The following is a 99198-nucleotide window of genomic DNA, read 5'->3' as shown; positions in this document are numbered from 1 at the left end:
CGAACCCGCGAACCCGCGAAAAAGTATCCCTCCAAATACGCCAAATCCAAGCCGTGAGACGCTCGGGCGAACCGCTCGCAAAAGACGCGCCGAGGAAGTGGAGCGAGACCGCTCGCGGGCTCGCGACCGACCGAGGGCACCCCGGAGGGGCGCGATCTTAAGAGCGGTTCTCCCGAGCATCTCACGGCGCCCCGAAGCACACCGGGCTCCAGCGAGCGATCACCGTTGGGGTAGTACCCGCAAGAGGCGGGTGCGGGCAAGGTAAGCCCCCGAAGCGAATAGACTTCATCTGAGCTGCGGGGGCTTACCTTGCCCGCGCCTGCCGGCCAGCAAATACCCTCACCAGCGCACGAAACGGAGCGCAAAAAAAAACCCCGCATCGCTGCGGGGTCATGGCCGACAAATGTCGGCAGCGAGAGTCTCTCACTCAGGCACTCAGAACTTGTAGGCGATACCGAAGTTGTAAACCCAGGGGTCGATATCGACGTCGAACTTGACCGGCACCTTGCTGCCATCGGCAAACTTGGCAGTCAGCTCGGCTTCAGTCTGGATGTCGATGTACCAGACGCCAGCGTTGATTGACCAGTGCTCGCCCAGGGGGATGTCGACACCGGCAGAGGCGGACAGGCCGAAGGAATCGTCGAGCTTGAGGTCCGCATCGGTTGCGCCCAGGACCGCGCCCAGCGCGCCCTTGAGCTCACCGTCGACGCTCTCGTCGAAGAAGTAGGTGTAGTTCAGGCCGATGCCCAAGTAGGGCTGCCAGCCGGACTGGCCACCGCGCGGGTACCACTGGACCGTCAGGGTCGGCGGCAGGTGCTTGGTGGAACCGGCATCCAGGTCGAGGCCACCGCCGCCGACGCTGATGTCGTGTTCGAAGGGGGTCGCGGCCAACAGTTCGAGGCCGAACATGTCGGTCACCATCCACACCGGGATGATGGACAGTTGGGTGTCGGAGTCGACATCTGCTTCGAGGACAGGAACGCCCTCCACACCCAGGTCGATTTTGTCTGAGCTGGCGTTCGGGTCCACAGTCACGATGCCTGCGCGCAGGATCAGGTCGCCGGCTTCATAGGCTTGGGTTGCCACGGCGCCACTTGCGAGAGCCACCGCCAATGCCAGGTTGATTACTTTTTTCATGATGCACTCCTATCTCTGGAAACGGGTGGGAAGTCCATGGCTTCCCCAACCACTTGGCATGCATCTTAGGCAGCGGCGGGGGCGCCGACATTGACCTCCATCAAGGTAACGCCCCGCCCCGGTCCGGCGCGGTGATTTTCGGTATTATTCCCAGGGGTGCTCAAGCTGCATGCCGCAGCCGCGGTAGTGGTTCTCATTGAGGCGCAGTTCCACGCTCATCGGGTAGCGCGCGCCGCTCATCGTATCCTGGCACTCCACCCATTCGGCAGTGATCTCGATCAGGTCGCCGTCGAGGGAGGCCGACCAGGTGGAGCGCTGCGCGTCATGCGCAGAGACCGGCTGGTCGAACATCTTGCGGGTGGCGCCGTAGTCGCCGATAAACAGCAGGCGGTCGCCCTCTCGCACCTCGACGTGCCAGCCCGGTTCATTGCCCGCCGCGCGAAAATCGATGCCACGACGGCGGGCGTCTTCCCAGGGCACCCGCGCCGGGTTCAGCCGGCATTCGCGGTAGCTGCGGGTGCCGACATCCAGTATCGCCTCGTCGCCCTTGCTCCAGAACAGGATGTCACCCTCTTGGTACTTGGCGCCCGAGCCACTGCGCACCTGGGAGAGCACTGCGTAGCGGTCCTCCACCCACACCGCCATTTCCCCAGGCCCGGTGCGGGCGATGAATTCCCCGTCGCGACATTCGTAGACCAGCGTGCGCGCCGCATAGCGCGTGGGGTCCGCGCGCAGGGGCTGGTCGCCGGGCGGCGGCGGTGTCTGGGCGGGAGCGGCACAGGCGGACAGCGACAGCAACAGGGGCAGGGCGAGCAGGCAGCGCATGGGAAACCTCATCGGTGGTGAGTTCGGCTCGGGCAGTATAGTACGCCGGCCGACAGGCCCGCAGCTGCTCAGTCCCCGAGCAGCGGCAGCGCAATCATGCGCAGCGCGAGCAGGCTGACCAGCAGGCGGAACCAGCGGCGGAAATCCATTTGCGGGACGCTGTGGCGCAGTCGCGTACCCACCCATGAGCCGACGCTCACCGCGGTAATCAGCGCCAGCAACAGCGGCCACCAGCCGGCGAAGCTGAAACCGATGGCGGTAAACGCGAACAGCCTGAACACGTGGCTGATGACCATGTACACGCCGGTGTTCACCACCACCCAGTCGCGCCGCGGATTGCGCCGCGCCAGCACCGCCGCACCCAGTGGGCCGGTCGCACCGGCAAGCATACCGAGACCGGTCTGGTACAGGCCGAGCAGCACGAGGCTCCAGCGCCCGGCGCCCGGCAGGCTGGGCAGCGGCACCCAGGTAATCAGCAGAATCAGCACGCCGACGATAGCCGGCAGCCAGTGCAGGTTGAGCGAACCGTAGACACTGCCGCCGAGCACGGCGCCCAGCGCGGCGCCGAGGGCGACCGGCGCCACTATCGACCACTGGATCTCGCGCCAGCCGAACAGCGCGCGGGTGGCGTTGCTGGCCAGTTGGGTCGCTGCGTGCAGGGGGAAGATGGCCGCGACGGGCAGCAACCCGGGCATGCAGGCCAGCAACAGCACACCGCCGCCCATGCCGATGACCCCGGTGAGCGTGGACGTGAGAAAGGCGATAGGTACCAGCAGGTACTCGACCGGCATGCGCATCCTCGACAGTGCAACGCCGCGCGCGTGGCCGGCGCGGCAGGTGGAATAAAAACTCTACAGCAAGCAGCGCCTGTGGCAAGCTGGCGCAGCATCGTTCCCGCCTCCGGAAACCATTCGTGCCGCGCACCACCATTGGACAAAGCCTCCTCGCCACACTGCTGTGCAGCCTGCCCCTCGCTGCCCTCGCCGGGGGCGAAGACGCGCGCCGGGTTTTCAGCGCGGATTCGCCGGACTGGCTGCGCGCGGTCGGCAAACTGCAGGTGCCCGCGGTGCGCTATGAAAAGGGCTACAGCCGCCACCGCCGCGAAAACTGCAGCGCCACCCTGGTCACCGCAGGCGCGGACAAGGACGCCAACACCCTGGTCACCGCCTGGCACTGCCTGGAGGACTACAGCGACCTCAGCAAGCCGATTACGGTAAGCCTGCTGACCGCCAGCGGCGAGCGCCTGGAGCGCGAGGCCTATAGCGTGGCAGATGGCGGCGGCATGCAGGCCGACTGGGCGCTGCTCAAGTTGTACCAGCGGGTGCCGCGGCAGCAGGTCCCCGCGCTGCTGTGGTCATCCGAGCCGGCGGACGGGGCGCTGCCGGTGACCATGGCCGGCTATTCAGGCGATGCCGGCCTGGGCGCGGGTGGCACGGCGCTGACCTACGATGCCGGGTGTCGCATCACGCGCCAAAACAGGGCAGAAACCGAGAGCGACTGCCGGGCGTTCAAGGGCGCCTCGGGCGGAGCTGTTGTGCAGTTGGACCCGGCAGGTGTCGCCCGGCTGTACGGCGTGGTTTCCCGCGGCGACGGCGTGAGCGTCAGTATTTTCGTGCCGGTGAGTGGCTTTCACCGCGCCCTGCGGCGCCATCTCGATTAGTCTGCGGAGGAATCCCGCTGGCGCTCCGGCGGCGCTGCACCCACGTGGGTTTCGCCGCGCTGCCCGGCCAGTTCCACCTGGCGCTGGCGCTCGCTGAAGCGCGCGACCTGGTCGGCACTCAGGCTGTCGTGGCAGTGTGGGCAGCAGACACCGCGCATATACAGCGGGGAGACCTTGTCCGCCTCGGTGATCGGCCGCCGACAGCCATAGCACTGGTCGTAGCTGCCTTTTTCCAGGCGGTGATTCACCGCGACACGGTTGTCGAAGACGAAGCACTCGCCCTGCCAGCTGCTGCGCGCCTCGGGGACTTCCTCGAGATACTTGAGTATCCCGCCCTCCAGGTGATACACCTCCTCGAAGCCCTGCTCCAGCATCCAGGCGCTGGCTTTTTCGCAGCGGATGCCGCCAGTGCAGAACATCGCCACCTTGCGGTGGCGGGCCGGGTCGAGTTCGCGGCGCACGTAGTCGGGGAATTCGCGGAAGCTGTTCAACTGCGGGTCGCGGGCGCCGCGGAATGTGCCGATGGCGCACTCGTAGTCGTTGCGGGTATCCAGCAGCAACACCTCGGGGTCGTCGATCAGCGCGTTCCACTGTGCGGGTTTCACATAGGTGCCGACCAGGCGATTGGGATCGATCCCGTCCACCCCCATGGTCACGATCTCGCGCTTGAGTTTGACCTTCATGCGCAGGAAAGGCATCGAGTCGTCGCTCGACTCCTTGTGCTCGAGCTGCGCCAGCCGCGGGTCCGAGCGCAGGTAGGCGAGCACCGCGTCTATGGCCTCACGGCTGCCGGCGATGGTGCCGTTGATTCCCTCGCGCGCGAGCAGCAAGGTGCCGCGCGTCCCCGCCTCGAGACACCGGTTTAGCAGCGGCTCACGCAGGTCACGGTAGTCGTCCAACGTCACGAAACGGTACAGCGCCGCGACCACCACGGGCTGGGACATTCAGTGCGCCTCTTGCTTGGAACCACCCAGGCAGGCCGGCGAATCGGGCGCGGCGGCACCGCGCTGGGCCCATTCCTGCGGCGAGTAAGTGTGCAGGGCCAGCGCGTGCACCGGTCCGCCCATTTCCTCGCCGAGCAGGCCGTAGACCAGCTGGTGGCGGGCGACATGCCGCTTGCCGTCGAAGGCGGCGCTGACCAGGGTCACCTTGAAGTGGGTCTCCGAATTCGGCGGCACGCTGTGCATGTGGCTCTCGTTGATGACTTCGAGCAATTCCGGTTGCAGGCCGGAGTTGAGCTTGGTTTCGATGGATTGCTGGATCGTCACGGGAATACCTCCATATAACTCCGGGTGATTATACCGCGCCAGAGACGGATGCGCCGGACTCGCCGCGCAAGGGGTAAAAAAGCCGCCTGCGCCAAGTTGTGACCTGGGTCGCAAACCCCCGCGCAGGAACGAGACCACCCCCGGGGTAGAGCGTATACTTCGTTAAACCAGTCGCGGGGAAAGGGCATGCAACCTCTCTACAATATTTTTTTCGCGGGTGAAGTGCTGGAAGGCCACGAGAAGGCCGAGGTCCGCGCCCGCCTGGCGAAGCTGTTCAACGCCGGTGAAGCCACGCTCGAAAAGCTGTTCAGCGGCAAGCCGCAACTGGTCAAGCGCGAATGCGACAAACCCACCGCCCTCAAATACAAGCAGGCGATGGAAAGAGCCGGCGCCAGGCCGGTGATCAAGGCCGTCCCGGCCAGCCAGGCAGCAGACGCCGCGCAGCCTGCACCCCGCCCGGCCGCCGCGGTGGGCGCACAGCAGCAACCCGCAGCACAGAAGAAACTCAGCATGGCCGAGCGCATCGCCGCCCTGGCCGAAGCACCTGACATCACCATCAGCAAGCCCGAACCGGAGACTCCCCCGGCACCCGAGGTGGACCCGGAGACCGGCCTGTCGCTGGCCCCTGCGGGTACCCACCTGCTGAGCGCCGAAGAACGCCAGCAGGCCGTGGTTGCCGAGGTGGAGGTCGATATTTCCGACCTGGCCACCGAGGGCGACTACGGCCGGCTGTCCAGTGAGCCGCCGCCCGCACCGCCTGCGCCGGATACCAGTCACATGGACATGGGCGCTGTCGGCGAGACCATCCCGACCCTGCCCAGCAACGTCACCCCGATTACCCCTGACACCAGCGCCATCGACCTGTCGCCGGCGGGCACGGATTTCAGCGACTGTTCATCGGTTGACGAGGAATTCCCCGAGCTCGACCTGACGCATATGGCCGTCGCCCCCGAGGGCAGTGATGTTCTCGAGGCTCAGTACCGGCGTCGCCACGACGAGGCGGCCCCCAACACCGACCACCTCTCGGTCCAGCGCTGAGGCTTCAGGGCAGCCGGATCACCACCCGCAGGCCCGGCTGGTTGTCCGCCAGGTCCACCACCCCGCCGTGATACTGGGCGATGGCCTGCGCCATGCTCAAGCCCAGCCCGTGCCCCGGCTGCGCCGAGCGGCTCGGGTCGACGCGGTAAAAACGCCGGAACACGTCGCCCCAGTGCTCCGCGGAAATCCCCGGGCCGGTATCCTCGATACACACGCGATGGTCGAATTCCCCGCCGTGCTGGGTGGATAGCTGCACGCGGATACTGCCCTGCTCCGGCGTGTACTTGATGGCGTTGTCCAGCACGTTGGCAAACAGCTGGAACAACAGGTCCGCGTCGCCGCGGGTCTTGGCCGCGAAGGGCGGCACGCTGAAGACAACCTCGATCGACTTCTCGTGGGCCAGCGGCTCGTACAGCTCGACCACGTCGCGCAGCACGCGGCCCAGGTCGACCTCGCGCTTGCCGGTGTAGCGGTTGCCCGATTCCAGCGTGGAGATGCGCAGCACCGCACTGAAGGACTGCAACAGGCTGTCGCAATCGGCCACCAGGGTCTCGACCTCGGGTTGGCGCTCGGCGGGCAGGGTGTCGCGCAGGCGAATAAGTTGATTGCGCAGCCGGCCCAGCGGTGTGCGCAGGTCGTGGGCGATGTTGTCGGAGATGCTGCGCATGCCCTGCATCAGCGATTCGGTCTGGTCCAGCATGCGGTTCATGACGGCGGCCAGTTCGCTGGCGTTGCCGCTGTCTTCCACCTGCAGGCGCTGCGCGGGGTCCCCGCGCACGATGCGCGACATCTCCTGGCCCAGCCACTCCACGTGCTGCATGCTGCGGCTGGCGACGAAGTAACCGCCCACCAGGCCGAGCACGATGGTGGCGAGCATGGCGCGCGCCAGCGTGGTAAACACCAGCCGGCCGCTGAACACCACGGAGCCGTAATCGCGCGCCACCACCGCGCGATACCCATCCCCCAGTTCGGTGATGCGGGCGAGGAAGTCGGCATCCACCGACTCGCCCCACTTGAGCAGTCCCATTTCCAGGTCCAGCCAGCCGTCATCGAAGACCCGGTAGCTCGTGGTGCGCGGCAAGTCGCCGGCCAGCAGTTCACCGTCCGGGTCCAGCACCATGTAGTGAAAGCGATCGAGCAGGTTGGCGTCGCGCTGGTCCATCACATACTGGCGCAGGCCCGCCAGGCCCTGGCCGCGATACACCAGCACCAGGGTCTCCTGCTCCTCGAGGATGCTGGTGGAGAGCTCGCGGAAATAGCGATAGCTGTACTGCGCGTACAGCAACAGGGTGATGACCAGCACGGTGCCGGTCAGGGCGAGCAGGTATTTGACCACGAAACGGAAGGTGAGGCTGCGCAGGACGCGCCGCACCCGGCTCATTTCCCGGCTCATGCGTCGGCGCTGCCCAGGCGATATCCGGCACCGCGAACGGTGTGCAACAGTGGCCCGCCGAACTCGCGGTCGATTTTCTGGCGCAGGCGCGAGACATGCACGTCGATGACATTGGTCTGCGGGTCGAAGTTGTACCCCCAGACGTGCTCCAGCAGCATGCCCCGGGTCACCACCTGGCCAGCGTGGCGCATCAGGTATTCGAGCAATTTGTACTCGCGCGGTTGCAGCACCACCTCCTGGCCACCGCGGGTCACCTGTTGCTGCAGCAGGTCCATGCACAAATCCTCGACCTGGAGACGGGTAGTGGTGTCGGTGCTCGCGGAGCGCCGCCGCTGCAACACCTCCAGTCGCGCGAGCAATTCCTCCATGGAAAACGGCTTGACCAGGTAGTCGTCCGCGCCCAGTTGCAGGCCGCGCACCCGCTCGTCGACATCGCCCAGGGCGCTCAGCACCAGTGCCGGCGTGTCCAGGCCGCCCTCGCGCAACTCGCGCAACAGGGTCAGGCCGGGCCTGCCCGGCAGCATCCGGTCGATAACCCAGATATCGTAGTCGCCCTCCAGCGCCGCGGCGTAGCCGCTGTCGCCGTCGGCGCGGTGCGTGCACTGGTAGCCCGCTTTATCCAGTTCGCCGACGATGAAATCGGCGACCGAGGTGTCGTCTTCGATCAATAGAACATGCATGGCCCGCTCCACCTGTGGCGGCAATTTAGCACGCCACCGGCCACCGACAAAGGCCCGCCGAGTTGCTAGAATGCCGGCCATGCAAGAAGCCACGCCCCTGCCCTCGCCCTCCCTGCTGCGTCACCTCATGGCCATGGTCTATGACGCACTGCTGGTCATCGCCCTGATTTTCGTCGCCAGCGCCATCGTGCTGGGCCTCACGTTCTGGCTCAGCGGCGGTGAACGCGAAGTTCTACCACCGGTACTCGAACAAGGGGTGATCGTGGTGTGCCTGTTCGGCTTCTACAGCGCGTTCTGGATCAAGAGCGGCCAGACCCTGGGCATGCAGGCCTGGCGCATCCAGCTGGTCAGCGATGGCGGCGGCAAACTCACCCTGCGCCAGGCATTGATGCGCTGCGCCGGAGCCACACTGTCGCTGGCCTGTGCCGGACTCGGTTACCTGTGGAAACTGGTCGACCGCAACGAGCGCTACTGGCACGACTACATCTCCGCCACTCACCTGGTATTGCTGCCCCGGCGCAGCCGCGACAAGAAGCCGCCCGCCGGCGACTAGCGCGCGCGGGCCAGCAGGGCGAAGCCGGCGAGCGCGCAGGCCACAATCGGCAGCAACGCGGCGTACACCGGATCGAACCCGAATACCATGCTTGCCGGGCCGAGCAGGTCCTGGCTGGTGCGGAAGGCGATGCCGATAATGACCCCGGCGAAAATACGAAAACCCACCGTACCCTCGCGCAGCGGGCCGAAGATGAACGAGATCGCCACCAGTACCAGCGCCCCGACCGCCAGCGGCTGCAGGATCTTGCGCCACAGGGCAAGGCGGTAGTCTTCAGACTCCATACCCTGGCTGTGCAGGTAGCGGCTGTAGCGGTACAGGTCGGCCAGCGACAACTGCGCCGGTTCCACCACCACCAGGGTGAGCAGGTCCGGCGTGATACCGGTTTCCCAGTACAACTGCGGTAAGGTCTCGCGCGTGGTCTGCCAACTGCTGAAGTGTGTCTGCACCACGTCGCGCATCAGCCAGCGCCCGCCGGCGTAGGTGGCGCGGCTCGCGCGCAGCGCGGTGAGCAGGCGGCGCTGCTCGTCGAACTGCAACAGGATGATGCCGTGCACCACGCCGGCGGGCTCCAGCGCATTGAAGTGCAGGAAGGTACTGCCCTCGCGACTCCAGATACCGTGCCGACCGCTGAACGCCTCGCTCGGGTCCTGGGCCAACGCGCGGCGGGTTTCCGCCATGCGGTCGGTATGCGGTGCCACCTGGTCGCCGAGCACGAAGCCGAGTATTGCGACCAGCAGCGCCGGCTGCAGCGCGGTCCACACCAGGCGGCCGGTGGACACCCCCGCTGCGCGCATCACCACCAGCTCACTGGAACTTGCCAGTTGCCCCAGCCCCAGCAGGCAGCCGATCAGCGCGGCAAAGGGAATGTACTCGTAGCAGCGGCCCGGCAGCGTGAGCAGGATGTACAGGCTGACCTCGGCAAAACTGTAAGTGTCCGAGATATCCTCCGCCTCATCGATAAATGCGGCGACCGCGTCCAGGCCGACGATCACGGCCAGCACCAGGCCGATGGCGGCCAGCACTACCGTGCCGATGTAGCGGTCAAGCCTGCGCATGGCGTCTCGCCCGCAGCCAGCCAAGCAGTTGGCTGGAATACAGCATGCCCAGGGCCAGCATCGCGAACAGCAGGTGTACGCTCCACAGGCGCAGCGGCCCACCGTCGCCGTCGGCGATGCTGCCGCGGATACGCGCCAGCAGTACCAGGTAGACGAGGTAGAGAATGAACGCCGGGGCCATCTTGATGTAACGCCCGCGCCGGTGATCCGTGCGGCTCATGCACAGGGCGATGATCGCGACGATGGGCACCATCACCGGCAGCGACAGCCGCCAGTGCAGGGCGGCAACGTTCTCCGGCTCGCTGGAATGCAACAGGACGCGCGTGGCGCGCCCGTCCACCGGGTCCGCGGTGCGAATGCCGCCCTCGGGTTCCGGCAGCATCTCGCCGTAGCGGCGGAACTGCACCACGCGGTAATCCAGTTCGCCGGGATAGCCGGAGTAGCGGTAGCCGTTGCGCAGTTCCAGGTAGCGCACGCCGCTGTCCGGGTCGAAGCGCACCTCGCCCTCCTCGGCCACGGTGACCTGGAGTCGCGGGCGGCCGCGCTCGTCGGCACCGCCATCGGACAGGAACACGTCGTGCATCACGCCTTCCGGGGAGAGCGTCTGCGCGTAGGTCACGGTCTCGCTGCCGCGCTGCACCTGGAAGCGCCCGGCGGCAACCGCATTGGGACCGGCCGAGGATTCCGGCGCATGCAGCAGCGCTTCCGAGTGCGAGGCACCCAGCGGCGTGACCCACAGGCTGAGCAGGGCCACCACTGCCATGACCACGCCCGCCGGCAGCAGCGTGTACAGCGCGAGGCGGCCCGGACTCAGCCCGCAGGCGGTGAGCACCACCATCTCGCTTTCCACGTAGAGTCGCCCATAGGCCATGAGGATGCCGATAAACAGCCCCAGCGGGAGAATGAGTTCAAGGAAACCGGGCATGCGATAGAACATGACCGGCAGCAGGATGTCCGCGGCAAGGTCGCCGCTGGCGGCCTCGGCCAGATACTTGACGAACCGGCCGCTGAAGATGATCACCAGCAGCACGAAACTCACCGCCACCATGTGGGTGAGCACGTCGCGGGCAAGATAGCGCAGGATTTTCATGCCTGGGACACGGGGCTACGGTTCAGTTTGGGCGCGCAACATCATACACTAGCGCGGGCATCAAGTTTGAGGTTATCCCCATGAGCGGCATCGCATTTTCAGTTCGTGCAGTCTCCGACGCCAGCAAGGCGCGGACCCAGTGCGCAGTTCTTCCCCTGTACAGCGACGGTGAACTCGGCAGCGCCGGCAAGGCCCTGGACAAAGCCGGCAACGGCGCGCTGGGCGCAACCCTGGCGCTGAAGGACTTCAGCGCGAAGCGCGGCCAGAGCGTGATGCTACCCGGCGCCGGCGGCGCCGCCCGCATCCTGCTGCTGGGCTGCGGGGCGCGCAAGGATTTCGACCGCGGCGCGGCGCGCGAACTGGCCAGGGCGCTGTATACCGCGCTGAACGCCTGCAAGGCCAAGGATGCCCTGCTGCTGCTCGACGAGTTGGAGGTCACCGACGCCGACGCCGCCTGGCTGCTGGAGACCATCGCCCACGGCCTGGTCACCGGCGCCTACCGCTACACCGAGACCGTCGCCGAGCCCAAGCCGGCGCTGACGCTGGCGCGCGTCGCGGTGAGCACCGGCGCGGGCAAGAGCACCGCGCAACGCGCACTGGACCACGGCGCCGCCACTGGCCTGGGCGTCAACGCGGCGCGCAACCTCGCCAACCTGCCGGCCAATATCTGCACCCCCAGCTACCTCGCGCAGCAGGCGCGCAAGCTGGCGCGCGGCAACAGCAAGCTCAAGGTGCAGGTGCTGGACGAAAAGCGCATGCGTGAACTGGGCATGCACTCGCTGCTCTCGGTGACCGCCGGCACCACCGAACCGGCGCGGCTGATCGTCATGGAGTACAGCGGCGGCAAGAAATCCCAGCAACCGCAGGTGCTGGTGGGCAAGGGCATCACCTTCGACAGCGGCGGCATCTCGCTCAAGCCCGGCCTGAAGATGGACGAGATGAAATTCGACATGGGCGGCGCCGCCAGCGTGCTCGGCACCATGACCGCGGTGACCGCGATGGAACTGCCGCTCAACGTGGTGGGCGTGATCGCCGCCGCGGAGAACATGCCCGCCGGCAACGCCACCAAGCCCGGTGACGTGGTCAAGAGCATGGCCGGCAAGACCATCGAGATCCTCAACACCGACGCCGAGGGCCGCCTCGTGTTGTGCGACGCACTGACCTACGTCGAGCGCTTCAAGCCCGAGGCGGTGATCGATATCGCCACCCTCACCGGTGCCTGCGTGGTCGCGCTGGGCTCACATGCCAGCGGCCTGTACAGCAACCGCGATGAACTGGCCGATGCCCTGCTCGCCGCCGGGGTCGAGAGCCACGACCGCGCCTGGCGCATGCCGCTGTGGGACGAGTACACCAAGCAGTTGCAGAGCAACTTCGCCGACCTCGCCAATATCGGCGGACCGACCGCCGGCAGCGTTACCGCGGCGTGCTTCCTCGCCGAGTTCACCAAGGCGTACGCCTGGGCGCACCTGGATATCGCCGGCACCGCCTGGGACAGCGCGCCGAAGTGGGCGACCGGACGCCCGGTCGGCCTGCTCACCCGCTACCTGCGCGACTGCACCGGCTGACGCCGCCACGTGACCCGGGTCGGCTTCTACGTGGTGCAGGCCGCTGGCGCGGGCCAGCGCCTGCAGGTCGCCGCGCGCCTTGCAGATAAAGCCTTCGCCCAGGGCCACCGCATCTTCATCAACGCGGTGGACCGGGAGCAGGCGAAGACGCTGGACGAACTGCTGTGGGGCTTTCGCGCCGAGAGCTTCCTGCCCCACGCCCTGGCCGGCGAACAGGACGGCGAACCGGTCGTCATCGGCTGGGGCCAGGACCCGGGCGACCACGCGGACCTGCTCATCAACCTGCAACTGCAGCCCCCCGCGTTCTTTTCCCGCTTCGCGCGGGTGGCCGAAGTGGTCACCCAGGACCCGGAATCCCTGCAGGCCCTGCGCGACGCCTGGCGCCTGTACCGCGAGCGCGGCTACCAGCTGGAAAAGCACGACCTGTAGGCCTTGCGCACCCCGGCGCGCGCCTGTAAAGGCCCCGGGACATCGCGTATAATCGCGCCCCTTCCAGAATCTTCCCCGGATATCCCGACCGATGGATAAGACCTTCCAACCCGCCGAGATCGAGTCCCGCTGGTACCAGGAATGGGAGAGCAAAGGCTACTTCGCCCCGCGCGACGGCGACGGCGCCTACTGCATCATGATCCCGCCGCCCAACGTCACCGGCAGCCTGCACATGGGCCACGGCTTCCAGGAAACCATCATGGACGCCCTGATCCGCTACCACCGCATGCGCGGCGAGAGCACCCTGTGGCAGGTGGGCACGGATCACGCCGGTATCGCCACGCAGATGGTCGTCGAGCGCCAGCTCGAGGCGCAGGGCGTCAGCCGCCACGACCTGGGCCGGGAACAGTTCATCGAGAAAGTCTGGGAGTGGAAGGAGGAGTCCGGCGGCACCATCACCCGCCAGCTGCGCCGCCTGGGCGCTTCGCTGGACTGGTCGCGCGAGCGCTTCACCATGGACGAGGGCCTGTCCAACGCCGTGCAGGAAGTCTTCATCCGCCTGTACCGCGAGGGCCTGATCTACCGCGGCAAGCGCCTGGTCAACTGGGACCCGGTACTGCATACGGCGATCTCCGACCTCGAGGTGGTCTCCGAGGAGGAGAAGGGCCACCTGTGGCACTTCCGTTACCCGCTGGCTGGCGGTGAGGGCCACCTGGTGGTCGCCACCACCCGACCGGAAACCATGCTCGGCGACGCCGCCGTCGCGGTGCACCCGGAGGACGAGCGCTACGCCCACCTGGTCGGGCGCATGGTCGAGCTGCCACTGACCGGGCGCCAGATCCCGGTAATCGCCGACGACTACGTCGACCGCGAGTTCGGCACCGGCTGCGTGAAGATCACGCCGGCCCACGATTTCAACGACTACGAGATGGGCAAGCGCCACGGCCTGCCGCTGATCAATATCCTCGACGACGACGCGGCCATCGGCGGTGAGGCCCCGGAAGCCTACCTGGGCATGGACCGCTTCGCCGCGCGCAAGCAGATCGTCGCCGACCTCGACGCGCTGGGCCTGCTGGAGAAGATCGACGACCACACCCTGAAGGTGCCGCGCGGCGACCGCTCCGGCGTGGTCATCGAGCCCTACCTCACCAACCAGTGGTACGTGGACGCCCGCGCCCTGGCCGGCCCGGCCATCGAGGCGGTGGAAAACGGCGACATCCAGTTCGTACCCAAGCAGTGGGAAAACACCTATTTCGCCTGGATGCGCGACATCCAGGACTGGTGCATCAGCCGCCAGCTGTGGTGGGGCCACCGCATCCCGGCCTGGTACGACGACCACGGCCACGTCTATGTCGGCGAATCCGAGCGGGCGGTGCGCGAGCAACACCAGCTCGCCGACGAGATGAGCCTGCGCCAGGACGACGACGTACTGGACACCTGGTTCTCCTCTGCCCTGTGGACCTTCTCCACCCTGGGCTGGCCCGAGGAAACGCCGGAACTGGCAAAGTTCCACCCCACCTCGGTGCTGGTCACCGGCTTCGACATCATCTTTTTCTGGGTCGCGCGCATGATCATGATGACCCTGCATTTCCGCAACGAGGTACCGTTCCATACGGTCTACGTGCACGGCCTGGTGCGCGATGCGGAGGGCCAGAAGATGTCCAAGTCCAAGGGCAACGTGCTCGACCCCATCGATCTGATCGACGGCATCGACCTGGAAACCCTGGTCACCAAGCGCATCTCGGGCATGATGCAGCCGCAACTCGCGGCGAAAATCGAGAAGGCCACGCGCAAGCAGTTTCCCGAGGGCATTGCGCCCTACGGCACCGACGCACTGCGCTTCACCTACTACTCGCTGGCCTCCACCGGACGCGACATCAAGTTCGATATCGGGCGTATCGAGGGCTTCCGCAACTTCTGCAACAAGATCTGGAACGCCGCGCGCTACGTGATGATGAACTGCGAGGGCCAGGACTGCGGCCAGGACGAGAGCCTGCCGGTGGAACTCGGCCTCGCCGACCGCTGGATTATCGGCAAGCTGCAGGAGACCGAGGCGGCGGTCGAACGCGCGTTCGAGAACTACCGCTTCGACCACGCCTCGCAGGCACTGCACGAATTCATCTGGAACGAGTACTGCGACTGGTACCTGGAACTGTCCAAGCCGGCACTGGGTGACCCCGAGGCCAGTGAGGCCGCCGTGCGCGGCACGCGGCGTACCTTGATCCGCGTACTCGAAGCCTGGCTGCGCCTGCTGCACCCGCTGATGCCGTTTATCACCGAGGAAATCTGGCAGAGCGTGGCGCCCCTGGCGGGCAAATCCGGCCCCACCATCATGCTCCAGCCCTTCCCGAACAGTGCGCCCGAAGCTATGGACAGCGCCGCGAACGCGGATATAGAATGGCTCAAAGGTGTCATTGTGGGCATCCGCAACATCCGCGGCGAGATGAAAATCTCGTTGGGTAAAGAGCTCACAGTACAACTTCGGAACGGCGGCGAAGACGATAAACGCAGATTGCAAGAAAATGCCACGTTCCTGAAAAAGCTGGCCAAACTGTCTGACATAGTCTGGCTGGAAGAAGGCGACGAAGCCCCCGCGGCGGCGACGGCCCTGGTAGGACAGCTCGAAATCTTGATCCCCATGGCCGGCCTGATCGACAAGGACGCAGAATTGGCGCGCCTGTCGAAAGAGGTCACCCGGCTCGAAACCGAGCTGAAGCGCATCGCGGGCAAGTTGAATAACAGCAATTTCGTCGACAAGGCTCCCGCCGAGGTAGTCGCCAAGGAGCGGGAGAAGATGCAGGCGCAGGAACTGGCGTTGCAGAAGCTCAAGGAACAGGAGCAACGCATCAGCCAGCTCTAGGTCGCCACGGCAACACCGGTTTCAAGTCTCCGCTGCTCCCATGGGCAGCGGAGCATAATAAAAGCAATAGGTAAAACCGAGGAAAGTGGTATGGAAAATCGTGTAAGTGGCACGGTGAAGTGGTTCAACAACGCCAAGGGATTTGGGTTCATCACCAGGGAGGAAGGTGACGCCGATGTCTTCGTGCATTTCCGTTCCATCCAGGGCGATGGCTATCGCACCCTGAACGAAGGCCAGACGGTCGAGTTCAACCTGGTTGAGGGCCCCAAGGGCCTGCAGGCGGAAAACGTCCTCAAAACCTGATTTTCGCCCTGGGCGCGCCACCTGGCGGTGTCGCGCCCGATAGCAGTTTGCGTTTCCACCTCCGGGCCGGAGGTGACCGGTACGCCTGTTGTCCGCCAGAAGGCGGCGCGTACCCGGTCGCTACCCCCGGACCGGCGGCCAGCGCCTGCAAAAGGACTTGCCCGGGTTACAGACGGATATACGGCCGCCAGTACTCCTGTAGCATGCGTGCGCCTTCGCGCATGACCACGTCAGGGTCGAGCTGGTTGTCCTCGATGGCCATCTCCACCACGCCACAGGCGAGATCGACGGTCATGCGCGAGTGCATGGTCAGCGTCTCGTCGCGCGGCACCCGCGCCACCTCCGACATGAAATTGGCCAGGCCGTCGGCAGCTTCACGCCGCGACACCAGGCGCAACTCGCGCAGCGGCGCCATCGCGCGCAGGGCATTGAAGATCTCGATCCCCGCCGGTTCGTTGCGAATGACGTCGTAGATCAGCCGCAGCACCACGTGGCCGTGGTACAGCACCTCAGAGGCATTCTCGCGCTCGAGAAAACCGGTCAGCCAAGTGGCGAAGGCGGCATTTTGCTTCTGCATCAGGCGCGTGCCCAGCGCGTGGATCACGGCGTACTTGTTGGGAAAATAGCGGTACAGCGCCGGCACGGTGACACCGGCACGCTCGGCGATCAGGTTGGTCGAGATACGCTCGATTCCCACCTCCACCAGCAATTCCGATGCGGACGTCAGGATGGCGTCGTAGGTTCGCTTGGCCCGCGCCTGCCGCGGACGTTGTTTCGCCAGCAGCTCAACCTGCCGGACAGCAGTTGTCATGGGTCCCTACCTCTTTGGCGTCGATAAATACCGACATTTCATGTGCTTTAATCCTATCCCACGAATACCGACCGCACCACCAAATGAAATCGCCTGTAATCAAATTCGTCCACTTTCAGGGACATGCACCGCGTGACTGCACTCGCCGCAGCAACGCGGTACAATCCGGAGGCGGCGCACCGTTCGGCGGGGCGTTCGTCGACCATCCGGAAACCCCTGCACGGCCCCGTCGCGCCTCCTGAAGCGCTTCGGGCACAACCGTGCCGGTCACCAGCAAGGAACCCGCCTTGGCCAAGAAGATCCGCACCGAACGCCGTTTCCGCGGCGTGAGAATCCCGACCGGCTCCCACCCCGCTATCCGCCGTATCAAGCGGCAGGGGCACGAGCCCTCGATTCACGGCAACAAGTTCTGGAAATCCAGCGCGCTGCTCATCGACTACCTGAAGCGGAACCCGCCGGAGCACTGCAAGCGCGTGCTCGACGTGGGCTGCGGCTGGGGTATCTCCGGCATCTGGTGCGCGCGGGAACTCGGCGCAAAAGTGACCTCGGTGGACGCAGATCCGGAGGTCTTCCCCTACCTGCAGGCCACCGCGGACCTCAACGGCGTGGAGACCGAGCACCTGGTCTCGCGCTTCGAGAAGCTCAGCACCCGCAAGCTGGAAAAGTACGACATGCTGATCGCCGCCGACATCTGCTTCTGGGACGAACTGGTCAAACCGGTCACCAACCTGGTGAACCGCGCGGTCAAGGCCGGGGTCAAGCAGATCCTCATCGCCGACCCGGAACGCTCGCCGTTCTTCGAGATTGCCGAGCGCTGCGCCGACAAGCACTGCGCCGAGGTGGTCGAGTGGCGCACCCGCGGTTCGGTGGAGGCCTCCGGCGCCATCATGGTCCTGAACAACGCCTGAACCGGACGGGGGCTGGGGCCCGGGCAAAAAAAACCCGCCTGACGGCGGGTTGGAAAGTCAACTTGTTCGGACCTGGATGGGGCGCCTTCAACCAATGCCTGGCGGCGTCGGTCAACCCGGCGTCCGGGGTTCGTCTCTCACGATGGAATCCATACTATCGCTCGCATTACTATGTATCTAATGTATTATTCTCATAAAGAACATGAACCAGATTCATAGTGTGCCATGGATACCCGCGAGCTCGCCAGGATTGATCTTAACTTACTGATTTCATTACAGGTTTTACTGGAGGAGCGGAGCGTGTCGCGGTCCGCCGAGCGCCTGCACATCACCCAGCCGGCCATGAGCAAGACCCTGTCGCGACTGCGCGAGCTGTTTGACGACCCCCTGTTCACGCGCAGCGGCCATCGTATGCAACCCACGCCACGGGCTCTGCAACTGGCCCACCAGCTGGGCGACATCCTCGGCGGCATCAGCCAGCTGGTCAGCGGCCAGCGCTTCGACCCGACCCGCGCCGACGCCGAGATCACCATCGCCATGTCCGAGTACATCGGCGTGACCCTGCTGCCCACCCTGGCCGAGCGCCTGCAGGAACGCGCGCCGCGGCTGAACCTGCGCATCGTCACCCGGGTGGAGAACCAGCTGGAGCAGCTGGCGCTGGGCAACCTCGACTTCGCCCTGCACATCAACCAGGCACACTACGGCCCCGCGTTCCGGGTGGAACGCCTGGGCGGCAGCCCGCCGGCCATCCTGGTGCGCGAGAACCACCCCCTGTGCCGCACACCGGGCGACCTCGAGGCGCTCAACAACTACCCGGTGATCCGACTGTACGTGTCCGACCGCAACCAGGCGGAGGAGCGCAGCCTGCTGGTGCAGATCGACCAGCTCTCCGCCCGCGCCCAGGGCTCGCTGGAAATCTCCCACCTGATGACCGCCATCGAAGTACTGCGCAATACCGACTACTATATGCCCGGGCCCTCGTACCTGACCCAGAACGAGACGCTGAGCCAGGGCATCACCGCCCTGCCCCTGCCGACGCTGGCGGATGTCATCGTCGACTACGTGCTGGTGGCGCACCAGCGCACGGAAAACTCGCCGCTGCACAATTGGCTCTGGGGGCAGATCAGCGATACCATCCGCGAGCTGCGCCCGGCCCACCCGCGCAAACTGCGCCAGCGGGTCAGCGCAACGAGGTAAGCGAGAACAACTCTGTCGTCATGAGCAAGCAGCCCAAGCGGGACATTCCGCGTTTCGATACGCCCATCGTCGAGACCCACTGCCACCTGGACTACCTGGACGCCGAGGCGCTGGACGCGACCCTCGCGCGCAGCGAGGAAGTGGGCGTGGAGAAGATCGTCACCATCGCCGTGTCCCCGGGCAACCTGGACACGGTGCGTGCGCTGGCTCAGCACTCGCCGCGCGTGTGGGGCACCCAGGGCATTCACCCGCACGAGGCGGAGCACTACAGCGACGAGGTCGACGCGCGCATCCGCAGCGCCCTGTCCAGCGACGCGCGCCTGGTCGCGGTGGGCGAGATCGGCCTCGATTACTACTACGACCACGCCGACCGCGCGGTGCAGCGCGAAGTTTTCGAGCGCCAGCTGCAGATCGCCGTCGACCTCGAGCTGCCGGTGGTCATCCACACCCGCGAGGCGGACGACGACACCCGCGCCATCCTCGCCAACTTCAGCGGCCGCCTGCCACGGCATGGCGTCATCCACAGTTTCACCTCATCCCTGGCGCTGGCGCAGTACTGCCTGGGCGAGGGCTTCATGCTCGGCTTCAACGGCATCGCCACCTTCAAGGCCGCGGACAACGTGCGCGAGGTGATCGCCGCCACGCCGCCGCAACAGGCAGTGCTGGAGACCGACGCGCCCTACCTGACGCCGGTGCCGTACCGCGGTCGTCCCAACGCGCCTTTCTACCTGCCGTTCATCGCCGAGCAGGTGGCGTCCTGCATGGGCATGCCGGTGGAAGCCCTGCTGGCGCAGGCCTACGCCAACAGCCACGCCCTGTTTTTCGCGGAGGATTGATGGAATACCTGATTGGACAGCGCTGGGTCAGCCACGCGGACGCGCAACTCGGCCTCGGCGTCGTGGTCGGCGTCGACGGACGCCGCGTCACCCTCGCCTTCCCCGCCGTCGGCGAGGAGCGCACCTACGCCATGGACAACGCGCCGCTCACCCGGCTGCGCTTCAAGGATGGCGACCACATCAGCACCGTGGAGGGCGTCGAGCTGGTGGTGACCGCCGTCGACGAGCACCAGGGCCTGCTGCTGTACACCGGCCTGGATCACCACGAGCAGGAGATGACCGTCTCCGAACTCGAGCTGGACGCCTTCGTCCAGCTGACCACGCCGCAGCAGCGCCTGCTCAACGGGCACTTCGATCGCCACGAGGATTTCGCCCTGCGCGTGGCCACCCTGCAGCACATGCACCGGCTACAGACCAGCCCCGCGCGCGGGCTGATGGGTTCGCGCACCAGCCTGTTACCGCACCAGGTGTACATCGCCGCGGAAGTCGGCCGCCGCCACGCACCGCGGGTGCTGCTGGCGGACGAGGTGGGCCTGGGCAAGACCATCGAGGCGGGCATGATCATGCAGCAGCAGCTGCTCACCGGCCGCGCCGGGCGGGTGCTGGTCCTGGTGCCGCCCTCGCTGCTGCACCAGTGGCTGGTGGAAATGCTGCGCCGCTTCAACCTGCACTTCGCCCTGTTCGACGCCGAGCGGCTGTCCGAAATGGACGAGAGCGGCGACGGCAACCCCTTTGAGCAGGAGCAGCAGGTGCTGTGCAGCCTGGGCCTGTTCCTCGACGATCCCGAGCGCCAGGCACAGGCGCTGGCGGCGGGCTGGGACTTGGTGGTGGTCGACGAGGCCCACCACCTGCACTGGTCACCGCAGGAAGCCGGCGACGATTACCGTTTTGTCGAGAGCCTGGCCGCCTGCTGCGTGGGCCTGTTGCTGCTCACCGCGACCCCGGAGCAGATCGGCCGCGAGAGCCACTTTGCGCGCCTGCGCCTGCTCGACCCGGCGCGCTTCCACGACCTCGAGGCGTTCATCGCCCAGGAAGAGGGCTACCGCGCCCTGGGCGACATGGCCGACGCGCTGGCGCGCGGGGAGGTTCCTGCGGACCTGCCGTCAGACATGGACCGCGCGTTGCCGCCGCCGGAGCTGCTGGAGCAATTGCTCGACCGCCACGGCACCGGCCGCGTGCTGTTCCGCAACACCCGCGCCACGGTGCAGGGCTTCCCGCAGCGCGTGCTGCACCGCCACCCGCTGCCCTTGCCGGAGGCCTATGCCCTGGCCGAGGTGGACGACGACGCGCGGCTGTTCCCGGAATCGCCCTACGTCGACGACAGCTGGCTGGATTTCGACCCGCGGGTGGACTGGCTGGTGGACACACTCAAGGCCATGCGCCCGGAAAAAGCGCTGGTCATCTGTGCCCGCGCCGACACCGCGGTGGCCCTGGAACACCACCTGCACCTGCGCGCCGGCATCCGCTCCGCGGCTTTCTACGAGGGGCTGTCGATCATCGAGCGCGATCGCGCGGCGGCCTACTTCGCCGACGAGGCCGGCGGCGCGCAGACTCTGGTGTGCTCGGAGATCGGCAGCGAGGGGCGCAATTTCCAGTTCGCCCAGCACCTGATCCTGTTCGACCTGCCGCTGAACCCGGACCTGCTGGAACAGCGCATCGGCCGCCTCGACCGCATCGGCCAGCGCGGCGACGTGCAGATCCACGTGCTCTACCTGGAAGGCAGCGCCCAGGAAACCCTGCTCGACTGGTACGACCGCGGCATCGACCTGTTCCGCGACAGCTGCAGCGCGGGCTACCTGATCTTCACCCACTTCGAAGAGCGCCTGCGCGCCCAGCTGGCGCAGCGCGATGCGGACTTCGATGCCCTGCTCAACGACACCGCGGAGTTCACCCTGCGCACCCGGGAAGAGCTACGCGAGGGCCGCGACCGGCTGCTGGAACGCAACTCCTGCCGGCGCGACGTCGCCCTCGGCCTCATCGAGGAGGTGCAGTCACTGGAAGACGACGACACCCTGGAGAACTACCTCGAGGCACTGTGCGAGGCCTTCGGCGTGGACTGCGAGTACCACTCCGAACGCACCCAGGTGCTGCGCCCCTCGGAACACATGCTCACCGGACACTTCCCGGGCGTGACCGACGAGGGCACCACGATCACCTTCAGCCGCGAGCGCGCCCTGGCCCGCGAGGACCTGGTCTTCGCCACCTGGGAGCACCCCATCACGCAGGAAGCGATGGACATGGTGCACTCCACGGAACTCGGCAACGCCGCCCTGGGCACCCTCAAGCTCAAGGGCGTACCGCCGGGGACGATGCTGCTGGAGGCGCTGTACACGGTCAACTGCGTGGCACCCCGCGCCCTGCAGGTGGACCGCTTCCTGCCGCTCACGCCGATCCGCCTGCTGGTGGATGCGCGCGGTAAGCAACTGGCGGACCTGGTACCCCACGCGCGGCTCAACACGCTGATCGAGAAGGTCAAGAAGCACACCGCGCTGGCCATCATCAAGCAGGTGCAGAAGGAGGTGGATGCCAAGATGACCCTGGCCAACGCCATCGCCGAGGAGCGTCTGCGCGACATCCTGCCGGCGGCGGAGGCGCGCATGCGCGAGGAGCTGGGAGCCGAGCTGGCGCGCCTGGAGGCGCTGCGCGAGGTCAACCCGAGCATCCGCGAGGAAGAGCTGGAGTACCTGCGCTACCGCATCGACGAATGCGCGGTGCACATCCGCCACGCCGGCCTGCAGCTGCAAGCGCTGCGGCTGATCATCACCACCTGAGGCGGCGCGCCGGGTTCAGATCGGCAGCGGGATGAACACCGAACCCGCCGCATGCAGCACCTTGGTCACGCGCCGGTAGTCGGCGTCGTCGGCGATGCGCGCCATCATCTCCTGCAGCACGATCAGCTTGCCGAACAGGCGCTCGAAACTCAGGTTGTCGGTCACGCCGTGATAGTGGCTAGTGATGATCCAGGGCTCGCCGTCCGGGCGGTGCTTGCTGCGCAGCTTCCAGGACAATACCTCGACATTGTGCGCGCTGGTGGCCAGTTTCTCCGGCTCCAGTGTGTCGAACATGAACAGCTCGTCGTTGTAGCCGTAGGCGTGGCGCAGCATGCCGCCCAACCCGACCACCAGGGCGAACACCCGGTCGCCCTTGAAATGCGGGTCGAACACCAGCTCCAGGGCCTGGGTCTCCTGCGCCCCGCGCAATTCCTCGAACACCAACGGTCCCTCGGTGGCGCGCAGCTGCGCCAGGCGCATATCGATGGTCATGCCGGGAATCTTGGCCAGCTCACCGGGGTTGCGCCGGTACAGCTTCACGGTGAGTTCGCGCACCAGGCGCCGCGATTCGTCGATGAACTGGTCCGCCACCAGGTCGACATCGGACTTGACGATATTCTTGACCGGGTAGCTGTCGCATCCGGCCAGCGCCGGGCACAGCAGCAGGCACAGCAGTAGCAACCCAGGTGCGCGCACCGCGTTTGCGCCTTAGCCCGGGGCGAGCTGTCGCGACAGCGTGTCCACGGTGCGCAACAGCCGCGCCAGGTCCTGCGGCCGCGACAGGCGGTGGTCACCATCCTTGACCAGGGTGACCTCGACATCCTCGCCGCGCAGTTTTTCCGCCAGCAGCAGCGAACGCTCCCAGGGCACGTCCGGGTCGCACTGGCCGTGCAGCAGGCGCACCGGCACGTCGATCGCGATGTGCTCGCGGGTCAGCAGGCGGTGTGTCTCGCCCTCGTCGAGCAGTTCGCGGCTGATCGTGTACGGCTCGCCATCGTCGTAGCAATTGGGAATGTCACAGGCGCCGGACAACTCCAGCTGCAGCATCTGCTCGGGGCCGAGGCGTCCCTCGCGCAAGGTCGCGGTGAAGTCCGGCGCGGCGGCGATGCCGACCAGGGCACTCACCCGCTGCGGTCGCGCCAGGGCCAGGTGCAGCATGATCCAGCCGCCCATGGAGGAGCCGACCAGCAACTGCGGCCCGGTGGTCACCGCGTCGAACACCGCGACCGCGTCATCGATCCAGCGGCCGATAGTCCCGGCCGCGAAGTCGCCGCTGGAGGCGCCGTGGCCGAAGTAGTCGAAGCGGGTGAACTGGCGCCCCTGCTCGGCGCACCACTGCGCCAGGGCGAGGGCCTTATCGCCCTGCATGTTGGAGTTGAATCCGGAGAGAAAAACGATGCCGGGGCCGGTCCCCGGCAGGTGGTCGTAGGCGATGCTCTCGCCGTCGTCGCGTTGCAGCGTGCCCTCGGCCATATTGCCGGCGTCCCCTCGAGCTGGTCAGGGCGTTAGCATAACCCGCGGCGCGGTGTTTGCCGAACGCCGCGGCGATGTACGGCTCAGCGGCCCTTCCACACCGGCTTGCGCTTCTCGAGGAAGGCGGTGGCGCCCTCCAGGGCGTCCTCGCTGGCGACGCAGATGCGCTGCAGCTCGGCCTCGTCGGAGATGGTCTGCGCAAGGCTGGCCTCCGCCGCCTGGCCCACCGCCTGCTTGGCGTAGCGCAGGGACAGCGGCGCGCGCCCGGCCAGTTCCGCCGCCCAGGCCAGGGTCTCGTCGAGCAGGCTGTCGGTGGCGACCACGCGGTTGCACAGGCCCCACTCCAGGCACTTGGCCGCGCCCAGGCGCTCGCCGGTGGCGATGATCTCGTAGGCGCGCTTGCGCCCCAGCGTGTGCACCAGGTGCCAGGTGGCACCGCCGTCGGGCACCAGGCCGATGGCGGAGAAGGCCTGGAAGATATAGGCATTCTCGGCCATCACCGAGAGATCGCAGACCATGGCGATGGCGCTAGCAACGCCCGCGGCGGGGCCCTGTACCGCACTGATCCAGGGCTTGGTGGCGCCATAGATCTCCATCACGATGGGCTTGTACTCGAGGTTGAGCTGGTCGTCCACGCGCCAGTCGGGATCGTCCAGCGGCATCTCGGTGAGGTCGGCGCCGGCGCTGAAGCCGCGGCCCGCGCCGTTGATCACCACCACGCGCACGCTGTCGTCGTTGTTCACCTCGCGCGCCGCCGCGAGCAGCTCCGCGCGCATCGCCGCGTTGAACGAGTTGAGCGAATCCGGGCGGTTGAGGGTGACCAGGGCCACCGCGTCGCGGCGCTCCACGGTAATAGTTTCGTAGTTGCTCATCGCGTGTACTCCTGCCAGTGCCGCGCGCGGGCGCGGCGGTTGTCAGCTGATCGCGCCCGCGGCGCGCAGTTCCGCCAGCTCGCGCTCGCCGAAGCCCATCTCGGCGAGCACCGCGTCGGTATCGGCACCGAGGTCCGAGCCGCCGTTGCGCACCGACGAGGGCGTGCGCGAAAAGCGCGGCGCCGGCGCCGGCTGCAGCATGCCGTCGACTTCCAGGTAGACGTCGCGGGCCTTGTTCGCCGGGTGTTCGGGGGCCTCCAGCAGGCTCAGCACCGGGGCGAAGCAGGCGTCGCTGCCCTCGAGCAGGGCACACCACTCGTCGCGGGTTTTGCCGAGGAAGATCTCGGTGAGGCGGGCCTTCATGCGCGGCCACTCGTCGCGGTTGTCCTGGTCGCCGAACTCGTCGTCAGACAAGCCCATTTTATCCTTGAGCAGTGCATAGAACTGCGGCTCGATGGCGCCGATGCAGATGAACTCGCCGTCCGCGCACTCATAGGTGTCGTAGTAGTGGGCGCCGCCGTCGAGCATGTTGCCCTCACGGGCGGTGGCGTCGTAGGCACCCATGTGCTGCCAGCCGTGGAACATCCACATGAGCTGGGCGGTGCCGTCGACCATGGCCGCATCCACCACCTGGCCGCGGCCGGAGTTGGTGGCCTCGAGCAGGGCGGCGAGGATACCGGACAGCAGCAGCATGCCGCCTCCGCCCATGTCGCCCACCAGGTTGAGCGGCGGCGCCGGCTTCTGGCCCTTTCGGCCCATGGCGTAGAGCGCGCCGGTGAGGGCGATATAGTTGATGTCGTGGCCGGCGACGTGGGCCAGCGGGCCCTGCTGGCCCCAGCCGGTCATGCGCGCGAAGACGATCTTCGGGTTGCGCGCCAGGCACACGTCAGGGCCCAGGCCGAGTTTCTCGCACACACCGGGGCGAAAGGGGTCGATGATGACGTCGGCGTTCTCGACCATGCGCAGCACGGTCTCGATGCCCTCGGCGGTCTTCAGGTTGATGGTGACCGACTTCTTGCCGCGGCTGCTGATGTCCTTCTGGTGCAGCGCGCTGGCGCCGGCGGCCCGCTCGATGCGGATCACCTCGGCGCCCATGTCGGCCATCATCATGCCGCCCATGGGGGCGGGGCCGATGCCGGCGAGTTCGAGTACCGTGTAACCGTTGAGCGGGCCCATGCGACTCGCCTCAGCGCGGCTGCATGCGGATGCCGGCGTCCACGCGGACCACTTCGCCGTTGATGTAGTCGTTCTCCACCAGGGAGACGGCGACCTTGGCGATCTCCTCCGGGCGGCCGAGGCGCTTCGGGTACAGCGGCGCTTCGCACAGGGCGGCGTAGGCTTTCTCCGGCAGGGCCTCGAACAGCGGGGTGTGGATCAGGCCCGGGGCGATGGTGTTGACGCGGATGCCGAAGGCGGCGAGGTCGCGCGCCATGGGCAGGGTCATGCCGACCACGCCGCCCTTGGAGGCGGAGTAGGCGAGCTGGCCCATCTGGCCCTCGAAGGCGGCGATGGAGGCGGTGTTGATGATCACGCCGCGGCTGCCGTCGTCGTTGACCGGCTCGTTCTTCGCCATCTGCTCGGCCGCCAGGCGGGAGACATTGAAAGTGCCAATCAGGTTGACGTTGATCACCTTGGTGAATTCGCCCATGGGGAAGGGACCGTCCTTGCCCAGGGTCTTGGCGGCGCTGGCGATACCGGCGAAGTTGTTGCAGATGTGCACCGCGCCGAACTTCTCGACGACGCCGGCCACGGCGGCCTGCGCGGAGGCCTCGTCGGCCACGTTGACATTGAAGAAAGCCGCGTTGTCGGCGCCCAGTTGCTCGACCAGGGCGTTACCGCGCTCTTCGTTCATGTCGAAAATCGCCACCTTCGCTCCCTTGGCGACGTAGGCTTCCACCGTCGCCTGGCCCAGCCCGGAGGCTCCACCAGTGACGATTGCGACTTTTCCTTGCAGATCCATGTGTGTTCTCCTCTGAGATTTCCGACTTGTCCGGTATCATTATCGGGGCCAACCCCCGATCGGGGACCGCCTGTACGGCGCGCTCCGGTCTCACGCCCGGGCGCCAACTGTGGCACAATCGGGCAGGTTGGCAAGTATGCAGCGCTCACTTGGGGTCCGTCGCCGGGAGCGGGCGCCATCGGGGAATGCCATCGCTGGGGCTATCGTACGGGAGCATCGCCCCGGACCATCCCGGTTTGGCCGAGGACAGTATGGTGAGCGCCCGCCCGGGCAACAATGACCGCCGAAAACAAAATAATTGACTGGAACTGACAGCTCCTAAGCACCTGGCCTCGCATGCAAGATTTCTTCCCCGAACACTGGTCGACCCTGTACGTGGGGCTGATTTTCACTATCACCCTGGCGCAGATGCTGGTGGTGTACGACCTCAGTGCCGCCAGTACGCCGCCCGCCGGGCTGGGCATGTTCACCGTCTACGCCATGGCCACCCTGCTCGGCTGGATCCTGTTCGCGCTGCAGCAGGGCACGGACACCCCGGTGGGCATGGCGGTGCCCGCCGCCGCGTCGATGATCGACGGCTACCTGCTGTTCCTCGCCGCCACCCAACGCGCCGGCCTGCACAGCGGCCGCTTCATCCTCGGCGGCCTGTGCCTGGTCGGCTGCCTGAGCATCTTCTTCGTCAAAGGTGACGACAAGCTGTTCGCGTTGCAGATCAGCATCACCGCGCTGTGTTTCGGCTGCAGCGGCGTGATCTTCGCCTACCGCGGGTTGCGCGAGCGCAACGTGGGCGACGCGATCATGTTCCTCGCCACCATGCTCATGCTCATCGGCACGCCCATCGCCCTGTACCTGCAATTCGTCCGCGGCGACCAGGAACTGGCCCTGCTGATGGCCTTCGGCAGCCACAGCTGGGCCTACGTGATGGTCGTTATCGGCTTCCTCGCCTCGGTACTGGTCGAATACCAGCAGCACCTGTCGCACCTGGCCACCGTCGACCCGCTCACCCAGCTGCTCAACCGACGCGGCCTCGAGGCAAGCCTGCGGGTGAGCCTGGCCCGCGCCCAGCGCCTGGACCTGTATACCGCCGCGGTGGCCATCGACATCGATCACTTCAAGCAGGTCAACGACAGTTTCGGCCACGACACCGGCGACAACGTAATCCGCCTGGTGGCAAGCATCGTCTCGAGCTGTTGCCGTGGCAGCGACGTGGTGGCGCGCACCGGCGGCGAGGAGTTCCTGCTGGTGATGCCGGACACCAACCTGGAAGTCGCGCGCAAGGTCGCCGAGCGCCTGCGCGAATCCATCGCCGAGCACCCGCTGAGCGTCGACCAGCAGCGCATTCCGATTACCGTCAGCCTGGGCGTGGCCGCGGCGCGCGGCGATGTGCAACTGGAGCAACTGCTACAGGAGTCCGATCGCGCCATGTACCTGGCCAAGCGCAACGGGCGCAACCGAGTCGCCTGGGTGGACAACAAGCCCGTGCACCTGAGCGCCGGGAGCGCCTGAGGCGTGCGCGACTACTCGGTCTCGGTGCACTTCGCCCGGGCGGTGCTGAAAAACGCCGTCGCCCAGGGGCTGGACCCGGTCGACCTGCTGCGCCGCACGCGTATCTCGCCGCGCCTGCTCAAGGAAGACAACGCGCGCATCTCCGCCGAGCGCTTCGCTGACCTGCAGGTGGGCACCATGCTCGCCATGCAGGACGAGGCCCTGGGCTTTGTCTCCCGGCGCATGCCCATCGGCTGCTGGTCGATGATGTGCCACGCGGTGATCGGTTCCGAGACGCTGGGCCAGGCCATGGCCCGCTACTGCCGCTTCTACCAGTTGTTCGAGTTCGGCGTGCACCCGCATTTCATCGTCGATGAAGAGCAGGCGCGCATCCGCGTGGTACGGGTGGACGAGGCCAGCGACCCCGACCCCTACATGATCGAGCTGCTGCTGTTCAACGCCCACCGCTTCGCCAGCTGGCTGGTGCAGGAACACCTGCCGCTGCAGGTCGCCAATCTCGACTACCCGCCGGCGACCCAGGTGGCGGAGTATCGCGCGCTGTTCCTCGGCAACCCGGTGGACTTTTCCCAGCCCCACGCCGAACTGGTGTTCTCGCCCGCGCTGCTCGAGCGCCGGGTGACCCAGACCGAGCAGACCCTGCGCCACTTCCTGCGCCACCCGGTGCTGATCATGCTCACCCAGAGCTACGATCGCAGCAGTTGGACCGCGCGGGTGCGCGAGGCGGTGCACCAGAACCTGGCGCACATGCCGGAACTGGGGGATATCGCCGCCCTGCTGGACATCCACCCGCAGACCCTGCGCCGCCGCCTGTCCGCCGAGGGCACCACCTTCAAGGAGCTGAAGAGCCAGGTGCGCCGGGACACCGCGCTGCACTTCCTCGGCAAGCAGGGCCTGTCCATCGAGGAGATCGCCCACCGCGCCGGCTTCTCCGAATCCTCCGCGTTCATTCGCGCCTTCAAGGGCTGGACCGGGGTCACGCCCTACACCTACCGCAAGGGGCTTTGACCTCCAACGCGGGCGGGAAAACGGAAAAAGGGCTCTGACCCCCAAACATGGCCCACCGCCGGCGGGGCGCCGGAAATCGGGCGCGATTCAGGCTATAGTTCGGGTTGGACATGCGGCTGGGCGACGAGGTGCTGGGCAAAATCTTCAAACTGTTGGTGGGGCTGTATCTCACCTATCTCGCACTGGTCGTCCTGGTGGTCATTCCCGCCGCCAATTTGCTGGCGCCGAAACTGGTCCGCGACTACCTGCACCGCGAACTGCGTACCAACGCCATCCTGGTCAACCCGTTCACCCTCGCCGCCGAAGTGCGCGGCGCGCGCCTGCTGGAGCCGGACGGCGACCAGTTCCTGGCCTTCGACAAGGCGGCGGTCAACCTCTCCCTGGGCAGCCTGTTGGGCAAGGGGCTGGTGCTGGACGAGGTCGAGCTGCGCGCCCTGCGCCTGGACCTGCGGCGGCTGCCCGACGGCAGCTACAACTTCAGCGACATGCTGCCGCCGGCGGCGGAGGACGCGCCCGAAGAGCCCAGCACGGGAGAGCTGCCGCGCCTGACCATCGGCCACCTGGTACTAGAAGCCCAGCGCATAGACCTCACCGACGAGGCGCGCGAGAAACCCTTCACGACCCACTACAACAGCATCGATATCAACGTGCGCGACCTGACCACGGTGGTCGCCGACGGCAAGCCCTACCGCTTCGACGCCACCGGCGAGGACGGCGGCCAGCTGCACTGGCGCGGCACTATCTCGTTACCGGACGCGCGCAGCGAGGGCACGCTGGCCCTGGAGGGCATCAAACTGGATACCGGCTGGCGCTTCGCCGAGCCCTGGCTGGAGTTCCGCGTCGACGACGGCGAGATCCACCTGCGCGGGGACTACACGGTGTCCTGGGGCGACGCCTTCGACGCCCGGATCAGCGCCGGCGAGTTCGGCCTCGAGCGCCTCGCGCTCACCCCCAAGGATGCCGCTGCCCTGCCGGACACCGCCGTGCGACTGCGCAGCCTGGGGATCACCGGGATCAGCGCGGATGTCGCCGAACAGTCGGTGCACGTCGACGACATCCTGGTCGACGGCCTGGATGTCGCCGGCTGGAGTGAGGGCACGCGGGTCAGCCTGGTCGAGATGCTCGCCGGGCCGCAGGGCGCAGACCCCAACCAGCCCGCCACTGCGGCGGCCGGTGCCGACGACCCCAACGCACCACCTGCCGCGACCCCGGCAGCGACAGACGACAGCGGCTGGCGCGCCACCATCGACAGCGCCCGCCTGGCCAACGCTGCCCTGCGCTGGCGCTCGGAGTACACCGACCCGGCGCTGCTCGAGGTCACCCCGATCAGCGCCAGCATCCGCAACATCAACTGGCCGCTGCAGGGCGAGGCGCCGCTGGAACTCGCCCTGCGCATCAACGACACCACCGACTTTAGCCTCGGCGGCGCCCTCGAGCTGGGTACCGGCGCCGGCGAGATCAACTACCAGCTGCAGGGCCTGCCGCTGCCATGGTTCAACCCCAACCTGCCGGACGCCCTGCACGCGCGCATCGGCGACGGCACGCTGGGCGTCGATGGCAGCGTGGCACTGGCGCAGTTCCAGCCGACGCGCGTCGCCCTGGATGGCGGTATCGAGCACTTCTCCGGCAGTATCGCCGGCGAGGAGGAATCCCTGACCAGCTGGGACAGCGTGCGCTGGCAGGGGCTGGACGTGAACATCGCGGAGCGCCACCTGAAGCTCAACCGTCTGCTCATCGACAACTACCAGGGCCGCCTGCACATCGCCGAAGACGGCAGCGTCAACACCAGCAATGTGTGGCGCGAGGAACTCGAGGGCAGCGAGGTACAGGCAGTGGCGGTGGAAGCGACCAAGGGGCCCGCCTGGCGCGTCGAAGTGCCGGAAATCCTGCTCAGCGACAGCGCCATCGACTTCAAGGACGAGTCGCTACCCATCCCCTTCCGCACCGTGATCGGCGAGTTGCACGGCCAGGTCACCGGCATCGACTCCGCCCCCGGCGCCAGCGCGCAGGTGGATATCCGCGGCACCGTCGACGGCTACGCCCCGGTGAGCCTGGTGGGCAGTGCCTCGCCGTTCGAGGCGCCGCCCGCCCTGGACCTGGCCCTGGCCTTCGACGGCGTCGACATGGCCCTGCTCAGCCCCTACTCGGGTACCTACGCCGGGCGCACCATCGAGCGCGGCCTGCTCAACCTGCAACTGCACTACGGCCTGCAGGACAACCGCCTGAAGGGCGACAACAAGGTACTCATCGACCAGCTCAAGCTGGGCGCAGAGGTGGAGAGCGACAAGGCCGTGGACCTGCCGCTGGACCTGGCGCTGGCCCTGCTCACCGACCTCAACGGCGTAATCGACCTGCAGGTGCCGGTGGAGGGCGACGTCAATGACCCGCAGTTCGACATCGGCTCGGTGGTGGCCAAGGCCTTCGTCAACCTGATTACCAAGGCGGTGACCGCGCCGTTCAAGCTGCTGGCCAACCTGGTGGGCAGCGAGGCGGACCTGCAGCGCCTGGCTTTCCCGGTGGGTGTCACCGAGGTGCAGCCTCGCGCCGTGGAAAAACTCGTGACCCTGGCCGACGCCCTGCGCCAGCGCCCGCAGCTCACCCTGGTGATCTACGGCCGCCTGAACCTGGCGGCGGACCGCAAGCGCCTGCAGGAACAGGCCTTCGAGGCGCAACTGGCGGAAGCGGGCATGGCGCAGGCGGACATCGAAAGCCACGGCGAAAAGTATATCGATGCTGTCGACAGGCGCTTCGCCGAACTGGATAGCGGCGACGGCGAGGCACTGAGCTACACCCAGCGCTACGATCGCGTGCTGGCCAGTTTCCCGGTGAGCGACGAGGCGTTACTGCTGCTGGCGCAGGCGCGCGCGGTGGCGGTGAAGGAGCACCTGGTCAACGTGGAAGGCCTGGCGGCGGATCGCGCGGTCATCGAGCAGGCATCGACACTGGACCCGGAAAAAGAGGCGTTCAGCGGGGTGGAACTGGACCTCGACGGCTGAGCCGCCGACGCCCGTCACCCGCAATACTCCAGCGGCCCCTTGCAGTAGCGGCACAGGTAGGAACCGGTGCCGCGCTGCACGCGGTTGTGTCGGGTCGACGACAGGCTGTGGCGGCGGCAGGGGCAGCGGTAGTCGTGGGTGCGCTGGCTGCGCCGCGGGATGCCGCTGAGGTCGAGATCGAAGGTGACCGAAGGCTCGACGCCGAAGACGCGCATCCAGCGCCGCCACTCCGGCCCGTGCGGCTGTGGCCGGCGCCGCCCGCGGGTGGCGTGGACGACAAAGTGCGCGACCTCGTGGGGAATGGTATCGCCGGTGTTCTCCGCCCAGTATTTGGCGAAGATCCACGGGTTGTAGCGGATTTCCGCGCGCCCGTCGCGCACCCGGAACATGCCGGCGGACACGCCGGTCAGGTCGAAACTGACCGCGGGGCGGGGCAGCTTGCGGCCGAGTTCGCGCTCGGCGCGCAAAATACAGGCCTCGGTCAGCTCACGTACCTCGCGCCGCGCCAGTTCGCCGATCGGTTCTATCACCCGCCACACATCTCCCGACCACCGGTCACCACCACTGCGCCCGCTGGGGGCTGGATAAGCCCGGGCGTTCGTATTACCGTCGAACCCGGACCACGAGATCAATAACCATAACACGCGGGGGACCCCTCGACATGCTGCAATTCTGGCTGGCCGGCGGATCGGAGAGCACTACCAGCGCAGACCTGGCGCGCGAGCGCGAGGCACAGGGCTGGGACGGCCAGATGTTCATGGACTCGCAGTCGCTGTCCGCCGACCCGTGGGTGCTGATGGGCGCCTGGGCGATGGTCACCGAGCGCATCCAGTTGTGCACCAGCACCACCAACCCGCTGACCCGCCACCCTGCGGTGACCGCCGCCTGCGCGGCCAGCGTGCAGTCGGTTTCCGGCGGCCGCGCGGCGCTGGGCATCGGCCGCGGCGACTCGGCCCTGGCCTACCTCGGCCACGCCCCCGCCCGGCCTGCCGTGTTCGAGCAGTCCCTGCGCGACCTGCAGGCCCTGCTCGGCGGCGGCGAAGTGAACTTCGCCGAGCACGCCACCACCGCCGCGGGCGCCAACTCGTCGGCCTCGCTGTCCCTCGGTCACCGGCCGGAGGCAGCACGCTTGAAATGGCTGCCCGACGACCTGCCCAAGGTGCCGCTGGACGTGGCCGCCACCGGACCGAAAGTCATCGCCATGTCGGCGCCGCTGGCGGAGCGCGTGACCTTCAGCGTCGGCGCCATTCCCGAGCGACTGGACTGGGCCATGGGCATCGCCCGCGAGGCGCGCGGGGCGGCGGGCCTGGGCGACGACGGCATCAGCTACGGCGCGCAGGTAATCGTGGTCTGCCACCCGGACCTCGACGCGGTGCTGCCCGCGGCGACCAGTTTCGTCGCACCGCTGGCGCGCTTCCAGGTGATCCAGGGCGCTGCCGCGGGACCGCTGGCCGCCGACGACGCGGCCAATTTCGCCGCCATCCGCCGCGGCTACGACATGAACCGCCACAGCGAGGCGATCTCCGCGGAGAAACTCGGCGGCGAGACACTGACGCCGGAGTTCGTGCGCCGCTTCGCCATCGTCGGCTCGCCGGAGCACTGTATCGAGCGCCTGCTGGCGCTGCACGACCAGGGCCTGGAGCGGCTGGTGATCGTCGGACCGGGCTTCCACCCGGAGGCGGATAGCCGCGGCCCGGGCCTGTTCGTGAGCGAGGTCATGCCAGCAGTGCGCGCGGAACTGGCGCGGCGCGGCAGGTAGCCCCCCGGCGCCCGGCGCGCTATCATCGGCGGCCATGCGGAAAACCGACAGCGTTGACCGCATCCAACCCTGAACAAAAGCGACCCGGCATGGCGACACACGACATCGACACCGCGCGCCTGGAGGAGTACCTCGGCGCCCATATCCCCGGCTTCGGCGGCTCACTGCAGGCGGAGAAATTCGCCGGCGGGCAATCCAACCCCACGTTCAAGCTCACCACCTCAGGTGGCAGCTACGTGCTGCGCCGCAAGCCGCCGGGTGAACTGTTGAAATCCGCACACGCGGTGGACCGCGAGTTCCGTGTGATCTCCGCCCTGCAGGACACCGACGTGCCGGTACCGCGCACCTATGTGCTGTGCGAGGACGAGTCGGTGATCGGCTCCATGTTCTACGTCATGGAGTACCTGGAGGGCCGCATCCTGTGGGACCCGGCGCTGCCGGAAGCGCGCGACACCACCGAGCGCGCGGCGTTCTACGACGCCATGAACGCGACCATGGCGGCGCTGCACAATGTCGACGTGGACGCCGTGGGCCTGTCCGACTACGGCAAACCAGGCAACTACTTCGAGCGCCAGGTGGGCCGCTGGAGCAAGCAGTACCGCGCTTCGGAGCTCAAGCGCATCCCGGAGATGGAAACCCTGATGGACTACCTGCCGGCGAACATGCCGGCGGACGACGGCCGGGTGAGCCTGGTGCACGGCGACTACCGCCTGGACAACATGATGTTCGCCAACGACGAGCCGCGGGTCATCGCCCTGCTCGACTGGGAGCTGTCCACCCTCGGCAACCCGCTGGCGGACCTCGCCAACCAGTGCATGGCCTGGATGCTGCCCACCGGCGGCGACATCGCCGGACTCGCCGGGCTGGACCGCAAGGCACTGGGCATCCCCACCGACGAAGAGTACGTCGCGCGCTACTGCGAGCGCACCGGGCGTGACGGCATCGACAACTGGAACTTCTACATCGTGTTCTCGCTGTTCCGCCTCGCCGCGATCCTGCAGGGCGTGGCCATGCGCGCGGAGCAGGGCAACGCCTCGAGCAGCGAGGCGCGCGCCCGCGGCGCGATGGTCGAGCCGCTGGCGAAAATGGCAGTGGAACTTATCGACTGAGGCGCCTGAGTCTGCGAGGGCGCAACGGCGAACGCCGCTTGAGGTAAAACACCAGCTGCATCACTGGCGGTATTGCAGACAAACAATCGGCGCGGGGACCCCCGCGCCGACGCTTCAGGAAGGGATCAGGCCCGCGCCGCCCGACGGCGTGCGCGCCAGGCGCCAGCACCACCGAGCAGCGCAGCCAGCGCACCCAGCGCCCAGTGCGGCAGCAGCGGGACTTCCTCGGGCTCCGGCACGCCGCTGGCCAGGCTGACCAGGGTTCCGGTACCACACTCGAAGACCAACTCACTGCGATACGCTTCTTCTTCCGACGGCTGGGGACCCGCATAGGTGATCAGGGTCGCTGTGAACAGCGTTCCGCTGGGAACAGAGAATGGGCCCGTATTGAAATTGTAGGTGCCGAGGTCCGTACGCGAGCCCTCCTGGTCGTAGCTGGAGACCTCTCCCAGGCCATCTACCACCAGCGAACCGGCTACCCGCACCAGGCTCGGCAGGTTGTACTGGGTCGGCACGTTATAATTGCCGCCAGTGCAATCGAAGAACGAGGGTACGCCGAGGAATTCCGCGGAGGGCACCTCGCTCGCGGCCTGGCCCTGGGCCGCGCCCAGAGCTGCGAATACGACACCGGCGGAGAGACCCGCAAGCCATCGTCCCGGGAAAGTTGCGTTTGGTTGTTTCATGGTCCCCCCTGTTCTTTGCCTGTTCTTTGCCTGTTGTTTTGTGGTTTGCATGTGCAACTGCTCGAGGCGCAGTATACCGAATGCTACGGCTCAGGACATATTTCCCCAAACCGGTCCGGTGGGACCTCAAGTGAACGCCGGGCCACTCACGACTCGCGGGCGGTCGAGTCCGGGGCCGCCTGCAGGTGCTCCGCGGCGTGCGCGGCAAAACCCGAACCGGCCTGGGCATACAGGTTGAACGCCGAGATGCCGTGCTTTTCCAGTTCCTCCGCCTCCTCGTCGAAGCGCACCACCGCGGCGATGCGCCCGCGATAGCCGAGGTCCTCCAGCAGCCTTCCCACCAGCTTGTTCTCCGCGTGATTGGTCAGCGCCAGCATCACCAGTTCCACGCTGGCGAGGTCGATACGCCGCCAGAAATCCGGATCCGAGGCATCGGCCGCCACCACCCGGCGGTGCTCGCGACGGTGGCGGGCGAGCTTGCGCCGGTTCTCGTCGACGCCCACCACCTGCGAACCGTAGTGCTCGGCGATGGAGTCGTAGGCGCCGGTGCCGATGTTGCCCATGCCGAGTACCAGGATTCGCGCATTGCGCGTATCCGGGTAGGTTGCGCGCACGGTGTCGGTTTCGAAACGCTGCAACCAGGGCTGCCAGCGACGGTAGATCTGGTGGGCGTTGCGGCCCAGCGGCGAGGCGAGCACAAAGCTCACGGCAATGGCCAGCGACAGGGCGGCGGAGATCTCATCGCCCACCAGCCCCTGCTGCGCCGCCAGCGCGAGCACGATAAGACCGAACTCGCTGTGGTTGGCCAGCGACAGCGAGGCCAGCAGCGCGGTGCGCGGCGGCGTATGCAAACGCGTCATCACCAGGAAATACAGGGGCGGCTTGAGCAGGGCGAAAACGCCGATTAACACCGCCAACACCACCAGTTCGCCGCGCGGCCAGCCGTCGAGACCGATACTGAGGAAGAAGCACACCAGGAACAGGTCCTTGAACTGCATCAGGTTGCGCGACAGCTCCTTGGCCTTCTGCTCCCCGGCCAGCGCCGCGCCGATGATCAGCGCACCGAGGTCACCCTTGATCCCGGTGAGTTCGAACAGCTGTGCGCCGCCCAGGGCGAGCACCAGCCCGAACAGGGTGAACAGCTCGCCGTGCCCGCACAGGGTGAGCAGGCGCAGGACCAGCCCGCGCAGCGGCCACAGGAACAGCAGCAAGAGCGCCTCGGGTCCGGGCACCTTGCCGGCGGACACGGCGAGAAAAAGCACCGCCAGCAGGTCCTGGATGATGAGAATACCGATGGCCAGCGCCGCGTGCCGCGAAGACGCCTCGCCGCGCTCCTGCAGCATCTGCACGACGAACACCGTGCTGGAGAAAGTCAGCGCGAAGGCCGCCACCAGCTTGCCTGAAAACCCGATCTGCACCCCGGGCAACAGCCACTCGGCCGCATAGAACACGCCGAGGAAAAACACCTGCAACACAGCCACCTGCAACACGGTGCTGCCCCACACCACGCGCTGCAGCAGGTCGCGCGGCTGCAGCTTCAGCCCGACGGTGAACAGCAGCAGGGTGATGCCGACGTCGGAGAGCGTGTGCAGCAGGCTACTGGCAACGATGCCCAACTCGTGCAGGATGAACCCCGCAAGCAGGTAGCCGACCAGCGCCGGCAGTCCCGCGGCGCGGCTGACCATGCCACAGGCCAGGGCGATGAGGATGATAAGCGGATCAGGCATGGGCGGGTCCGCGCTCAGGTAAGGCCGCGCCCCCCGTCTACCGCCAGGATCTGGCCGGTGACGAAGGGCGCTTCGCGCGCCAGGAACAACACTGCCCGGGCGATATCCTCGGGGTCACCCAGGCGTTGCAGTGGGGTCGCCGCCAGCGTACTGGCGCGGACCTCCTCGCCGTAGGCCTCGTCTTCCTCGGGCCACAGGATGGCGCCGGGGGCGACGCCGTTGACGCGAATCTCCGGGCCCAGTTCCACGGCGAAACTGCGGGTCAGGGAGGCGAGGCCGGCCTTGGCCGCACCGTAGGCATTGAACTGCGGCAGCGGTCGCTGCACGTGGGTGTCGACAATATTGACGACATTGCCCCCGGCCAGGCGCAGGGCAGGCAGCAACCCCTGGATCAGGAAGTACGGCGCGCGCAGGTTGGAGCCCAGCATGGCGTCGAACTCCGCCGCCGTGCACTGCTCCAGCGGGGTGGGCGCAAAACCCGAGGCGTTGTTGACCAGCAGGTCGATACCGCCGAAGCGCGCCAGCAGCTCCGCCACCAGCGCGTCCAGCTCGGCGGCGACGCACAGGTCGGCGCGCAACAGCGTGCAGCTGTTCGCGCGCGTGGCATTGAGTTCGTCGGCGAGTGCCCGGGCATCTTCAGCGGAGCTGCGATAGTGCAGCGCGATATGGTAGCCGGCGGCGTGCAGGTGCTGGCAGATAGCCCGGCCGATACGCCTGGCACCACCGGTAACGACGGCGACCTCACTCACCCCATCGGCCTCCGGCAACAGTGATTATTTCTGCGGCGTAAACCGCTTGCGGCGCGAGTGTTCCATCAGCGCCCAGAGGATATTCTTGGAGCTCACCTGGCCCACCAGTTTGCCGTCCTCGATCACCGGCCGGCGGCGCTGGCGGGTATCGAGCATCGACTGGGCGACCTCGATAATGCCGTCGCCCGGCGCGCAGGTATTGAGCTGGGTGGTCATGACCTCGGAGACCAGTGCGTTCTCCGGGTCGCCGTCGTTGTACAGCGACGTCAGGCAGGCGCGGATGCAGTCCAGTTCGGACAGCACGCCCACCGCATTGCCCTCGCCATCGGTGACCGTGAGACCGGTGAGCTTGTTCTCGACGATCATCTCGATCGCCTGCACCAGATTGGCCTTGACGTCGATGGTCAGCGGGTTGCGCCGCATGCAGTCGTTGATGGTGTTGGGTGATCCCATGGCGAGTCTCCTCAGTGTCTTCGTTATTGTAGCTGATCCGGTGGCACCGGCAGTCAGGCCGCCTGCGGATCACCGCTACCGCGCTTGCCGGCTGCGGGCCTGGTTTTACTCGCCGCCGCGGGCTTCTTGCTGGCAGGTGCTTTCTTCTTGCTGGCGGGGACCTTCTTTTTACTGACAGGCGCTTTCTTCTTGCCTGCAGGTGCCTTGTTTTTGCTGGCGGGCGCCTTGTTCTTGCCGGCGGGGGCCCTGTTTTTGCTGGCGGGCGCCTTGCTCTTGCCGGCGGGCGCCGGCGACGGTGCGGCACTGCCCGGCGCAGCGACACTGCGGCGCGCGGCTTTGGCATGGGCGGCTTCCACATCGGATTCCACGCGCTGCTCGCGCAGGGCCTCGCGGTCCACGCGGGTGGGCGGCGGGCGGCGGCGGGATGCGCGCGGGCGATGGTACTCCTCGGGCTCCGGGCGCAGGTCGCCGCTTTCGAAGCGCTGCAGGATCTCCTCCATGGTGCGGCTGATCTTGGTGCACAGGCGCATGGTCTCGACCTTGGAAAACGTGGAGCGCTCGCCCTCGAGCATCAGTTCCATCAGGTCGTTTTCCGAGATGTGCGAGAGCAGCTTCATCGGGTTGTACCAGCGGAAGCTGGGCAGGATGTTGATATCGCCGCTGTAGTCCTGGTCGATCAGCGCGTGCAGGGTGTTGATCGCCATGTTGAAACGCGGCCAGTTGTCGCCCTGCTGCTGCACCACGCCGCGGTACAGGTTGAGCAGTTCGCGGCCCATGCCCACGCCGAAGGCGCGCAGCGCCCGCGAGGCCGGGCTGCGGCTGTTCTTGCTCTCGACGAAGGGCGTGGCGATCGGGTTGACCATGCTGACGATGTAGTGGTTGGTGCTGTACAGGCGCGACAGCCGCTTGGCCGGCAGGTCGTCGGCGATCGAACCGTCCACCCACTTGCGTGTGGGCAGGTAGGGCTGGGGTTCGCCGTGTACGTTCTTCGCCGTGAGCACCACCGGCGGGAACACCCCGGGCACGGCGCAGGAGGCCATCACCGCCGAGCGGATATACACGTTGGGCGAGGTGATCGCGTTGAGCAGGCGCGAGCGCTGGTGCGGTTCCGCCGGCGCCACGGTGATGCTGATCTGGCGGCCGGTTTTCTCGTAGGCCTCCTGGAAAGTCATCTCCGGGATCATGCGGTCCACCAGGCGCTGCAGGTCGCCGACATCGATCTGCGGGCTGGCACCGAAGAACATGCGCGAGAACGCACTGGCCTCGCGCTCGGCCTCGAAGTGCACGTTGCGCGCGTCGAAGAACGTCTCCAGTTCCTTGTCCGAGTGGGTACCGAGCACGCCGGCTACCAGCGAGCCCGCCGAGGAACCGGAAATCACCCGCGGCAACAGGCCCTGCTGCAGCATCACCTTGACCACGCCGAGGTGGTAGAAACCGAGCACCCCGCCGCCGCTGAGCATCAGGCCGGAGCGGCCGAAGCAGATATTCGCGCGGTAGAAGAAGTCGAGCTTCTCCTGCACGCCGATCTTCTCCTTGGGCAGCTCGGCGAGGTAGCGCAGGGCGTCGTCGATCTCGTCGATGTACTGCTCGATCAGCACCTTGGTGCCGAACTTGGCGCGCCGGTACAGGGTGGAGCGGCCCATGCCGCCCATATTGCCGTGGATGCCCTCGTTGAGGGCGAACAGCAGGCCGATGTCGTCCTGCCGCGAGCGCAGGCTGCGCAGGCGGTCCAGGCGCAGGCGGATCTGCGCGTAGTCGTACTGGCTGGTCTGGTCGATCTGGCGCCAGCGGCGCGCGGTGGACAACTCGTCGTGGGCCAGCGCGGCTTCCTTCCACTCTTCGTAGCTGGCCGCGGTGTCCATCTGTTTTTGCAATTGCTTGAGCTTTCTGGACTTGATCACCGGCACCCCCTGGTCGCACCTCTCGCCCGGTCTATTTCTCGAATATACCACGGGAGCGAGCCCTTCGAGGCATTTTCCACACGCCCGCCGGGGCTTTGCCGGGACGTGCGTTCGACGCGAATTGCACCTAAAATACCTGCCTTGCATTCCCCGCCCATCCAACGAGACAAAGGACCTACCTTGCGCGCCTACCTCACCGTCGCCGCCCTGCTGCTGCTCATTTTCGGCGCCATCGGCGGCTACCTGTACAACAAATTCAGCGCGCTGGCAGCGCAGGACTACACCCCGCCGCCGATCACGGTGGCCGCCACCAAGGCGCGCGCGGAGACCTGGCCGACCACGCTGGAGGCGGTGGGCACCCTGCACGCGGCGCGCGGCGTCAACCTGGCCAGCGAGACCAGCGGCGAGATAATCGCCATCGGCGCCGAGTCCGGGCAGCGGGTTGAGGAGGGGCAGCTGCTGGTCACCCTCAATGACAGCGTCGAGCAGGCGGAGAAAAAGCGCCTGCAGGCCAACCTCGTGCTTGCCCAGCAGTTGTACGAGCGCGACGCCAGCCTGCTCAAGCAGAAATCCGTGCCGCAGAGCCAGTACGACCGCTCGCGGGCGGACCTCGACGCCGCCATCGCCTCGCTGGCAGAGAACCAGGCACGCCTGGACAACAAGCGCATCAGCGCGCCATTTGCCGGCACCATCGGCATCATCCAGGTGAAGACCGGTGACTACATCGAGTCCGGCACGCCGATCACCACCCTGCAGGACCTCACCGCCCTGGAGGTGGACTTCTCCGTACCCGAGCGCTACTACCCGCTGCTGCGCAACGGCCTGCCGCTGCGCCTGCAGGCCAGCGCCAGCGAGCGCGTCTACACCGGCAGCCTGGTGGCGGTGGACGCTGCGGTGGATGCCGGTACCCGCAACCTCGCCCTGCGCGCCCGCCTCGACGAGAGCGACGGCCTGCTGCCGGGCATGTTCGCGCGCATCATCGTCGACCTGCAGCAGCCGCGCGAGGTGGTCACCATCCCGGAGATCGGCGTCACCTATTCACTGCAGGGCGATACGGTGTGGGTCGTCGAGCCGGCCAAGGAAGGCAAGGGCCTGGTGGTCAACCCGCGGGTGGTAAAGACCGGCCAGGTGCGCGACGGCCGCGTGGCGATTCTCGACGGCCTCGCCGCCGGCGAGCAACTGGTGAGCGTGGGGCAGAACAAACTGCACCGCGGCGCCGCGGTGGTGCTGGAGGAAAATCCGGCGCCGTTCACCCAGTAGCGGGTCGCGCAGCATGAACTTCACCGATATCTTCATCCGCCGGCCGGTGCTGGCCATCGTGGTCAGCTGCCTGCTGCTGGTGCTGGGTACCGCGTCGATCTTCAACGTCAGCGTGCGCGAGTACCCCGAGGTGGAGACTTCCGTGGTGCAGGTGTTCACCAGCTACCCCGGCGCCAGCGCAGCCACGGTACAGGGCTTCGTCACCGACCCGCTGCAGGAGCGCATCGTCACCGCCCGCGGCGTCGACTACATGACCTCTAACAGCACCGCGGGCTCGTCCAACATCACCGTGCACGTACGCCTGGGCGAGAACAGCACCGAGGTGCTCAACGAGGTTATCGCCAAGGTCAACGAGGCCGCCTTCGACCTGCCGCGGGAGGTCGAGGACCCGGTGGTCTCCAGCTCCTTCGGCGGCGACGCGATGATGTACATCGCGTTCTACAGCAAACAGATGACCACCTACCAGATCACCGACTACCTGGAGCGCGCGGTGCGCCCGGAGCTGGCCACCCTGCCCGGCATGGGCCAGGCGCAGATATTCAAGCGCAAGCTGGCCATGCGCGTGTGGCTGGACCCGGTGCGCATGGCCGCCCGCGGGGTCACCGCCAACGACGTGCGCGAGGCGATCCAGCGCGACAACTTCATCGCTCCCGCCGGCGCCACCGAGGGCAACCTGGTGCGGGTCACGGTGGACGCTGACACCACCCTGGAAACCACCGACGATTTCGCCGAACTGGTGGTGCGCCAAGTGGACGACGAGCGCGTGCGCCTGGGCGATGTCGCCGACATCGAACTGGACGCCGAGAACTCGCAGCTGAAGTCCCTGTCCAGCGGCCGCGACACCGTGTTCCTGGCGCTCTCCCCCGCCCCCGGCGCCAACCCGCTGGAGGTCTCCAAGGCGGTGCACGAGGCAGTGCCGCGCATCGCTGCCGACCTGCCGGCGGACATGGAACTGGTACTCGACTGGGACGGCAGCATCTACATCGACGAGGCCCTGGCGGAAGTCAGCCGCACCCTGCTGGAGGCGGCGGTGATCGTGGTGCTGGTGATCTTCCTGTTCCTGGGCTCCGCGCGCGTGGTACTGATTCCGCTGGCGGCCATCCCGCTGTCGCTGATCGGCGTGGTGTTTTTGATCATGGCCCTGGGCTTCTCGCTCAACCTGCTGACCATGCTGGCCATGATCATCGCCATCGGACTGGTGGTGGACGACGCCATCGTGGTGGTGGAGAACGTGCACCGGCACATCGAGGGCGGCGCCACCCCCATGGAAGCCGCCCTGCGCGGCGCCCGCGAGGTGGCCCTGCCGGTGGTGCTGATGACGCTGACGCTGGTGGCGGTGTACGCGCCGATCAGCTTTATCGGCGGGCTTACCGGCGCCCTGTTCAGCGAGTTCGCCCTGACCCTGGCCGGCGCGGTACTGGTCTCCGGCGTGGTGGCGCTGACCCTGAGCCCGATGATGTGCTCGCGGGTGCTGCAGGATGTCGAGCACCAGGGTCGCTTCGCCACCTGGCTGGACCACCGCTTCGAGGCGCTGATCGCCGCCTACCAGCGCCTGCTGCGGCTGTGCCTGGCCAACCGCGGCGCGGTGCTGCTGCTGGCCGCCTCCCTGCTCGCCAGCCTGCCGGTGCTGTTCAGCCTGGCCCAGCGCGAGCTGGCGCCGGAGGAGGACGCCGGCGGCTTCATGATCATCGGCAGCGCGCCGCCCCAGGCCAACCTCAAGTACCTGGACCACTACCTGGCGCAGATCGTCGACATCTGGAAGACCATGCCCGACATCCAGCGCTCCTGGCAGGTCATCGCCGACGGCGACAACTTCGGCGGCGTCATGCTCAACCCCTGGAGCGAGCGCGAGCGCAGCCAGGCGGACATCCAGGCCGAGATGCAGCAGAAGCTGGGCCAGATCGCCGGCATGGAGATGTTCACCTTCAACGGCGCTGCCCTGCCCGGTGCCGAGGCCGGCCTGCCGGTGAGTTTCGTGGTCGCCTCCACCTCGGACTACCAGCGCGTCTACGAGGTCGGCGAGCAGTTGCTGCAGCGGGCACGCGAGTCGGGCCTGTTCGCGTTCATCACCCAGACGCTGGACTACAACCGCCCGGAAATCCAGGTGAAGATCGACCGCGAACGCGCTGCGCGCCTGGGCATCTCCATGCAGGATATCGGCCTCACCCTGGCCACCATGCTGGGCGAGGCCGAGGTCAACCGTTTCACCCTGTCCGGGCGCAGCTACAAGGTGATCCCGCAGGCGGGCAAGGATTTCCGCCTGACGCCGGAGGAACTGGAGAAGTACTACGTGCGCACGTCGAGTGACGAACTGGTGCCGATGTCCAGCGTGATCTCCCTGGCCACCCGGGTGGAGCCGAACGCGCTGACCCAGTACCAGCAGCTCAACAGCACCACCATCCAGGGCATGATGATGCCGCCCAACAGCCTGGGCACCGGCCTCGAGTTCCTGGAGACGCAGTTGCAGGAGATCGCCCCCACCGGTTTCCGCGCCGGCTACAGCGGCGCCTCGCGCCAGTTCACCCAGGAGTCGGCGGCCTTCCCCATTCTGTTCGGGCTGTCGCTGGTGTTGATCTTTCTCATGCTGGCGGCGCAGTTCAACAGCTTCCGCGACCCGCTGGTGGTGCTGGTCACCGTACCGCTGTCGATCTTCGGCGCCGTGGTACCGCTGGCCCTGGGCTTCGCCACGCTGAATATCTACACCCAGGTCGGTCTGCTCACGCTGATCGGCCTGATCAGCAAGCACGGCATCCTCATCGTCGAGTTCGCCAACAAGCTGGCGGAGGACGGCATGGAGCGCCGCGAGGCGGTACTGCAGGCGGCCTCCATGCGCCTGCGGCCGATTCTCATGACCACCTTCGCCACCGTGCTCGGCGTGTGGCCGCTGGTCATCGCCTCCGGCGCTGGCGCCGCGAGCCGCTTCAGCATCGGCCTCACGATCACCTGCGGCATGCTGGTGGGCACCCTGTTCACCCTGTTCGTGGTGCCGGTGTTCTACCTGCCGTTCCGCCGCCGCGCCGAACAGGCGCAGGCGGCTTCCGACCCGTCTCCCGATCCGGCAACCACCGGCTGAGGGCCGGTGGCGGGAGTTGAAAACCGCACAGGTTATGCCAGTATCTTCCCTGCCGGGGGAAGATACGCGGCTACAGGGGGAACGATGACCACACTACAACAACGCATCATCCGCACGCTGGGCACAGCCTGCACGCTCGGCGCACTCGCGCTGCTGCCAGGCCAGGCACTGGCCGCCGGCGATATCGGCGAGTCCAACCGCGGTACCTACATGGACGCCTGGCAGGCCGGGCGCAACACCTTCGTCGATGCCTGTTCGACCTGTCACGGCGCCTTCGGTTACGGCGACGGTATCAGTGCCAAGGCGCTGGAGATCGCTCCTTCGGACCTCACCCAGCTTACCCGGCGCAACGGCGGCGAGTTTCCCTGGGTGTATGTCTACGAGGTAATCGACGGGCGCAAGCCGGTCGCCTCCCACGGTCCTGCGGGTATGCCCGCCTGGGGCCGCATCTGGACCCAGTCGCTGCCCTACGACAACGCCCGCGACGCGGACATCTACGTGCGCGGCCGCATCTTCGAGCTGCTGCTCTACCTCGACTCCGCCCAGGAGCCCGAACCCGAGCAGGTCGAGGAACCCAGCCAGGACTGAGCGCAGCGCCGGCCGTGGGCCGGCGACGCTGTGCTATGCTGGCCCGCGGGCGGCACCGGGAATCACCCGCCCAGCGGACAAGCTACCAAGCCGGATACACAACCGGCAGGCACCGACGGCGTTCAACAGCAAACGCCGGCACACCATAACAACAGCAGGGGACAGGGGAATCTCATGAGCGGTCATCGCGTACTCATTGTCGGCGCCGGCGCGCTGGGACTGACCACGGGCTACTTTTTGCGGCGCAGCGGGGCCGAGCTCAGCTTCCTGGTGCGCCCGCACCGGGTGGAGGCGCTGACCCGCCCGCAGACCCTCTACAGCTACGACGAGCAGACCCTGAAAACACTCGACGGCTACGAGGTGTTCACCGATGCCGCGGAACTGCGCGGCGACCAGTTCGACTTCGTGCTGCTCACCCTGGATGGCGCCACCTGCCGCAGCGCCCAGGGCACCGAAACGCTCAGGGCACTGGGCGCGGCGTTGGCGGTGGGCAAGGCGACGCTGCTGATCTGTGCGGTGGGCACCGGCCTGTACCAGCACGTGCAGAAGACCACCGGCCTGCCGGCATCGCGGCTGCTCGAGGGCACCATGAAGATCTTCGCCTACCAGGTCGGCCAGGAAGGCGCGCCGCAGCCCGGCGCGGACCAGGCGCAGTTGCACGATAGCGCGGACATCGCCTACATCAACTTCCCGGACCGCGTGGGCTTCTTCGTCACCTCGAAACCCGCGGCGCCGGCGAAGGCCTTCATCGAATTATTCAGCGGCAGCGGCGAGGCCACCTGCAAGAGCCTGCCCACCGGCATCTACCGCATCAGCACCAATACCTTCGCGCCGTTCACGGTGAGCTGTGAACTGGCCGGCTGGCCGGACATGGACACCCTGGTCGCCGACCGTGAACTGTGGCGGCTGTGCTGCCAGGCCCAGCGCGAGATCATGCGCCTCAAGCAGCACGGCCTGCAGGGCAAGCTGATGGCGCTGTTCATGTCCGACAAGCGCATGGAAAAGCTGATGCGCGATTCCGAGCGCGACGCCGCCCCGATGGGCTTCGCCGCCTTCAACCGCTTTCACCACGGCGGCAAGGTACTCGAGCAGAACGTACAGATTCTGGAGAACTGCCTGTCGCTGGGCGTGGAGGGCGGCCAGAAGATGGACGCCACCCGGGCGCTGGTGGAGCGCTGGCGGCGCCAGCACCTCTAAAACCAGGCCTGACGTAGCGCCCCCGGCGTATTTCCCCGTGCGGCTCCTTAGCCCGGCGACACGCCCCTACCCCGCGTCGCGCTTCGCCGGTATCTGCACCAGCGGGTAGGCGAGTTCCTCCAGCCAGTGCACATCGCGCCCCGGCATACCGTAATTGGCCGGTCGGCCACTGGGGATGTGCAAGGTCCCGAACACCCAGTCGTAGAGCGCGATCACGGTACCGAAATTGCGGTAGTTCTTACCGTCCTCGCCGAAGCCGTGATGGGTGTGGTGGATGCCCGGCGACACCAGCACGTGCTCCAGCGCGCGAAAGACCGGCCCGATGTATGCAGCGCGGCGCAGTGGGTCGTCCCAGCGGAAATTGGCGTGGGTGACCAGGTTCCAGACCTGCAGCAGCACCACATAGCCGAGCACCGCCTCGCCGAGCCCCAGGTACAGGGCGAGTCCGCTCACCCAACCGGAGGGGATGATAAAAAACCAGGCCAGGTTGAGCCGGAACTCGAGCAGCACGTTCATGTGCCGGCCCGAGTGGTGGGTGCGGTGAATCCGCCACAGCGCCTGTGATAGCCGCGGCTGGTGTGCCCAGCGATGCACCCAGTAAAAGCAGAACTCGCCCAACAGCACCAGCGCCGGGGAGGCCAGCCAGAACGGTGTATCCGCGAGTGAACCGCCCCAGTCCGCAGGCAGCACGAGCTTGTAGACCCCGGCGATCAGGCCGATTGCCAGCGGTGCCATCACCCAGCGGCCGAGGAAGAAGCTGCCGATCAGCAGCTTGAAGTCGCCGGCGCGATACACACCCCGGTGTCGCCCGGTGAGGATTTCCAGCAGCAGCATGACGACGGTGGCAATCGCCACCCAGACCAGTGGATTGTGCATACGGTAAGTCCTGCCACCCGGTTATCGGTATTGGAAGGCGACAGCTTGCGGGCCGCGAACCACAATGTAAAATGCATATTAAGAACTTATTAAATGCATTTTATTTATGGAAATGGATCTCAAGCGCCTGCACCACGTGCTCACCGTCGCGCGCACCGGCAGCATCTCCGTCGCGGCGCAGGAGCTGCACCTCACCCAACCCGCACTCAGCCGCAGCATCGCCACGCTGGAGGACCGCTACGGTATTCGCCTTTTCGAGCGCGGCCGGGGCGGCGCCCGGCCCACGGAGCTGGGCAAGATGGTGATCGACGAGGCGCGCGGCCTGCTGCGCCAGGCCCGCGCCGTGGACCACAACCTGCGCCTGTACGGCAGCGGCGAAGCCGGCCGGCTGGCCTTCGGCATGGGTCCGCTGCCCGCCAGCCTGGTGCTGCCGGCACTGGCCGGGCACTTCCTGGCGGCGCGGCCGGCGCTGCAACTGGAGTCCGTGACCAAGGGCGCGCAGGTGCTCTACCAGGAGCTGCTGGAGGACGAGATCGAGATTCTCTTTTGCGGCGAGGGCCAGCTCGACAACCGCGCGGACATCCGCGGCGAGCCGGTCGGTGCAATCGACATCGCCGCCATCGTGCGCACGTCACACCCACTTGCGGGCAAGGCGACGATCAGCGCCGGGGACATGGCCGGCTTCCCATTGCTCAGCGGCGTGGAGACGCGCCTGATGCAGGACGCCGGCGGCGGCGCCTTCATCTGCGACAACTACCACATCCTGCGCGAGGTGGCGCTGTCCAGCGATGCGGTATGGGTGTCCTCGCCGCAGCTGGTGGCTGACGACGTACGCGCCGGGCGCCTGGCGGCACTGCCGATGCACGATACGGGCATCCCCGCGCGGGTGCGGGTGTGCATGTTCCACCGCGAGGCCGCGCGCCTGTCGCCGGCGGCGCTGGCGGTGCGCGATTTCGTGCGGGACTATCTCGGCGCGATACCGGGACGCGGCTGAACGGGCGCGCTATTCCTCCTGCTTCGTGTTGTCCCGCGCGCCGCCGCGCATCTCCTGCATCAGGCGGTGCTTGTAGACCACGCCGTCGTCCTCGCGCGGCAGGCGCTGGCTGAACGATACCTGCTGCGGCGAGACCAGGTGCTCGACGCGCTCGCGGAGCCACTCGACAATCTCGAAGGCGGTCTCGTCGGTGGCATCGGCCCAGTTCTCCGGCTCGACCACCGCCTGCAACTGGCCGCCCTCGGCGGCGTCGCCCAGGCCGAACACCGCGACATCGGCGATCTTGTCGTGGGTCATCAACAGGCTCTCCAGCTCCTGCGGGTAGATCGCGCCGTCCGGCAGTGCAACCACCTGGCTGGAGCGGTCGGTGACATACAGGTAGCCCTCGGCGTCGAGGTAGCCGACATCGCCGGTACCCGCCGGGTCTCCGACAAAGTGGATATCACCGAGCTGGCCGGCGGGCAGCGGCTGGCCCGCGGCATCGAGGATTTCCACCGCGCCGACAAACGGCTTGCCCACCGAACCCTTGTGCGCCAGCCAGTCCGCGGAATCGATCAGGGTGGCGCCGTCGCCGGAGCCTGCCGCGTAGTACTCGACCAGCACCGGCCCCCACCAGTCGATCATCTGCTGCTTGAGGTGGATGGCGCAGGGGGTACCGGCGTGGATGGCGTACTGCATGGAGCCGAGTTCGTATTGCTGGCGCACGGCCTGGGGCAGGCGCAGCAGGCGTGTGAACATGCTCGGCACCCACAGGCTGTGAGTGACACGCTGCTCCTCGATCAGCGCCAGCGCGGCCTCCGGTTCAAAGCTCTCCATGACCACGCTGGTGCCGCCCTGGTACAGGTTCATCATGTGGTAGAGCAGCGAGGCCGGTGTGTAGAGGGGCGCTGGTGAGAGGAACACGGTCTCCTCGCTGAAGCCGAAGGCGACGCCGACACCACCGGCCAGGGGCGGCGGCGCATCGGGGTCAGAGCCCGGCGCCTGCGGCAGGGCGCCGCAAAGCGGCAGGCCCTCGCCCAGGGCGTAGAACATGGGCACGCCGCAGGCCTCGTCCTCCAGCGCCTCCAGCGGCTGGCGGTCGATGCTCTCCTCCCAGGACTCGAAGCCCTCGGCGATACCGTCGACCATGAAGCAGTAGTCCAGGCCCTGCGCGGCGTGGCGTGCCGCCACCGCCTGCGCGGCGAGCCCGTGGCTGGCGATCAGCGCCCGCGCGCCGCTGTCGGCGAGGATCTCGGCGATCTCGGCCACGCTGGCGTGCAGCGGCAGCGGGATGAATACGACACCGGCGCGGCGCGCGGCCCAGCAGATCTCGAGAAACGCGGGGTGGTTGTCCAGCAGCAGGGCGACGTGGACACCCGGGTCCAGGCCCAGCGCACGCAACAGTCGCGCACCCTGCGCCGAGTGCTGGTCGAGTTCGCGGTAAGTGACCATTTCCCCGCTGCCGCCCATGACGATGGCGGCCTTGTGCGGGTAGGTGCTGGCGGTCTCACGGGGGTGGGGCATGATCGTTTCCTGCGGTCTGGCTTTGTTGTGCGCTCATCATAGACCAAGCCAGCACCCCGGTTACATACGCTGGATCAAGACCCGTGGAACGCGCGCCGGCTTCTGTGCCAAACTCATGCAACCTCACTGCGATTCCCGGTTATCCGCATGAACCAACCCCAGACCCCCGCCGAATTGCGCCAGGCTATCCGCCGCGGCGAGTTCACCGGCAACACCTCCGGTTACGCGCCGGGCTTCGTCCAGTGCAACCTGGCCATCCTGCCGCAGGCCTGGGCCAACGACTTCCTGCGCTTTTGCCAGCTCAACCCGCGCCCCTGCCCACTGCTGGCCATGTCCGACGCCCCGGGCGAGACCGGCTTACCACCATTGGGTGATATCGACATCCGCAGCGACGTGCCACGCTACCGCATCTTCGAGGACGGCCAGCTGCGCGAGGAAGTCACCGACATCGCCCACCTGTGGCGCGACGACCTCGTGGTGTTCGCCCTGGGCTGCTCCTTCTCCTTCGAGGAGGCGCTGATCGCCGACGGGCTGGACGTGCGCAACATCAGCGAGGGCGTCAACGTACCCATGTACCGCACCTCGGTGGACTGCGCGCCCGCCGGCCCCTTCGCCGGCAAGCTGGTGGTCAGCATGCGCCCTTTTCGCGCCGCGGACGCCATCCGCGCCATCCAGATCTGCACCCGTTTCCCCGCGGTACACGGCGCGCCGGTGCACCTGGGCGACCCGGCGCAGATCGGCATCGCGGACATCGGCAGGCCCGACTACGGCGACCCGGTAACCATCCGCGAAGAAGAAATGCCGGTGTTCTGGGCCTGTGGCGTGACCCCACAGGTGGCGCTGGAGGCGGCGCGGCCGCCGTTTGCCATCACCCACAGCCCCGGCCACATGCTGGTCACCGACCTGCGCAACAGCCAGCTGGCGGTGCTCTAGGCAGCCGCCGGCACAGGAGACAGCGACAATGCTACTCAACTGCGACCTGGGTGAGAGCCACGGCAACTGGGTCATGGGCATGGACGCCGAGGCCATGCCGCACATCGACCAGGCCAACATCGCCTGCGGCTTCCACGCCGGCGACCCGCTGACCATGCGCCGCACGCTCAGCCTGGCGGCGCAGCACGGGGTCAGCGTGGGCGCGCACCCCGCCTATCCCGACCTGGTCGGTTTCGGCCGGCGCTCGATGAGCCTCAGTGAGGAGGAGATCATCGCCGACCTGCACTTCCAGGTAGCGGCGCTGGACGGCATGGCGCGCAACGCCGGTCTCGAGGTCAGCTACGTCAAACCCCACGGTGCCCTGTACAACGACATGATGGCGCGCGCCGAGGTGCGCGACGCTGTGCTGAAGGCGATCTCCAGCTATCACCGCCCGCTGGCACTGATGCTACTGGCCACCCCCCAGGCGGATGCACACCGCGCCGAGGCCGGCGCCTACGGAGTCGAGTTGCTGTTCGAAGCCTTCGCCGACCGCTGCTACGAGGACGATGGCGCCCTGCGCTCGCGGCGCAAGCCCGGCGCGGTGCACAGCCGCGAAAAAATGCTCGAGCAGGTCGCCCTGCTGAAGAACGAAGGCGTGGTCATCACCCACGGCGGCCACACCCTGCCGCTGGCGGCGGACACCCTGTGCGTGCACGGCGACAACCCCGAGGGCGTGCAGGCCATCCGCGACATCCGTGCCCTGGTGCACGGGAGCTGACACCGCCGTGGAATTGCACAGCGCCGGCGAGAACGCCCTCATCCTCTACCTCGGCGACAGCGCCAGCCCGGCGGTGTCCACCCGGGTGCAGGCCGCTGCCGTCGCGGTGGAGGCGGCGCTGGGTGCGGACCTCATCGACCTGGTGCCCTCCTACGCCTCGCTGCTGATCATCTACGACCCCATGGCCACCGACCATCTCGCGGTGCGCGCGCGGGTGCGCGCCTGCCTGGCAACCCTCGCGGAGACCGCTGCGGAGGAAGGCCGCTGCGTGGTGCTGCCGGTGTACTACCACCCGGAAGCGGGTGAAGACCTGGAGGCGCTGGCCCAGCGCGCCGGCCTCAGCGTGGATGAGGTCATCGCCGCGCACAGCGGCTGCGAATACCGCGTGTACGCCATCGGCTTCGCCCCGGGCTTTGCCTACCTCGGCCAGGTGGACGAGCGCATCGCCGCGCCGCGCCTGGCCACCCCGCGCCAGCGCGTACCGCGCGGCGCGGTGGCCATCGCCGACCGCCAGACCGCGGTCTACCCGGCGGCCTCCCCCGGCGGCTGGAACCTGGTCGGGCGCTGCCCGGTCCGCATGTTCGACCCGGCGGCGCAACCGGCCATGCCGGTGGCGGTGGGCGACCGGGTGCGCTTCGAACCGATCGACCGCGCCCGCTACCTGGCCCTGGGGGGCGAGCTGTGAGCCTGCGCGTCACCCAGCCCGGCGTGCTCGCCCTGCTGCAGGATCGCGGGCGTTTCGGCCAGCACCGCCTGGGCCTGACCAACGGCGGCCCGCTGGACCCGACCGCCTTCGCCTGGTGCAACCGCCTGCTGCAGAACCCGGCCGACGCCACCTGCGTCGAGGTCAGCTTCGGCGGCCTGCACCTGGAAGCCGGCGTGGACACCAGCATCTGCCTGACCGGCGCGAACATGCCGCTGGCGATCAACGAGCGCGAGTGCGAACCCTGGGAGGTGCACCCGGTGCGCGCCGGCGACAGCATCGCCCTGGGCTTCGCCGAGCGCGGCTGCCGCGCCTACCTCGGTGTGGCCGGCGGCTTCGAGATCCCGCCGAGCTTCGGCAGTGCGGCGACGGTGACGCGCGAACAGATCGGCGGATTGCACGGCGGCAAGCTGCAGGCCGGCGACCTGCTGCCCTGCGCCACTCGCCGCGACTGCCAGCGGCTGTACCTGAGTGCGGAGCAGCGCCCCCACTACTCCAGCGTGGCGACGCTGCGGGTCATCCCCGGCTACCAGGACCATCACTTCAGCCGCCTGCAGCAGCGCCGGCTGTTCAGCCACGCCTACGCGGTGTCGGCGCGCAGCGACCGCATGGGCTACCGCCTCGAGGGCCCGGCCATCGCCTGCGACATCGACGGCATTCTCTCCGAGGGTATCTGTGCCGGCGCCATCCAGATCCCGCCGGACGGCCAGCCGATCGTATTGCTCAACGACCGCCAGACCATCGGCGGCTACCCGAAGATCGGCTCGGCGCTGTCGCTGGACTGCGCGCAGCTGGCACAGCTCACCCCGGGCGGCGCGGTGTACTTCGCGCCGATCACCCCCTACGCGGCACACAACGCACTGCACCTCGCGCGCAGTTACTTCAACAGCCAGACCGTGGCGGAACGCAAACCATGAACGACCTGGAAATCAGCGTGGCCATCGAGGCCGCCCTGGTGGCGCGCAACCCGCGCCACATGCAAAAGGCCCGCGCGGCCCTGGAACCCGGCTATTACCTGCGCGCGGCGAGTATGCTGCGCGATGTCACCGGCACGGTGCTGATCGGCACCGGCTTCCCGGTGGAGAATACCTTCGAAACCGACGGCCCGGTGGGCGCCATCGCCCTGTACCGCGCGCTGGAAACCCTCGGCGCGCAGCCGATAATCGCCTGCGCGGCGCCGCTCTCGCGCTGTATCGACGACCGCCACCGGGTACTCAACCTGCTCACCTGCGATATCGAGCAGGCGCGCGGCGAGGCGCAGCAGCACCTGGCCGAACTGCAGCCGGCGGCCATCGTCTCCATCGAGCGTCCGGGCCTGGCCGAGGACGGCCGCTACTACAATATGCGCGGCGAGGACATCAGCCCGCGCACCGCCTGCTTCGATCACTTCCTGGACCTCGCTGACTGCCCGACCATCGCCATCGGCGACGGCGGCAACGAAATCGGCATGGGCAATATCGCCGATACCATCGCGCAACTGGACATCCGCGCCTCGGTCACCCGCTGCGACGAACTGCTGGTGTCCGACGTTTCCAACTGGGGCGCCTACGGGCTGATAGCCCTGCTGGGCCACTGGGCGGGGCGCGACCTGCTCGCCGATATCGCGCCGCTCGATATACTGCGCTACCTTTCCAACAGGGGCAGTGTCGACGGCGTGACGCGGGAAAACACGCTCACCGAGGACGGCCTGCCCGCCAGCGAGGGCGCGGCGGTGATCGAGCAATTGCGCACCCTGAGCCGCTGAAACGGCGCACTTTTTAACCGGCGCGTACCGCAGGTGCCGCCACCAGCATTACAGTCACACGGGAACCTGAGTATGAGCATTGTCTATCTGAACGGCGCCTATCTGCCCATGGAAGAGGCCCGCATTTCGCCGATGGACCGCGGCTTCCTGTTTGGCGACGGCATCTACGAGGTGATTCCCTCCTACGCCGGGAAGCTGGTGGGCTTCGCACCGCACATGGCGCGCATGCAGGACGGCCTCGACGCCATCGAGATCGAATACCAGGTGGACCAGGACGCCTGGCGCGGTATCGCCGGCGAACTGATGGAGCGCAACGGCGGCGGCAACCTCGGCATCTACGTGCACATCAGCCGCGGCGCCGACAGCAAGCGCCACCACGCCTACCCCAAGGGCATCGCCCCCACCGTGTTCGCCTTCACCTTCGAGATTCCGCCGGAGCCGCGCGCGGACAAGTCCAGCGCCGCCCCCTACAGCGTGGTGACCGCCGAGGACCTGCGCTGGCGCCGCTGCAACATCAAGTCCACCGCCCTGCTCGGCAACGTCATGCACTTCCAGCAGGGCTACACCGGGGCGCACACCGAGACCATCCTGTACAACCACGCCGGCGAGCTCACCGAGGCCTCCGCCTGCAACGTGTTCGTGGTCAAGCACGGCATCGTCGCCACGCCGCTGCTGGATCACCAGAAGCTGCCCGGCATCACCCGGCAGATCCTGCTGGAAATCCTGCGCCGCGACGGCAGCATCCCGGTGCAGGAGCGCGTGATACAGAAATCCGAGCTGGAGGATGCGGACGAGGTCTGGCTGACCAGTTCGACCAAGGAGATCGCGCCGGTGGTGAGTATCGACGGCAAACCGGTGGCGGACGGCCAGGTAGGCGATGTCTGGCTCGCCGCTCAATCACTGTTCAGCGCACACAAGTTCGATTTCTGAGGGCGCCGCCCATGGCCAGACCCAACCAGGCAAAGATCGACCTCCACGCCCTGCTGCACAACCTCGGCGTTGCGCGCAGCTGCGCGCCGCGCTCGCGGGTGATGGCGGTGGTCAAGGCCAACGCCTACGGCCACGGCGCTGTGGCGGTGGCGCGCGCTCTGGAAAAAGCGGTCGATGCCCTGGCGGTGGCCTCCATCGAGGAGGCCTTTACCCTGCGCGAGGCCGGCGTGGCGTGCCCCGTGCTGCTACTGGAGGGAATCTTCGACGCTGGCGAACTGCTCGCCTGCGCCACCCAGGGCTTCTGGGTGGTGGTGGAGAACGAACGCCAGCTGGACTGGCTGGAGCGCTCGCAGCTGCCGCGCCCGGTGGAATCCTGCTGGCTCAAGGTGGACACCGGCATGCACCGCCTCGGCGTAGCGCCGTCCCAGGCCGCAGAGTTCCACCGCCGCCTGCTGGATTGCAAAAATGTCAGCGACCACGTGGTCACCTGCACCCACTTCGCCAGCGCCGACCTGCTCGACTCGGTGCAGACCCCGCAGCAGATCGAACTGTTCAACCAGGTCACCGCCGACCTTCCCGGCCCGCGCAGCGCGGCCAACTCCCCCGGCGTACTGGCCTGGCCCGCCGCGCACTACGACTGGATTCGCCCCGGGTACATGCTCTACGGCGACTCGCCGTTCGAGGCGCCCCAGCCCAACGCCGATCGCCTGCTGCCGGTAATGACCCTGTGCTCGGAAGTCATCTCGGTGCGCGACGTGCCCGCCGGCGAGACTGTCGGCTATGGCGCCACCTGGCGCGCTGAACGGGATTCACGGATCGCCACGGTCACCGCCGGCTACGGCGACGGCTACCCGCGCACCGCCGTCAACGGCACGCCGGTGCTGATCGCCGGCCAGCGCGCATCGCTGGCGGGCCGCGTGTCGATGGACATGATTACGGTGGACGTCACCGACCTCGAGGACGTGGATATCGGTGACGAGGCGATCCTCTGGGGCGAGGAACTGCCAGTGGGCGAGGTGGCCCGCTGTGCGGGCACCATCGGCTACGAACTGCTGACCCGCATGCCGCCGCGCACCCCGCGGGTGGTGGTGCGCGGCTGAACCAACCGCGCGATTAAACCTCGCGCAGCAACTCGCGCGCCACGATCAGGCGCTGGATCTCGCTGGTACCCTCGTAGATGGACGTGACCCGCGCGTCGCGCGCGTGGCGCTCCAGCGGGCACTCCTGGGTGTAGCCGACGCCGCCCATCAGCTGCAGGCCGGTGTAACAGGCGCGGTTGGCGGCCTCGGTGGCGTAGACCTTGGCCATCGCCGCCTGCTTGTTGAAGGGCTTGCCGGCCTGCTTCAGGCAGGCGGCGTTCATCAGCAGCAGGCGCGCCGCCTCCAGCTCGGTGTAGGCGTCGCCCATCATCCACTGCGGACCCTGCATGCGGCTGATGGTCTGGCCGAACTGCTCGCGCTCGGTCATGTACTGACGCGCGTAGTCCATGGCGGCCAGGCCAATGCCCAGCGCCAGCGAGCCAATGCCGATGCGCCCGCCGGCCAGTTCCTCCACCGCGATGCGGTAGCCGTCGTCGAGTTCACCGAGCAGGGCGTCGGCGGGAATCGCGCAGTCCTCGAAGATCACCGGGCAGGTGGCGGAGGCATGCTGGCCCATCTTGTGCTCGGCCTTGCCCACGGTCAGGCCGGGGGTGCCCGCCTCGACCAGGAAGCAGGAGATGCCGCGGCCCTTGGGTTTTTCCGGGTCGGTCACCGCCCACACCACGAACACGCCGGCGTAGGGCGCGCTGGTGATCCACATCTTGGTGCCGTTGAGGATCCACTGGTCGCCCTCGCGCACGGCGCGGGTGCGCATGCCCGCCGGGTCGGAACCCGCGCCGGCCTCGGACAGGCAGAAGGAGCCCGCGGCGTACTCGCCGGAGCACAGCTTGGGCAGGTATTTCGCCTTCTGCGCGTCGTTGCCGATGGCCTGGATCACCTCGGCCACCATGTTGGTCACCGACATGGTCACGCCGGTGGAGGCGCAGCCGCGGCCGATCTCGGTCATGGCCACGCTGAAGGCGACCACGCCGGCCTCGGTGCCGCCGTACTCGGCGCTGATGTTGAGGCCCATGAACCCCAGCTCGGCGAGCTGCTTGAGCTTCTCCTTCAGCAGGTCGTAGTCCTTGTTCGCGTCGAGCTGCGCAGCCACCGGCACCAGTTCGCCGTCGGCGAACTTGCGCGCCATGTCCTGGATCATGGCCTGTTCTTCGGTGAGTGTTAAATCCATGTCGGGGTCCTGTCGTCGTGGTTACCGGGCGTCACAAAGCCGCAAATTTTACCCCAGTGAGTACGCGATGGGCGAGCGAATGGCCCACCGGCCGGTGCGGGGCACGGGTAAATGGATTACCATTGAGGTATCCGCACGCCCAGGAACCAGCGCTACGTGGCAGATATCCAGCCCGCCCCCCTTCCCGACGGCAGCCTGCTCGCCGCCGTGGACCTCGGCAGTAACTCCTTTCACCTGATCATCGCCCGGGTCGAGCACGACGAGATGCGCCCGGTCGAGGCGCTGTCGGAGAAAGTCCAGCTCGGCGCCGGGGTGGTCGACGACAAGCTCTCGGAAGACGCCATCCAGCGCGGCCTGGACTGCCTGTCGCGCTTCGCCCAGCTGCTCGGCTCGGTAGAGCCGGAGCGGGTGCGCGTGGTCGGCACCAACGCCCTGCGCCAGGCGCACAACCGCCGCGATTTCACCGTACCGGCCCGCGAGATCCTCGGCACCCGGGTAGACGTGATCTACGGCTCCGAGGAGGCGCGGCTGGTCTACCTCGGCGTCGCCCACACCCTGGCCGACGACGCCCGCGCGCGGCTGGTGGTGGATATCGGTGGCGGCAGCACCGAGTTCATCATCGGCGAGCGCTTCGAGCCGCGGCGGCTGGAGAGCCTGCAGATGGGCTGCGTGACCTTCACCCGCGACTGTTTCCCGGACGGTAAGATCACCGAGGGCAACTACAAGCGCGCCTACAACATGGCGCGCCTGGAGGTCTCGCACATCGCCGGTCGCTTCAACCGCAAACACTGGGAGGAGTGCGTCGGCTCCTCCGGCACGCTCAATGCCATCGACGCGCTGGTCACCGCCGCCGGCTGGAGTAGCGGCGGCATCACCCGCAAGGCGCTGGCCAAGCTGGAGAAAAAGCTGCTCAAGTTCAAGCAGTTCGAGGACATCAACCTGCCCGGACTCTCCGACAACCGGCGCAACGTGATCGTCGCCGGGGTCGCCATCACCTGCGCGCTGTTCGACATTCTCGACATCCAGGAGATGCGCACCTCCAAGGGCGCGCTGCGCGAGGGCGTGATCTACGACCTGATGGGAAGGCTGTCGCACGAGGATGTGCGCGAGCGCACGGTGAACGCCCTGGCCCAGCGCTACAGCGTGGACGAGGGCACGGCGAATATCGTCGAACGCCGCTGCCGGCTGTTCTACGACGCCACCCGCGCCGCCTGGAAACTCGACAAGCAGGACTGGGAGCTGCTGCACTGGACCGCGCGCACCCACGAGATCGGCACCGCCATCTCGCACAAGCACTTCAACCGCCACAGTGCCTACCTGCTGCGCAACGCGGACCTGCCGGGCTTCTCGCAGGAGGAACAGGAACTGATGGCGGTGCTCGCCCAGGGCCAGCGCGGCAAGGCGGACTCGAGCCTGCAGGAGGCCATCGCCCAGGCGCGCCACACGCACCTGCACTACCTGCTGGCGATCCTGCGCCTGGCGGGCCGCTTCAAGTACGTGGAGGCGCTGGAAGAGCTGCCGGACTTCAACGTCGAGGCGGAAGAAGCAAGCATCGCCCTGGCCTTCCCCGAGGGCTGGATGGACTCCCACCCGCTCACCGTGAGCGAACTGGAACAGGAACAGGCCCAGCTGGGCAAGCTGGGCCTGGAACTGCGCTTCGCCTGAACCGGGGCCGCGGCGACGGCCCCATGCACCGGTCTAGAGGTCGTAGCCGCGCTCGTCGTGCAGCACCAGGTCCAGGCCCTGGGTCTCCTCGTCGGCGTCCACCCGCAGGCCGATCATCGCGTCCACCACCTTGAGAATCACCCAGCTCACCACCGCCGAATAGGCGAAGGTCGCGATCACGCCGATGAACTGCACCCACAGCTGGCCGCCGATGCTGTCGATGCCATCGGAGAAACCGTTGCCGCTGAAGGCACCCAAACTGGTGGAGCAGAAGATACCGGCGAGCAGGGTACCGAGAATGCCGCCGACGCCGTGCACCGGAAACACGTCCAGGCTGTCGTCGATGCGCAGGCGATTCTTCAGCCAGTTGGTGGCGAAGTAGCAGACCACGCCGGCGCACAGGCCGATGACCACCGCCGCGGCAGGACCCACGGAACCGGAGGCCGGGGTGATGGTGCCCAGGCCCGCCACCATGCCGGTGACGATACCCAGCACCGAGGGCTTGCCGTGGCGAATCCACTCCATCGCCATCCAGGCCAGGGAGCCGCCAGCGGCGGAGAGGTGGGTAACCAGCATGGCCATGGCCGCGCTGTTGTTGGCGGCGACTGCGGAACCCGCGTTGAAACCGAACCAGCCGACCCAAAGCATGCCGGCACCGGCCACGGTGAGCGTCAGGTTGTGCGGCGGCATGGCCACGCTGCCGAAGCCGCGGCGCGGACCCATGACCAGCGCGGCAACCAGCGCCGCCACCGCGGCGGTGATGTGCACCACGGTACCGCCCGCGAAATCCTGCAGACCCATGGCGCCGAGCCAGCCGCCGCCCCACACCCAGTGACACACCGGGGCGTAGACCACCAGCATCCACACCGCGCAGAACAACAGCATGGCGGAGAAGCGCATGCGCTCGGCGAAGCCGCCGACGATCAGCGCCGGGGTGATGATGGCGAAGGTCATCTGGAAGATGGCGAACAGGGTGGCGGGGATGGTGCCGTTGACGCTGTCCATGCCGATACCGGCGAAGAACAGGTTGCCGAGGTCGCCGATGAACGGGCCCTGCTCGACGCCGTCCGAGCCGAAGGCCAGGGTGTAGCCGGCGGCGAACCACAGCAGCGACATCAGGCAGGTGAGCGCGAAGCACTGCATGAGCACCGAGAGCACGTTTTTCACACGCACCAGGCCGGCGTAGAACAGCGACAGGCCGGGGATCGTCATGAACAGCACCAGCGCGGTGGCCGTCAACATCCAGGCGGTGTCGGCGGCGTCGATGGTCTGGGCAGAAGCGGGCAGGCAGGTCAGGGTTAAAGCGGGCGCGAGGGCGCGCTGGATCGTTTTATTCATTATTGTCTCCTTGCAGCGCGAGCATCCTGCCACAAGACGACGTAAAAATTAAGGTTGATCGTTCGGGCCAGGGACCGGGGTCAGAGCCGTGGCTCTGACCCCTTGCGCGCAAGAGCCTGGATGCCGGATGGGGACCGGGGTCAGAGCCGTGGCTCTGACCCCTTACGCGCGGGAGCCTGGTTGCCGGGTGGGACCGGGGTCAGAGCCGTGGCTCTGACCCCTTGCTGCCGGCTAGAGATTGACCCAGCTGTTCAGGGCACGCAGGCGGAACTGCTTGCCCTGGAAACTGAGCACCACGGAATCGGGGAGAATCTCGTCGACCTTGATACCGGTTGCCGGGCTGCCGCCGACACGCAGCTGCCGGCCGTTGATCACCACCGAGGACTGCCCCTGTTTGCCCGAGTAGTCGTGGGCGGAATACAGCAGCGTGGGGATCGCGTCCTTGGTCTGCTGTGAAAGGCTGCCGACAAACGGCGCCGGGTGCGCGGCGAGTTCCGCGTTGGCGATCTCCGCCTGTGCGCGGCGCACCAGTGCGTCGATATCGACGCCCTCCTCGCTGGCGGTCGGCGCCGGCTGTGGGCGCGAAGCCGGCTCGGTTCGGGCCGTGGCTGCTGGTTGCGGTTTCGCCGTGGGCTGGACGGGCTTTTTGGCCGTCGCCGTCTGCGCCGCGTCGCCATCCGGTTCGTACAGGGCCGCGATTGCGGGGTCGGCCGCTGCGCTGTTGCCCGCAGATGAAGTACCGGGGTTGCCGGCGGCGTTCGCAGTCTCGGCGCCGGCTCCCATCGCAGTCGCCTCGCCCAGGGCCAGGCCCGCCACAGCGCCACTGCTCGCGGCAGATGCCGCGGCCGGCCCGGGTTCGACAGAATTGGCTGCCACAGAATCGGCTGCAACCGAATTCACTGCAGTCGGTCTCTCGAGAGCTGCCGACTCAGCTGCGACCGGTTTGGACGCCGCTTGCTGCACCTCCGCTGCCTGCTGCGCGCCCGGCTGGGCCGGTACGCGGGGCGAAGCAGAAGCAGACGCCGGGGCAGGCGCTGCGTCGGGGGCAGTTGCTACAACCGTCGCCGGTGCGCCGGCCGGCGCGGGCGCCGACGCCGGGCGCAGCAACAACCAGGCGATCACAACCAGCGCGAACAGCAGCGCAGCCCCGAGCAACCACATGGCCAGAGGCCGACGCGGTTCCACCGGCAGCGTATGCGCGGTGTCCAGACCGGGCACACCGCCGACGTCATCGCGCGATCGATTCAGGGCATCCAGTATCAGTGACATGCTCGCCTCAACCTCCGGCGCCGGTGGCGAGTGACTGCTCGCCGGACAGTGCGAGGCGCGCCGCCTCGGCGCCCGGGTCCAGGCCCAGCGCGCGGTTCAGTTCCAGCAGGGTGCGCACGCCGACCACGCCATCCGCCTCAAGGTTGTTGGCGGCCTGGAACAGCTTGACCCGCTGCTGCAGGGCGGCGTTGAACTGCTCCCCGGCCAGGGCGCGCTCGCGGCCATCGAGGCGGGCGAACAGGGCGGCCACCGCTGCCACGGCAGGGCCGCTGTCGCCAAGTGCCAGCGGCCGCTCGTAACCGGCGGGCGGGTGCCAGAGGAAGCGATAGTCGCCGCTCCAGTAAGGGGCGATCTCCGCCAGCGGTACGCGCAGCAGCGTGCGCTCTTCCAAATCCTGACCCTGGCCCAGCACCCAGGCGGTGCGGCCATCGATTCCCAGCAGCAGGACGCCGGCGGCGAAGCGCTCGGGGGTCACCGCGTCCAGCAACAGCGGGCGATCCAGGACGGCGACCTCGTTCCAGGTGCGCGCGCGTCCCTCGATGCAGGCCAGTTCGCCCACCGGGTCGTCACACAGGTCCACCGGGACCGGCCGCGCGCTGAACAGGCGCCACAGGTTTGTCGCGCCATCTTCCGGCGGCAACAACCAGGCGGAGGATTCCGCCACCGGTGCGACAGCCTGGACTGCCGGGAGCGCTGCGGCCGGGCGTGGCGGCCGCGCGGCGGGTTGCTCCACGATGCTTTGCTCGACGGCGGCCGGTTCCGGCTGTGTCACCATCGGTGGCGCGGCAACCAACGCGGGCGCCGCGGCGAACGGCGGCAGGCCACTGCGCCAGGCCCACAGCGACGCACCGCCGGCCAGGATCGCCAGCAGCGACAACCCGGCCAATACCCAGGGCCAGCGCGCCGGGGTTTCGGCCCGCTCCTCCCCCAGCACCTCGCGCACGGCCAGGCGCAGGGTCTGCGTGTCCGCGCGCCGCTTGTTGCGGCCGTAGGTACCGAGCAGGATGCGGTCGCACAGCACGTTGATCAGCCGCGGGATACCGCGGGTCTCACGGTAGATGCCGCGCACCACCGCCGCGGGAAACAGCTCGCGGTCCGCGGTCATCCCCGCCACCTGAAGGCGGTGCTGGATGTAGGCACGGGTCTCGTTGAGGTTCAGCGGCCCCAGGTTGTAGCGCGCGGTGATGCGCTGGTTGAGCTGGCGCAGTTCGGGGCGCGCCAGCAACTGGGCCAGCTCCGGCTGGCCGATAAGGATGATCTGCAGCAGCTTCTCGCTGTGGGTCTCGAGGTTGGTGAGCAGGCGAATCTGCTCCAGCACGTCGAAATCCAGGTGCTGGGCCTCGTCGATCATCAGCACTGTCTTGCGCCCGCGGGCGTGGTTGTCGAGCAGGAAGCGGTGCAGGCTGTCGGTGAGGGTCTTCAGCGTGTGCCCGTCGCGCTGGTACTCGATGCCGAGCTCGTCGCACACCGAGGCCAGCAATTCGATGGCGTTGAGTGCCGGATTGAGGATGATCGCGATATCCGTGTTCTCCGGCAGCTGTTCCAGCAGGCAGCGGTTGATGGTGGTCTTGCCGGTGCCCACCTCCCCGGTGAGCAGGATGAATCCGCCGCCCGCGCCCACCCCGTACAGCAGGTGCGCAAGCGCATCCCGGTGCCGTGCGCTCATGAACAGGTAGCGCGGGTTGACGGCAATCGAGAAGGGAGCTTCGCTGAGGCCAAAGTACTGATAATACATGCGGCGCATTATGCACGCGGCCCCGCAGGCGGTCTATCGACCGCAGTACGCCAGGACTGCGCGTCGCCGCCTGCCAGCACCCAGGCCAGGCGGTGCGTGAGAGCCTGGCGAGCGCCGCTCCAACGGCCCCGCACCCCGCCCTTTGCCGTCAACAACACGCTGGACCGGATGCCCGACAAACCACAGTAATCGCAGACGTTTACCCCAGTTTGACGACAGTTAGCGACCACTACGGCAGTACCGTGGGGCGTCTACCCAGGCGGGTGGCGAATTGCAAAAAAGTAGAGATTTTTCAGACACGCGGAGTAGAAAGGAGTAATTTCGGCTAGAGAAAAAACAGCGGCACCACTCGAACTGAGGTTGGCCATGCTCCAAACTGTGAAGGTCCCGACGACGGACCTCACCCGGGGAATGTTCGTCAGCAGCCTGGACAGGCCATGGCTGGGCACCCCTTTCCTCACCCAGGGCTTCCTCATCGTCAGCGATGAGGATATTGAGCGCGTGCGCGATTACTGCGACTACGTCTGGGTCGACGTGCGCAAGTGCGTGTACATCAGCGAGAACCTGGCACGCCGGGCCTCGGATGGCCGCCCGCGCAAGAGCATGAAGGAAATCTTCCGCGGCCGGGAACTGGCCAACTACGCCGACCAGGTGCCCTGGAAGGACGAGCACCCGCGCGCCAGCCAGGCCCTGGACGACCTGCTCGAAGACATCACCATCATCTTCGACACCGCCGCCGAGAAGGGCAAACTGGACACCCTGCGCCTGCGCAAGGCCAGCGACCCCATCGTCGCCAGTATCAGCCGCAACCCCGATGCCTGCCTGTGGCTCGGGCGCCTCAAGCAGCACGACGAATACAGCTACCAGCACTCCCTGTCGACCTCAATCTGGGCAGTGGCCCTGGGCCGGCAGATCGGCCTGCACAAGCGCGACCTGCGTTCGCTGGCCATGGGCGCCATGCTCATGGACGTGGGCAAACTGCTGGTCGACCCCGACCTGCTGCAGGCGGACCGCCCGCTGACCGACGAGGAAACCCGCGAGATGCACCACCACGTGGCGCACGGCGTCCACCTGGTGAAGAAAAGCGGCATCATCAACCAGGATGTCATCGACATGGTCGGTTTCCACCACGAGCGACACGACGGCAGCGGCTACCCGCGCGGCCTGTCCGGCGAGAGCATTCCGCCCTTCGCCCGCATCGCCGGCCTGGTGGACACCTACGACGCGATGACCTCGCGGCGCAGCTACGCCGACGCCCAGGCACCGGCGGATGCCGTACGCGTGCTCTACTCCGAGCGCGACAAGCGTTTCCAGGCGGAGATGGTCGAGGCATTGATCCAGGCCATCGGTATCTACCCGCCGGGCACCATTGTCGAGCTCTCCACCGGCGAAGTCGGGGTCGTGGTGGCCGAAAGCCGCACCCGGCGCCTGCTGCCCAAGGTTGTGCTGGTGCTGGACCGCGAGAAACGGGAATACCCCAAACCGCGCATCGTCGACCTGCAGGAGAGCCAGAAACAGAACCCCGAACGGCCGGTTTCTATCTCTCGCAGCCTGCCCCCCGAATCACACGGTATCAATATCGCTCGCTATCGCTTCTAGCCCGCCTTCCCTGCGACCCCGCCAGCAGTGGCAAACCCCTATTTCCATAGCTTCACGCGCAGCGACTGTAAAAAATCCTGACAGCAGTTTTTCCTTTCCACCCAAAGCCAACTTGATAGACTAGTTCGGCCTGTCTGACAGGCCTATTGCCGTGCTGTGGAGGAATGCGGTCACCGTTTCCGGCACACGCGGCGCAGGGAATGAAGCAAATAACACCTGGATGAGCCAAACCAGGCGTGAGCCTGGGACGGAAAGTCACGGGTCTTCCACTGCCCACACAGCGCGGAAGACGGCCGGACTACCCGATCTTGCGAGAGAGCAGATATGAAAAAATTAGCGAGCATGGCACTTGCCATCAGCCTGGGGGCAGGCGGTTCCACGGCCATGGCCCAGGCGGTCACGGCCTCCTACGGCGGCGGCACGGTAGGCGCAGGCACCTCCACCACCGTCGGTTCCGGTACCGGTAACCTCAGCGGCGACATGCTGACCATCAGCTACACCGAGACCCGCTCGGTCACCGCACCGATCGTCGCGGTGGTCGAAATCAGCGGGTCTGCGAGCTTCGATTTCTCCGGCCCCGCGAGCGGAACCTTCACCGACGCCACCTGTACGCCTGTCAGCGGCTTCGACGTATGCCCGTTCCTGACCCTGGGTACGCCGAAGGCCTACGATTCCGTGACCGGCACCTGGGACTCCTTCACCACCGTGTCCATCGACACGACGGCAGGCACCGCGACCACCACCCTGGACTGGTCCGTAGCAGCCGCACCGGTGCCGCCGACCCCCGGCCCGGTCGACGCGGTAGCAGTACCGGCGCTGCCCCTGGCCGGCCTCGGCCTGCTGATTGCCGGCATGCTCGGCCTCGGCGGACGCCGCCTGCGCAAGTAAGCCTGCGGCAACCAATAAAAAAGGCGGATGTCACCATCCGCCTTTTTTTATGCCCGTGATCCGTCCTGAAACAGCTCTACACAAGGAGACCAGTTGCAGGACAGGATACCTGGAGTCTTACTCCAGGCTGTCGTAGACCTTCTGCGCCTCCTCGCGCCCGGGGAACTGGGCAGCCTCGTCGGCCAGCGCGTTGCCCAGTTCCTGCTTCGCCAGTTCCATCTGCCCGTTGCTGTGATAGGCCATGCCCAGGTGGTAGGCGTATTCAGGGCCTTCGCCACCCGCCTGCCGCGCCGCCTGCATCAGGCTGATCGCCTGCGGGATATTACCCAGGCGGTACTGTAGCCAGCCGCGGGTGTCGAGCTCCGCCGGAGAGGAGGAATTCTCGAATCCCGCGGTGAGTTCGCGCGCCCGCCGCAGGTTCTCCTCGGTGGGGAAATAGTCGAGCAGGATCGCCACCAGGTTGTTGGTGACGACGCGTACCTCCGGCGCCTGGGCGTGGATGTCCTCGAGCAGTTTGAGCGCGTCATCCGCCCGACCGGACACCGTGTAGCGGTTGGCCAGCGCCACGTGCAGGACGGTGCTGGAGGGGTTCGCCTCCAGGCCGCGCCTGAATACCGCGTCCGCCGCATCGGCATCGCCACGGGCGACGTACAGGCGGGCGAGGTTGATGTACGGGTCGATCTTCTCCGGCGAGGTCTCGATGATCGCCAGGTAACCCGCTTCCGCCTTGTCGGCATCGCCCGTGAGCATGTAAAGGTTGGTGAGGATCGTCGCCGCCTGGCTGTCGTCCGGGTGCGCCTGCTGGTAGTCCTGGAACCAGGCCAGCGCCTCGTCGGTCTGCCCAAGGCGGTAGTAGCTGCCGCTGATAATGGGTAGCGCGCCGGTCAGTTGCGGGTTGGCCTCCAGCGCGGCCTTGGCCAGGGTGAGGGCCTCCTCCGGCTGGTCCTGGCGCAGTGCCAGGCCCGCGGATAACAGGTCTGCCACCGGCTGGGTCTTGTCGTCGCCGGCCAGGCGCTGGATCAGTGCCTCGGCGTCGTCCCAGCGCTGCAGGCGCGAATAGATGCCGGAGAGCTCGTTGATCGCCTGGATGCTTTCTGGCTCGATCTCCAGCAGCTTCTCGAAATTGGCCGCAGCCTTGGCGTATTCCTGGCGCGAGGACATCAGGCTGGCGCTCTGGTACAGGGCGATGGTGTTGTCCGGCCGCAGTTCCAGCACCTTGCGGTAGTTGTCCAGGGCCAGGTCCACGGCACCGGTGTGGCGCTGGGCCTCGGCGATCATCAGCAGTGCGCGGGCGTCATCCGGCGCGGAGCGCAGCACCATACGCAGGTCAGGGATCGCGTCCTCGTACTGCTGGCGCGCGAACTTGATGCGCGCCTGCGCCAGCAGGGCCTCCGGATCCCCGGCTTCCCTCTCCAACGCCTGGTCGACCCACTGTTGCGCCGTTTCCAGTTCGCCGCGCCCCAGGCTGATGTCCGCCAGGCTGACTCGGGCAGCCTGGTAGGCCTCGCCCTCCTCGCCGTGATCGAAGGTTCCCTTGTACACCGCCTCGGCATCCTCGAGCTGACGCAGTTGCTCAAGCAGTTTGCCCAACGAAAAGCGGACCTCGACGCTGGCCGGGTCGGCGGCGAGCATTTTCTGCAGTTCGTCCCGGGCCGCCTCATCGCCCTCGACCTGGCGCAGGTACTCGACCATCACCAGTTTGTAGTCCGGGTCGTCGGGGTGCGCCGCCAGCTGCTCTCGCAGCATGGTTTCCGCCGCATCGGCCTGGAATTTGCTCACGTAATAGGCGGCCAACTGACGTACGTAGGTGACGTCACCGGGGTGGCTCGCCACCAGTTTTTCAAGTTCGCCGATCACATCCTCGCTGCGCCCGAGCTGCTCCAGCGCAGCAATACGCAGCTTCATGAGGTCGACGTCATCGGGCTCTTTCGCCAGCCCGCGGTCCACAAATTCCAGCACACGGCCCGGGTCGGAGGTACCGATCAGCGAGCCCATCACCGAGAGCGCCAGAATCTTGGCCGGATCCTGTTGCAGCGCCTTCTCGGCCCTGGCCAGGGCGTCGTCGCGCTCGCCGCGCTTCATGGCGATCAAGGCGCTCACCGCCAGTCCGTCGGCGTTATCCGGCTCCTGTTGCTGGACGCGGTCGATATTCTCCTGTGCGTCGTCCAGTTCCCCGGCCCCCGCGAGGAGTTGCGCCATTTTGATGTTGGCGTCGACGTGATTCGGATTCACCTCCAACACCGCGTTCAGGGCACCGGCCATCTCGCGCCACTTTTGCTGCTTCTCTGCCACCAGGGCGAGCATGTAGCGGGCCTCGGCGTTGTTCTGGTTAATTTTCAGTACATTGCGGGCGTCGATTTTCGCCTTGTCGTAGTTCTCGGCGGCGTAGTGTTCCTTCGACCGCTCCAGGTATTTCGCCTGGCGCTCCTCGCTGCCGCCACATGCCGATAACAGCAATGTCGCGCTGAGGGCCAGAATGATTCCGCGTTGTCCGATACGCACCATAATTAACTCCGAGTAAGCTCCAGGTTCTTTTTATTGTCGATTCAAAACAGTGCCAGCAAGGCCGCTATCGCACAACCGCTGGTAAAGGCCACCATGCGGGTGGCGCGATGCAAAATGAACTCGCTGGTATACATCAAAAGCGCCACCAGGAGTATGACCCGACCGAGCGCGTACTGTTGCAACAAATCGATCGGCAGCAGGGGAACCAGCACGATGACCAGGGTGATCAGCAGGTCCTGGGTGGTCAGGCGGAAGTCCGACTTGCGCGTCATGCGAATGGCCAGCATCAGGCTGACCAGCAGCAGGGCGGAACTGCCCACCACGACGTAAACCTCGGTCTCCCCGAGTTCACCGGACAGCAGCAGGTAGGCCATCATCACACAGGCCAGGTACAGCACACAGCGGAAGATCGTCTGTGCCTGCGCGAAGCGCGTGAGCAGCGCGCTGGCAATTACCCCGCCCAGCAGGCTCAGACCCATGCGCAGGTGGGAGGTGCCGGGCACCGCGTAATGCGCCGCCGCCAGCAGGAATACGCCAAGCAACACCGCCAGGTAGCGGCCGGAGTTGTGGTAATACCAGTCGAAGCGGCGCAGGAAGTTATTGCGCCGCTCGCGGCCGGGTATGTCTTCCGGCGGGTGGAAGGAGAAGTCCCGGTAATTGCCCAGTAACAGGGCGCCCAGCACCATAAAGACGAATACGGCATAGAAGGCGGCGACAACAAAATCCACATGGAAGCGAAAGACGAAGGCGCCGGCCATGAGGATCGTCTGCAGGATGTAGATGATTCCCACCACCTCGGTGTGGGTGAAGCCGAGCTTGCCTATCTGGTGATGGAAGTGTTCCTTGTCCGGCCCCGGCAGCGGCAGCTTCTTGTGTACTCGCACCGGCACTACCTGGATGATATCCATGATCGGGATGCCGAGGATCAGCACCGGCAGGAAGGCGCTGTAGGGCGCGATCTCGTCCTGCGTAACCATGAGGGCGAGGCAGGCGATGATAAACCCGAGGAACTGGCTGCCGGCGTCGCCCATGAAGATGTTGGCGGGAAAGGTGTTGTAGCGCAGGAAACCCAGCACCCCACCGACCACGGTGAGCGAGATCATCGCCACCTGGTAGTTGTCGACATGGAAGGCGAGCAGGAAGATGAGCAGCAACGCCATGATCGAGGTGCCGGCCGCGAGACCGTCCAGGCCGTCAGAAAAATTGACACCATTGACCACGCCGACCAGGAAGAAGAATGTGATCGGGTAACTCAACCAGAGCGGTGCGCTGTCCAGGCCGAGAAATGGCAGCTTGTGCGCGGCGATTCCGCCGGCCATCACCACCAGCGCCGCCAGCGCCTGGCCGAACAGCTTCCACTTGTAGCTGAGCTCGAGGCGGTCGTCGAGCAGGCCGAACACGACAATAATCGCGCAACCGATGAACAGGTAACCTACCTCGCCCTCGAAGGGCAGCAGGAACAACAGCGGCAGCGCGGCGCCGATGATGATCCCCAGCCCGCCGGTGCGCGGCATGACCACCGCGTGCACCTTGCGCTCCGCCGACGGGTCATCGATCAGCCCGAGACGAGTCGACAGCCTGATCAGCAGGGGGATCAGGGCGATCGTCAGGAACAGGGCGATGGTTAGGCTGTAAAGGTATTCCATGACTAGCTGGTCTTGTTCTGACGACTCCTGCTGATCTCCTTGACCTGGATATCCTGGCCCGGGAGAAATTCCGGCAATATCGGGTAGAACTCCCGGAGAAACGCCTGCAATCTCTCGTCAGCTAATGCGACATCCGTGCCAGGTAGTACAGGTGTCACCAGGCGAACCAGCGCGCCGTCAGAACGCTGCATGGTCAGGCCATCCATGAAGAGATACCACTTTGCAAGGTATTCATTGGTGATGACGCGCCCGCGCTGGGCGAACCAGTAGTACACGAGGTTGGACTCGTCGCCCTGGGAAATGAGAAGTCGATTGACGCGCAATCCAGAGTAACCCAGGGCGTCCCCCATGTCCTGCTGAGTCAGGTTGGAAATCTTCCAACCGCCGCCCGGGATGCACGAGCGCGGCGAGTGGATCGAGGAGCCGGTACGCTGTGACTCATAGTAGGCAACATAGAAATTAACCGGGATCGGATCCCCGGGGCGCCGGTAGTTGGCCTGAATGTAGTCAGGGTAATCCAGGGCTTTGAGGACACCCGGACTGAGGGCAGTCTCCTCACCAACCCAGTCGCCATGCAGCAGAGGAAAACGGATAAAACTCTCCCGCACCGGCACATACTCTTCGCGGTCTGAAATCGCGATACTCGCAGGGAGAGCCATGGCCAGCACCAGCATGGTTAACACCAGACCGGGCATGGTACGCCGAAACCCAGGCCTGGCCGCCTTGATATCGGCGAGAGAGGGGTACGAAAGGTCGATAAGGTCCAGCGGGGATACCCGTCTGCCCCCCGCATAGTTCAAGGCCAGGATCAAGAGGAACAGAACCCCGAGACAGGCCATGAACACGAACCAGCCCTCGAAATCATGCAGGAAACCCTCCGCCATCTCGATGCCCCAGTACTCGACCGTGATACCGATCACGCCGATGCGGAAGCTGTTCATGAGCACAGTAATGACCACCGTGCTCAGGAAGATGGTCCATTTATGCCAGTTCGGACCGTTGTAGACATAGGCTATTAGGAAGCCGAAGCTCATCAGGGGGAAGAGGTAGCGCAGGCCACTGCAGGCTTCCACAACCTGCAGTTGATAGACCCCCAGGTCTATGACGTTACCGGTGACATAGACACTGATATCGAACAACTGGATGACAGCAACGCCAATCTGGGTAGAGATCAATTGCAGTTGCTCCGACAAACCCCGGTAGAGGAAGGTGGGTAGCGGGATCATGAAGATCAGGTATGCAAATGAAGCCCAGGTCAGGCGAAAACCACGCACGCCAAACACGCTAATTCCCAGCGCGACCAACGCGAGCAGAAATGCGTAATGGACAATGATGTAGATAGAACTGAGATCGCCGAGGAACCACCCCAGCATCGCGCCGGCCATCAGTAGCGGCCCCAACCAACGGCCTCGCCAGTTCAGGCGAATCAGTGCGGGCAGTTTCTGGTAGAACAGGAAGAATGCCACGAACGGAATCATGTACCCGTGGCTGTATTCCTCGATATTTGCCCAGCGCCACTCCATCTCGACCAGGCCGTCCCAGAAGATATAGCAGACCGCCGCGGCACAGATCAGCAACAACATGAGCCAAACCAGGGGCGACGTGTTGGCCTGGGTACCTCGTCCTGAGGCTGCGCTAGCAGAATTCGACATTATTCTCCCTTACATTCTTCGCGTGGCTATGAGCAGTTACGCATGCATTATTGTAGTGTCAGGGCTGGGAAAGCGAGTACCCAATGTAGCCCCACGCAAGGGCATTCCAGGAGTTTCTCAGGAAAGCGTGACAGACACCGCCCCCACCTGTTTCACAGTTGCACCCCGGTGCCCGACCCTCGCCCTGATACTCAGAGACCTCCGTCGGACTGTGCAGTGTGCCCCCCAAACTAGCCGCCCTGTATTACATCGCTTTCGGGAGCCCCCAGGTGGTGCCAACACCAGCAGCCGGCATATTGAGATAGTGCCACAACCCGCGCCGATATTCGCAAGGGGAGCCAAGGGGCCTATTAGTCTGGGGGCTTCCGGGACGGGAGCCAGCATCGAATACCTGCCGCACGCCGCCACAACATCAGTGTGTATAATTTTTCGACAGGCAAAAAAGGCCCCGGGATGGTGGCGGAGTGGTCGCGTACGTTCGCCTATCGAGGGTCCCGGCAAGCGAGGCCGCCAAACATTTGTCCACATAGAAAAGATGGGCTATCGATGCAATGAAGGTCACATACAATGGGGAGCACTTTTCCTGGCCACCGGGGAGATTGTACTGGCCTGAAATGCCCTCTTCTGGCACCAGGCTCCGGTCCCATGTCCAGCCAAGCTACCTCCAAGAATAGTCGAATTCTGGAACCAACGATCGTCCGTGCCAGGCAAAAAAGTCTATCCAAGTATCAGGCCAAACAAAAGTCCGTCACCCTCCAGCCCAACAACGGTCCATATGCGAACTCTCCACCCTAAGCTTGGTACGGCAAATGCATACATTTTCCAGACCAAAAGGCAGGCGACCACCAGCTTCAGCACGCATGAGCATACAACCCTCTGCCGGGAACTCGGCAAAAGCCAGGCAAGCCCACATGAGCACGCTGTATCCGCACGCCAACCGATCAACTCAATTATGGGAGTAGGCAGTCCGACCAAGATATGGAAGCAAAATCCGGGCACAACATAGCCAGATTGTTCCGGGAGTAGGCCCTATGCATGTCGTAGACGCGAAATTCAGACCAGCAACCGTCGCGTCCTCTCCTGCCCGGATTGCCGTTGCCTACTTGCCGATTTGCCGTTGCATACTTGGATGTACAAGTGTGCTACGTTATTTGAAACCGTGGACCGATTTCCCCAGCAACCATTTCCCAGTTGAACCTGCATCGAACATCGTGGACAGACTACTGCAGAGTACCGGGAACCCGGAGTGCGTTACTTCCGGGGCTAACCGCGGCGACCCCTCGGATACCAAATCTCTGAGGTTTTGGTTCCTCGGCCAAGCGGCGAAATTGACCGACTACCCCTCATTAGCGTTTAGCCTCTTCGCCAGGGTTCTGATAGTTCCTCGGAGCAGTATTTCCCAACCGACTCGACACAAGGCTAAGGTGTGGTGATATCCCAGGCTTCTCAATCCACCCCAGGTAACTGCTACCTGTCACCACATTTAAAACCTGGCAATGGCTATATCGACCAGCATATCAAGGTCATGGAAAACCTGGGGTTCAGGATAAAGCCGCTGGCTTCACTAGGACAGGATTTTTTAAAACGGAGCATCCCTCCAGGCTCCATAATAGATGTGCATTGGATGGAAGAATGGCCTATCAGCAAAAGCCGGAATAGCATCAGCGTAACCGGCCTGTTCAAATTCTGCGTGATGTTGCTACTGTTCAGGCTCAGTGGAGTACCGCTGGTATGGCAGAGGCATAATTACATTGGTCATGACGCAACAGGGATCGGACAGAAAATTTCCCGGTGGGCGATATCCAGTCTTGAAAAAATCGCCACCTACAAGCTTGCTCATTTTGAGTCCCGGTCCCTAGTGCCAAACTACCAATACTCGCCACACCCTATCTACACTGACAAGCTTGTTTCCGACCGCTGGACCGAAGGCAGCCCCCGATTCGTTTGTTTTGGCGCTGTGAAACGCTATAAGAGAATACCTGAGCTGCTAAGCATCTGGCCAAAAGAGACGCCTCTCCAGATTGTGGGCCGTTGTCGGGACGAAACACTTGAGGAAGAGATCAATTCGATCATCAATCTTCGCCATCTGGACGTGCAGTGCGATTTTCGCTTTGTTTCTGACCAGGAGATACCTGACCTGATGAGTGCTTCTGATGTTCTCGTCCTCACCCATGGGGAAGGGTCTGCCGTGGTTTCCGGCGCCTACTATATGGCTAAGAGCTACGGATGCATAATCCTGGCACAAAGCAGCGAATTTATAGATTCAATGGCTAAAACCACGCGGGGCGTCTACGCGTTCAACTCTCCAGAAAACCTTCGTGAAAATATTGAGCGCGTAAATGCGTTCAGGAACCAGAATTCGCGGGAAGATATTTTTCAGGAGAGCTGTGAGCAATACAGCATTGATGCGTGCGCTCTTCGTTACAAGGATATTTTTTCGATGTCTACCTAAACTCTTAGCACTCAATTCATAGAAAATATTTAGACAAGCACCATCGCCAAATTCTTTACTCACCCCAAAAGCCGGTGAGCCAACGGGCCGAAGACCAATGTCAGTGTCGGAAAACAACAAGCGAATAGTTCGGAATACGCTATTTCTTTATTTCCGAATGCTTCTGACCATGGCGGTTTCGCTGTTCACGGTTCGCATTGTTTTACAGGCACTTGGCGCCGTTGACTATGGTCTTTACAACGTCGTCGGTGGCGTAGTCACAATGTTTTCCTTTCTGAGCGGAAGCATGGCCACCGCTTCTCAGCGATTTTTCGCCTTCGAACTGGGCAAAGAGAATCACGAGCAGCTCAAAAAGACATTCAGCATGATAATGATGGCCTATGTCGCTGTAGCCGCACTCATTCTCCTGCTCGCTGAAACACTGGGCCTTTGGCTACTAGACACACAACTCAACATTCCCACCGAAAGGGTCAGCGCAGCACACTGGGTGTACCAGTTTTCCGTCTTCTCATTCATGATGAGTATCATCACCATACCGTACCGGGCAGCGATTATCGCCCACGAAAGAATGGATGTGTTTGCGTGGATCAGCATCCTCGAGGTCCTGCTCAAACTACTGGTAGCGTATTTACTTATTTATCTCAGTTTTGATGCATTGAAGCTCTATGCAGTCCTGGTATTTGGTGTCACTACCCTTGTGACTCTGGTTGTGCGTACCTACGCGTATCGTCGATTCGAAGAGTGTCGATTCTCCTATTACTGGGATTCACGCCTGTTTAAAGAAATAGTTGGGTATTCTGGTTGGAATTTGTTCGGAGCCGCTGCGGCAGTATCAAGAGACCAAGGCGTGAACATCATTTTGAATATGTTCTTTGGCCCAACTGTCAATGCAGCCAGAGGGATCGCTTTTCAGGTCAACATGGCGATTAATCAATTCGTGCAGAACTTCATGATTGCGACTCGCCCACAGATCACCAAGTACTATGCCAGCGAGCAGAACAGCGAAATGTTGGAACTGGTGTTCAGGAGTTCGAAATTCTGCTTTTTTCTTTTGTTTATAATTTCCACACCCCTTTTAGCGGAAGCTCAATTTGTCCTAGCCACCTGGCTAACCACATTACCGGAGCACGCAGTCACTTTCACTCGGCTAATCTTGCTATCAACGCTGATTAACTCTCTCTCACTTCCATTGATGGCAGCAGCACAGGCGACTGGTCGAATCGCTATGTACCAAGCCGTCGTTGGAAGTGTGGTTCTTTTGAACTTACCTATTGCTTACCTGCTGTTGAGTAGGGGACTCCCAGCCGAAACCGTGTTTTATACCGCTATTGCCATTTCAACGATTACGCTTTTTCTACGTTTGCTGTTTTTACGTTCTATGGTGAACCTGTCCATTCGGAAGTACCTATCTCAAGTCCTTCTTCGCGCGCTCTTGTGCGTTCTCTTCACCTATAGCGTGTTAACCGCACTTATACTGCACACTGATGATGGCGTCCTGCGCTTCTTCCTCTCCTGCTTTACTTCCGTTCTAATATCGGTAATTTCGATCTATGTTGTCGGCTTGTCCAGCGACGAGAAAGTTTTTGTTTCCAAATCACTGAAAAGACTCATAGCCAAACTCAGGGCTTGATATCTCGACCAGTGCGACCAGCGACCGGGAGGAAAGGAAAATGTCAGAAACATCTAACTGTTTGAAGAATCACCGCATTCTACAGATGAGCAGGATGCAAAGCTCGTGCCTGTAAGCGACTCTCCCCTTATCCACATAGGATACTCAAAATGTGCCTCGACAAGCTTACAACGCGGCTTCTTTAAGGCGTGTAACGATTTGTCCTACCTCGGCGTGCAGATGGATTTTGCAGATGGCGGAGAGGACGCTCATAGGGCGGTGTACAGCATCGCTTCGCTTGGCATTTGCGAGTATGAGCAAAGGAAAGACGAGATACGCAGTAGTATTCAAGACTTCCTTGAAGGAAAAGATTCGGTCGTGATATCCAACGAGGTTCTCTCTTCCGGGAGCCATACGCCGTTTCAGAGGCAGGGATGGTGTGACACAGTTACAGTGGCGGAACGTCTAAAGGCAATTTTCCCCAACGCAAAGATCCTCATAATTATCAGGAATCAACTCGACATCCTGCCATCTATCTACGCCGAGATATCCAAACCATCCACTGTATCCGTGCGTTGGAATGATTACATCAGCACGGCGATTGGAGCAGACATTCAGGGTAGGGGGTCTCTATTACACCGCCTGAACTACTTCAATACGTACAGCGTCTACGCAGATATGTTCGGACACAACAACGTCAAAGTTGCGATGGTTGAAGACCTGACCAGAGACCCTGAAACATTTTTGCGAGATATTTGCGAACTCGCCTGCCCGGGCAAGAATATCCCGGTGACCGAATTCAGCCTGAAAAAAGAAAATGTACGGCTGACAAGCCTGGACAAGGCAAAAAAGCGGCTTGGCTCAATGCTTCCCGGCTTATCTGGATTTATTTCATCTATCACACAGAAAAATTCGACTGAAAATCCAGGCAGCAGATTTGGGAGCCGCCCAGCTTCATATTCGGCAGAACAAACTGAGTATCTGAGGAAATTCTATCGTCAGGGAAACAGGGCCCTCTCTGAATCCACTGGACTAAAGCTCGAGGAAGCCGGGTACCCATGACCTGGAAACGAGCAGACTTCCCAAACGATCTTAGGAGGAAAATTTCCGACGGTCTTTCAAATGGGGAAACTCTTCCGCTGGCTCACTCAGTTCCAGGAAACCACAAAGCTCGTTCCATCCATCACCGTTCTCCCAATTCACGATCAGGAGTTTTTGAGGCCGATCTTTAAAGTAGTTCCTGACTTCCATATTGTGCTTTTTGTAGAGCGCTATCATTTCTTCAGGATGCAGGTCTGGCTCCTTGAATCCGTAGATATACTTTCTGATTCTGCGAAGCCTGTACGCCTTAATCTGCTCCTTGATGCGCGGCCCAATCCCTAATAGTGAATTGCGCTTAGCTGCACTGTCTTCCCGTTGTACATGCCCCTGATAACTCGTCATGCGCTTCTCAGGATCCCGCTCTGTAAGCACGAATTTCGCATTGGGAAAATGCTGGTCAATGCTTTGGTACATAAGGGGAAAAGGCCAGTCTTCCATTGCATTGAAGTTTTCAAGGCGAGCCAATACATCATCTACTCGCCCCTTTTTGAGCATCATGACAAGCTCAGGGGAGTAAGATACATGACGATCAAAACCGAGTATCTTAAGTGCCTTACCCAGCGAACTTGTACCGGTTTTTCCCCATCCGACACCAACGACCTTTACTTCATCAATACTCAATTCAAGACTCCCTGACAATTTCGACAATGAACCCATGATCGCGAGTGAGTTCTTGGAGTTGTCGACCGACGTGATTCGATCCAAAGACAGCGTGCCGCTATGCCACTTCTCCACGAGTTTCAAATACTTTGAGTAAGTACTTACGACTCCTGGATCTCTCCTGCTCGAGTATCGACGTCACTTGCGTCCAGTCGATTGGCGAGCTGGCGATCTCCTCAATTCTGGAAATGTCCTCCAGGACGAGTCTGTCTCTTAACAAGAGTAAGCTCAATAGTGAATCGAAGCGTGATATGCCCCGAAACTGATTCCCCAAAGAAATAAACGGCTTGTTGTTCAGAATAGCAAAAACGGTGCCATGAAATGAGTCAGTGACTACAAACTCCGCATCCCTGAAGGCTGCCAGCCATTCATAAACCGTGGGTCGTGCATAACGCCCCCTATTGCCTCGATACTCCCGATACTCCTTGGGTGAATTGTGCATCAGTCGTTCGACAGGTAATGACAACGCCGCGCCGAGACGCTGCTCAACTTCACGGGGCTTACTCTCATCATCCAAAATATAGGAGAGGAGGTACGGACCAGATTTCCGAAAATTGGCGGAACCCGCCAGACGATCATAGTGTGACCTGCTAAGCAACAAGGTAGGGTCCACATGCTGCAAGGCCTCTACACCCCAACATTGTGAGCATATCTCAACTCCTGCAGCTTCCCTGACGGATACCGCATCCAAAGCTTTCGCGAGAACGGCGCTTCGATTCTTCAACTCAGGTCCGTACTCATCGATATCATCCATCCCAAATGAAGCTGCGTAGGAGGCCTTTATATGTTTTGAACCAGCGGCAAAATCAAACAAGTAGGATGTTATATCGCTATATGCTCGTCGCCAGACTTGGTCACTACCTGCCAGCAACCCATCAAAGCCGTCCAATACTTCAGGAACAAATTTTCCAGATTGCCGAAACAGCATGACAGTTGAGATATGATTATCAACAAACTCCATCATCTTCCTGGATGACTCTCTGCGCATTGCCTCTCTCAACGTCCACTTTGAAACCGGAAGGTAATTCAGCACACCTAGCGGCGTATGGTTGACAAGCGTGTTCTTAATTTCCTGCTTGATACGAGCGAAAGTCCAGTAGGAGTACTGCAACACGCCGGTATCAGTCGAAGGCAAATATCCCAGGTCATGCAATACGCTTTGAAGTGCGTATGCCTGAAGTAATCCACCATAGTTTGCATTCGCCAATGGCAGCGTTCGGATAAGAATTCTTTTGGGGGAATCTGACTGCACTAGCTATTTCCAGCCTCTACATGACTTTGAATTTGCCCCCGACATACCTCTACTCGGAAGCTTTGCACGATCTTTAGCATGACTCAGAGAACGCTCGGGTACACAGACAACACCACGCCAGAAAATAAATGGCGCCCACTTCAATCCCGTGAATGTTTGGAGTTCCTAAACCTCGAACCCTATGCCACTGGTTGAGGCAAAATTCGCGCCACGCCGCCCTCGCATCGAACCTAAAGCGACCGAAAGAAAGTAAATCGAGAATTTTTTCGGCTCTTCCATTAACTAAAAGATGTCAATTCGCTCTATTGTCTTCAGGACCAAATCGCCGGTGAGCGCCGCTTTTTTTCGATTGCATGGAAACTACTGTGAATCGGACGGTTCCCTGAGCTTTGAGTTGTAGCCACATCGGACTCTATTTCTTGAACATCCAGATACTTCATTGCAATTTCTAAGCTGACGACTTACGAATCTGGAGGGCAGCCTGGTATACCGCCATGTCCGGTTCACAGACTCTTTCTATCTCCGCCAAAAGCTCTGGTGTGATTTCTTCGCGCTCTTCATAGGACTTGACCGGATTTTGATTGGTCACTCCGATATTTAGCTTCACACCAAAGCGTTCTTGATAGTCCGCTGCAAATCTATCCATATGCTCGAGCACACCGACAACACCAAATTGCCCAAGATTTTTGATGGCCTCATCAAGAATTCTCTGATCGACAACATCGCGCTCAATGGACTTTCCACACAACAGCGAGACGTACATGCAACCCCAATTTCTACCGCGGTCGGTAGAGAGAAATGAAGCAATATCCTGATCGATCTTTGCATGGTCAGATTCTTTGAATCTGTCGTAGTAGTACGCTGATATCCATCTCTTTACCGGGTGACGGAATACAGCAACAAAATCCCAATCACAACCTGGTTCCGCTTTGGCAGCGGGACTGAACGGAATGTGCCCACCGATATAGCGCACCTGCCTCAATTGCATAAAATAGCGAACGACAGCCTCTCTGTACCCTACCAGTTCGTCGCCACCTAACCGCGCGGCATCCATGCTAGCCCCGGCATTCACATAGACCATCCTGTTCGGTAGCACTCTCGCTAACACACCGAAAGAGTCAGCTATCGCCACCCCGATCGATGAACCACCCGTCTTGGGAATGTGAATAAACGCGATCCTGTGTCCCTTCACGACACCATGGACGCGCTGCCTCAATAGCGTACCTAGCCTTCTGATGTACTTCATGAGACTCATAGCTTATCCACGCATTCGAGATTCAAGTTGAATGCTCTCACTTCGAGCGACACTCAGTTTCAAGAACGAGCACTCCGGAAGGAACCGATAAATGCGTCTGCAGTTGCTGTAATCATGCCCGCATAGGGCCAACATTCCCTACGATTTTCTTCGTACGCCGCCCAGGAACAGAAACTCGCTGTTTTGCATACTGTCCGTATGCGATCCCGAACGTGACGGCCAGCAAAACCATTGACCTAATATTGTGCAAGGGCATGGTCGCCATTGCCATTACGAGAACACAAAGGTATACACCGAGCAAAAGCCTGTCATTCGACGCTGCTACGACCTTCCAGCAAACCAACAAAAGCCACGCAAAAACGAGAAAGCCCAATATTCCGGACTCCACCAACGCGGATACAAATTCATTGTGAGCGTACACCCCTATTTCTGCCTGCACTCCGTTCGGTCCAATGCCAAGCAAATACTCCACTGGCCCCCCGTTTACATACTGGTACAGGGTCAGACTGAACAGGTAGAGGCGCCCGGAAAATACTTCCTTGTTGTCCGGCTCTCCGCTAATCGTCAGGTAATGGCCTGGATTTGAGAAGACTGTGACAAAGTCGCCGATATAAGCGCCAAGTGAATCATATGCATAGATAAAACCGGCGACTCCGAACCACGCAAACGCAAACCCGACAAAAATAGCAACAGGAACCGATAGCTTCCGCAAGTAGACGACATACAGATAGATCAGCAGCACGACGAAGGCGAGGATTGCCGTGCGATACCCGTTTAGAAGCAGAGACAGAACACCTACCAGGATAGCCGCCAGGAAAAAGTACTTTACCCGAGGTTTCGAATTGGATCTGAAGCCCAGCATCGTACCCAGGATAAAAATCAGTATCCATGCCGCCAATTCACTTTCGTGGTAGAAGCTCCCGACATAGCTACAAATCGCCTGCCCTTCGATGCATTTTGGACCACGGACTACGGACATCAAGAGTTGATTGGCGATCGGGTAGCTCGCGCCTATCGTCAGTGCCCAGGCGATCTTCCGCATCGGGTAGCTATCGGCAATGCTCCAGGCGAGAAGAAAGACGAGGTAAAAATAGACCCACTTGATCGATACCTCGATGAGATCCGTCCAACGTCCGCTGAATATGGTACTCAGGAGCAGCACGACAAGGTAGGCCGCCAGCGGAACCAGCAGCGGAGAGAATATCCTTTTGCGCTTGGAGACCAGGAAAACGAAGATCAAGCAGATGTAGATCACCGAGTACGTTGCCGCAATCGACAGCGGCCCGATGACAGGCAAGTATGTGTACTGCGAAGCACTGTCTATCAGCGACCGAACCACCAGGTGGAAGGTAAGGAACCACAGTGCATTGCGAAAGCTGGCAAGAAAAAGAACGAAACCCACCGCAGCCAACGGGAGCAGGAACACTGCGTAGGCTGACGCATCACTCATGCGACACTACTCAGCGAGCGAAACTCCACTTGCACGGCGGCAGTCGTCGACGGCAAGCCGCCTACCCGAACGGGATGGTTTAAATCGGGTGCCAAGGAGCTCTTACGTCTATTCAATTGGCGTTGCCTCGTCCATCCCAGTCACTCATACAGCCCTTCAATAAATCCACGAAGTATCATTTTAGCAGGCGTTGCCAATCACACCCGCCTCGCCGACGTCCGATCAATATCAAGGACAGCATTCTCAAACCCGGGTCAAGTGAATCGTCATGCCCGGCTGCAATGCCCTTCAAGGGCGTCGCACAACCGAGCATCGGCTCCCACGCTTCTAGTAGTGTAATGAGCTATATCAACAAGTGTCTATATGCACAAAGATTCCCCATCGAATTTTGTTCCCCCCGGCCCATAGAAAAGGCAGGAGCCAGGAACCTGAGCACTGCGAGGAGCAGCAATCGCCCGCCCCGCCTGCGTTTCCGCCCGCCCTCATACAGCCGCAGGCCTAATTCCCTGTTCAGACATGATTTGAGATCGCGAAGGACCGTTGGCCACGCCGGCAAGGTTCTGCGGCTACGGAAATACCTTGGAGATTTCCGCTGCTCGGCAATATCCAGGAATGGTCTATACTGAATTTGGCTACCATTTTCTTCAGATCCGCAATACTCGAAGTCCGCAGTTTTTACGTTCTTGTCAAAAAGAGTACTAGCGAAAATGATCGTCAGTGACCGCCACAGGTACGTCTTTATCGAGTTGCCCCTGAGCGGCACGACTGCGATCAGTAGCGAGTTGTGCGAACTGTACGGCGGTAAAAAGCTGCTGGGAAAACACGCGACATATCGTGATTTTCTGAAGCACGCGACTCCGGAGCAGAAAAATTACTATGTCTTTTCTGGTCTGAGAAATCCCCTGGACCGCGCAGTAAGTCATTACGAAAAATACAGGACGGATCACCGAGGACGATTCACCGACCCCAAGAAGCTCGGTGTTCGCCGTGGAATCTACGGCCGACTGGACAAACACGCCGACCTTACCCGGTTTCGTTATATTCAAAAGCATGGCGATAGCTTTGCCGATTATTTCATGAGGTTCTACAAGCTCCCATACGACAACTGGAGCCGACTTGATCACGAAAAGTTCGACTACGTAATACGATTCGAATCCATCCAGGATGACTTTTCGACAGTTCTATCGCAGCTCGGGATAGATCAGGTGAGGCCATTGCCAATCGCAAACAAGACAGCAAAACGCGACATGAACTGGCAATCATATTTTGATGATGCAGCCCGGCGGCGTGCGCGACAGGTGTTTGGTCCCTTCATGGAGAAATGGGGCTATCAATTTCCTTCAGAATGGGGGGAATGCGAAATTAAATCGCGCGACAGGCTTCTGTTCGAAATATTGGGCAAAGTTCGAAGCTTTATCTGGATATATTTACGCCCCGCACGCTAACGCCCGCCCCTAGCAAAGGCGCAACAAGTACCTCAAACGCCAATATCCGTCTTTCAGTAGAGAACCTGGGTCATTCAATCCATGTATTGCGCGGAGTTCCACGGCCTGTGGGAATGCGCCGGAGCGACGAAGTATTCCCAGGTCCATGTTTGTATACTCTAGTACCACTCGTTTCAGCGCGGGTAGCATTTCAGGTTCGATAAGGCTTCCAATGTCCAGTCCCTCTATCGAAATTGGCCGAGCCTGTGTTCGCCTTGTGGTCGCGAAACCCAGACTCGAGTCTTCGACATGAAACCTGGTCAACTCTTCTGGGTCCCAAAATACAGGCCCAGATAGCAGAATTGACAGCCAGAGGTAGCTGTCTTCGCCATATCTGCAGCTGTTCTTGGCATAGTAGCCACCAACCCGAAAGAAATCGTCACGCCGTACCATGGTGCAACTCGAATGCATTGCATCCACGTATTTTTTCAGCGTCTTTCCATCTGTATCCGCGGCAATATTCAGGCATCCTGAAATGCCCAGGGCCAGAATCTTGTTCGGTCTGTTCAGACGAAACTCGCCCGCATCGTACCCGCAAACGTAGGCAATCGCCTGTGGAAATTCTTCCAATCGCGAAAGCGCGGTACTCAGGAATCCTGGCTCCCATTCATCGTCAGCATCCAGAAACGCCAGGTAGGAACATTCACCGAGCCGCGCACCGGTATTCCTGGCAGCGCCAGGACCTGCGTTCTCCTGTCGAACCAGGCGCAGGCGGGGATCCTGAAACTCGGCGACAATTTCCGCCGAGTCGTCAGTACTCCCATCATCTACAACGACCAATTCAAAGCGCGGCTCAGATTGGGCGAGCACCGAAGAGATCGCTCGGCGGATGGTTTCTCGCTTGTTGTACAGCGGAATGACTACTGTAATCAGTTTCTCGGCTGGACTCATGAATCCTGCGCTACGCTTGCCAAATTTGCTTGATGTTATGCCATCTACAGACGAAAAGCCTGTCTGGATGGCGCGAACTGGTCAGAGGCAGACCGGTTCGATGTTCAAAATTTGTGTTCGGAGGAGCACACCAGAGCCCCGCTGCAAGGCTGGCACTAAAGGCTCAGCCATTCATCGTCCCCATCGTAATATCCGGTGGGGACACGGCGGTACCCTTCGCGAAGGTTCCTCAGGGCACCCGGGTCAATCTCCTCCCGCCAACGCCAGGCCATACGTCTGGAATCCCGTTGCACGCTGTACGCCCCATTGTCCACGGTTCCACTTGTCGTACGACTGATCTCGCCTTCAAGATCGGGGCCAAACTGCAGACCCGTTTCTCGCGCAACTCTCTCGAACTCCTTCTCAGGCGCAAGACACATATCCTCATAGCGAATGACACAGTGGCCTTCATAGGTGGCGAGCGTACGCAGTGCACTCGCGATCACTTCCGCCTGTCGCCACCCATTGCGTAACCAGACATCTCCGTCACTCGGCGAGCCGGCGACTGTATCCGGATTTCCAAGCCATCCCAACTTCTGGTGGCTCAAGGCGACGGCCGCAGGGTGGCGGAGCAGGAGTATGACGTAAGGCCTCGCAGCCTCTATGTAGACTGGTAGTGCTAGCGGATTTACTTCCTTGATTACGACAATGCGACTGGATCGCCCCAGAAGCCCCCATTGCTCGGGGCTTGTGGCGATATTTCTCGAAAACTTCGGTATGCCTCGAAGTGCACGAAGTGCGGCGGATCGGTAGTGCTCCCCGAGCGTATCACCTAGAATATTGCGCACTATTCCGCCACTCATTTCTTCCTTCAGGCCTTGAGTGACCGGTTCTCTCAGGTAGGCCGCATTCTCCGCGGCACCGAGCACCTTTCCCACCCAGCTGGACCCACTTCGCGGGAGGGATAACAGCAGAACGGGCCGAGTACCTGGCGCGTGGTGGCGGGCTACTACACCCGAGAGCCCTGGTATCTGTGTCCACCAGGCATAGCGGGTCGTGTAGGCCGATCTTCGTAGGCGTTCACCGAGCGTACTTGAATTAGCCACGCGCGCTTACCCCAGGTGTTGCTGACATCCCAAAAATTGTCCCGAAACGTGAAATTCACAATGCAGGTGGTTCATCTCATTCACTGCCAGGCGAGGTAATCCAATACAGGGTCCGGGTAACCGCAACCGTCACTCCACTGAGGAATCGGGACATCTTGCTAGGCGCGGTTACTCGCCTGACACTCGCGAGTTGCGCCTGCAAAAACCAGTTGTCGCGTCGCGAGAGCAACGCACGGTGTTTGGAAATATATTTACGAATTCCGTTTTCCCGCCGAATGGTCTTGTCGGTCAGCTGCTCGCTTTCGTGTATGCGGTTGATGACCAGGTATTTCTCAACGACGACATAGCTCAGACCGGCTGCGAGAGCCCGCACCAGCAAATCCTTGTCATTGGAAACGGGCAGCTCCGGATCAAAACCGCCGAGCGCGTTAAACGCCTCGGTTTTCATCAGGAAGTTGGAGCCGACGAACCCGGGGTTACGGGCCACCACGTTTTGCGCTGAAAGGCCCTCGCGCATTCTGGTCATTGTAAACTCTGCATCATCCGCCTTGTTCCAGGCCACGGCAAAGTCTGCTCCGGCATTCGTTAACGCTGCGGTAGTACTCGAGAGAAATTCGGGATGCCACAAATCGTCATCGTCGAGAAACGCAATCAATGGCGTTGTAACACAAGTAGCGCCGGAATTACGCGAAGCGCCCGCGGTACCAGCCAGGGGGCCTGAAGAATCTACGTATTGAACGACCTGACTGGTTCGAGCAGAGAACGCATTGACCGCATCTCGCGTTGCACTGGCCCCACGATCATCGCTCACGATCACCTTCACGGGAGGGAGAGTCTGCGAGAAGACAGACTCCAGCGCCTCGACCAGTTGCCGATCACGATCATGGGTCGGGATGACGACACTGACCTCATCAGCCATACCGCAAAGTGCTCCTATCCTGTAGTACTACCCACACATCGCTGATCCGCAAGCGGGCCACGGTTCGCGTTCATCGCAAGGCTGAAGAAGACTGCATTCCCCGGGCAGGCTGGACACTGCGTCAATCTGTGCGACCGGCCCCGCGCAACGACCTGAATACAACACCGAGGAACCGGGGCCCCCGCACCAGGTACCGGTGCACAAGCCGTCTGGGCTCCTGGACCAGTCGAAATACCCACTCCATCCCGATGCGCTGTACAAAAGCCGGAGCGCGGCGCTTTGTTCCCGCCACGAAATCGACGGCTGCTCCAGCACCGATATAGACAGCGGGCGGCAGTTCCTCGCGCCAGAAATCGGCCCATACATCCTGTTTCGGGGAACCCAGACACACGAACACCAGGCTGGGTTCCAGCTCCGAAATTCTGGAGATTACCGATCTCGCACGAGGATCGCTTATGTCATCAAGCATGGGAAAATCGACCGCGTGCGCATCGGTTCCGAAGCGCACCTGCATCTGTCGCACCGCCTCGTCAGCGACACCTGGCGCCCCACCCGTAACCACAATCCGCCAACCCAGGTCCGGGGCCCACTTCGCGGCATCGACAAGCAAGTCGGCGCCGGTAAGCCGATGTAAATCCCTGGCACCCAGCGTCCTGCCCAGCCATGCGAGCGGGGAACCGTCTGTTATGCGCAGGCTTGCAGCCTGGTAGGCAGCCGCCAATGCCGGATTCTCGGGTAGCAGGAGAAGTTGGTCCACGTTCGGGGTGATTACAGTATGCACCTGCCTGGATGCGATCAGGTCGGCAAGCTTGTTCCGGAGAGCCTCTCGCCCTCCCTGGAATAGCGGCGCGCCACAAAGTTGGGCACGTCCATCATCATCGACGCGCATGATTGGCTGCAGGGCTGGCTCGCTTTTGGTGCCGGGTTCAGCGAATCGGGGTTCCAGAATCCTGGCGACCACCTTGGGCGCGGGATACTCGTCGACACTCGCGCGTACAGCGCTCCGGTCAAACATGGCACACTGGATAATTGCACGCGCCATTTCCTCGGGGTCACGACCGCATACCTGCCCTGTTTCACCAACCCTGATCACACCACCAGTGTCTGAACCCTGGGTGACGACGGCCGGCAATCCAGCCGACATCGCCTCCAGGAGGACTCGGGGGAAGCCCTCATAGCCAGGGTGGGAGGTCATGAGGAAAGCCCCGGCCTGGGACATTTCGGCTGCGACCTCCGCCGGCGCCAGGCGACCGAGGAGTTCAATGCGTGAAGCGACGGTTGGGTCGAGTCTCCGCACGGCGTCCTGCACTTCTGGCAGCAGGGTTCCCGCGCCGACAATCCGCAGACTCCAGGGCGTGTCTGGCTCTAGCTCAGCCAATTTAGCCAATACATCCACCGCAAGATGCGGGTCCTTGGGTTCTTCCACCCGACCCACCCAGAGCACGCGATGAGGGTACGCGGCTACCGGGCGGAAGGCCTCGAGTGAAGGCTCGAACCAGGTGGGGGAGAACCGCGCGGTGGGACTTATCCTGGCCGCAGTCTCGGCGAAATCGGGGTTGAACACCGTGGTCGACTGGGCTCGGCGTATCAGCCAGTTTTCAATCCAGGCGTGGACACCGGCAGCGTTGCGCCAAAATGAGTCTGACTTCCCATGCGTCAGGCCGGTCTCCTGGGTATGGACCATATAGGCAAGGGGCCGGCGCAGTAGCAACGACGAGGCCGCAGCGACGTCTGCACGGTGCGCCTGCAGTACGGAGAAATCGGGTAATCTGGCCTGGTAGCGGAGCAGGCCCATGGCGAGCCTCAAGGAGTGCGGCACTCGCCGATTCTGGTCACCTGCGTCGAGCCGGGTGACGGGCAAAAACCAGGCAGAACGCCCGCCCAACTCGTACCTCTCCCAGACACCAAGCTCCCGTTCGGGCAGGTCAGCCCCCGAATCTACCCCGACCACCGCGAAGGTCACGCCCTCAGGCGCATGGGATATAAGCCCTCTGATACAGGTGTCGATTCCACCGGGGGCAGGTCGCGCCAAATCGATCTGGTGGACCACCAGGCGCTCCACACGGGGGGGTATCACTCTGCCTCGTTCAGCGACCCGGGTGCGGCCATCCAAAGTTTCTCCGCTGCATCGGTATCTGCTATCAGAACTCTGCAATCCTTTATCTCCCAACCCACCGCTCTATACAACCAGAGCCGGAGAGCAATCAGTATAGGACAGATCAATGACTACCTGTAAGCCGGTTTCGTACCCGAAACCGGAACAAGTGCCTCTATTTTTGGCTCGAAGCTTGCCTTCTTCTTCCCAAAAATGACCCGGTGGCTGATGGGTGTTTACTCGCAGGCGATCGCACGGCACAGCGTGAGTCATCAATCCTTAATTGCGTCCCCAGAGGCGCATGGCGCACTCTTATTCGAGTCTCTGGAATGACACCATTCCTTCGAACTCAGCCCCGTATGCGATACTACGCGTGACCACCAAGCCACAGCATTCCATGCGCCTCTTAATATGCAACTCATGTGCCACCCCCCGGTAAAACGCTTGGCAGCACTCGGCGTCCTGCTGCTGGCCGCCGGATGGCAGCAAGTTTCTACAGCTGGCGAGAAGCCGGGCATCCGCGCAACCTGCACAGACGCCGATCCGCGCACCCTGCTGGCGCAACTGGGAGCCACTTCCAGTTGCATTGAGTCAGGCGCGGCACTGAATCCTGCAGCGATTTTTGGTATTTCCCCAGACAACATCACGCAGGGACATCGCGTACAGCAACGCTGGAACGGGAAGGATCAGGTCGTCATTTCGGATATGAGCGCCAAAATCCTCTGGAACAGAGCCGCCGCAAAATACAAAACTACGCTCTTCCACATTCGGCGGGCAAAAGTTGTAGTCATCGAAAACCTGAATATTGAAACCGGCGACAGCGACTCTCGCATGTACGACACGATTCACATTGAGAACGCCAATCGTGTCATCGTGAGAAATTCGCGCTTCGCGGGAAGCGTACGGCACTACCACCTCAGGTTCGACAATGTCCGTGAGTTGATCCTGGAAAATGTCGAGATCGCCGGCGTCGAATACGAAGGCCTCCCAGGGTTCCGGGGCGGCGGAGGAATCTATTTCAGGAGCAAGCCTGTAAAAAAATCGGACATGGCTAGATACACCGCTCCGGCCTGGGTGGAAATTTCAGGGTGCCGAATTCACGACTACACCGCCGGCGAAGCGCACAGGAACCATGACGGGATCAACCTGGATTCACCCGGTGACGCACTCATCCACAATTGCGAGATCCGCAACTGGGGCCGGGACGGAGAGATTGCGGATGCCGCTATCGATGTCAGCTACAGACTGCCCAAGGTTCCGGGCGACCACCAAATCACCGTCACCGGGAATCGTATTGAGAATGCCAGCTTCGTGAAGACCCCGGGATTTGGCCCCTTCACCAACACCATACTCTGGGAGGCAAATACGTTTATCGACACGCAAGTCGCCGATTACCACGGCGGCTACAGTACCGTTTATCGTTCCAATCACTTTCTTTTGCTCAGCAGGGACAAGTTCTATCGCATGTGGAAGCAAAAGACGGCGGGGAGAACCATCTTCGAGGGCAATACAATCTGCTCGACAAAAAGATTGGGCATGGTCTATTTCATGAATGACACGGGGGTTGCGTCAAAGGCTGAGCTGCTATCGACACGGGAAAACAGCTACTACATGCAACCGCCAGGGAGATGGCTTGGGGGAGATCGCGCGCAGATCGCCGACTGGAATATGTGGCTGGCGGCCGGCTACGATCGCGGAAGCACGCTCGCGGAGCCCGACCTGTGCCCGCCATGAGGACTCTCCGGACACTGCAGACAAGCGTGCTGCTGAGAATTCAACGGTTACCTTGAGGAACCCGAACGGGCGGCCGGCGCGATACCTCGGAGCAGTATCAACTTCCGGCCGCATCCAGACTGATTTACCAGACCACCTTGTGTTCCACGATCTTCAGGTACGGCACGATGCTCTGCAGCTCCTCCACACTCGCCCTGACCATGTCCTTCGACACGTCCGGGTCAGAGTAAAGGATAAACTTGTTGGTACCACCCGCGCTTACGATATACCCGCCATATTCCTGCAGGGCCTTCACAATCAGGATCGACAGCGGCTGGGACACCAGGGATGAGGGCCGAATACTCGGATCAATGGTTACCAGGGACCCCATCGGAATGTCGCCTTTGTAGGTATCGGCGCTGTGCTTGTCCTCGCTGGAAGCCGGGTAGACGTATCCCTGCTTGAGCAATTCCTTACTCACTGCTATCGCAAGCGCATGGTTGACCCGGCCACGACGAACCTCCCAGTTCCGGATCAAACCCGCGGTAGCGGAGCCGCCGTATGCACGGGCGCCAAGAATCTGCCCACGCTTGGCACCGACGCCGCTCCCTGAAGCATCCACGATCTTGCACAGCTTGGCCCGATCCGGCAGTTCGAATTTGTAAAACTCATAGATCACGCCCTCGCGCGGGACCATGATGCTCATATGCCCATCCGTGCCCTCGGCCGGCTCGGCATCGGCAGGAAACGGCAGGCTGACGTAATGGTCCTGCGCGTAGCAGTAGATCTTGCGGACCGAATCACCCCTCTTCGCCCGATAGAAGGGCACCGACCAGGTGTCACTGTTGATGGCCACTCCAATGTTATCCGTAGCAAACATCGAGTTGCGCGACAGCTCCGAGCTGTTAAACCCGTAGGCCGCCAATGGTTTGTTCCACGGTGAGTCGACCGAAAACGGCTGCCGAAAATTTCCCTTATCTTCATACGCACTCGCCGGCAAAGCCAGCATACAAGATATTACTGAAAGTAATATCACGCCGATATTTTTCACTGAAACACCCTTCCAATACATTGCTGTCGTTAGGGCTATTGAAATAGGTGGGCACCGAGAACACAATAAAAAATCGAGTTTTATCGCCAAAAATGGCAATTTATCGGAAAAAACTGGCAAATATTTTAGAATGGTACGGATAACAATTAAATTCTGGCGATACCCAGATATTCATTATAGTTATTTTGCAGAAACTTTAAGACGAACGCCCGCGATGGGCGATATTGTCTACCCTGCTGTCTGGGAAGGCATCCTTCGAACCAGCCGGGAAAGGTCGATACCGGTGGACTGCAAGACATATTCAAGTGCATGCGTCATTTCCGGGGTATCCGGAGTTGCGCTATGCACGGCCCCCAACCGCCTGCCGGAAGCGGCGGCTACGACCGCGTCGACCTGCAATTGTGTCAGGCCCTTGGAAAATCCGTACAGCAGGGCGTAATCGCACAGCGTGTTAATCAACCTGGGGACACCCGCGCCGAGATAGTAGATGGCATACATGGCGGGCCGGTCGAAAATATCATGGTCGGCGCCCGCGACCCGTAAGCGGTGGCGAATATACTCGACGACATCTTCTGCATTGAGAGCCCCGAGGTGGAATTCAACCATGACACGCTGCGCCAGTTGCATGAGTTCAGGGCTCTCAAGCTTTCTCAGTAATTCGGGCTGCCCGACCAGAAAAATCTTCAGCAACTCATCACCACCGGAATTGATGTTGTTCAGAAGGCGCACCTGTTCCAGTGACTTCGCGCTTAGATTCTGGGCCTCGTCCACAATCAGTACGGTGGATTTTCCTTTGGCGTAGTTGTTGATCAGAAAATCCTGCAGGCGTCTTTTTATCGTGATCTTGTCCCCGGTATGATCCAGCCCGAACGACATGGCCACCCACTGGTGCAGTGCTTCCGCAGTATCCTCGTCGGTATCCGCCAACAGACCCACAACCAGGTCATCCTGGTCATGCTGGTCCAGTAAATGGCGGAGCAAGGTGGTCTTTCCGGAGCCCACCTCTCCGGTGACCACGGTAATGCCCGGCTGGTCCCGCAACCCATAAACCAACATGTGATATGCCAGGCTATGCTGCGAGGACAAATAGAGAAACGCGGGGTCAGGATTGAGACTGAATGGCCGAACAGTCAGCCCATAGTGTTCAAGGTACATCTTGCCTATCCGCCGAAACGCCTAGTCCGCTTTATTGAATACGGTCCCAATGAGGTTCACCCCTTGCAATAGCTGTGAGCAACGCTCTATGTCGCCGGGCGTCGTAACCCCGTTTTCCACGACGAACAAGGTGGCATCCACATACGGCGTAAACACCAGCGCGTCGTCATCCCTAAGCAGCGGGGGCAGGTCGAAAACCAGTATGCGGTCCTGGTATCTGCCGACGACTTCTTCCAGAGTGGCTTTCATACGCGGGGAAGACAGGATCTCCGAGGTAGCACCGGCAACCGGCAGCGCAGGCAGAATCGTCAACCGCTCCAGGCCGGGGTTGACCAGGATGTCCTGGAGTTCGACTTTCTCCAGCAGGTAATCAACAAAGCCGAGTTCAGCCGTAAGCCCAAAGGTATCCAGAACATTGGGGCCTTTGAAATCCAGATCGACGAGCAATACAGTCTGGTTCGCTTCCTTTGCAAGCGCCACCGCCAGGTTGGCCGCCGTCAGGGTTTTTCCCGCGTTGGCGTGCGCGCTGGTGATCGCCAGAGTGCGCCATCCATGCACACGCATCTTCTGCAGCACCTGGGTACGCAGGTGGCGATAAGGCTGCGCCCTTTCGTCGTCCTCGAATGCGGCCACGACACGATTGGCGAGCAGGACCTCGGCATTCAGTGGCGCTTTGCGGGTCTGGCTGTACTGAACACCTTCGGTACCAGCCTCCCCTCCCGCATCGCTTGCCCTGCCGGGGCTCGCCTTGGCGGTCTTTCCAGTGAGCGTTTCACGCTCCTGGCGAGCTTTCTCAATTGCGTCCTTTACGAATTCCATCTAGACGGCCCTCATCTCAACTAACTCCTACGCCGCCCAGCGTGGAATACCACAAGACATCCAACGGCTGAATAAAGAAGTGGATAACCAAAAGTAAAATCACCAATGCCGCCAGCGCAATCCCTCCCAGCATTAATAATTTCTTGTTGGGTTCACGCGCACGCTGCTCGACTGGAGTCTGGATGTAGGGAATGGAAACCAGTGGCGCTTCGCCCATCAGGTCACCCAGCCGCCGCGCACTGCGCACACTGCCATCCAGGGCTTCCAGCAACAAACCGACACCAAGCGCCAGGATGACCGCCAGCGTGAATCCAGCAAGAAATATCGCCTTGCGGTTGGGACTGGAAGGCGCGCTGGGCAGTACCGGCGGCTCCAACAGAGTGAATCGCTGGCCTTTGCGGCCGGCCTCGAGCTCGCCAGCCAGTTCCGCATCCTTCAGTTTCGCTTTGAGATCAAGATACTTGGAGCTGGCTACTTCGAGATTGCGTCGCAGGTTCTGGTACTCGCGTTCGACCGCCGGGGCCTCAGCCATCACCACCCTCAGCCGCTCGATATCTTTCCTCAACTGCTCCGCATTGGCAGCGAGCGCCCGCTTTTCAATCTGCAGGTCCTGCAACTGGTTGTCCAACATCAGATAGGTGGGGTTGTCGGGCTCCGGGGCAGACGTGTCCGCGCCAGTCTCGGCCAATTGACCTTCCAGCTGGTCCACAATCTGCTGCATTGCCTGCACTTCAGGGTAATCATCCGAATATTTGGACTGCAGGGCAGACAGCTCGTCTTTACGCGCGGCGAGCATACGCTGCAATTCCTGCTTGTCCGCACCGCCACCAAAACGGGCGAGTAGTGTATCGATCTCGCGCTTGAGCCTGATGACATCCGGATGATTCTCCGAGTAGCGCGCTGACACCCGGCTGTATTCCGACTGCAAAGCCTTGAGCCGGTCTACATCGCCGAGCACTCGCTCACCTGTCGGCAGCACAACTGGCGCATATTTACTGGTGGTTGAGAGCTGGGTTTTCAGGTCCAGTTCTCGCATCGACAACTCCTGGAGTCGCGTTTCCACGGCGTTCAGCTGTGATTGGTAGCGAGCGGAATTCTGCAGGTTCAACAGCGCGTTATCGGGAAGCGCCCCCTGGTGCTCGCCTTTGAATTGTGCAATCTGGCCTTCGATTTCGTGCACTTCCTCATTCGCCTTCCTGGCTTCCTCGCGCATGAACTCAGCTGTGGAAGAGGTCAACTCCTGCCTCGTTCGCAAGTTCTCGTTCAGGAACAGGTTGGTCAGCTCGTTCGTCACAACCATCGAATGCTGTGCCGTTTCTGCGGAGTAAGACAGCCGAAATGCAATAGTTGCCTGCATCGGCCTGCCACTCCTGGGGTCCAGAACCGCCGCGTTCTGCAGGTCAAGATCCACGGAATCTATGAAGTTACGGGCCATCTTCGCTCGCGGGATGGTCGCCATTTCCTCTTTCGTATAGAGGTTGTACTTTTCGATAATCCTGGAGATGTTCTGCAGAGTCAGCACGCGCGCGCGTATCGTCTCAATCTGCTGGGTCGCGTAGCTATTAATGGTTGAGCGAACCATGTCCGTGGGAATTTCCTGCTCCTCGATGAGGATCGTGGAGGACGCGGTAAAGGTGGGCGGCCACAGAAGCGCAAGCGCGAGAGCCAGCACCAACATCGCCCCGCCGAAGATGACCATCGGCTTCCAACGACGCTTCATCCCGGCGATGTACTCTTGCAGGCTGGGCCCGGACTCCAGGGCTGCTGCCTCCACCCCCGCTTCATTCAATGCTGACATGTTACGTTACCTGTTAATTCAACTTCGCAAGCGGATCACAACGCGTCGCACGCGAGCTGTGACCGCGAAAACAAGCGATCTCCGATGTCACGCCGCCCATCCGGCCCGGACACAACCACATCCAGAATCCCGAAGGCCATTCAAAGGATTTCCTTGGGCAACCGGTAGGAAACACTCGCCAGGAACAGATTGCCCTCGCCCGACCCATTCGCAGAATTCTCGTAGTCCTGCAAACGATACCGGTACTTGGCACTGACCCACCATTCCTCGGCGAACTGGTACGCGAACCGGACCCCGGCCTCGGCATAATCGCGTTCCGTCTCGGTACCGCCCCTGGCGCGTGTATCCTTGGAGACGCCATACCGGGCATCAAAATCCAGGCGCATGCGCTCCAGTGGCTTCCAGAAATATTTGAGTCGCGCCTGGGTATCTTCCCGCAGCCTTCCGTTGCCGCTCGGCACATACTCGGATATCAGTTGTGCGGAAATTCCGGTGCGCTCCTGCGTATAGCTTGCGCGTAGATTGCCGGTCAGACCGGTGCTCTCCTGGTCATCGTACTCGACAAAAATCAGTTCGAAAGTCTCCGGGTCGATAATGAAAAAACCGCCATCCACTTCGGTCTCAACCCGTGTCGATCCTATCAGGCCCGTGAAATTCAGGTTTTCCGAGTATTCCCAGACTGCACCAGCCTGTACTCCGTAGGCCGTTGAGGTGACCTTGTCGACTCGCGAGCTCTCGTAGTAGCTGAAGGTGGGCACCACCTGTAAGCTGACGCGCTCTGTCAGGCCATAAGCCCAGGACGATACCAGCGACTGGTAGTCGTAATCTGAATATCGCTCGCTATCGAACTCTACATCCTGCCATTCGTAAGTCAGGGACAGATTCTGCCGTTCCGTCATCTGCCAGCGCCAACTCGGCCGCAAGGTCACGCTCTCCCTGCGGGATGCTCCCTCGACCGTGGCGAGATCGCCGAGACCGGTGTCCGTAAACTGCGTATTCAACGTGCTGTCACGTGAGTACTCGCCATACAAGGCGTACTTCTGGCGCTCGGCCGAATAAGTCAGCGTGCCGGACAGTGCCTGGTTGTCGCTATCAAAATCTGAAGGGTCTGGCTCCTGTAATCCGGGCGACAGCTTCTTGGTATCGACACTGTCAAACTTTTCGGAATTGAGCCTCAGGGTTCCCTCCGCGGCGAAACGCGGAGTTGCATATCGCATATCGACAGAGCCGCTCGCTGTCCATCCCGAGAGTGCAATCTGGTTGATTGGCGACACCCGAACGTTGTCATTGTATTCATAGTTCAGGCTGGCACCTGCTTTGACAGACGTCTCAGCCGCACTCGCAACGTTCGATACCATCACTACCAGGAGGGCACTGGCAATTTGCCAGTGCGGGCAGCGCTCCGTCTTAAGGTACGACAACGACGTCACCACTGCGCAGCAAAATGTTGGACTTCAGGTCTTCGCCATTTTTCACCGCACCATAGTCAAATTCGAGGGAGACCTGGTTGCCATCGCTGCCGCGGCGCAGTATCTGGATATCTCCCTCGTCGGCAAAGGAGTTCAGCCCGCCCGCCCAGGCCAATGCCTGGGTCACATCCACAGGCGTGCTCACCGTGAATGCCCCCGGGCGGTTCACCTTGCCCAACACGTAAACGATGTTGCCCTGCAGGTCCACCAGCGACACCGTGATCACCGGGGCATCGTTCAGGTACTTGCCCAGCGCCTTGCCCAGCGCAGTGGTCACCTCGGCCGGGGTCTTGCCGCCCGCCTGCACCTCACCGGCCAGCGGCAGGCTGATAAAACCGTCCGGGCGCACCCGCACCTGGCGCGTCAGGTCTTCCTCGTTCCAGACATACACTTCGAGGATATCGCCGGGGTTGATCTTGTAGTTGCCTGCAGTCTGGGCTTGCGCCGCCAGGCTCAGCAGTGCCAGCGCGGCGACGACGAGTGTTCGCAAGGTCTTCATCGTTGTCCTTTCCTGTGTGGTTACTCGGGTTGCGGTTTTGGCCGGCACATCAGCCGGCGGCGGACCGTCCCACGGCAGCGAGCTCCTCCTCGGAGGCCTCGCGCACTTCAATTACTTTGCCCTGGAAACGCAGCGTCCTGCCCGCGAGCGGATGGTTGGCGTCGAGGGTGACCTTGTCTTCGGTGACCTGGGTGATAACGGCGGTAAGCTGCGGGCCGCCGGACGAACTGACCTGCATGCCGGGCTGCAAGTCCACGCCTTCGGGAAACTGGCTGCGGGAGACTTCCTGCACGGCCGCGGGGTTGTGCTCGCCATAGGCATCCTGCGGTGCAATGGTGACATCGAATACATCGCCGATGGATTTTCCATCGAGTGCCGACTGGAGAAGCGGCAGCACGCCGGGCGTACCATGGATGTAAACCAGCGGGGCATCCTCGCCGGAACTGTCGAGCAGGCCGTGCGCCTGGTCGGAGACCTCGTATTCCAGAAGGACCACACGCCCATCCGCCACCTTCACAAACTTCACCCCCTCAAATCACGCCCCAATGATTATAGTTCTGTATAGCGCGGGTATGTGATCTGAATAAATCGTCCTGGAATATCGAAAAAGCTTTCGATGACTAGTCTTCGCGGATTCAAACCAGTGTATGCACTATCCTGGGCACAATCAACGCGACCACCCCGCCGGCGACCACCCAACAAGGCCATCAAGCGAAGTTACTGCCGATAAACAGCAATTCCCATGCCAACGTCCCCCAGGCGCGCGTGGCGCACGGGGGCATTGTGGCGCACCGTAAAACCCGCCGCCTCGAACATGCCGACCAGCTGCGCGCACTCCTCGCGGGTCAGCACGCTGGAGTAGAGATCCTCGGCACGTCGCATGGCGGACAGCATCTGCTCCCGGTAGCCGATGATGGCCTCGCGCCGCGCGGCGCGCGTGGCCAGCCGGTTGCTGGTGAACACCGATTGCAGGCAATCCAGGTAGTGCTTGGCCCGCGCGGGGTTGAGCCCGGGTGTCGAACCCAGGAACTGTCCCAGTGCATGGATACTTTGGTTGAGCTGCCCCAGTGCCTGCTGATAGGCGGGGACTGTGCGCAGTTGCTGCGCACCCGCGCGCTTCGGTGTGGCATCGGCGAGCGCGAGGTAGCGATCGAACAGCGCAGCCTGGTTGAGGAAATGATCGTACACACCGTAGGCCCCGCGACTGTGGCGGACAATATCGGAATCCTCGTAGTGGCAGATGAGCGCCACGCGGCTCGCCGGCTTGAGCACCCGCAACAGCTCGAGCACCGCGCGCTCCGGCTGCGCGTACTCGAACCCCCACTGGCTCACGGCCATGTCGACGGACGCGTCGGCCATGGGCAGCGCTTCAATATTGGTATTGCCGATGAACTCGACCATCGGGTAATCGCGCCGCTTCCGGCCCAGGGTCTTGAACGGGTCCGTGCTGGCGAAGTCCACGCCGGTAATGCGCGTGCGCGGCTCGCCGCGGTTGAGAATCTCGTCGGCAATCCAGACCAGGGCGCCGTTGCCGGTGGCGAGATCGACCAGTTGCTCGGGCGCGGGGAGCATGTGTTGCTCCCAGAACGCGCGGATCTCCAGGTCGTAGCTCGCCTCGAAGGCGTCCAGCATCGAGGTCACCGGCGACTGTCGCCAGAAGTGTGCCCACTCCGCGGGCTGCAGGCGCCCCTGCGCCGGGCCCTCGGCCGGTCTGGTATCAGCTGAATTCACACTGCAGCTCCCGTTCAAGAATGGTGATCGCCGGCTGTAACTGCCGGGCAAAGGGTTTCCAGCGCGCCACCGCCGCGCTGTGGACCGGCTGGCGCACCTGCAGCTTGCTCGCCGTCACCACGCTACCGACATGACGGTGGAACTCCAGGCAGGCCTTATCGAAAGGCAGGCCGCAGTCAGCCAGCAGCTTGCGGATAGACTCTTCCGGCCGGGAGGCCAGCGCCTCGTACTCCAGTTCGACGAAGTTATCCGGGAAGCGGGCCTGCCAGAAATCCATGTACTGCTGGAACAACAGGTAGTAGTGAGCCAGGGCTTCCAGGTCGAACAGGTGGGTGAAGCCGCCAGTGAAGAACTGGTGGTAGCAGGAAACAATGGTGTCCAGCGGGTGCCGTCGCAGACGAATCACTTTCGCCCGCGGCCAGGCCAGCAGGATCAGGCCGAGATAGCGGATATTCTCGATGGACTTGTCCACCGGCTGCATACCCGCCGCAGTGCGCAGGCGCTGGTGCCCCATGTAATGCCGTTCCAGCCGGGGCAGTGCCTCGTGTAATTGCCCGGGTTGCCACTGCCACAGAGGCCCTTCGGCCTGGCGTTCACGCAGCACCTGGTTGTACGCCGCCACGAAAGCGAGACTCTCGCCCACCGGGTGCAGCTGCGGGTGTGCACCGAGCACCTGTTCGACGAGCGTGGTACCGGAGCGCGGAGGCGCCAGCACCAGCACGGGGGCGGGCGACTGCGCTTCGTGGCCGGCACAGGCAGCCAGCAACGATGGCGTGAACAGCGCCTCCACCTTCAGGTAGTGCTCGCGCAGACCTCCAAGATAGGGTCCGGCATCGGTGGCCACGCAGCGGTTGGCCAGTTGCAGGTAGTGAAAGTAGCGCGCCGGGTCGTCGGCCTGGCACAGGTAAGCCAGTGCGAAGTACAGGTGTGGAAGCTCGTGCGCAGGCACTTCCCCGCCCCGCTCCATTGCCTCCAGCCGCGGCAGCAGGTCAGCGCGGCGCTGCGCCGG

At 63.5% G+C, this 99198-nt stretch carries 82 protein-coding genes and 1 riboswitch (1 of these 83 running past the window's edge); of the genes, 36 read left to right on the top strand and 46 right to left on the bottom strand.

The annotated features are described in order from the left end of the window. Positions 1-435 precede the first annotated feature (435 nt). From E4634_RS17715 to E4634_RS17705, 3 genes are all read right to left on the bottom strand, one after another. On the bottom strand, positions 436-1137 hold the full coding sequence (locus E4634_RS17715; protein ID WP_135445989.1) for an OmpW/AlkL family protein: 702 nt from the start codon (positions 1135-1137) through the stop codon (positions 436-438). 144 nt (positions 1138-1281) lie between these two features. Beyond that, entirely contained in the window at positions 1282-1962 is a 681-nt protein-coding gene (locus E4634_RS17710; RefSeq protein ID WP_167854967.1) for an MliC family protein, read from the bottom strand. Positions 1963-2030: 68 nt separating this feature from the next. Next, positions 2031-2753: a sulfite exporter TauE/SafE family protein gene (locus E4634_RS17705; RefSeq protein ID WP_167854966.1), complete on the bottom strand. Its 723-nt coding sequence runs from the start codon at positions 2751-2753 to the stop codon at positions 2031-2033. Between the two features lie 122 nt (positions 2754-2875). Here E4634_RS17705 and E4634_RS17700 point away from each other — a divergent pair, with 122 nt between their 5' ends. After that, the gene (locus E4634_RS17700; protein ID WP_167854965.1) at positions 2876-3622 is read left to right on the top strand and encodes a trypsin-like serine peptidase; all 747 of its coding nucleotides are present in this window, start codon (positions 2876-2878) and stop codon (positions 3620-3622) included. Here the strand turns inward: E4634_RS17700 and trhO are convergent. Both trhO and E4634_RS17690 read right to left on the bottom strand, forming a co-directional pair. Further along, on the bottom strand, positions 3619-4566 hold the full coding sequence (gene trhO, locus E4634_RS17695) for an oxygen-dependent tRNA uridine(34) hydroxylase TrhO (RefSeq protein WP_135445985.1): 948 nt from the start codon (positions 4564-4566) through the stop codon (positions 3619-3621). The genes E4634_RS17700 and trhO overlap by 4 nt on opposite strands. After that, positions 4567-4890 (bottom strand): BolA family protein, encoded by a 324-nt coding sequence (locus E4634_RS17690; protein WP_135445984.1) that lies wholly within the window; start codon positions 4888-4890, stop codon positions 4567-4569. A gap of 186 nt (positions 4891-5076) precedes the next feature. Here E4634_RS17690 and E4634_RS17685 point away from each other — a divergent pair, with 186 nt between their 5' ends. Next, entirely contained in the window at positions 5077-5928 is an 852-nt protein-coding gene (locus E4634_RS17685; RefSeq protein ID WP_135445983.1) for a hypothetical protein, read from the top strand. A 4-nt stretch (positions 5929-5932) separates the two neighbouring features. Here E4634_RS17685 and E4634_RS17680 read toward each other — a convergent pair whose 3' ends face one another. Both E4634_RS17680 and E4634_RS17675 read right to left on the bottom strand, forming a co-directional pair. Then, positions 5933-7321 carry a sensor histidine kinase gene (locus E4634_RS17680; RefSeq protein WP_135445982.1) on the bottom strand — a complete coding sequence of 463 codons (1389 nt, stop codon included), beginning with the start codon at positions 7319-7321 and terminating at the stop codon, positions 5933-5935. Continuing rightward, on the bottom strand, positions 7318-8001 hold the full coding sequence (locus E4634_RS17675) for a response regulator transcription factor (protein ID WP_135445981.1): 684 nt from the start codon (positions 7999-8001) through the stop codon (positions 7318-7320). Before E4634_RS17675 ends, E4634_RS17680 begins: the two co-directional genes overlap by 4 nt. A gap of 79 nt (positions 8002-8080) precedes the next feature. On the opposite strand from E4634_RS17675, the gene E4634_RS17670 reads away from it, so the two are divergent. Next, entirely contained in the window at positions 8081-8554 is a 474-nt protein-coding gene (locus tag E4634_RS17670; RefSeq protein ID WP_240725234.1) for an RDD family protein, read from the top strand. On the opposite strand, the gene lptG is transcribed toward E4634_RS17670, so the two are convergent. After that, positions 8551-9612 carry an LPS export ABC transporter permease LptG gene (lptG, locus tag E4634_RS17665; RefSeq protein WP_135445979.1) on the bottom strand — a complete coding sequence of 354 codons (1062 nt, stop codon included), beginning with the start codon at positions 9610-9612 and terminating at the stop codon, positions 8551-8553. The genes E4634_RS17670 and lptG overlap by 4 nt on opposite strands. Further along, positions 9599-10702 carry an LPS export ABC transporter permease LptF gene (lptF, locus tag E4634_RS17660; protein ID WP_135445978.1) on the bottom strand — a complete coding sequence of 368 codons (1104 nt, stop codon included), beginning with the start codon at positions 10700-10702 and terminating at the stop codon, positions 9599-9601. Before lptF ends, lptG begins: the two co-directional genes overlap by 14 nt. A gap of 80 nt (positions 10703-10782) precedes the next feature. Between lptF and E4634_RS17655 the strand changes: the two genes are divergently transcribed. The 4 genes from E4634_RS17655 to E4634_RS17640 all read left to right on the top strand — a co-directional run bounded on the left by E4634_RS17655 (position 10783) and on the right by E4634_RS17640 (position 15859). After that, positions 10783-12267 carry a leucyl aminopeptidase gene (locus tag E4634_RS17655; RefSeq protein WP_135445977.1) on the top strand — a complete coding sequence of 495 codons (1485 nt, stop codon included), beginning with the start codon at positions 10783-10785 and terminating at the stop codon, positions 12265-12267. Between the two features lie 9 nt (positions 12268-12276). Continuing rightward, positions 12277-12696: a DNA polymerase III subunit chi gene (locus E4634_RS17650; protein WP_135445976.1), complete on the top strand. Its 420-nt coding sequence runs from the start codon at positions 12277-12279 to the stop codon at positions 12694-12696. Positions 12697-12787: 91 nt separating this feature from the next. Then, a complete protein-coding gene (locus tag E4634_RS17645; RefSeq protein WP_135445975.1) occupies positions 12788-15556 on the top strand; it encodes a valine--tRNA ligase in 2769 nt (922 codons plus the stop codon). Positions 15557-15646: 90 nt separating this feature from the next. Further along, positions 15647-15859, top strand: coding sequence for a cold-shock protein (locus tag E4634_RS17640; RefSeq protein WP_135445974.1), 213 nt, complete (start codon positions 15647-15649; stop codon positions 15857-15859). Between the two features lie 166 nt (positions 15860-16025). Here E4634_RS17640 and E4634_RS17635 read toward each other — a convergent pair whose 3' ends face one another. Beyond that, on the bottom strand, positions 16026-16670 hold the full coding sequence (locus tag E4634_RS17635; protein ID WP_135445973.1) for a TetR/AcrR family transcriptional regulator: 645 nt from the start codon (positions 16668-16670) through the stop codon (positions 16026-16028). A gap of 287 nt (positions 16671-16957) precedes the next feature. On the opposite strand from E4634_RS17635, the gene E4634_RS17630 reads away from it, so the two are divergent. The 4 genes from E4634_RS17630 to rapA all read left to right on the top strand — a co-directional run bounded on the left by E4634_RS17630 (position 16958) and on the right by rapA (position 22382). Beyond that, positions 16958-17578, top strand: coding sequence for a class I SAM-dependent methyltransferase (locus E4634_RS17630; protein ID WP_240725233.1), 621 nt, complete (start codon positions 16958-16960; stop codon positions 17576-17578). 225 nt (positions 17579-17803) lie between these two features. Further along, entirely contained in the window at positions 17804-18775 is a 972-nt protein-coding gene (locus E4634_RS17625; RefSeq protein WP_135445972.1) for a LysR family transcriptional regulator, read from the top strand. Between the two features lie 20 nt (positions 18776-18795). Then, positions 18796-19611 carry a TatD family hydrolase gene (locus E4634_RS17620; protein WP_135445971.1) on the top strand — a complete coding sequence of 272 codons (816 nt, stop codon included), beginning with the start codon at positions 18796-18798 and terminating at the stop codon, positions 19609-19611. Beyond that, a complete protein-coding gene (gene rapA, locus E4634_RS17615; RefSeq protein ID WP_135445970.1) occupies positions 19611-22382 on the top strand; it encodes an RNA polymerase-associated protein RapA in 2772 nt (923 codons plus the stop codon). Before E4634_RS17620 ends, rapA begins: the two co-directional genes overlap by 1 nt. A gap of 15 nt (positions 22383-22397) precedes the next feature. Here the strand turns inward: rapA and E4634_RS17610 are convergent, their stop codons facing one another. The 5 genes from E4634_RS17610 to E4634_RS17590 form a co-directional block, all read right to left on the bottom strand. Then, entirely contained in the window at positions 22398-23078 is a 681-nt protein-coding gene (locus tag E4634_RS17610; protein ID WP_240725231.1) for a hypothetical protein, read from the bottom strand. Positions 23079-23090: 12 nt separating this feature from the next. Continuing rightward, positions 23091-23855: an alpha/beta hydrolase gene (locus tag E4634_RS17605; protein WP_135445969.1), complete on the bottom strand. Its 765-nt coding sequence runs from the start codon at positions 23853-23855 to the stop codon at positions 23091-23093. An 83-nt stretch (positions 23856-23938) separates the two neighbouring features. Next, positions 23939-24727, bottom strand: coding sequence for an enoyl-CoA hydratase/isomerase family protein (locus E4634_RS17600; protein ID WP_135445968.1), 789 nt, complete (start codon positions 24725-24727; stop codon positions 23939-23941). 42 nt (positions 24728-24769) lie between these two features. Further along, entirely contained in the window at positions 24770-25903 is a 1134-nt protein-coding gene (locus E4634_RS17595) for a CaiB/BaiF CoA transferase family protein (RefSeq protein WP_135445967.1), read from the bottom strand. A 10-nt stretch (positions 25904-25913) separates the two neighbouring features. Continuing rightward, entirely contained in the window at positions 25914-26687 is a 774-nt protein-coding gene (locus tag E4634_RS17590) for an SDR family NAD(P)-dependent oxidoreductase (protein ID WP_135445966.1), read from the bottom strand. A 336-nt stretch (positions 26688-27023) separates the two neighbouring features. Here E4634_RS17590 and E4634_RS17585 point away from each other — a divergent pair, with 336 nt between their 5' ends. The 3 genes from E4634_RS17585 to E4634_RS17575 all read left to right on the top strand — a co-directional run bounded on the left by E4634_RS17585 (position 27024) and on the right by E4634_RS17575 (position 32194). Continuing rightward, positions 27024-28193, top strand: coding sequence for a GGDEF domain-containing protein (locus E4634_RS17585; protein ID WP_135445965.1), 1170 nt, complete (start codon positions 27024-27026; stop codon positions 28191-28193). 3 nt (positions 28194-28196) lie between these two features. Continuing rightward, positions 28197-29198: an AraC family transcriptional regulator gene (locus E4634_RS17580; RefSeq protein ID WP_135445964.1), complete on the top strand. Its 1002-nt coding sequence runs from the start codon at positions 28197-28199 to the stop codon at positions 29196-29198. Between the two features lie 110 nt (positions 29199-29308). Then, positions 29309-32194 (top strand): DUF748 domain-containing protein, encoded by a 2886-nt coding sequence (locus tag E4634_RS17575; RefSeq protein ID WP_135445963.1) that lies wholly within the window; start codon positions 29309-29311, stop codon positions 32192-32194. Between the two features lie 14 nt (positions 32195-32208). Here the strand turns inward: E4634_RS17575 and E4634_RS17570 are convergent, their stop codons facing one another. Beyond that, positions 32209-32724, bottom strand: a complete 516-nt coding sequence (locus E4634_RS17570) for a SprT family zinc-dependent metalloprotease (protein WP_135445962.1) — start codon at positions 32722-32724, stop codon at positions 32209-32211. A 131-nt stretch (positions 32725-32855) separates the two neighbouring features. On the opposite strand from E4634_RS17570, the gene E4634_RS17565 reads away from it, so the two are divergent. Together E4634_RS17565 and E4634_RS17560 are read left to right on the top strand one after the other, a co-directional pair. After that, positions 32856-33953 carry an LLM class flavin-dependent oxidoreductase gene (locus E4634_RS17565; protein ID WP_135445961.1) on the top strand — a complete coding sequence of 366 codons (1098 nt, stop codon included), beginning with the start codon at positions 32856-32858 and terminating at the stop codon, positions 33951-33953. Positions 33954-34042: 89 nt separating this feature from the next. Beyond that, positions 34043-35062, top strand: a complete 1020-nt coding sequence (locus E4634_RS17560) for a phosphotransferase (RefSeq protein WP_135445960.1) — start codon at positions 34043-34045, stop codon at positions 35060-35062. Positions 35063-35187: 125 nt separating this feature from the next. On the opposite strand, the gene E4634_RS17555 is transcribed toward E4634_RS17560, so the two are convergent. From E4634_RS17555 to E4634_RS17535, 5 genes are all read right to left on the bottom strand, one after another. Continuing rightward, positions 35188-35745, bottom strand: coding sequence for an IPTL-CTERM sorting domain-containing protein (locus E4634_RS17555; RefSeq protein ID WP_167854964.1), 558 nt, complete (start codon positions 35743-35745; stop codon positions 35188-35190). Positions 35746-35891: 146 nt separating this feature from the next. Further along, positions 35892-37472 (bottom strand): cation:proton antiporter domain-containing protein, encoded by a 1581-nt coding sequence (locus tag E4634_RS17550; protein WP_135445958.1) that lies wholly within the window; start codon positions 37470-37472, stop codon positions 35892-35894. Between the two features lie 14 nt (positions 37473-37486). Continuing rightward, a complete protein-coding gene (locus tag E4634_RS17545) occupies positions 37487-38221 on the bottom strand; it encodes a pteridine reductase (protein ID WP_135445957.1) in 735 nt (244 codons plus the stop codon). A gap of 24 nt (positions 38222-38245) precedes the next feature. Then, positions 38246-38674 (bottom strand): CBS domain-containing protein, encoded by a 429-nt coding sequence (locus E4634_RS17540; protein ID WP_240725230.1) that lies wholly within the window; start codon positions 38672-38674, stop codon positions 38246-38248. 53 nt (positions 38675-38727) lie between these two features. Then, positions 38728-40575, bottom strand: a complete 1848-nt coding sequence (locus E4634_RS17535) for a DUF3336 domain-containing protein (protein WP_206046929.1) — start codon at positions 40573-40575, stop codon at positions 38728-38730. A gap of 180 nt (positions 40576-40755) precedes the next feature. Here E4634_RS17535 and E4634_RS17530 point away from each other — a divergent pair, with 180 nt between their 5' ends. The 4 genes from E4634_RS17530 (at position 40756) to E4634_RS17515 (ending at position 46693) form a co-directional block, all read left to right on the top strand. After that, entirely contained in the window at positions 40756-41835 is a 1080-nt protein-coding gene (locus tag E4634_RS17530; RefSeq protein WP_135445956.1) for an efflux RND transporter periplasmic adaptor subunit, read from the top strand. Between the two features lie 13 nt (positions 41836-41848). Continuing rightward, positions 41849-44908 carry an efflux RND transporter permease subunit gene (locus E4634_RS17525; protein WP_135445955.1) on the top strand — a complete coding sequence of 1020 codons (3060 nt, stop codon included), beginning with the start codon at positions 41849-41851 and terminating at the stop codon, positions 44906-44908. Positions 44909-44992: 84 nt separating this feature from the next. Further along, entirely contained in the window at positions 44993-45496 is a 504-nt protein-coding gene (locus tag E4634_RS17520) for a c-type cytochrome (protein ID WP_135445954.1), read from the top strand. 174 nt (positions 45497-45670) lie between these two features. Beyond that, entirely contained in the window at positions 45671-46693 is a 1023-nt protein-coding gene (locus E4634_RS17515; RefSeq protein ID WP_135445953.1) for a ketopantoate reductase family protein, read from the top strand. 66 nt (positions 46694-46759) lie between these two features. Here the strand turns inward: E4634_RS17515 and E4634_RS17510 are convergent, their stop codons facing one another. After that, the gene (locus E4634_RS17510) at positions 46760-47569 is read right to left on the bottom strand and encodes a sterol desaturase family protein (RefSeq protein ID WP_135445952.1); all 810 of its coding nucleotides are present in this window, start codon (positions 47567-47569) and stop codon (positions 46760-46762) included. 106 nt (positions 47570-47675) lie between these two features. Between E4634_RS17510 and E4634_RS17505 the strand changes: the two genes are divergently transcribed. After that, positions 47676-48563: a LysR family transcriptional regulator gene (locus E4634_RS17505; protein WP_135445951.1), complete on the top strand. Its 888-nt coding sequence runs from the start codon at positions 47676-47678 to the stop codon at positions 48561-48563. Positions 48564-48572: 9 nt separating this feature from the next. Here E4634_RS17505 and E4634_RS17500 read toward each other — a convergent pair whose 3' ends face one another. Then, a complete protein-coding gene (locus E4634_RS17500) occupies positions 48573-50066 on the bottom strand; it encodes an AMP-binding protein (protein ID WP_135445950.1) in 1494 nt (497 codons plus the stop codon). 147 nt (positions 50067-50213) lie between these two features. Between E4634_RS17500 and E4634_RS17495 the strand changes: the two genes are divergently transcribed. The 7 genes from E4634_RS17495 (at position 50214) to alr (ending at position 56236) form a co-directional block, all read left to right on the top strand. Beyond that, complete coding sequence (locus tag E4634_RS17495) at positions 50214-50999, top strand: putative hydro-lyase (RefSeq protein WP_135445949.1); 786 nt, start codon at positions 50214-50216, stop codon at positions 50997-50999. A 28-nt stretch (positions 51000-51027) separates the two neighbouring features. Then, entirely contained in the window at positions 51028-51759 is a 732-nt protein-coding gene (locus tag E4634_RS17490; RefSeq protein ID WP_135445948.1) for a 5-oxoprolinase subunit PxpA, read from the top strand. Positions 51760-51766: 7 nt separating this feature from the next. Continuing rightward, positions 51767-52444, top strand: coding sequence for a 5-oxoprolinase subunit PxpB (gene pxpB, locus E4634_RS17485; RefSeq protein ID WP_135445947.1), 678 nt, complete (start codon positions 51767-51769; stop codon positions 52442-52444). Next, the gene (locus tag E4634_RS17480) at positions 52441-53379 is read left to right on the top strand and encodes a 5-oxoprolinase subunit C family protein (RefSeq protein ID WP_135445946.1); all 939 of its coding nucleotides are present in this window, start codon (positions 52441-52443) and stop codon (positions 53377-53379) included. Before pxpB ends, E4634_RS17480 begins: the two co-directional genes overlap by 4 nt. Beyond that, positions 53376-54206, top strand: coding sequence for a DUF4392 domain-containing protein (locus E4634_RS17475; RefSeq protein WP_135445945.1), 831 nt, complete (start codon positions 53376-53378; stop codon positions 54204-54206). Before E4634_RS17480 ends, E4634_RS17475 begins: the two co-directional genes overlap by 4 nt. Before the next feature lie 72 nt (positions 54207-54278). Then, entirely contained in the window at positions 54279-55136 is an 858-nt protein-coding gene (locus tag E4634_RS17470; protein ID WP_135445944.1) for an aminotransferase class IV, read from the top strand. Positions 55137-55147: 11 nt separating this feature from the next. Then, a complete protein-coding gene (gene alr / locus E4634_RS17465) occupies positions 55148-56236 on the top strand; it encodes an alanine racemase (RefSeq protein ID WP_135445943.1) in 1089 nt (362 codons plus the stop codon). A gap of 13 nt (positions 56237-56249) precedes the next feature. Here the strand turns inward: alr and E4634_RS17460 are convergent, their stop codons facing one another. Then, positions 56250-57404, bottom strand: a complete 1155-nt coding sequence (locus E4634_RS17460) for an acyl-CoA dehydrogenase family protein (RefSeq protein ID WP_135445942.1) — start codon at positions 57402-57404, stop codon at positions 56250-56252. 156 nt (positions 57405-57560) lie between these two features. Here E4634_RS17460 and E4634_RS17455 point away from each other — a divergent pair, with 156 nt between their 5' ends. Beyond that, a complete protein-coding gene (locus E4634_RS17455; RefSeq protein ID WP_240725229.1) occupies positions 57561-59069 on the top strand; it encodes a Ppx/GppA family phosphatase in 1509 nt (502 codons plus the stop codon). A 33-nt stretch (positions 59070-59102) separates the two neighbouring features. Here E4634_RS17455 and E4634_RS17450 read toward each other — a convergent pair whose 3' ends face one another. The 3 genes from E4634_RS17450 to E4634_RS17440 form a co-directional block, all read right to left on the bottom strand. Further along, on the bottom strand, positions 59103-60407 hold the full coding sequence (locus tag E4634_RS17450; RefSeq protein ID WP_135445940.1) for an ammonium transporter: 1305 nt from the start codon (positions 60405-60407) through the stop codon (positions 59103-59105). 231 nt (positions 60408-60638) lie between these two features. Beyond that, complete coding sequence (locus tag E4634_RS17445) at positions 60639-61676, bottom strand: general secretion pathway protein GspB (protein ID WP_135445939.1); 1038 nt, start codon at positions 61674-61676, stop codon at positions 60639-60641. Between the two features lie 7 nt (positions 61677-61683). Continuing rightward, complete coding sequence (locus tag E4634_RS17440; RefSeq protein WP_135445938.1) at positions 61684-63411, bottom strand: ExeA family protein; 1728 nt, start codon at positions 63409-63411, stop codon at positions 61684-61686. Between the two features lie 366 nt (positions 63412-63777). On the opposite strand from E4634_RS17440, the gene E4634_RS17435 reads away from it, so the two are divergent. Next, positions 63778-65010 carry an HD-GYP domain-containing protein gene (locus tag E4634_RS17435; RefSeq protein WP_135445937.1) on the top strand — a complete coding sequence of 411 codons (1233 nt, stop codon included), beginning with the start codon at positions 63778-63780 and terminating at the stop codon, positions 65008-65010. Between the two features lie 214 nt (positions 65011-65224). Further along, a riboswitch (cyclic di-GMP riboswitch) is annotated at positions 65225-65316 on the top strand. An 18-nt stretch (positions 65317-65334) separates the two neighbouring features. Next, positions 65335-65898 (top strand): hypothetical protein, encoded by a 564-nt coding sequence (locus E4634_RS17430; RefSeq protein ID WP_135445936.1) that lies wholly within the window; start codon positions 65335-65337, stop codon positions 65896-65898. A 117-nt stretch (positions 65899-66015) separates the two neighbouring features. Here E4634_RS17430 and E4634_RS17425 read toward each other — a convergent pair whose 3' ends face one another. From E4634_RS17425 to xrtD, 3 genes are read right to left on the bottom strand one after another with little or no spacing between them, the layout of a single operon-like run. Then, complete coding sequence (locus E4634_RS17425; protein ID WP_135445935.1) at positions 66016-68403, bottom strand: tetratricopeptide repeat protein; 2388 nt, start codon at positions 68401-68403, stop codon at positions 66016-66018. 41 nt (positions 68404-68444) lie between these two features. After that, positions 68445-70049 (bottom strand): glycosyltransferase family 4 protein, encoded by a 1605-nt coding sequence (locus E4634_RS17420; protein WP_135445934.1) that lies wholly within the window; start codon positions 70047-70049, stop codon positions 68445-68447. A gap of 2 nt (positions 70050-70051) precedes the next feature. After that, on the bottom strand, positions 70052-71632 hold the full coding sequence (gene xrtD, locus E4634_RS17415) for a VPLPA-CTERM-specific exosortase XrtD (RefSeq protein WP_167854963.1): 1581 nt from the start codon (positions 71630-71632) through the stop codon (positions 70052-70054). A 1495-nt stretch (positions 71633-73127) separates the two neighbouring features. Between xrtD and E4634_RS17410 the strand changes: the two genes are divergently transcribed. The 3 genes from E4634_RS17410 (at position 73128) to E4634_RS17400 (ending at position 76824) form a co-directional block, all read left to right on the top strand. Continuing rightward, positions 73128-74153, top strand: a complete 1026-nt coding sequence (locus E4634_RS17410; protein WP_135445932.1) for a glycosyltransferase family protein — start codon at positions 73128-73130, stop codon at positions 74151-74153. Between the two features lie 169 nt (positions 74154-74322). After that, positions 74323-75783 carry a lipopolysaccharide biosynthesis protein gene (locus tag E4634_RS17405; RefSeq protein ID WP_135445931.1) on the top strand — a complete coding sequence of 487 codons (1461 nt, stop codon included), beginning with the start codon at positions 74323-74325 and terminating at the stop codon, positions 75781-75783. A 105-nt stretch (positions 75784-75888) separates the two neighbouring features. Continuing rightward, positions 75889-76824, top strand: coding sequence for a sulfotransferase family protein (locus E4634_RS17400; RefSeq protein ID WP_135445930.1), 936 nt, complete (start codon positions 75889-75891; stop codon positions 76822-76824). A 30-nt stretch (positions 76825-76854) separates the two neighbouring features. Here E4634_RS17400 and E4634_RS17395 read toward each other — a convergent pair whose 3' ends face one another. The 4 genes from E4634_RS17395 to E4634_RS17380 form a co-directional block, all read right to left on the bottom strand. Beyond that, positions 76855-77484 carry a sulfotransferase family protein gene (locus tag E4634_RS17395; protein ID WP_135445929.1) on the bottom strand — a complete coding sequence of 210 codons (630 nt, stop codon included), beginning with the start codon at positions 77482-77484 and terminating at the stop codon, positions 76855-76857. A 97-nt stretch (positions 77485-77581) separates the two neighbouring features. Then, on the bottom strand, positions 77582-78775 hold the full coding sequence (locus tag E4634_RS17390) for a polysaccharide pyruvyl transferase family protein (protein WP_135445928.1): 1194 nt from the start codon (positions 78773-78775) through the stop codon (positions 77582-77584). A gap of 448 nt (positions 78776-79223) precedes the next feature. Next, positions 79224-80021: a sulfotransferase family 2 domain-containing protein gene (locus tag E4634_RS17385; RefSeq protein ID WP_167854962.1), complete on the bottom strand. Its 798-nt coding sequence runs from the start codon at positions 80019-80021 to the stop codon at positions 79224-79226. Positions 80022-80142: 121 nt separating this feature from the next. Continuing rightward, positions 80143-81480 (bottom strand): O-antigen ligase family protein, encoded by a 1338-nt coding sequence (locus E4634_RS17380; protein ID WP_135445926.1) that lies wholly within the window; start codon positions 81478-81480, stop codon positions 80143-80145. A gap of 707 nt (positions 81481-82187) precedes the next feature. On the opposite strand from E4634_RS17380, the gene E4634_RS17375 reads away from it, so the two are divergent. After that, entirely contained in the window at positions 82188-82925 is a 738-nt protein-coding gene (locus tag E4634_RS17375) for a sulfotransferase family 2 domain-containing protein (protein WP_135445925.1), read from the top strand. Between the two features lie 9 nt (positions 82926-82934). Here E4634_RS17375 and E4634_RS17370 read toward each other — a convergent pair whose 3' ends face one another. The 3 genes from E4634_RS17370 to E4634_RS17355 all read right to left on the bottom strand — a co-directional run bounded on the left by E4634_RS17370 (position 82935) and on the right by E4634_RS17355 (position 87909). After that, positions 82935-83855, bottom strand: a complete 921-nt coding sequence (locus E4634_RS17370) for a glycosyltransferase family 2 protein (protein ID WP_135445924.1) — start codon at positions 83853-83855, stop codon at positions 82935-82937. 1161 nt (positions 83856-85016) lie between these two features. Further along, positions 85017-85859: a glycosyltransferase family 2 protein gene (locus E4634_RS17360; RefSeq protein ID WP_135445922.1), complete on the bottom strand. Its 843-nt coding sequence runs from the start codon at positions 85857-85859 to the stop codon at positions 85017-85019. Positions 85860-85980: 121 nt separating this feature from the next. After that, on the bottom strand, positions 85981-87909 hold the full coding sequence (locus E4634_RS17355) for a WecB/TagA/CpsF family glycosyltransferase (protein ID WP_135445921.1): 1929 nt from the start codon (positions 87907-87909) through the stop codon (positions 85981-85983). Between the two features lie 489 nt (positions 87910-88398). Between E4634_RS17355 and E4634_RS17350 the strand changes: the two genes are divergently transcribed. Continuing rightward, positions 88399-89688 (top strand): right-handed parallel beta-helix repeat-containing protein, encoded by a 1290-nt coding sequence (locus E4634_RS17350; protein ID WP_167854961.1) that lies wholly within the window; start codon positions 88399-88401, stop codon positions 89686-89688. Positions 89689-89812: 124 nt separating this feature from the next. On the opposite strand, the gene E4634_RS17345 is transcribed toward E4634_RS17350, so the two are convergent. The 9 genes from E4634_RS17345 to E4634_RS17305 all read right to left on the bottom strand — a co-directional run. Then, the gene (locus tag E4634_RS17345) at positions 89813-90718 is read right to left on the bottom strand and encodes a hypothetical protein (protein WP_135445919.1); all 906 of its coding nucleotides are present in this window, start codon (positions 90716-90718) and stop codon (positions 89813-89815) included. A gap of 228 nt (positions 90719-90946) precedes the next feature. Further along, positions 90947-91873 carry an ExeA family protein gene (locus tag E4634_RS17340; protein WP_135445918.1) on the bottom strand — a complete coding sequence of 309 codons (927 nt, stop codon included), beginning with the start codon at positions 91871-91873 and terminating at the stop codon, positions 90947-90949. A 21-nt stretch (positions 91874-91894) separates the two neighbouring features. Beyond that, complete coding sequence (locus E4634_RS17335; protein ID WP_135445917.1) at positions 91895-92692, bottom strand: CpsD/CapB family tyrosine-protein kinase; 798 nt, start codon at positions 92690-92692, stop codon at positions 91895-91897. A 16-nt stretch (positions 92693-92708) separates the two neighbouring features. After that, positions 92709-94490 carry a GumC family protein gene (locus tag E4634_RS17330; protein ID WP_135445916.1) on the bottom strand — a complete coding sequence of 594 codons (1782 nt, stop codon included), beginning with the start codon at positions 94488-94490 and terminating at the stop codon, positions 92709-92711. A 140-nt stretch (positions 94491-94630) separates the two neighbouring features. After that, complete coding sequence (locus E4634_RS17325; protein WP_135445915.1) at positions 94631-95911, bottom strand: hypothetical protein; 1281 nt, start codon at positions 95909-95911, stop codon at positions 94631-94633. Next, entirely contained in the window at positions 95898-96458 is a 561-nt protein-coding gene (locus tag E4634_RS17320; protein WP_135445914.1) for a polysaccharide biosynthesis/export family protein, read from the bottom strand. The genes E4634_RS17325 and E4634_RS17320 overlap by 14 nt, the downstream gene beginning before the upstream one ends. A gap of 49 nt (positions 96459-96507) precedes the next feature. Beyond that, positions 96508-96975: an FKBP-type peptidyl-prolyl cis-trans isomerase gene (locus E4634_RS17315; protein ID WP_167854960.1), complete on the bottom strand. Its 468-nt coding sequence runs from the start codon at positions 96973-96975 to the stop codon at positions 96508-96510. A gap of 200 nt (positions 96976-97175) precedes the next feature. Then, a complete protein-coding gene (locus tag E4634_RS17310; RefSeq protein WP_135445912.1) occupies positions 97176-98189 on the bottom strand; it encodes a class I SAM-dependent methyltransferase in 1014 nt (337 codons plus the stop codon). Further along, positions 98176-99198, bottom strand: partial view of a tetratricopeptide repeat-containing sulfotransferase family protein gene (locus tag E4634_RS17305; RefSeq protein ID WP_135445911.1) — the 3' portion only. Its footprint extends 492 nt past the window's final position; the window shows 1023 of its 1515 coding nt (coding positions 493-1515); its start codon lies beyond the right edge, outside the window; its stop codon occupies positions 98176-98178. Before E4634_RS17305 ends, E4634_RS17310 begins: the two co-directional genes overlap by 14 nt.

This window comes from Mangrovimicrobium sediminis, from assembly GCF_004745945.1.
In the GTDB taxonomy this organism is placed as follows: Bacteria; Pseudomonadota; Gammaproteobacteria; order Pseudomonadales; family Halieaceae; genus Mangrovimicrobium; species Mangrovimicrobium sediminis.
Note: the sequence above shows the minus strand (reverse complement) of the source record. Positions and strands in the feature narration are given on the sequence as shown.

Coding starts and splice junctions, on each gene's coding strand:
- E4634_RS17425 (WP_135445935.1), bottom strand. CDS start 68,403: ATGGTGCGTATCGGACAACGCGGAATCATTCTGGCCCTCAGCGCGACA.
- E4634_RS17515 (WP_135445953.1), top strand. CDS start 45,671: ATGAGCGGTCATCGCGTACTCATTGTCGGCGCCGGCGCGCTGGGACTG.
- E4634_RS17330 (WP_135445916.1), bottom strand. CDS start 94,490: ATGTCAGCATTGAATGAAGCGGGGGTGGAGGCAGCAGCCCTGGAGTCC.
- E4634_RS17710 (WP_167854967.1), bottom strand. CDS start 1,962: ATGCGCTGCCTGCTCGCCCTGCCCCTGTTGCTGTCGCTGTCCGCCTGT.
- lptG (WP_135445979.1), bottom strand. CDS start 9,612: ATGCGCAGGCTTGACCGCTACATCGGCACGGTAGTGCTGGCCGCCATC.
- lptF (WP_135445978.1), bottom strand. CDS start 10,702: ATGAAAATCCTGCGCTATCTTGCCCGCGACGTGCTCACCCACATGGTG.
- E4634_RS17385 (WP_167854962.1), bottom strand. CDS start 80,021: ATGAAGTACATCAGAAGGCTAGGTACGCTATTGAGGCAGCGCGTCCAT.
- E4634_RS17435 (WP_135445937.1), top strand. CDS start 63,778: ATGCTCCAAACTGTGAAGGTCCCGACGACGGACCTCACCCGGGGAATG.
- E4634_RS17555 (WP_167854964.1), bottom strand. CDS start 35,745: ATGAAACAACCAAACGCAACTTTCCCGGGACGATGGCTTGCGGGTCTC.
- E4634_RS17420 (WP_135445934.1), bottom strand. CDS start 70,049: ATGGAATACCTTTACAGCCTAACCATCGCCCTGTTCCTGACGATCGCC.
- E4634_RS17340 (WP_135445918.1), bottom strand. CDS start 91,873: ATGTACCTTGAACACTATGGGCTGACTGTTCGGCCATTCAGTCTCAAT.
- E4634_RS17540 (WP_240725230.1), bottom strand. CDS start 38,674: ATGGGATCACCCAACACCATCAACGACTGCATGCGGCGCAACCCGCTG.
- E4634_RS17670 (WP_240725234.1), top strand. CDS start 8,081: ATGCAAGAAGCCACGCCCCTGCCCTCGCCCTCCCTGCTGCGTCACCTC.
- E4634_RS17505 (WP_135445951.1), top strand. CDS start 47,676: ATGGAAATGGATCTCAAGCGCCTGCACCACGTGCTCACCGTCGCGCGC.
- E4634_RS17405 (WP_135445931.1), top strand. CDS start 74,323: ATGGCGGTTTCGCTGTTCACGGTTCGCATTGTTTTACAGGCACTTGGC.
- E4634_RS17560 (WP_135445960.1), top strand. CDS start 34,043: ATGGCGACACACGACATCGACACCGCGCGCCTGGAGGAGTACCTCGGC.
- E4634_RS17625 (WP_135445972.1), top strand. CDS start 17,804: ATGGATACCCGCGAGCTCGCCAGGATTGATCTTAACTTACTGATTTCA.
- E4634_RS17680 (WP_135445982.1), bottom strand. CDS start 7,321: ATGAGCCGGGAAATGAGCCGGGTGCGGCGCGTCCTGCGCAGCCTCACC.
- E4634_RS17510 (WP_135445952.1), bottom strand. CDS start 47,569: ATGCACAATCCACTGGTCTGGGTGGCGATTGCCACCGTCGTCATGCTG.
- E4634_RS17585 (WP_135445965.1), top strand. CDS start 27,024: ATGCAAGATTTCTTCCCCGAACACTGGTCGACCCTGTACGTGGGGCTG.
- E4634_RS17620 (WP_135445971.1), top strand. CDS start 18,796: ATGAGCAAGCAGCCCAAGCGGGACATTCCGCGTTTCGATACGCCCATC.
- trhO (WP_135445985.1), bottom strand. CDS start 4,566: ATGTCCCAGCCCGTGGTGGTCGCGGCGCTGTACCGTTTCGTGACGTTG.
- E4634_RS17550 (WP_135445958.1), bottom strand. CDS start 37,472: ATGCCTGATCCGCTTATCATCCTCATCGCCCTGGCCTGTGGCATGGTC.
- E4634_RS17335 (WP_135445917.1), bottom strand. CDS start 92,692: ATGGAATTCGTAAAGGACGCAATTGAGAAAGCTCGCCAGGAGCGTGAA.
- E4634_RS17375 (WP_135445925.1), top strand. CDS start 82,188: ATGATCGTCAGTGACCGCCACAGGTACGTCTTTATCGAGTTGCCCCTG.
- E4634_RS17715 (WP_135445989.1), bottom strand. CDS start 1,137: ATGAAAAAAGTAATCAACCTGGCATTGGCGGTGGCTCTCGCAAGTGGC.
- xrtD (WP_167854963.1), bottom strand. CDS start 71,632: ATGTTGTTGCTGATCTGTGCCGCGGCGGTCTGCTATATCTTCTGGGAC.
- E4634_RS17370 (WP_135445924.1), bottom strand. CDS start 83,855: ATGAGTCCAGCCGAGAAACTGATTACAGTAGTCATTCCGCTGTACAAC.
- E4634_RS17450 (WP_135445940.1), bottom strand. CDS start 60,407: ATGAATAAAACGATCCAGCGCGCCCTCGCGCCCGCTTTAACCCTGACC.
- E4634_RS17635 (WP_135445973.1), bottom strand. CDS start 16,670: ATGACAACTGCTGTCCGGCAGGTTGAGCTGCTGGCGAAACAACGTCCG.
- rapA (WP_135445970.1), top strand. CDS start 19,611: ATGGAATACCTGATTGGACAGCGCTGGGTCAGCCACGCGGACGCGCAA.
- E4634_RS17470 (WP_135445944.1), top strand. CDS start 54,279: ATGAGCATTGTCTATCTGAACGGCGCCTATCTGCCCATGGAAGAGGCC.
- E4634_RS17380 (WP_135445926.1), bottom strand. CDS start 81,480: ATGAGTGATGCGTCAGCCTACGCAGTGTTCCTGCTCCCGTTGGCTGCG.
- alr (WP_135445943.1), top strand. CDS start 55,148: ATGGCCAGACCCAACCAGGCAAAGATCGACCTCCACGCCCTGCTGCAC.
- E4634_RS17500 (WP_135445950.1), bottom strand. CDS start 50,066: ATGCCCCACCCCCGTGAGACCGCCAGCACCTACCCGCACAAGGCCGCC.
- E4634_RS17645 (WP_135445975.1), top strand. CDS start 12,788: ATGGATAAGACCTTCCAACCCGCCGAGATCGAGTCCCGCTGGTACCAG.
- E4634_RS17640 (WP_135445974.1), top strand. CDS start 15,647: ATGGAAAATCGTGTAAGTGGCACGGTGAAGTGGTTCAACAACGCCAAG.
- E4634_RS17675 (WP_135445981.1), bottom strand. CDS start 8,001: ATGCATGTTCTATTGATCGAAGACGACACCTCGGTCGCCGATTTCATC.
- E4634_RS17360 (WP_135445922.1), bottom strand. CDS start 85,859: ATGGCTGATGAGGTCAGTGTCGTCATCCCGACCCATGATCGTGATCGG.
- E4634_RS17430 (WP_135445936.1), top strand. CDS start 65,335: ATGAAAAAATTAGCGAGCATGGCACTTGCCATCAGCCTGGGGGCAGGC.
- E4634_RS17525 (WP_135445955.1), top strand. CDS start 41,849: ATGAACTTCACCGATATCTTCATCCGCCGGCCGGTGCTGGCCATCGTG.
- E4634_RS17440 (WP_135445938.1), bottom strand. CDS start 63,411: ATGTATTATCAGTACTTTGGCCTCAGCGAAGCTCCCTTCTCGATTGCC.
- E4634_RS17705 (WP_167854966.1), bottom strand. CDS start 2,753: ATGCCGGTCGAGTACCTGCTGGTACCTATCGCCTTTCTCACGTCCACG.
- E4634_RS17565 (WP_135445961.1), top strand. CDS start 32,856: ATGCTGCAATTCTGGCTGGCCGGCGGATCGGAGAGCACTACCAGCGCA.
- E4634_RS17685 (WP_135445983.1), top strand. CDS start 5,077: ATGCAACCTCTCTACAATATTTTTTTCGCGGGTGAAGTGCTGGAAGGC.
- E4634_RS17495 (WP_135445949.1), top strand. CDS start 50,214: ATGAACCAACCCCAGACCCCCGCCGAATTGCGCCAGGCTATCCGCCGC.
- E4634_RS17590 (WP_135445966.1), bottom strand. CDS start 26,687: ATGGATCTGCAAGGAAAAGTCGCAATCGTCACTGGTGGAGCCTCCGGG.
- E4634_RS17595 (WP_135445967.1), bottom strand. CDS start 25,903: ATGGGCCCGCTCAACGGTTACACGGTACTCGAACTCGCCGGCATCGGC.
- E4634_RS17575 (WP_135445963.1), top strand. CDS start 29,309: ATGCGGCTGGGCGACGAGGTGCTGGGCAAAATCTTCAAACTGTTGGTG.
- E4634_RS17490 (WP_135445948.1), top strand. CDS start 51,028: ATGCTACTCAACTGCGACCTGGGTGAGAGCCACGGCAACTGGGTCATG.
- E4634_RS17520 (WP_135445954.1), top strand. CDS start 44,993: ATGACCACACTACAACAACGCATCATCCGCACGCTGGGCACAGCCTGC.
- E4634_RS17655 (WP_135445977.1), top strand. CDS start 10,783: ATGAGCGGCATCGCATTTTCAGTTCGTGCAGTCTCCGACGCCAGCAAG.
- E4634_RS17605 (WP_135445969.1), bottom strand. CDS start 23,855: ATGGCCGAGGGCACGCTGCAACGCGACGACGGCGAGAGCATCGCCTAC.
- E4634_RS17320 (WP_135445914.1), bottom strand. CDS start 96,458: ATGAAGACCTTGCGAACACTCGTCGTCGCCGCGCTGGCACTGCTGAGC.
- E4634_RS17460 (WP_135445942.1), bottom strand. CDS start 57,404: ATGGATTTAACACTCACCGAAGAACAGGCCATGATCCAGGACATGGCG.
- E4634_RS17445 (WP_135445939.1), bottom strand. CDS start 61,676: ATGTCACTGATACTGGATGCCCTGAATCGATCGCGCGATGACGTCGGC.
- E4634_RS17475 (WP_135445945.1), top strand. CDS start 53,376: ATGAACGACCTGGAAATCAGCGTGGCCATCGAGGCCGCCCTGGTGGCG.
- E4634_RS17600 (WP_135445968.1), bottom strand. CDS start 24,727: ATGAGCAACTACGAAACTATTACCGTGGAGCGCCGCGACGCGGTGGCC.